General features: G+C 72.2%; 99 protein-coding genes (1 of these 99 only partly in view). 60 read left to right on the forward strand and 39 right to left on the reverse strand.

The genetic code is table 11. From position 1 onward, the window contains the following. Positions 1–272: 272 nt before the first annotated feature. The 3 genes from ABFX51_RS14095 (at position 273) to ABFX51_RS14105 (ending at position 6287) form a co-directional block, all read left to right on the forward strand. Positions 273–761 carry a MarR family winged helix-turn-helix transcriptional regulator gene (locus ABFX51_RS14095; protein ID WP_091512261.1) on the forward strand — a complete coding sequence of 163 codons (489 nt, stop codon included), beginning with the start codon at positions 273–275 and terminating at the stop codon, positions 759–761. A 41-nt stretch (positions 762–802) separates the two neighbouring features. Next, entirely contained in the window at positions 803–3082 is a 2280-nt protein-coding gene (locus ABFX51_RS14100; protein ID WP_346053914.1) for an MFS transporter, read from the forward strand. Between the two features lie 139 nt (positions 3083–3221). Next, the gene (locus tag ABFX51_RS14105) at positions 3222–6287 is read left to right on the forward strand and encodes a discoidin domain-containing protein (RefSeq protein WP_346053915.1); all 3066 of its coding nucleotides are present in this window, start codon (positions 3222–3224) and stop codon (positions 6285–6287) included. 344 nt (positions 6288–6631) lie between these two features. On the opposite strand, the gene ABFX51_RS14110 is transcribed toward ABFX51_RS14105, so the two are convergent. The 6 genes from ABFX51_RS14110 to ABFX51_RS14135 all read right to left on the reverse strand — a co-directional run bounded on the left by ABFX51_RS14110 (position 6632) and on the right by ABFX51_RS14135 (position 10606). Then, on the reverse strand, positions 6632–7288 hold the full coding sequence (locus ABFX51_RS14110; RefSeq protein ID WP_346053916.1) for an MSMEG_1061 family FMN-dependent PPOX-type flavoprotein: 657 nt from the start codon (positions 7286–7288) through the stop codon (positions 6632–6634). 11 nt (positions 7289–7299) lie between these two features. Then, positions 7300–8247 (reverse strand): PDR/VanB family oxidoreductase, encoded by a 948-nt coding sequence (locus ABFX51_RS14115; RefSeq protein WP_091512272.1) that lies wholly within the window; start codon positions 8245–8247, stop codon positions 7300–7302. Between the two features lie 29 nt (positions 8248–8276). Continuing rightward, on the reverse strand, positions 8277–9080 hold the full coding sequence (locus ABFX51_RS14120; RefSeq protein WP_346053917.1) for a siderophore-interacting protein: 804 nt from the start codon (positions 9078–9080) through the stop codon (positions 8277–8279). A gap of 92 nt (positions 9081–9172) precedes the next feature. After that, the gene (locus tag ABFX51_RS14125; RefSeq protein ID WP_346053918.1) at positions 9173–9739 is read right to left on the reverse strand and encodes a TetR/AcrR family transcriptional regulator; all 567 of its coding nucleotides are present in this window, start codon (positions 9737–9739) and stop codon (positions 9173–9175) included. A gap of 10 nt (positions 9740–9749) precedes the next feature. After that, on the reverse strand, positions 9750–10007 hold the full coding sequence (locus tag ABFX51_RS14130; RefSeq protein ID WP_346053919.1) for a hypothetical protein: 258 nt from the start codon (positions 10005–10007) through the stop codon (positions 9750–9752). Beyond that, entirely contained in the window at positions 10004–10606 is a 603-nt protein-coding gene (locus tag ABFX51_RS14135) for a TetR/AcrR family transcriptional regulator (RefSeq protein ID WP_346053920.1), read from the reverse strand. The genes ABFX51_RS14130 and ABFX51_RS14135 overlap by 4 nt, the downstream gene beginning before the upstream one ends. A 107-nt stretch (positions 10607–10713) precedes the next feature. Between ABFX51_RS14135 and ABFX51_RS14140 the strand changes: the two genes are divergently transcribed. Beyond that, complete coding sequence (locus tag ABFX51_RS14140) at positions 10714–11574, forward strand: enoyl-CoA hydratase/isomerase family protein (protein ID WP_346053921.1); 861 nt, start codon at positions 10714–10716, stop codon at positions 11572–11574. 45 nt (positions 11575–11619) lie between these two features. Here ABFX51_RS14140 and ABFX51_RS14145 read toward each other — a convergent pair whose 3' ends face one another. Continuing rightward, positions 11620–12972, reverse strand: a complete 1353-nt coding sequence (locus ABFX51_RS14145; protein WP_346053922.1) for a GH1 family beta-glucosidase — start codon at positions 12970–12972, stop codon at positions 11620–11622. Further along, a complete protein-coding gene (locus ABFX51_RS14150) occupies positions 12972–15422 on the reverse strand; it encodes a glycoside hydrolase family 2 protein (protein WP_346053923.1) in 2451 nt (816 codons plus the stop codon). The genes ABFX51_RS14145 and ABFX51_RS14150 overlap by 1 nt, the downstream gene beginning before the upstream one ends. A 92-nt stretch (positions 15423–15514) precedes the next feature. Here ABFX51_RS14150 and ABFX51_RS14155 point away from each other — a divergent pair, with 92 nt between their 5' ends. The 6 genes from ABFX51_RS14155 (at position 15515) to ABFX51_RS14180 (ending at position 21758) form a co-directional block, all read left to right on the forward strand. Then, positions 15515–16525, forward strand: coding sequence for a LacI family DNA-binding transcriptional regulator (locus tag ABFX51_RS14155; RefSeq protein WP_091512285.1), 1011 nt, complete (start codon positions 15515–15517; stop codon positions 16523–16525). Between the two features lie 65 nt (positions 16526–16590). Further along, complete coding sequence (locus ABFX51_RS14160) at positions 16591–17895, forward strand: ABC transporter substrate-binding protein (protein WP_346053924.1); 1305 nt, start codon at positions 16591–16593, stop codon at positions 17893–17895. Continuing rightward, positions 17892–18860, forward strand: a complete 969-nt coding sequence (locus ABFX51_RS14165) for a carbohydrate ABC transporter permease (RefSeq protein ID WP_091512290.1) — start codon at positions 17892–17894, stop codon at positions 18858–18860. The genes ABFX51_RS14160 and ABFX51_RS14165 overlap by 4 nt, the downstream gene beginning before the upstream one ends. Next, on the forward strand, positions 18853–19695 hold the full coding sequence (locus ABFX51_RS14170; RefSeq protein WP_091512292.1) for a carbohydrate ABC transporter permease: 843 nt from the start codon (positions 18853–18855) through the stop codon (positions 19693–19695). The genes ABFX51_RS14165 and ABFX51_RS14170 overlap by 8 nt, the downstream gene beginning before the upstream one ends. A gap of 89 nt (positions 19696–19784) precedes the next feature. Next, positions 19785–20219: a hypothetical protein gene (locus ABFX51_RS14175; protein WP_091512294.1), complete on the forward strand. Its 435-nt coding sequence runs from the start codon at positions 19785–19787 to the stop codon at positions 20217–20219. Positions 20220–20222: 3 nt separating this feature from the next. After that, the gene (locus tag ABFX51_RS14180) at positions 20223–21758 is read left to right on the forward strand and encodes an alkaline phosphatase D family protein (protein ID WP_091512296.1); all 1536 of its coding nucleotides are present in this window, start codon (positions 20223–20225) and stop codon (positions 21756–21758) included. Between the two features lie 50 nt (positions 21759–21808). Here ABFX51_RS14180 and ABFX51_RS14185 read toward each other — a convergent pair whose 3' ends face one another. From ABFX51_RS14185 to ABFX51_RS14210, 6 genes are all read right to left on the reverse strand, one after another. Continuing rightward, entirely contained in the window at positions 21809–24001 is a 2193-nt protein-coding gene (locus ABFX51_RS14185) for a discoidin domain-containing protein (RefSeq protein ID WP_091512298.1), read from the reverse strand. Between the two features lie 29 nt (positions 24002–24030). Then, positions 24031–25638 carry a glycoside hydrolase family 13 protein gene (locus ABFX51_RS14190; RefSeq protein WP_245783240.1) on the reverse strand — a complete coding sequence of 536 codons (1608 nt, stop codon included), beginning with the start codon at positions 25636–25638 and terminating at the stop codon, positions 24031–24033. Between the two features lie 24 nt (positions 25639–25662). Further along, on the reverse strand, positions 25663–26532 hold the full coding sequence (locus ABFX51_RS14195) for a carbohydrate ABC transporter permease (protein WP_091512303.1): 870 nt from the start codon (positions 26530–26532) through the stop codon (positions 25663–25665). Positions 26533–26542: 10 nt separating this feature from the next. Next, the gene (locus tag ABFX51_RS14200; RefSeq protein WP_346053925.1) at positions 26543–27496 is read right to left on the reverse strand and encodes a carbohydrate ABC transporter permease; all 954 of its coding nucleotides are present in this window, start codon (positions 27494–27496) and stop codon (positions 26543–26545) included. Continuing rightward, complete coding sequence (locus ABFX51_RS14205; protein ID WP_091512307.1) at positions 27474–28835, reverse strand: ABC transporter substrate-binding protein; 1362 nt, start codon at positions 28833–28835, stop codon at positions 27474–27476. Before ABFX51_RS14205 ends, ABFX51_RS14200 begins: the two co-directional genes overlap by 23 nt. Positions 28836–28943: 108 nt before the next feature. Then, positions 28944–29939: a LacI family DNA-binding transcriptional regulator gene (locus ABFX51_RS14210; protein WP_091512309.1), complete on the reverse strand. Its 996-nt coding sequence runs from the start codon at positions 29937–29939 to the stop codon at positions 28944–28946. A gap of 91 nt (positions 29940–30030) precedes the next feature. Here ABFX51_RS14210 and ABFX51_RS14215 point away from each other — a divergent pair, with 91 nt between their 5' ends. From ABFX51_RS14215 to ABFX51_RS14235, 5 genes are read left to right on the forward strand one after another with little or no spacing between them, the layout of a single operon-like run. Continuing rightward, positions 30031–31122 carry a sensor histidine kinase gene (locus ABFX51_RS14215; RefSeq protein ID WP_177228862.1) on the forward strand — a complete coding sequence of 364 codons (1092 nt, stop codon included), beginning with the start codon at positions 30031–30033 and terminating at the stop codon, positions 31120–31122. Further along, positions 31115–32215 (forward strand): hypothetical protein, encoded by a 1101-nt coding sequence (locus tag ABFX51_RS14220; RefSeq protein WP_346053926.1) that lies wholly within the window; start codon positions 31115–31117, stop codon positions 32213–32215. Before ABFX51_RS14215 ends, ABFX51_RS14220 begins: the two co-directional genes overlap by 8 nt. Continuing rightward, entirely contained in the window at positions 32197–32847 is a 651-nt protein-coding gene (locus ABFX51_RS14225; RefSeq protein WP_091512311.1) for a response regulator, read from the forward strand. The genes ABFX51_RS14220 and ABFX51_RS14225 overlap by 19 nt, the downstream gene beginning before the upstream one ends. Before the next feature lie 57 nt (positions 32848–32904). Further along, a complete protein-coding gene (locus ABFX51_RS14230) occupies positions 32905–33516 on the forward strand; it encodes a hypothetical protein (protein WP_346053927.1) in 612 nt (203 codons plus the stop codon). 31 nt (positions 33517–33547) lie between these two features. Next, on the forward strand, positions 33548–34180 hold the full coding sequence (locus ABFX51_RS14235; RefSeq protein ID WP_346053928.1) for a hypothetical protein: 633 nt from the start codon (positions 33548–33550) through the stop codon (positions 34178–34180). Here the strand turns inward: ABFX51_RS14235 and ABFX51_RS14240 are convergent. Both ABFX51_RS14240 and ABFX51_RS14245 read right to left on the reverse strand, forming a co-directional pair. Next, positions 34147–35058: a class I SAM-dependent methyltransferase gene (locus ABFX51_RS14240; RefSeq protein ID WP_346053929.1), complete on the reverse strand. Its 912-nt coding sequence runs from the start codon at positions 35056–35058 to the stop codon at positions 34147–34149. The two genes, ABFX51_RS14235 and ABFX51_RS14240, sit on opposite strands and share 34 nt — an antisense overlap. 11 nt (positions 35059–35069) lie before the next feature. Beyond that, positions 35070–35996: a LysR family transcriptional regulator gene (locus ABFX51_RS14245; RefSeq protein ID WP_091512369.1), complete on the reverse strand. Its 927-nt coding sequence runs from the start codon at positions 35994–35996 to the stop codon at positions 35070–35072. A 105-nt stretch (positions 35997–36101) separates the two neighbouring features. Between ABFX51_RS14245 and ABFX51_RS14250 the strand changes: the two genes are divergently transcribed. Genes ABFX51_RS14250 through ABFX51_RS14275 form a run of 6 tightly spaced genes read left to right on the forward strand, consistent with a single transcriptional unit; the run spans position 36102 to position 41994 of the window. Then, complete coding sequence (locus tag ABFX51_RS14250; RefSeq protein ID WP_091512321.1) at positions 36102–37070, forward strand: cyclase family protein; 969 nt, start codon at positions 36102–36104, stop codon at positions 37068–37070. A 10-nt stretch (positions 37071–37080) separates the two neighbouring features. Next, positions 37081–38202: an FAD-dependent oxidoreductase gene (locus ABFX51_RS14255; protein ID WP_346053930.1), complete on the forward strand. Its 1122-nt coding sequence runs from the start codon at positions 37081–37083 to the stop codon at positions 38200–38202. Between the two features lie 15 nt (positions 38203–38217). Then, positions 38218–39156, forward strand: a complete 939-nt coding sequence (locus ABFX51_RS14260; protein WP_346053931.1) for a VOC family protein — start codon at positions 38218–38220, stop codon at positions 39154–39156. 10 nt (positions 39157–39166) lie between these two features. After that, a complete protein-coding gene (locus ABFX51_RS14265; RefSeq protein ID WP_346053932.1) occupies positions 39167–40105 on the forward strand; it encodes a fumarylacetoacetate hydrolase family protein in 939 nt (312 codons plus the stop codon). Continuing rightward, positions 40102–40839: an SDR family NAD(P)-dependent oxidoreductase gene (locus tag ABFX51_RS14270; protein ID WP_245783242.1), complete on the forward strand. Its 738-nt coding sequence runs from the start codon at positions 40102–40104 to the stop codon at positions 40837–40839. The genes ABFX51_RS14265 and ABFX51_RS14270 overlap by 4 nt, the downstream gene beginning before the upstream one ends. Positions 40840–40848: 9 nt before the next feature. Next, positions 40849–41994: an alpha/beta hydrolase family protein gene (locus tag ABFX51_RS14275; RefSeq protein WP_091512326.1), complete on the forward strand. Its 1146-nt coding sequence runs from the start codon at positions 40849–40851 to the stop codon at positions 41992–41994. Here ABFX51_RS14275 and ABFX51_RS14280 read toward each other — a convergent pair. Then, positions 41955–43328 (reverse strand): MFS transporter, encoded by a 1374-nt coding sequence (locus tag ABFX51_RS14280; RefSeq protein WP_091512328.1) that lies wholly within the window; start codon positions 43326–43328, stop codon positions 41955–41957. The two genes, ABFX51_RS14275 and ABFX51_RS14280, sit on opposite strands and share 40 nt — an antisense overlap. Before the next feature lie 135 nt (positions 43329–43463). Here ABFX51_RS14280 and ABFX51_RS14285 point away from each other — a divergent pair, with 135 nt between their 5' ends. Then, positions 43464–44333 (forward strand): helix-turn-helix transcriptional regulator, encoded by an 870-nt coding sequence (locus ABFX51_RS14285; RefSeq protein WP_346053933.1) that lies wholly within the window; start codon positions 43464–43466, stop codon positions 44331–44333. On the opposite strand, the gene gad is transcribed toward ABFX51_RS14285, so the two are convergent. Further along, complete coding sequence (gene gad, locus ABFX51_RS14290) at positions 44323–45732, reverse strand: glutamate decarboxylase (protein WP_346053934.1); 1410 nt, start codon at positions 45730–45732, stop codon at positions 44323–44325. The two genes, ABFX51_RS14285 and gad, sit on opposite strands and share 11 nt — an antisense overlap. A gap of 1188 nt (positions 45733–46920) precedes the next feature. On the opposite strand from gad, the gene ABFX51_RS14295 reads away from it, so the two are divergent. From ABFX51_RS14295 to ABFX51_RS14305, 3 genes are read left to right on the forward strand one after another with little or no spacing between them, the layout of a single operon-like run. Then, positions 46921–48267, forward strand: a complete 1347-nt coding sequence (locus ABFX51_RS14295; RefSeq protein ID WP_428832472.1) for a glycoside hydrolase family 76 protein — start codon at positions 46921–46923, stop codon at positions 48265–48267. Positions 48268–48322: 55 nt separating this feature from the next. Beyond that, on the forward strand, positions 48323–52738 hold the full coding sequence (locus ABFX51_RS14300) for a DUF6531 domain-containing protein (protein WP_346053936.1): 4416 nt from the start codon (positions 48323–48325) through the stop codon (positions 52736–52738). Positions 52739–52744: 6 nt separating this feature from the next. After that, positions 52745–53134 (forward strand): hypothetical protein, encoded by a 390-nt coding sequence (locus tag ABFX51_RS14305; RefSeq protein ID WP_346053937.1) that lies wholly within the window; start codon positions 52745–52747, stop codon positions 53132–53134. Between the two features lie 522 nt (positions 53135–53656). On the opposite strand, the gene ABFX51_RS14310 is transcribed toward ABFX51_RS14305, so the two are convergent. After that, complete coding sequence (locus ABFX51_RS14310) at positions 53657–54691, reverse strand: LacI family DNA-binding transcriptional regulator (RefSeq protein ID WP_346053938.1); 1035 nt, start codon at positions 54689–54691, stop codon at positions 53657–53659. 111 nt (positions 54692–54802) lie between these two features. Between ABFX51_RS14310 and iolC the strand changes: the two genes are divergently transcribed. The 9 genes from iolC to ABFX51_RS14355 are packed head-to-tail and all read left to right on the forward strand — an operon-like array spanning position 54803 to position 65032. After that, positions 54803–55762, forward strand: coding sequence for a 5-dehydro-2-deoxygluconokinase (gene iolC / locus ABFX51_RS14315; protein ID WP_346053939.1), 960 nt, complete (start codon positions 54803–54805; stop codon positions 55760–55762). Next, positions 55755–56624, forward strand: a complete 870-nt coding sequence (locus ABFX51_RS14320; RefSeq protein ID WP_091514796.1) for a Cgl0159 family (beta/alpha)8-fold protein — start codon at positions 55755–55757, stop codon at positions 56622–56624. Before iolC ends, ABFX51_RS14320 begins: the two co-directional genes overlap by 8 nt. Next, positions 56621–57448, forward strand: coding sequence for a 5-deoxy-glucuronate isomerase (gene iolB / locus ABFX51_RS14325; RefSeq protein ID WP_091514799.1), 828 nt, complete (start codon positions 56621–56623; stop codon positions 57446–57448). Before ABFX51_RS14320 ends, iolB begins: the two co-directional genes overlap by 4 nt. Beyond that, positions 57445–59301, forward strand: coding sequence for a 3D-(3,5/4)-trihydroxycyclohexane-1,2-dione acylhydrolase (decyclizing) (gene iolD, locus ABFX51_RS14330; protein WP_091514801.1), 1857 nt, complete (start codon positions 57445–57447; stop codon positions 59299–59301). The genes iolB and iolD overlap by 4 nt, the downstream gene beginning before the upstream one ends. Positions 59302–59309: 8 nt before the next feature. Beyond that, the gene (locus ABFX51_RS14335) at positions 59310–60794 is read left to right on the forward strand and encodes a CoA-acylating methylmalonate-semialdehyde dehydrogenase (RefSeq protein WP_091514804.1); all 1485 of its coding nucleotides are present in this window, start codon (positions 59310–59312) and stop codon (positions 60792–60794) included. Positions 60795–60802: 8 nt separating this feature from the next. Then, positions 60803–61732 carry a TIM barrel protein gene (locus tag ABFX51_RS14340; protein WP_091514807.1) on the forward strand — a complete coding sequence of 310 codons (930 nt, stop codon included), beginning with the start codon at positions 60803–60805 and terminating at the stop codon, positions 61730–61732. Then, positions 61729–62736 carry a Gfo/Idh/MocA family oxidoreductase gene (locus ABFX51_RS14345; RefSeq protein ID WP_091514809.1) on the forward strand — a complete coding sequence of 336 codons (1008 nt, stop codon included), beginning with the start codon at positions 61729–61731 and terminating at the stop codon, positions 62734–62736. Before ABFX51_RS14340 ends, ABFX51_RS14345 begins: the two co-directional genes overlap by 4 nt. A 1-nt stretch (position 62737) precedes the next feature. Next, on the forward strand, positions 62738–63598 hold the full coding sequence (locus tag ABFX51_RS14350) for a sugar phosphate isomerase/epimerase family protein (RefSeq protein WP_091514811.1): 861 nt from the start codon (positions 62738–62740) through the stop codon (positions 63596–63598). A 15-nt stretch (positions 63599–63613) separates the two neighbouring features. After that, complete coding sequence (locus tag ABFX51_RS14355; RefSeq protein WP_091514813.1) at positions 63614–65032, forward strand: sugar porter family MFS transporter; 1419 nt, start codon at positions 63614–63616, stop codon at positions 65030–65032. Positions 65033–65036: 4 nt separating this feature from the next. On the opposite strand, the gene ABFX51_RS14360 is transcribed toward ABFX51_RS14355, so the two are convergent. Genes ABFX51_RS14360 through ABFX51_RS14370 form a run of 3 tightly spaced genes read right to left on the reverse strand, consistent with a single transcriptional unit; the run spans position 65037 to position 70509 of the window. After that, the gene (locus tag ABFX51_RS14360) at positions 65037–65993 is read right to left on the reverse strand and encodes an alpha/beta hydrolase (protein ID WP_346053940.1); all 957 of its coding nucleotides are present in this window, start codon (positions 65991–65993) and stop codon (positions 65037–65039) included. Next, positions 65990–69256, reverse strand: coding sequence for a bifunctional lysylphosphatidylglycerol synthetase/lysine--tRNA ligase LysX (lysX, locus tag ABFX51_RS14365; protein WP_346053941.1), 3267 nt, complete (start codon positions 69254–69256; stop codon positions 65990–65992). Before lysX ends, ABFX51_RS14360 begins: the two co-directional genes overlap by 4 nt. Before the next feature lie 35 nt (positions 69257–69291). Next, the gene (locus ABFX51_RS14370) at positions 69292–70509 is read right to left on the reverse strand and encodes an alpha/beta hydrolase (protein WP_346053942.1); all 1218 of its coding nucleotides are present in this window, start codon (positions 70507–70509) and stop codon (positions 69292–69294) included. A gap of 205 nt (positions 70510–70714) precedes the next feature. On the opposite strand from ABFX51_RS14370, the gene ABFX51_RS14375 reads away from it, so the two are divergent. From ABFX51_RS14375 to ABFX51_RS14390, 4 genes are read left to right on the forward strand one after another with little or no spacing between them, the layout of a single operon-like run. Next, positions 70715–71995, forward strand: a complete 1281-nt coding sequence (locus tag ABFX51_RS14375) for a MurT ligase domain-containing protein (protein ID WP_346053943.1) — start codon at positions 70715–70717, stop codon at positions 71993–71995. Continuing rightward, a complete protein-coding gene (locus ABFX51_RS14380) occupies positions 71992–72702 on the forward strand; it encodes a type 1 glutamine amidotransferase (protein WP_346053944.1) in 711 nt (236 codons plus the stop codon). The genes ABFX51_RS14375 and ABFX51_RS14380 overlap by 4 nt, the downstream gene beginning before the upstream one ends. A gap of 29 nt (positions 72703–72731) precedes the next feature. Then, on the forward strand, positions 72732–74123 hold the full coding sequence (locus ABFX51_RS14385) for a sensor histidine kinase (RefSeq protein WP_091514955.1): 1392 nt from the start codon (positions 72732–72734) through the stop codon (positions 74121–74123). After that, positions 74123–74776: a response regulator transcription factor gene (locus tag ABFX51_RS14390; protein WP_091514824.1), complete on the forward strand. Its 654-nt coding sequence runs from the start codon at positions 74123–74125 to the stop codon at positions 74774–74776. Before ABFX51_RS14385 ends, ABFX51_RS14390 begins: the two co-directional genes overlap by 1 nt. 16 nt (positions 74777–74792) lie before the next feature. Here ABFX51_RS14390 and ABFX51_RS14395 read toward each other — a convergent pair whose 3' ends face one another. Further along, positions 74793–75464: a TetR/AcrR family transcriptional regulator gene (locus ABFX51_RS14395; RefSeq protein WP_091514826.1), complete on the reverse strand. Its 672-nt coding sequence runs from the start codon at positions 75462–75464 to the stop codon at positions 74793–74795. Positions 75465–75538: 74 nt separating this feature from the next. Here ABFX51_RS14395 and ABFX51_RS14400 point away from each other — a divergent pair, with 74 nt between their 5' ends. Beyond that, entirely contained in the window at positions 75539–76666 is a 1128-nt protein-coding gene (locus ABFX51_RS14400) for an FAD-dependent oxidoreductase (RefSeq protein WP_346053945.1), read from the forward strand. 518 nt (positions 76667–77184) lie between these two features. Here ABFX51_RS14400 and ABFX51_RS14405 read toward each other — a convergent pair. Beyond that, positions 77185–78786 carry an ABC-F family ATP-binding cassette domain-containing protein gene (locus ABFX51_RS14405; protein WP_346053946.1) on the reverse strand — a complete coding sequence of 534 codons (1602 nt, stop codon included), beginning with the start codon at positions 78784–78786 and terminating at the stop codon, positions 77185–77187. Positions 78787–78789: 3 nt separating this feature from the next. Continuing rightward, entirely contained in the window at positions 78790–80397 is a 1608-nt protein-coding gene (locus tag ABFX51_RS14410) for an ABC-F family ATP-binding cassette domain-containing protein (protein WP_346053947.1), read from the reverse strand. 248 nt (positions 80398–80645) lie between these two features. Between ABFX51_RS14410 and ABFX51_RS14415 the strand changes: the two genes are divergently transcribed. Next, the gene (locus ABFX51_RS14415) at positions 80646–81200 is read left to right on the forward strand and encodes a TetR/AcrR family transcriptional regulator (RefSeq protein ID WP_346053948.1); all 555 of its coding nucleotides are present in this window, start codon (positions 80646–80648) and stop codon (positions 81198–81200) included. Positions 81201–81220: 20 nt separating this feature from the next. On the opposite strand, the gene ABFX51_RS14420 is transcribed toward ABFX51_RS14415, so the two are convergent. From ABFX51_RS14420 to ABFX51_RS14430, 3 genes are read right to left on the reverse strand one after another with little or no spacing between them, the layout of a single operon-like run. Continuing rightward, positions 81221–83314 (reverse strand): xanthine dehydrogenase family protein molybdopterin-binding subunit, encoded by a 2094-nt coding sequence (locus ABFX51_RS14420; RefSeq protein WP_346053949.1) that lies wholly within the window; start codon positions 83312–83314, stop codon positions 81221–81223. Continuing rightward, on the reverse strand, positions 83311–84303 hold the full coding sequence (locus tag ABFX51_RS14425; protein WP_346053950.1) for an FAD binding domain-containing protein: 993 nt from the start codon (positions 84301–84303) through the stop codon (positions 83311–83313). The genes ABFX51_RS14420 and ABFX51_RS14425 overlap by 4 nt, the downstream gene beginning before the upstream one ends. Further along, a complete protein-coding gene (locus ABFX51_RS14430; protein ID WP_346053951.1) occupies positions 84300–84827 on the reverse strand; it encodes a (2Fe-2S)-binding protein in 528 nt (175 codons plus the stop codon). The genes ABFX51_RS14425 and ABFX51_RS14430 overlap by 4 nt, the downstream gene beginning before the upstream one ends. Before the next feature lie 171 nt (positions 84828–84998). Between ABFX51_RS14430 and ABFX51_RS14435 the strand changes: the two genes are divergently transcribed. Further along, positions 84999–86603 (forward strand): phospholipid carrier-dependent glycosyltransferase, encoded by a 1605-nt coding sequence (locus tag ABFX51_RS14435; RefSeq protein ID WP_346053952.1) that lies wholly within the window; start codon positions 84999–85001, stop codon positions 86601–86603. 8 nt (positions 86604–86611) lie between these two features. On the opposite strand, the gene ABFX51_RS14440 is transcribed toward ABFX51_RS14435, so the two are convergent. Beyond that, positions 86612–87196 carry a TetR/AcrR family transcriptional regulator gene (locus ABFX51_RS14440; protein WP_346053953.1) on the reverse strand — a complete coding sequence of 195 codons (585 nt, stop codon included), beginning with the start codon at positions 87194–87196 and terminating at the stop codon, positions 86612–86614. A 101-nt stretch (positions 87197–87297) separates the two neighbouring features. Between ABFX51_RS14440 and ABFX51_RS14445 the strand changes: the two genes are divergently transcribed. Next, on the forward strand, positions 87298–88347 hold the full coding sequence (locus ABFX51_RS14445) for an aldo/keto reductase (RefSeq protein WP_346053954.1): 1050 nt from the start codon (positions 87298–87300) through the stop codon (positions 88345–88347). Between the two features lie 9 nt (positions 88348–88356). On the opposite strand, the gene ABFX51_RS14450 is transcribed toward ABFX51_RS14445, so the two are convergent. Continuing rightward, complete coding sequence (locus ABFX51_RS14450; RefSeq protein WP_346053955.1) at positions 88357–89274, reverse strand: LysR family transcriptional regulator; 918 nt, start codon at positions 89272–89274, stop codon at positions 88357–88359. Between the two features lie 70 nt (positions 89275–89344). Here ABFX51_RS14450 and ABFX51_RS14455 point away from each other — a divergent pair, with 70 nt between their 5' ends. Both ABFX51_RS14455 and ABFX51_RS14460 read left to right on the forward strand, forming a co-directional pair. Next, entirely contained in the window at positions 89345–90187 is an 843-nt protein-coding gene (locus ABFX51_RS14455) for an SDR family NAD(P)-dependent oxidoreductase (RefSeq protein WP_346053956.1), read from the forward strand. Positions 90188–90258: 71 nt separating this feature from the next. Then, positions 90259–90426 carry a hypothetical protein gene (locus ABFX51_RS14460; protein WP_346053957.1) on the forward strand — a complete coding sequence of 56 codons (168 nt, stop codon included), beginning with the start codon at positions 90259–90261 and terminating at the stop codon, positions 90424–90426. Positions 90427–90665: 239 nt separating this feature from the next. Here the strand turns inward: ABFX51_RS14460 and ABFX51_RS14465 are convergent, their stop codons facing one another. Next, complete coding sequence (locus ABFX51_RS14465; protein ID WP_091514852.1) at positions 90666–91277, reverse strand: TetR/AcrR family transcriptional regulator; 612 nt, start codon at positions 91275–91277, stop codon at positions 90666–90668. 53 nt (positions 91278–91330) lie between these two features. Here ABFX51_RS14465 and ABFX51_RS14470 point away from each other — a divergent pair, with 53 nt between their 5' ends. Next, positions 91331–92668, forward strand: coding sequence for an MFS transporter (locus tag ABFX51_RS14470; RefSeq protein WP_346053958.1), 1338 nt, complete (start codon positions 91331–91333; stop codon positions 92666–92668). 2 nt (positions 92669–92670) lie between these two features. Here the strand turns inward: ABFX51_RS14470 and ABFX51_RS14475 are convergent, their stop codons facing one another. After that, positions 92671–93540, reverse strand: a complete 870-nt coding sequence (locus ABFX51_RS14475; RefSeq protein ID WP_346053959.1) for an alpha/beta fold hydrolase — start codon at positions 93538–93540, stop codon at positions 92671–92673. A gap of 97 nt (positions 93541–93637) precedes the next feature. Between ABFX51_RS14475 and ABFX51_RS14480 the strand changes: the two genes are divergently transcribed. Beyond that, on the forward strand, positions 93638–94033 hold the full coding sequence (locus ABFX51_RS14480; RefSeq protein WP_245783354.1) for a winged helix-turn-helix transcriptional regulator: 396 nt from the start codon (positions 93638–93640) through the stop codon (positions 94031–94033). Between the two features lie 42 nt (positions 94034–94075). Here ABFX51_RS14480 and ABFX51_RS14485 read toward each other — a convergent pair whose 3' ends face one another. The 4 genes from ABFX51_RS14485 to ABFX51_RS14500 are packed head-to-tail and all read right to left on the reverse strand — an operon-like array spanning position 94076 to position 98348. After that, positions 94076–95971 (reverse strand): CocE/NonD family hydrolase, encoded by a 1896-nt coding sequence (locus ABFX51_RS14485; RefSeq protein ID WP_346053960.1) that lies wholly within the window; start codon positions 95969–95971, stop codon positions 94076–94078. A gap of 35 nt (positions 95972–96006) precedes the next feature. Next, the gene (locus tag ABFX51_RS14490; RefSeq protein WP_346053961.1) at positions 96007–96801 is read right to left on the reverse strand and encodes an ABC transporter substrate-binding protein; all 795 of its coding nucleotides are present in this window, start codon (positions 96799–96801) and stop codon (positions 96007–96009) included. Positions 96802–96834: 33 nt separating this feature from the next. Further along, complete coding sequence (locus ABFX51_RS14495; RefSeq protein ID WP_346053962.1) at positions 96835–97614, reverse strand: amino acid ABC transporter ATP-binding protein; 780 nt, start codon at positions 97612–97614, stop codon at positions 96835–96837. After that, on the reverse strand, positions 97614–98348 hold the full coding sequence (locus ABFX51_RS14500; protein ID WP_346053963.1) for an amino acid ABC transporter permease: 735 nt from the start codon (positions 98346–98348) through the stop codon (positions 97614–97616). The genes ABFX51_RS14495 and ABFX51_RS14500 overlap by 1 nt, the downstream gene beginning before the upstream one ends. A gap of 158 nt (positions 98349–98506) precedes the next feature. Between ABFX51_RS14500 and ABFX51_RS14505 the strand changes: the two genes are divergently transcribed. Together ABFX51_RS14505 and ABFX51_RS14510 are read left to right on the forward strand one after the other, a co-directional pair. Further along, a complete protein-coding gene (locus ABFX51_RS14505) occupies positions 98507–99589 on the forward strand; it encodes a DUF5937 family protein (RefSeq protein WP_346053964.1) in 1083 nt (360 codons plus the stop codon). 102 nt (positions 99590–99691) lie between these two features. Further along, positions 99692–100432 carry a S1 family peptidase gene (locus tag ABFX51_RS14510; protein WP_346053965.1) on the forward strand — a complete coding sequence of 247 codons (741 nt, stop codon included), beginning with the start codon at positions 99692–99694 and terminating at the stop codon, positions 100430–100432. A gap of 9 nt (positions 100433–100441) precedes the next feature. On the opposite strand, the gene ABFX51_RS14515 is transcribed toward ABFX51_RS14510, so the two are convergent. Next, positions 100442–100648 carry an RNA-binding S4 domain-containing protein gene (locus ABFX51_RS14515; protein WP_346053966.1) on the reverse strand — a complete coding sequence of 69 codons (207 nt, stop codon included), beginning with the start codon at positions 100646–100648 and terminating at the stop codon, positions 100442–100444. 87 nt (positions 100649–100735) lie between these two features. On the opposite strand from ABFX51_RS14515, the gene ABFX51_RS14520 reads away from it, so the two are divergent. From ABFX51_RS14520 to ABFX51_RS14530, 3 genes are read left to right on the forward strand one after another with little or no spacing between them, the layout of a single operon-like run. Continuing rightward, positions 100736–101932, forward strand: a complete 1197-nt coding sequence (locus ABFX51_RS14520) for a Tm-1-like ATP-binding domain-containing protein (RefSeq protein ID WP_346053967.1) — start codon at positions 100736–100738, stop codon at positions 101930–101932. A 1-nt stretch (position 101933) separates the two neighbouring features. Beyond that, on the forward strand, positions 101934–102773 hold the full coding sequence (locus tag ABFX51_RS14525) for a phosphoenolpyruvate hydrolase family protein (RefSeq protein WP_346053968.1): 840 nt from the start codon (positions 101934–101936) through the stop codon (positions 102771–102773). Continuing rightward, positions 102774–103211, forward strand: coding sequence for an SRPBCC family protein (locus ABFX51_RS14530; RefSeq protein ID WP_346053969.1), 438 nt, complete (start codon positions 102774–102776; stop codon positions 103209–103211). A 28-nt stretch (positions 103212–103239) separates the two neighbouring features. On the opposite strand, the gene ABFX51_RS14535 is transcribed toward ABFX51_RS14530, so the two are convergent. Further along, positions 103240–104682 (reverse strand): FAD-dependent monooxygenase, encoded by a 1443-nt coding sequence (locus ABFX51_RS14535; RefSeq protein ID WP_346053970.1) that lies wholly within the window; start codon positions 104680–104682, stop codon positions 103240–103242. A 114-nt stretch (positions 104683–104796) separates the two neighbouring features. On the opposite strand from ABFX51_RS14535, the gene ABFX51_RS14540 reads away from it, so the two are divergent. Together ABFX51_RS14540 and ABFX51_RS14545 are read left to right on the forward strand one after the other, a co-directional pair. After that, positions 104797–105762, forward strand: coding sequence for an Lrp/AsnC family transcriptional regulator (locus ABFX51_RS14540; protein WP_091514958.1), 966 nt, complete (start codon positions 104797–104799; stop codon positions 105760–105762). A 103-nt stretch (positions 105763–105865) separates the two neighbouring features. Then, the gene (locus ABFX51_RS14545; protein WP_346053971.1) at positions 105866–106393 is read left to right on the forward strand and encodes a hypothetical protein; all 528 of its coding nucleotides are present in this window, start codon (positions 105866–105868) and stop codon (positions 106391–106393) included. Between the two features lie 4 nt (positions 106394–106397). Here ABFX51_RS14545 and ABFX51_RS14550 read toward each other — a convergent pair whose 3' ends face one another. Then, the gene (locus ABFX51_RS14550) at positions 106398–107273 is read right to left on the reverse strand and encodes a LysR substrate-binding domain-containing protein (RefSeq protein ID WP_091514889.1); all 876 of its coding nucleotides are present in this window, start codon (positions 107271–107273) and stop codon (positions 106398–106400) included. Between the two features lie 169 nt (positions 107274–107442). On the opposite strand from ABFX51_RS14550, the gene ABFX51_RS14555 reads away from it, so the two are divergent. The 7 genes in view from ABFX51_RS14555 to ABFX51_RS14585 are tightly spaced (at most 32 nt apart) and all read left to right on the forward strand, a layout consistent with a single transcriptional unit that may run on beyond the window. Further along, positions 107443–108798: an NtaA/DmoA family FMN-dependent monooxygenase gene (locus tag ABFX51_RS14555; RefSeq protein WP_346053972.1), complete on the forward strand. Its 1356-nt coding sequence runs from the start codon at positions 107443–107445 to the stop codon at positions 108796–108798. 32 nt (positions 108799–108830) lie between these two features. Continuing rightward, a complete protein-coding gene (locus tag ABFX51_RS14560; RefSeq protein ID WP_346053973.1) occupies positions 108831–110351 on the forward strand; it encodes an ABC transporter substrate-binding protein in 1521 nt (506 codons plus the stop codon). Beyond that, positions 110341–111354, forward strand: a complete 1014-nt coding sequence (locus tag ABFX51_RS14565; protein ID WP_346053974.1) for an ABC transporter permease — start codon at positions 110341–110343, stop codon at positions 111352–111354. The genes ABFX51_RS14560 and ABFX51_RS14565 overlap by 11 nt, the downstream gene beginning before the upstream one ends. After that, positions 111351–112229 carry an ABC transporter permease gene (locus ABFX51_RS14570; RefSeq protein ID WP_245783355.1) on the forward strand — a complete coding sequence of 293 codons (879 nt, stop codon included), beginning with the start codon at positions 111351–111353 and terminating at the stop codon, positions 112227–112229. Before ABFX51_RS14565 ends, ABFX51_RS14570 begins: the two co-directional genes overlap by 4 nt. Further along, positions 112226–113083, forward strand: coding sequence for an ABC transporter ATP-binding protein (locus ABFX51_RS14575; RefSeq protein WP_346053975.1), 858 nt, complete (start codon positions 112226–112228; stop codon positions 113081–113083). The genes ABFX51_RS14570 and ABFX51_RS14575 overlap by 4 nt, the downstream gene beginning before the upstream one ends. Then, the gene (locus ABFX51_RS14580; protein ID WP_091514901.1) at positions 113080–113895 is read left to right on the forward strand and encodes an ABC transporter ATP-binding protein; all 816 of its coding nucleotides are present in this window, start codon (positions 113080–113082) and stop codon (positions 113893–113895) included. The genes ABFX51_RS14575 and ABFX51_RS14580 overlap by 4 nt, the downstream gene beginning before the upstream one ends. 14 nt (positions 113896–113909) lie before the next feature. Continuing rightward, positions 113910–114879: the 5' portion of an LLM class flavin-dependent oxidoreductase gene (locus ABFX51_RS14585; RefSeq protein WP_346053976.1), read on the forward strand. The gene runs 371 nt beyond the window's last position; 970 of the gene's 1341 nt are visible here — the first part of the coding sequence; its start codon is at positions 113910–113912; its stop codon lies beyond the right edge, outside the window.

Below are 114879 nucleotides of genomic sequence, written 5' to 3' on the forward strand. Positions count from 1 at the left end.
CACCCGCGCCCACCTGCGCTCCGCCGCGCCCGCCCCCGCTTGCCCCGCTCCGCCGCGCTCGCCCGCTCCGCCGCGCCCGCCGCTCGCCCGCCCCGCGCCGCTCGCTCCGCTCCCGCCGCCTCCACCCCCACCTCCCGACATCCCCACCCGTTCCCGGCACCTCCGGCATCCCGCCCCTCCCGGGCAAGTGGGACAAGTCACCCCTTAGATAGTTGCCACATGCAACTACAGGGCTATAGTTGTATGTGACAACCAACTGGGAGGTGGGTGCGATGGGGGCCGGCGGCGACAAGGCGGTCGCGCTGATGCGGGAGCTGCGCCTGTCCGCGCAACTGCAGCACGCCTGGGTCCACCAGGCCTGGCAGCGCGAGGACACGTCCCTGCACCCGGCGGCGCTCATGCTGCTCTCGGAACTCGACCGGCACGGCGAGTGCCGCCCGTCCGACCTGGCCAAGCGCAAGATGGTCGACGTCTCGGTGGTCAGCAGGCAGATCGCGCAGCTGGCCGGCGCCGGCCTGATCGAGCGCAGACCCGCACCCGAGGACGGCCGCGCCAGCCTCGTGCGCATCTCCGCCGAGGGCGTGCGGCGGCTCGCGCGCTGGCGGACGCAGTACCTGGAGTACGTGGACCGCGCGCTCGGCGAGTGGACCGACGCCGAGCTCGACACCCTGACCACCCGGCTGGCCCTGATGAACCAGGGACTGCGCGACGCGCTCGCGCCGGTCGCCTGCCCGCCCCAGGCGGGGGAGAAGAGGAAGTGAGCCCGAAGGTGAGTGCCTCCGCACAGGCAGCACAAGCCCCGATGACCCCGCGCCAGGTGGCGCGCGCGTTCTCGGGGCTGCTACTGGCGCTGCTGGTCGCCGTGCTGTCGTCCACGATCGTTTCGAACGCCCTGCCGACCATCCTGGCCGACCTCGACGGTTCGCAGAGCCAGTACACCTGGGTGGTCACCGCCACCCTGCTGGCCTCGACGGCGAGCACCCCGATCTGGGGCAAGCTGTCGGACCTGTTCAGCAAGAAACTGCTGTACCAGCTGTCCATCGTGATCTTCACGGCGGGCTCGGTGCTCGGCGGCATCTCGCAGTCCATGCCCGAGCTGATCGCGTTCCGCGCGGTGCAGGGCCTGGGCATGGGCGGGCTGCAGGCGCTGATCCAGGTCGTGATCGCGGCGATGATCTCGCCCCGCGACCGCGGCCGCTACAGCGGCTACATCGGCGCGGTGTTCGCGCTCGCCACGGTCTCCGGGCCGCTGCTGGGCGGGCTGATCGTGGACTCGCCGCTGGGCTGGCGCTGGTGCTTCTGGATCACGGTGCCCGTCGCCGTGCTCGCGTTCGTCGTGCTCGGCAAGACGCTGCACCTGCCGGTGCTCAAGCGCCAGGTGAAGATCGACTGGCTCGGTGCGACCCTGCTCGTCGGCGGTGTCTCGCTGCTGCTGATCTGGATCTCGCTGGCGGGCGGCAGCTTCGGCTGGTGGTCGTGGTCGACGCTGCTGTACGTGCTGGGCGGCGTGGCGACGCTGGCGCTCGCGGTGTTCGTCGAGTCCCGCGTGAGCGACCCGGTCGTGCCGCTGCGGCTGTTCCGCGGCCGGACCTTCACACTCGCGGTGATCGGCAGCCTGTCGGTCGGCACGGCGATGTTCGGCGGCGCGGTGTTCCTCGGCCAGTACTACCAGCTGGCCCGCGGCTACTCGCCCACGCACGCCGGCCTCATGACGATCCCGCTGATGCTCGGCCTGTTCCTGTCCTCGACGGTCGCCGGGCAGGTCATCTCCCGCACCGGCAGGACCAAGCCGTGGATGATCGGCGGCGCGGTGCTGCTGGTCGCGAGCCTGTTCCTGCTGTCCACCATCGACCACGGCACGAACCTCGTGCTGATGGGCGGCTACCTGGCGCTGCTGGGGCTGGGCGTCGGCGCGCTGATGCAGAACCTGGTGCTGGTCGTGCAGAACACCGTGGCGATGAAGGACATGGGCTCCTCGTCTTCGGTGGTGACGTTCTTCCGCACGCTCGGCGGCTCCGCCGGGGTCTCGGCGCTGGGCGCCCTGCTCGCGGCGAAGGTCAGCGACCACGTCGCCAGCGCGCTGGCCGCACTCGGCGTCCACAGCGGCACCGGCGGTTCGGGCGGCAGCCTGAACCTCGGCGCGCTGCCCGAGCCGATCCAGAGCATCGTGCGCGCGGCCTACGGCGACAGCATCGGCTCGGTGTTCTTCGCGGGCGGCATCATCGCGGTGGCCACGCTCGTCGCGGTGCTGTTCATCAAGGAGGTCCCGCTGCGCCGCAGCATCGACCTGACCACCGAGGAACCCGCCGCCACGCCGGTGCCGGGCGCGAACGTCTCGGGTGTGGTGAGCACGCCGTCGGGTCGGCCGATCGCCGGTGCGGCGCTGACGCTGACTGATCCGGCCGGGCACCAGGTCGCCCGTGCCGTGACCGGCGAGGACGGCCACTACGAACTGGCCGCGCCCCCGAACAGCGGCTACGTGCTGATCGCCTCGGCGGGCCGGTTCCAGCCGAGTGCCACCGCGCTCGCGGTGAACGGGCAGCCGGTGCGGCGTGACGTGACCATGACCGGCGCGGGCGGGCTCAGCGGTGTCGTGCGGTCCCGTGCCGGGCACCCGGTAGGCGGCGCGACGCTCGTGCTGACCGACTACCGCGGCGAGGTGGTCGCCTCCGTCGTCACCGGCGGAGACGGCTGGTACCACGTGGACGACCTGCCCGGCGGCACGTACACGGTGACGGTCGCGGCCGCGGGGCACCGGCCGTCCGCCACGCAGCTGTCCACTGTGGACGGCGAGGAGTCGGCGCACGACATCGAGCTGGACTCCGCGGCGGAGCTGACCGGCGTCGTCCGGTCCGGCAGGCTCGGCGTCCCGGTGCCGGAGGCGCGGGTGAGCCTCGTCGACCCGGCCGGTGCGGTCGTGGCCGTCACGACCACCGACGCCGAGGGCCGCTACCGGTTCACCGACGTCCCGGAGGGCGACTACACGCTCGTCACCAGCGGTTTCGCCCCGGTGAGCGCGCCGCTCGCGGTCAGCGCGGGCCACGCCGTCTCGCGGGACGTGGAACTGGGCGCCACCGCCTGACCCTGGTGCGGAGTCGACCGCGTTCCGGCAGGACAGGAACGCGGTCAACTCCGGCCCGAACCCTTGACGTCACCGGCACCGCCGACCAAAACTCCAGGTGCGGTTCCGGTTGACAACGTTGTCAGGAAGGCAGGGGTGCATGGGCGGGCAGTCGTTCCACGTCCGGCGGCGGGCGGTGCTGCAGGCGGCGGGTGTCCTGGCGGTGGCGGCCGGGCTGCCACGGGCGGCGGCCGCGGCGGAGAGCACGAGCGCGACGCCCGACCCGGTCGCGGAGACCTACCACCGGGTGCTGCTGCGGCACACCCGCTGGGCGGAGCAGCAGTTCGACTCGACGCTCGGTTACTACCGCCGCACCGACTTCTCCTTCGCCGTGGTGCTCGGCAATGCCCTCCTGCTGACCCGGGGCCGGTACGACGCGTCGCTCGCGGGGGTGGACCGCGAGGCGCTGCGGGCCCACACGCTGGCCACCATCCGGCACTTCGCGGCGAGCAACGTCGTGGCCGGGGGCGGCGAGTGGGGCCAGACCCTGTTCTTCGACACCACGTTCCAGTCCTACTTCGTGCTGGCCGCGCGTCTACTGTGGACTGAACTCGACGACGCGACCCGGGCCGACGTGGACCGGATCGTGCGCGGGCAGGCCGCGTACACCGCATCGCTCGGCACCGGCAACGACCCGCGTTCGGGCAGCTGGACGCCGAACGGGCTGACCGGCGGCTACCAGGGCGACACCAAGCTGGAGGAGATGGGCGTCTACGCGCAGTCGCTCGCCCCGGCGCTGGCGTGGGCGGCGGACGACCCGGACGCCCCGCGGTGGCGCGAGCTGTTCGGCCGGTGGAGCCGCAACGAGACCGGGCTGCCCGCGTCCGACCTGGCGACGCCCACGCTGGTCGACGGCGTGCCGGTGTCGGACAACACCGCGACGAACCTCTACGACACGTTCATCGTCGAGAACCACGGCTCGTTCGGCCCGCACTACCAGGAAGAGCTGTGGCGGACCTCGGGTCGCAACGCGATCCACTTCCTGCTCGCCGGCCGGCCGCTGCCGGAGGTCCTGACGCGGCAGCCGAACGGGGAAGCGTTGTGGCGCACCATCCTGCTGACGATGAGCGACGCCGGTGAACCCCTGATGCCGATGGTCGACGACCGCGAGCACCTGTACGGGCGTGACGTGCTGCCTTTGGCGTTCCGGTCCCAGGTGCTCGGCGACGCCCTCGCCGCCCGTGCGGAGGCGGAGCTGGCGGCCCGGCTGGAGCCGTACCAGGACTACGCACCCGCCACGCGCATCACGAAGTTCTCGGGGGAGCCGAAGTACGAGCCGGAGGCCCGCGCGGAACTCGCCATCAGCTACCTGCTGCACGAGTGGCGGGCGACGCAGCGCGGCGCCGTGACCGCCGTGTCGCGCGAGCGGCTGTTCGCCGACTCGGCCGGGGTGCGGGATTTCGGGGCGGGGCCAGGACTTGTCGCGCAGCAGAGCGCCGCCGCGTGGGCGGGTGCGGTGAGTAAGCCCGGGTTCACGAAGTTCGCGTGGCAGCCGGGGCACGACGACTGGCTGTTCGCGCTCGGCGGGGGCACGCCGATGTTCCTGCCCTCGACCGGCCTGGCGGTGACACGCCGCACGACGCAGGTCTACCGCGGTGTGCGTGACGGGTTCGACGGCTCGGTCACGGTGCTGTCGTTCGCCACCGGGCGCGCGGGTTTCGCGACCCTGCCGACCGGCTCGGTCGTCTACGCCAGCACGGGCCTCGGCGACGGCGAGGGGTGCGTTTCGGTGCACAACCTGACCATGCCGGGTGTGCCGGGGCTCGACGGTGACCGGACGTACACCTTCGCCGAGGGCACGGTGTCCATCCCGGCCGCGGATGCCCGGTCTCTGCCGCCGGGAGTGTCTCGTGTGGACGATCTGACGTTCCCGGTTACCGCCGTGCGGTACGTGCGGATGCTCGGCGTGACTCCGCATCCCGTCTACGGTTACTCGTTGTTCGAGGTCGAAGTCCGCAACGGCGCGGACGGTCCGGACCTCGCACTGGGCGGCACGGCCACCGCGTCCTCGGCCGACACCGGCCGCGCTGCGTCGTACACAGTGGACGGTTCGTACAGCACGCGCTGGGCCGTGTCCCGTGCCGACCGCAGTCGGGCGGACAGCTGGCTGTCGGTCGACCTCGGGTCGGTGAAGGGCGTCGACCGGGTGCGGTTGTTCTGGGAGACGGCGGCGGGCAGCCGGTACGTGGTGCAGGGGTCCGTCGATGGCAGCTCTTGGCGGGACCTGGCGTCGTACCCGGATCCGGACGTGCGCAGCATCGGTGGCTGGCTGGCGGTCGACGACCGGGCGAGTTTCGTCGTGCGCGGCCCGAATCCGCTGACCGTGCAGGGGGACCGGATCGTGCTGTCCGACGGACCTGCCGCGCCCGTGCTGGTGGAAGGACATGTGGGCCGGGTTCGGCCCGGGCCGGCGCCGGTGGCATCGGGCGGATTGCGGGCGAGCCTGGTCGACGGCTACCTCGTGGTGTTCAACCTCGGCGACACGACGACGACTGCGACGGTCACGGTGCCGCTGAGCGGCGAGATCCCGCTGTACGAGGGCACTCAGCGGATCGGGTCGGACGGCAGCGTGCTGACGGTCACGCTCGAGGCGGGCACCGGTCGTGTCTTCGCGCCGAGGTTCCATCTGGACGGACGAGTTTCGTCGGCAACCGTCTACAACGGACAGTCGGTGGAGCTGTCCGGACCGCGGTCGTTGGTGCAGCTGACCGCCGGGACAGGGCGCGCCCGACCGGTGGCGGTGAGCCCGCGGGGAACGTCAGTGGTCTTCCCGGAAGTGCCCGCCTACCCACTCGATGACCTGGCCCTCGGCTGCGACACCTTCCCCGCACCGCCGGTACTGCCACCGGGCATGACCGACCCGGCGGCCGCGGTGGACGGCGACGCGCGGACGTCGTGGACACCGGGGCCGGGCGGGCGGATGGTGGTCGACCTCGGGAGGTCCCGCCCGCTCCGGGAGGTGGTGCTGACCTGGGCGGGCGGCAGGCTGCCCGCCGTCGCGCTCGCCGTGAGCGACGACGGCCGGACCTACACGCCCGTTCCCGTGCCAGGCCGCACCACCCGTCGTACGGTGGTCGCCGTGCGGGCCACGGGGCGTTATCTCGCGGTGTCCACTCCGGACTGGCAGCACGGCGATGCGCCGTTGACGTCGGTCTCGGTGCGTTAGGTGGTGTTTCGAAGCGGCGGAGCCGCTTGCTGTGGGCCGTCCGCTTGCGCCGCCGCGGGTTTGAATGGGATTGGCCGCGCGGAGCGCGTCCGTTGACGGTGGTGGTGGGTGACGGGCGGGGGGTTCCTCGCGAGGACAGCGCCGACGTGGTGGAAGGCACCGCCGCGGAGCGTCCTTGAGGGGTGGTGGTCGGGCTGGCGGGTGGGGGGTCATGAGTCGGCGATCCCGGAGCGAGGGGCCGCCTTGAATCGGCTCAGTGCGCGGAGCGCGTCCGTTGAGGGCGGTGGTGGGAGACGGGTGGGGCCGCTACCCGCACCGGCCCGCAAACCACTTCGATACATGCGTTAGAACAGCTCCGTGCGGTAGGAGTGTTCCAGCATCGCGCTCAGCTGGGTCACGTGCTCGCCGAGGCTGTCCGCCATCTTGGCGGCGTTCTCGGCGAGCATGAGCGCCGACACGTCGCCGCCGAGCGTCACCGCGTCCGCGAGGCCCCGCTCGTCGCCCTCCCAGAGCTTCGCCCTGATCACCGCCTTGCCGCACTGCGAGAACACCTCCCGCACCCGCACGACGGTCGCCAGCAGCGCGGGTTTCCCGTCCGCGCTGAGCATTTCCAGCAGTTCCGGGTCGTCGCTGATGAACGCGTCCCCGTTGACGCGCACGCATTCGCGCAGCCCGGGCACGAAGAACACCAGCCCCACCGCCGGGTTGCGCGTGATGTTCTCGAAGGAGTCCGCGAGCTTGTTCCCCGGCCGGTCGGGGATCGCGATCGTCCACGGGTCCAGCACGCGCACCGAACCGGGCGGGTCGCCCTTCGGGCTCGTGTCGACCTGGCCCTCGTCGTCGGCGGTGGACACGCAGAAGAACGTGCTGTGCGCGATGAACCGGGCGGCGAACTCGCCCACGCACGGTTCCTTCTTCTCCGCGATGAACGGCATCGGGTGGCCGATGATCTCGCGCACCCGCGCGATGTCGATCGCCCGGTAGTTGTCGGCCGCGATCATGGTCTTCCTCCTCACACGTCGAGCACGAGACGGGGGGTGCTGGCGCGGGACACGCACACGTACATGCGGTCGCCCGCCGCCCGGTCCTCTTCGGACAGGATGTCGTCGCGGTGGTCGGGAACCCCTTCCAGCACGCGGGTTTCGCAGGTGCCGCAGATCCCTTCCCGGCACGACGCGGCCACCGCGACCCCGGCGTCCTCCAGCGCGGACAGGATGCTGCGGCCCGGCGGCACGGTGACCGCGACGTCGGACTGCGCGCACACCACCTCGACGGCGGTGTCCTCGGCGGCCGGTTTCGGCCTGGCCTTGAAGCGTTCGAGGTGCAGCGTGCCCGGCCGCCAGTGCGCGGTCCGCGCCTCGACGGCGCTCAGCAGCGGCTCCGGCCCGCAGGCGTAGACCTCGGTGCCGTCCCTCGGCGTGCCGAGCCAGTCGTCGAGCGGGATCAGGCCGACCTCGTTCTCCGGGTACACGAACACGCGGTCCTCGTAGTCCCGCAGCTCCTCCAGGAACGCCATCGATGACGCGTGCCGCCCGCCGTAGACGAGCTGCCACGGCGCGCCCCACGCCTGCGCCTGGCGCACCATCGGCAGGATCGGCGTGATCCCGATGCCGCCCGCGATGAACAGGTAGGACCGCGCCCGCGAGAACCCGAAGTTGTCGCGGGGCGGCCGGATGCGCACGGGCTGCCCCGGCCGCAGGTAGCTGTGCACGTACTCGGAACCGCCGCGGCTCGCGCGTTCCCGCAGCACACCGATCCGGTAGGCCGACCGGTCGTCGGGGGAGCCGCACAGCGAGTACTGCCGGGCGATCCCGGTGGGCAGCACGAGTTCGATGTGCGCGCCGGGCTGCCACGGCGGCAGGTCCTTGCCGTCGGGGTCGCTCAGCTCGACCGAGACGACGCCGGCCGCCTCCCAGCGCAGCTGGCGCACCACGGCGGGCAGTTCGGTGGTGGTGGACATGGTGTTTCTCCTCGTGATCAGGTGGTCGGTCATCCCGGTGCGGACCGGCCGAGCCGCCAGTAGCCGAAGAACGCGATGGCGGACTTGGGCACCTCACGTTCCCGGTGCAGGTACCGGCGCGCCCCGGTGGCCAGCGCGCTCTCCCCGGCGATCCACGCATAGTGGGGCTGGGGGAAAGCGTTTGCGGTAAGCGCTTCCAGTGCGAGTTGCCCCGGCCTGGCGGTGCCTTCGCGCGGGAGCCACGTGATGTCCACACCGGACGGTGCGGACACGTCGTGCACGTCGTCCTTGGCGGGGACTTCGAGCAGGACCGTCGCCGCCAGGTCCGCCGGGGCGGTCTCCAGGATCGCCAGCGCCGCGGGCACGGCGGTCTCGTCGGCGACGAGCAGCTGCCGCCGCGCGCCCTCCGGTGGGAGGTACGTCCGGCCCTCGTCGAACAGCCCGACCTCTTCGCCGGGCCGGGCCCGCAGCGGGAACGCCCCGCCCGGCCCGCCGTCGGCGTGCAGCGCGAACTCGACGTCCAGTTCGAGCGGCTCCCGGCGGAACGCCCGCACCGTGTAGTTGCGCACCCACGGCCGGACCTCCGCCCGCATCAGCAGGGTCTGCACGATCCAGCCGTTCCCGGCGGCGGTGGGCAGGCGCAGTGCGTCCTGGCCCTCCCGACGGAAGAACAGGCGGAAGCACTGGTCGCCGCCGAGCGGTTCGAACGCAGCGAGGCCGGGGCCGCCGAGCGTCACGGTGGCGAAGTGCTCCGACGTGCGCTCGACGTGCACGACGTGGGCCCGGACCAGGCTGCGCGTTTCCGGGGTCTGCCGCTTCGGCAGCAGGGACATGGCGGCCTCCCTCTTAGGCTTACCTAATTGAAACGGTACTGTTCCGTACTCATCGATGTCAAGGCGGGGCCCGGTGACTGCACGACCGGTCGTCAGGAGACGGTGAACAGGGGCAGGACGATCTCGTCGGTGAAGCGCACGAGGTACTCGTCGGTCAGTGCGGGTTCGTTCGGCAGGAGCTGGCTGGTGAACAGGCCTTCGCAGACGCGGTGCAGCCAGCCGAGGTCGATGCCGGGGCGTATCCCCTCGCGGCCGCGCCAGCGCTCGATGAGCGTCAGCCACACGGCGTCGTGCGGTTCGGCGACCTGGCGCTGCAGCTCGCGTTCCAGCGCGGGCTCGCGGCGCGAGGCGTAGATGAGGAACTGGACGACGGCGCGGTTCTCGGCGAGCCAGCGGGCGCTGTTCCTGAGCGCGGCGAGCACGTCCTCGCGGAAGCTGCCCTCGTCGGGTACGCGGAACGCGTCGCGGCCCAGGCGCTGGACGGCCGCGATGAAGAGTTCGTCCTTGCTCGGCCAGCGCCGGTAGAGGGTGGCCTTCGAAGCACCGGCCCGCGCGGCGACGGCGTCGATCGTGACGCGGTCGAGGCCCTGTTCCATCATCAACTCGAACGCGACGGCGAGGATCTCGTCTTCTCGTTCCTGGGTCAGGCGGGGCGGCATTGGAGGAAGCCTAACAACGCGGGTGCTCGACGGGCGTGCGGGCGGGCAGCCCGCGCAGGAGCACGTCGAGGAAGAGGCCGAACCGCGGGGCGGCGGTGCCGAGGTCCACACCGGACTGCTGCCCGCCGAGCCACTGGACCACGCCCAGCCCGAAGATCTGCCAGCTCTGCTCGGCGCGTGGTGCCGGTGCGGTGGCGGTGCTGGTGTCGGCGGCGCTGCCTCGGCGATCCTGAAACCGGCCCGGCTCCTGGGCGCCGATCCGCGTCACGCCGGGCTTTGCGGCGTCGAGAAGGCGGCGAACGCGGCGTCCAGCAGCGCGCCGAGGTCCTCCTCGCCGCCGCCGGCACTCCACTGCCCGAGGACGATCCACAGGCATTCGAGCGCTGCCGCGGCGCGGACGTTCGCGACGACCGACGCCCGGCCGGCCGGGGAGGTCGTCTTCTCCAGCCGCGCGGCGATACCCGGGCGCCATTCGGCCTGCTTCTCGCGGAGCCGTGCGCACAGGGCCGGGGTCTGGTCGATGAGGCCGAGGATCGTCACGAGTTCCTGGACGTCGCGCACGAGGAACGTCACGGCGGCCTCCACGGCGTCACGCAGCCTGGCCCAGTCGTCCCGGTGGGTCCGGTCGGCGTCGAGCGCGTCGGCGATGACGTCACCGACGGGGTCGAAGACGAACAGGACCACGTCCTCCTTGGTGCCGAAGTAGCGCAGGAAGGTGCTGCGCGACACCCCGGCGGCCGAGGCGAGGTCGGCGAAGGTGACCTGGTTGAAGCCGGTCAGGCAGAACTTGTTGAACGCCACGCGGGCCAGCTCCGCTCGCACCGCATGCCGGCCGATCTCCCGTGTTCCCACTGGTGCGGCGCTCATGACAACGAGTGTACTCCGCCACACTGGTTTGCTCTTCTGAACACGGGTTCAGAACCTGATACTCAGTGTCAGACAGGGCACTGAGAAGCATGAAACGGAGCCAGCTGATGAGCTACGACGACCTCCCCGGACTGAGGATCGACGTCTCGGACGGAGTCGCGACCGTCACGATCGACCACCCACCGCTCAACCTGATGGACGCGGTCCTGCTGCCGTCACTCCGGGCGTTCGTCGCGCGCGTGCGGCACGACGCCGACGTCCGCGTCATCGTCTTCGAAAGCGCTGACCCGGAGTTCTTCGTCGCGCACGGGGACATGGCCTACCTGACCGACCCGGACGCGCTGCCCGCGGCCACCCGCGCCGCCATCGCGGCCGCACCGGACGCGCCCGTGCCCGAGGGGATGAACATCCTCCAGGCGATGAGCGAGGAGGTCCGCTCACTGCCGCAGGTCACCATCGGCAAGCTCGCCGGCTTCGCGCGCGGTGCGGGCAACGAGTTCTTCATGTACCTGGACATGCGCTTCGCCGCGATCGGCAGGTCGGGGCAGGGGCAGCCGGAGTCCTTGCTGGGGATCCTGCCGGGTGGCGGCGGCACCGTGAACATGACGCGCCTCGTGGGCCGGGCTCGCGCGCTCGAGCTCATCCTCGGCGCCGAACTCGTGGACGCGGAGCTCGCGGAACGGTACGGCCTGATCAACCGCGCGCTGCCCGCGGCGGAACTCGACGCGTTCGTCGGCACCCTCGCCCGCCGGATCGCCGGCCTGCGGCCGGAGGTCATCCCGATCACCAAGGCCGCGGTCGACGCGGTCGCGCCGCCGATCCCGCGAGCCGCCTACGTCGTGGAGAACGAGGGGCTGTTCGCGGCGTTCGGCGACGAGGTCACCGAGCTCGCCCACAAGCTGCTCGCCGCCGGTATCCAGACCCGCGAGGGCGAACGGGACCACGAGCGCATCGCCAACAGCGTCTGAGCGGGACGGGGTGGCCGGCGGGAAACCCGGCCACCCCTCGATCGCTCAGTCCGGCAAAGCGTTGCGCCGCACGACGTCGGCGTACCAGCGGGCGCTCGCCTTGGCCGTGCGCCGCTGCGTCGGGTAGTCCACGTAGTACAGCCCGAACCGGCGGGCGTAGCCCTCCGCCCACTCGAAGTTGTCCATCAGCGACCAGCAGAAGTAGCCCGCCACGTCGACCCCCTCGTCGACGGCGTCACGCAGCGCCGACAGGTGCCCGGCCAGGAACTCGACCCGCTCCTCGTCGTCGATGCCGCCCTCCGGGTCGGCGTAGTCGTCGAACGCGGCGCCGTTCTCGGTGATCAGGATCGGCGGCAGGCGGGGGTAGTCGTCCCGCAGCCGGACCAGCAGCTCGCGCAGCCCGTCCGGTTCGATGGTCCAGCCCATCTGCGTGCGCGGCAGCCCCTCGGGGTGCACCTGGTGCGCGTCGAGCGCCGGGCGCAGCGGGTGCCGCAGCCCGGCCCGCTCCCCGGCGGCGATGTGCGTGCGCGTGTAGTAGTTGACGCCGAGGAAGTCCAGCGGCGCGGAGATCGCCTCCAGGTCACCGTCGGCGACCACGTCCTCGAAGCCGTACCACGACACCATGTCCTCCGGGTACCGCCCGGTCAGCACGGGGTCGAGGAACCACCGGTTCTGGCAGCCGTCCATCCGGCGCGCGGCCGCCACGTCCGCCTCGTCGTCGCTGACCGCGCGGATGGGGGAGAGGTTCAGCGTGATGCCGACCTGCCCGCCGGCTCCCCGCAGCACCGGCACCGCCGCGGCGTGCGCGCACAGCAGGTGGTGCGCGGCGAGCAGCGCCGACCGGCCGTCGGTGAGACCGGGCGCGTGCCGCCCGCTGCCGTAGCCCACGAACGACGAAACCCACGGCTCGTTCAACGTGATCCACCTCGGCACGCGGTCGCCGAGCGCCTCCGCCACCACCTCGGCGTAGCGGGTGAACGCGTCGATCGTCACGCGCTCGGCCCAGCCGCCCTTGTCCTGCAGCGCCTGCGGCAGGTCCCAGTGGTACAGCGTGACCGCGGGCTCGATGCCGCGCTCCAGCAGGTCGTCGACGAGCCTGCGGTAGTGGTCGAGGCCCGCCTGGTTCACCGCGCCCGTGCCGTCCGGCACGATCCGCGGCCACGCCAGCGAGAACCGGTACGAAGTCACGCCCAGCTCGGACAGTAGCCCGAAGTCCTCCTGCCAGCGCCGGTAGTGGTCGCACGCGATCGCGCCCGTGTCCCCGTGGCGCACCGCACCCGGCGTCGCGCTGAAGGTGTCCCAAATGGACGGTGCACGGCCGTCCACGTCCACCGAGCCCTCGATCTGGTAGGAGGCGGTGGCGACCCCCCAGCGGAATCCTTCCGGCATGGCACGCATCAGTGGGCCCTCCTGGCGAGTTCGTTGGCGGTGTGCAGTACTTCGGCGAAAGCGGCGGGATCGGCCGCCTTCGGCGCCTGGACGCCGAAGGTGACCGTCTCCCCGGGCAGCACGGTCAGCAGTGCTTCGTCGCTGACAGCGCTTTCCGCGGCCTGGTCGGCCAGCAGGGTGAGGTCGAGCAGCAGCGTCTCCGCCGTGACCCACACCTCGTACCCGCCGGGCACGGGCCGCGGTTCGGCGCGGTAGCGGGCTTCCGGCAGGCGGAGTTCGAGGTCGGGCGCGAAGAACCAGGTGGCGCGTTTCGCGTCGGGGGTGTCCACGACGAGCAGTTCCGCGGCGGGTTCGTCGGGTTCGGCCAGCGGCAAGGGGACCTCGTGCCGTGCCATGCCGCGCGCGGGCACGTCCAGCGCCAGCGAGCTGCGTACGTGCTCGGTGCCGTCGAAGCCGATCCGCCGCAGCAGCGGCTCCGCCTGCCACGGCCGGTCCGTGTCGTTGACCGCCGTCAGCACGAGCCGGTCGCCGCGCCTGCCGATGGTCACGAGGCGGTCCGCGTAGCTGTCGCGCAACGCGTACCAGGCGGGCTTCAGCCGCTCGTCACCGTCCACAACGGACCACGAGATCACCGGCCAGCAGTCGTTGAGCTGCCACACGATCGTGCCCGCGCAGTCCGGGGCGAGCGACCGGAAGTGCCGGATCCCGAGCCCGATCGCGCGTGCCTGGTTGAGCTGCGTGGCCCAGTGCCACGCCGGGAACGCCGCCGGCGGCGGGAAGTGCTCGGCGAGCCGGGCGGCCAGTTTCGCCGGGCCGTTCGCCGCCTTGTTGTGCGCGATCACGCCGGGGGAGTCCGGCGTGAGGTCACCGGACAACGCGCGGTGCAGCGTGGTGGCCGTGGGCGCGCCGCAGAAACCGAACTCCGACACGAACCTCGGCGTGTAGTCGAGGTAGCCGAGGTAGTCGCGCTGGTTCCACACGTCCCACAGGTGCGTGCAGCCGTGATCGGGGTCGTTCGGGTGGCGCTCGGCGGAGAACGACCACGGGCTGCTGGGGCAGTACGGCCGGGTGGGGTCCAGCTCCGCGACGATCTTCGGCAGGACGTCGGTGTAGTAGCCCAGCCCCCACGTCCGGTCGCCGAGGCGCGGCTGCCAGCCCCAGTCGTGGTAGCCCCAGACGTTCTCGTTGCTGCCGTTCCACAGCACGAGGCTCGGGTGCGGTGCCAGCCGGGTCACCGCCTCCCGGGCCTCGGCCACGACCTCCCCGCGCAGCGGCTCCTCCTCGGGGTACGCGGCGCAGGCGAACAGGAAGTCCTGCCACACCAGGATTCCCCGTTCGTCGGCGAGGTCGTAGAACTCGTCGCTCTCGTAGATCCCGCCGCCCCACACGCGCAGCAGGTTCACCCCGGCGTCGGTCGCCTGCGTGAACCGCCGTGCGTAGCGGTCCCGGCCGACGCGGTGCGGGAAGCAGTCGTCGGGGATCCAGTTGGCGCCCTTGGCGAACACTCGCTTGCCGTTGACGACGAACCGGAAGGCCGTGCCGTGCTCGTCCGCGCTCGTGTCCAGCTCCACCGACCGGAACCCGACCTGCCGCGACCACCGGTCCAGCTCCTCGCCCTCGGGCGTGGACAGGACGACTTCGAGCGGATAGCGGTGTTGTTCCCCGTAGCCGCGGGGCCACCACAGCCGGGGTTCAGGCACGTCCACGGTGACCACAGTGGACTCTTCGGACGTGGTCGTGGCCACCTCCTGCCCTGCCAGCGACACCCGCACCTCGACAGGTGCGTCGTCCTCCCGCTGCAGGGCGATGTGCACCTCGGCGTGCCCGGTGTTCCCGTCGACCGTGACGAGCGGGCGGACCGAAGCCAGCCGCGCCCGCCGCCACTGTTCGAGCGCGATCGGGCGCCAGATGCCCGCCGTGACGAGCACCGGACCCCAGTCCCAGCCGAAGTTGCAGGCCATCTTGCGCACGAGGTTGAACGGGTGGTCGTTGGTGTGCGGCAGGTCGCCGTAGTGCTCCCGCTGCGCCTCGGCGTGGTCGAGCGCGCTGGTGAAGGTGATCGCGAGCCGGTTGGTACCCGGGGTGAGCAGGTGCGTGACGTCGAAGCGGTATCCGCGGTGCATGTTGGCGGTGGTCCCGATCTCGGTGCCGTTGAGCTCCAGCCGGGCGACCGTGTCCAGCCCGTCGCACACCAGGTCCACAATGGACTCGCCAGGGGCGTGCTCGAACTCGGTCTCGTACCGCCAGTCCACGCGGCCGATCCACGCCAGCCGCGCTTCGTTCTCGTCGAGGTACGGGTCGGGGACCAGGCCGGCGGCCAGCAGGTCGGTGTGGACGCAGCCGGGCACGCTCGCGCGCACCGGTGCCGCGCCGACCGGAGCGGGCACTTCGCCGGAACCCGAACCGCCGACGGGGCGGAGGAGCCAGCCGTCGTGGAGCGTGCGGCGCCGCAAAGTCATGCGTTCGTGTGTACTGAGGTTAACCGGTTAAGTCAATGCCGCTGATCGGCTACTGTTTTCCCGGGGAAGGTTCCACGAACGACAGAGGTGGCATGAAGCGCCCGACGATAGCCGACATCGCCAAGGCGGCCGGGGTGTCCAAGGGGGCGGTGTCCTACGCCCTCAACGGCAGGCCCGGCGTGGCCGAGTCCACCCGCGCCAGGATCCTGGAGATCGCGCAGAGCCTGGGCTGGGCGCCCAGCAGTGCCGCGAGGGCGTTGTCCGACGGGCGGGCCGGCGCGCTCGGCCTCGTGATCGACCGGCCGGCCAGGGTGCTGGCCGCCGAGCCGTACTTCATGCACCTGCTCGCGGGCATCGAGGCCGCGCTCACGGGCAGTCCCTTCGCCCTGTTGCTGCAGGTCACCGACAACGCGTCGGCCGAGCTGGCCACCTACCGCCGGTGGTGGGCCGAGCGCAGGGTCGACGGCGTGCTGCTGGTGGACCTGCGGGTGGACGACCCCCGCGTGCCGCTGCTGGCCGAGATGGGGCTGCCCGCCGTCGTGCTGGGCGGGCCGGACGGCGTGGGCGGGCTGCCGTGCGTGTGGACCGACGACGGGGTGGCGATGACCGAGGTGCTGCGGTACCTGGCCGCGCTCGGGCACCGGCGGGTCGTGCGGGTGGCCGGGCCGCCGGAGTTCGTGCACACCCGGACCCGCACCAACGCGTTCGAGGCCGAAGCGGTGGCGCTCGGCCTCGACGCCACCACCGTGCACGCCGACTACTCCGACGAGGGCGCCGCCGTGGTGGTGCGGCGGATCCTGACGGCGGGGGACGCGCCGACGGCGATGGTGTTCGACAACGACGTCATGGCGGTCGCGGCACTGGGTGTGGCGCAGGAGCTCGGGCTGCCGGTGCCGGAGCGGTTGTCGCTGATCGCGTGGGACGACTCCACGCTGTGCCGTCTGGTGCGCCCGGCGCTCACCGCGGTCCGCAGGCCGATCTACGAAAGGGGCACCGACGCGGTCCGGCTGCTGCTCGCGGCGATCGCCGGTGAGCGGCCCGCGGACGTCCGGACGGAGCAACCGGTGCTGGTCGCGAGGGCAAGCACCGGCCGCAGGCATTGACAACTTAACCGGTTCATTGCAAGGTGTGGCACGCGTCACCACACCCCATCGCACCGGGAGCGAACGTGAGGTCATCGAAGACCGCGGCCGTGCTGGCCGTCCTGTTGCTCGCACTGGGTATCACCGCCTGTGGTTCCGGTTCGTCGTCCTCGGACGGCAAGACCCTGACCTACTGGGCGAGCAACCAGGCGGGCAGCCTCGAGGAGGACCGGCAGATCCTCCAGCCGGAGCTCGACAAGTTCGAGCAGCAGACCGGTATCCACGTGAACCTGGAGGTCATCGCCTGGCCCGACCTGCTGAACCGCATCCTCACGGCGACCACGAGCGGCTCCGGCCCCGACGTGCTCAACATCGGCAACACGTGGTCGGCCTCCCTGCAGGCCACCGGCGCGCTGCAGCCGTTCGACGACGCCACCTTCGCGAAGGTCGGCGGCCGCGAGAAGTTCCTCGCCACCAGCATGGCGGCGACGGGCGCCGCGGGTCAGCCGCCGGCGGCCGTGCCGCTGTACGGCCTGGCGTACGGGCTGTTCTACAACAAGAAGAAGTTCGCCGACGCGGGACTGCAGCCGCCCACGACGTGGCAGGAGCTCGTGGACGACGCGAAGCGGCTCACCGACGCCGGCAAGGGCCAGTGGGGTATGGGCATCGAGGGCGCCAGCTACACCGAGGGCGCGCACTTCGCGTTCATGTTCGGCAGGCAGCACGGCGCCCAGCTGTTCCAGGGCGACGAGCCCGGTTTCGACTCGCCCCAGATGGTGGCGGGCATCAAGCAGTACGTGGACCTGCTCTCCAGCGGGGTGGTCAACCCCAGCGACGCCGAGCACCAGAACAACACCGAGCTGATGCGTGACTTCGCGAGCGGCAAGACCGCGATGATCATGTTCCAGAACAACGCGGTCCAGCCGCTCAAGACCAACGGGATGGACGAGAGCCAGTACGGCGTCGTGCCGATCCCGGTCGTGGACCCGCTGCCGCCGGGCGGGGCGAAGGTCTCCAGCCACGTCGCCGGCATCAACATCGCCGCCTTCGCCGGCAGCAAGAACCTCGACGGGGCGCTGAAGTTCATCGACTTCATGACCGGCGTCGACGAGCAGAAGGTGCTGAACGGCAAGCTCGGTTCGCTGCCCGTCGTGAGCGCCGCCTACCAGGACCCGCAGTTCCAGACGCCGCTCATCGGCACGTTCCGGCAGGTGCTGGCGAACGCGGCGGAGTCGATGCCGATGATCCCCAAGGAGTCGCAGTTCGAGACGCTCATCGGCACCGCCGTCAAGGAGCTGATGGCGTCGGCCGCGAGCGGCACCAGGGTCGACGACGCCGCCGTCAAGGCCAAGCTGACCGCCGCCAACCAGCAGATGAAGAGCGGCGGATGAGCCTCGACGCACCCGTGCGGCCGGCGTCCTCCGCCCGGCCGCACGGGGACCGCCGGCGCCGGCCCGTTTCGCGGCGCTGGCTGCCCTACGCACTGCTGCTGCCCGCGCTGGTCGCCGAACTGGCGGTGCACGTCATCCCCATGCTCGTCGGCGTGTGGATGAGCCTGCAGCAGATCAACCAGTTCACGCTGCGGAACTGGACGAAGTCGCCGTTCGTCGGGCTGCACAACTTCGCGCTCGCCGCGGACCTCGCCTCACCGGCCGGGACCGAGCTGCTGCGCTCGTTCGGGGTCACGCTCGCGTACTCGGTGATCGTGGTCGCGGTGTGCTGGCTGCTCGGCCTGGCGGGTGCGGTGGCGCTGCAGAAACCGTTCCCCGGCAGGGGAGTGCTGCGCACGCTGTTCCTCGTGCCGTTCGCGTTACCGGTGTTCGCCGCGGTCATCACGTGGCGGTTCATGCTGCAGCGCGACACCGGGCTGGTGAACACGGTGCTGGTGGACTGGCTCGGGCTGACCGACGAGCGGCCGTTCTGGCTCGTGGGCGGGAACAGCTTCATCAGCCTCGTGGTGGTGACGGTGTGGCGGCTGTGGCCGTACGCGTTCCTGACCATCACCGCGGGGCTGCAGAGCATCCCGAACGAGCTGTACGAGGTGGCCGAAGTGGACGGTGCCGGGCCGTGGCAGCAGCTGCGCCGGGTGACGCTGCCCATGCTGCGCCCGGTCAACCGGGTGCTGCTGCTCGTGTTGTTCCTGTGGAGTTTCAACGACTTCACGGTGCCGTACACGTTGTTCGGCGCGGTCGCGCCCGCCGGGGGCGACATCCTCGCCGTGCACATCTACCAGTCCTCGTTCGTCACCTGGAACTTCGGCCTCGGTTCCGCGATGTCGGTGCTGGTGCTGCTGTTCCTGCTGCTGGTCTCCGGGGTGTACATGCTGGTGTCGGGACGGAGGCGGGGCGATGCGTGAGGCGACCAGCTCGAAGGCTGTCCGCGTCGTTGTCGTCGTGGCCCTCACGGTGTTCGTGGCGGTGCCGCTGTACGTGATGCTCGTGTCGTCGCTGAAGCCGCTGCGGGACGTGCAGGGGCCGTTCACGGTGATCCCGTCGACGTTCACGCTGCAGCCGTTCGTGGACATGTGGCGGACGGTGCCGCTGGCGCAGTACTTCGTGAACAGCGTGTGGATCTCGCTGGGCGCGAGCGTGCTGTCGGTGCTGATCGCGATACTGGCGGCGTACGGGCTGAGCCGGTACCGGTTCCGCGGGCGGGCGCCGTTCCTCGGGATGGCGCTGTCGACCCAGATGCTGCCCGGGATCCTGTTCCTGCTGCCGCTGTTCCTGATCTACGTCAACCTCGACCGCGCGAGCGGGACGTCGTTGTTCGGCAGCCGCTTCGGGCTCATCCTGACGTACCTGACGTTCTCGCTGCCGTTCGCGATCTGGCTGCTGGTCGGGTACTTCGACTCGATCCCGCGCGAGCTCGACGAGGCGGCGCTGGTCGACGGCGCGACGCCGATCGGCGCGCTGGTGCGGGTCGTGCTGCCCGCGGCGCTGCCGGGTGTCGCGGCGGTGACGATCTACGCGTTCATGACGGCGTGGACGGAGGTGCTGTTCGCGTCGGTGCTGACGAACACGGACACCAGGACGCTCGCCGTGGGCCTGCGCGCGTACGCCACGGAGGCGAACGTGTACTGGAACCAGGTCATGGCGGCGTCACTCGTCGTGAGCATCCCCGTCGTGGTGGGCTTCCTGTTGCTGCAGAAGGCACTTGTGCGGGGGCTGACCGCGGGGGCCGTCAAGGCCTGAGCGTCAGGAAGCCGTCAAGACCCGGCCGGCGGCGCACGGATTCCGGCAAGAAGGGTTCCGGCGCGGGAAACCCGAAGTGCACTGACCGCATGCGGTGGAGGTTGCCCGGCGGTTCCGGGTTCCCGGTGGGGTTCGTGCTGGTGGTCGTCGTGGCGACGGCGTCGGTCGCGGCGGGCGCCACGCGGCACCCCCTGGAGTCGCTGGTCGCGCTCGCCGTGGCGGCCGGGGTGGTGGCGGCGGTGGCGGACCCGGCCCCGGCGTTCGGCACCGCTGTGTTCGGCTGGTACGTGTACGACGGGTTCGTGCTCGGCAGGCGCGGTGAGCTGGTGTTCACGCCGGACTCGGCCACGGCCGCGGTGGTGCTCGCCTCGGCCGTGGCCGCCGTCGTGGGCTGGGGACTGGTGCGGGAGGTGGTCGCCGGTTCTACGCCGCCGCTCAATCCGCCCGTCACCGGCGCTTCGGCGGGGCGCAACGTCCCGGATCTACCGTTTGCGCGCCTTTCTCCCGAACCCCCGAAAAGGTGACGCATGTCCGAACCCTCCACCACCCGCCGTCAAGTCCTCCTCGCCGGGACCGCCGCGCTCGGCGCGGTCGCCGTCTCCGGCTGGGGCACCGCCTCCGCGAGCCCGGTCCGCGACCCCTTCACCCTCGGCGTCGCGTCCGGCGACCCCTGGCCCGACGGCGTGGTGCTGTGGACGCGGCTCGCGCCGGACCCGCTCGCGCCGGACGGCCTCGGCGGGATGCCGCGCCGCGTGGTGCCGGTGGAGTGGCAGATCGCGGCGGACGAGCGGTTCCGGCACGTGGTACGCGCGGGTGTCGAGTTCGCGCGGCCGGAGTCCGCGCACTCGGTGCACGCCGAGGTGTCCGGCCTACGCCCCGGTGCCGAGTACTTCTACCGGTTCCGCGTGGGCAACCAGCTCAGCCCGGTGGGCCGCACGAAGACCGCGCCGCGGCCGGGCGCGCGGCTGGACAGGTTCGCCTTCGCGTTCGCCAGCTGCCAGAACTACCCCGAGGGCTTCTACACCGCGCACCGGCACCTGGCGGACGAGGACCTCGACCTCGTCGCGTTCCTCGGCGACTACATCTACGAGGGCTCGGCGCAGGGCTCGATCGGCCGCGGGCACTCCCCGGCGGCCGAGACGTTCACCCTCGCCGACTACCGCGTGCGGCTGGCGCAGTACAAGAGCGACGCCGACCTGCGGGCGGCGCACGCGGCCTTCCCGTGGGCCGTGGTGTTCGACGACCACGAGGTCGAGAACAACTGGGCGGGTGACCACTCGCAGCCCGACACCGAACCCGACCAGGACCCGGTGGTGTTCCGGCAGCGGCGGGCGCAGGCGTTCCAGGCGTACTACGAGCACATGCCGCTGCGGCGCGCGCAGCGCCCGTCCGGCCCGGACATCCGCATCCACCGGCGCCTGACGTTCGGCGACCTCGCGGACTTCCACCTGCTCGACACCCGGCAGTACCGCGACGTGCAGGTGGCGGGCGACGCGCGGCTCGACCCGTCGCGCACGATCCTGGGCGCACCGCAGAAGGAGTGGCTGCTGCGCAACCTCGCGGGCCGGACCGCGCGCTGGAACGTGCTGGCGCAGCAGGTGTTCTTCTCCCAGCGGGACTTCACCGCGGGCGACGCCGACTCGTTCAGCGACGACGCGTGGGACGACTACTACGTCGAGCGCAACCTGGTGCGCGACCACCTGGCGCGGGCGAGCAACCCCGTGGTCATCACCGGCGACGTGCACGCCAGCTACGTCGCGGACGTGAAAGCCGACTTCGAGGACCCCGCGTCGGCCACCGTCGCGACGGAACTGGTCGGCACCTCGATCACCTCCGGCGGCGACGGCACCGACCAGAACTCCGGCGACGCGGTGCAGCTGCGGGAGAACCCGCACATCAAGTTCATCAACCGCAAGCGCGGGTACGTCCGCAACGTCCTCACGCGCGACTCGTGGACCGCGGACTTCCGGATCGTCGACTACGTCAGCCGCCCCGGCGCCCCGATCACCGACCGCGCGCGGTTCGTGATCGAGGCCGGGCGGGCAGGCGCACAGCAGGCCTGACCGGACGCGGCCGTGAGGGGGCACCGCCGGCGCCCCCTCACGGCCGGTCGTCACGACTGCCACGCCTCCAGTTCCGAAAGCTGCGCCGCGGGCCAGCCCGTGTTCGCCGTGACGGTGAGCCGGAGGTAGCGGATCGTCGCCGCCGGGAACGTGACCGTGGCCGTGTTGCCGCTCGCCGGGTCGAACGTGTACCCGCGCGACGAGACCAGCGTCTGGTACGCCGAGCCGTCACCGCTGCCGAGGACCGAAAGCGTTTGCGTCCTGGCACCCCACGCCGTCGACGGCGGCAGCTTCAGCACCACCCGGCTCACGGGCAGCGCCGTGCCGAGGTCCACCGTGAACGTCTGCGGGAACGAGCCGTTCGCGCTCTCCCAGTACGTCGACGCGTTGCCGTCCACCGCGTTCGGCGCGGGGTAGCCGCCGGTCGAGCTGCTCGCGGTCACCGGGCGGCCCTTGGCGAAGTTGCCGCTCGGCTGCGGGTTGCCCGAGTTCGGCGCGGGCCACGTCGAGCAGTCCAGCCACGTGCCGCTCCACCCCGAGTTGCCGCTGCCGTTCACCGCCAGCGGCGGGATGTTCGACGGGTACGGGCAGTTGTACGTGCCGGTGACGCCGACGCCGCTCGCCGTGACGTTGCTGACCGTCACCGAACCCGTCGTCTGCGCCTGCACCACGAACGTGCCCACGCCCTGCACCTGCGCGCCGTTCACGGTCACGCCCTGGATCGTCTTGCCCTGCCCGTTGCCGTCGATGAACTGGATCGCCGCATACGGGCTTTCGATCGCGCGCAGGCCGGTCACGTTGATGGTCACGCCGGTGATCGCGGTGTCCCGCGCGTCGAACCACAACGCGGCCACGCCGAACTGCCAGTTCGGGTCGAGCGCCCCGGCCCGCAGCGTCGTGTTGTCCGACACCGTGACCGTCCCGGACAGCGGCACCGAGTTGAACCGGTTGCCGACCAGGATCCCGCCGCCGAGCGCGTTCGTGTCCTGCACGAGGTTCCCGGTCACGGTGTTGTTCGCACCGCCGTAGATCGCGATGCCGTTGGCGAGGTTCGGCTGCACGACGGTGTTGTGCGACAACGTGTTCCCGCTGTCGGGTGCGCCGTTGGACCACAGCGCCAGCGCGTCGTCCCCGTTGTTGCGCAGGTAGTTGTTGCGCAGCACGGAGTTCGTGACGTTGCCGTCGAAGTTGACGCCGTCGGCCGTCGTGTCGAGGATGCGGTTGTTCTCGATCGTCAGGTTGCTCGACGCGCCGTTCATCAGCCACAGCCCGCACTTGGTGTTCTGGATCCACAGGCCCGACACGGCGGAACCGGCACCGAGCACACCGTGGAAAGCGTTGTCCGGGCTGCCGTCGTTGCGCTCGGTCACGTCCCCGAACACCGCGAAGTCGTACAGCTTGATGTTGCCGGTGGCGCTGCCGTTGTTGAAGACGTTGTTGCCGTGCAACACCGTGTACCAGTTGCCCGCGCCGCGGATCGTCACCTGGTCCACCTGCAGCGCCTGCGGGATCTCGAACCGGCCCGGCGGTACCCACACCTCCTTGCCCTGCGAGCGGGCGGCGGAGATGGCGTTGCGGAAGGCCTGCGTGTCGTCGGAGCTGTCGTTCGCCGTGGCGCCGTAGTCGGTGACGGTCACCGAGTTCGCCGGACGGGTGCCCGCGCCGCCGACCTGCTCGAAGTCCGCGAGGTCGATCGTGTAGGGCGCGGCGGAGTCCCCGGCGTCCACCTGCAACCGGACCTTGGCTCCGGCGCTGAGGTTCTGGCCGAGCTGGAGCCGGGCGTCGTCGTAGAAGTGGTGGGTCTTCGAGCCGGTGATCCAGCCGGTGTCGACATAGCTGTAGCGCGAGGTCACCGGCAGCCCGCCCGCGAGCTTCGTGCCGTTGACGTACACCGAAAGCGAGCCGCTGCGGCCGTCCGGCACGCTGTAGTGCACGTTGACCGCGTTCGCCGGCGCGGTGAGCGTGAACTCGACGTACTGGCCCTGCCCGGTCAGCTGCACGGCCCGCCTGCCGGACGCCTCCGACGCCAGGCTGCCCTGCGTGTAGTCGGGACCGATCGCCGATCCGTTGGTGGTGGCGCATTCGGCTTCCAGCGTGACGAACGGGACGCTGGCCCCGGCGTTGACGGACGTCGGGCACGTCGCGGCCTGGGCGGGAGCGGCCGTGGCCAGGACGGTCAGCCCGGCGGCGGCGAGGGTCGCCGCGAGTGCCGCGGCGCCACGCCGGAGGTGCGGTGGGTGCATGGTGGGGACCACCTTTCTTCGAGGGGACTTCAGAGCAGGCGAAGCCAGGCCGTCGTGTCCGCGGGGAGCCGCCCGTCGGCGGTGAGCTCCCCGCTGGCGAGCAGCAGTTCCTCGTGCGGGGGCAGGGAAACCGGTTCGGCGCCGAAGTTCACGACGCACGCGAAACCGGGCGCGCGGGTGAAGGCGAGCACCGACTCGCCCAGGGGGAGCCAGTCGAGCTCCCCGTCGCCGAGCGCGGGATGTTCACGGCGCAGCCGCAACCCGCGTCGGTAGAGCGACAACATCGAGCCCGGGTCCCGTTCCTGCGCTTCGACGGTGTACCCGGCCCACTCCGCGGGCTGCGGCAACCACGTGCCGCCGGAACCGAAACCGAACGGCGGCGCCGACCCGGACCACGGCATCGGCACGCGGCAGCCGTCCCGGCCGGGATCGGTGCCGCCGCTGCGTATCCACACGGGATCCTGGCGCAGCTCGGGCGGGATGTCCTCGATCTCCCACAGGCCGAGTTCCTCGCCCTGGTACACGTACAACCCACCGGGCAGGGCCATCGCCAGCAACGCCGCCGCCCGCGCGCGCCGGGTGCCCAGCTCGCGGTCGACCGGCGTGCCGTGCAGGCGATCGGCGAAGTCGAACCCGGTGTCACCGCTGCGGCCGTAACGCGTGACCGGGCGCGTCACGTCGTGATTGGACAGCACCCACGCGGCCGGAGCGCCCACGGCGCGGTGGTTGTCGAGGGTTTTCGTGATGACCGAACGGAACCGCGGCTCCTCCCACGGACACACGAGGAAGTCGAAGTTGAACGCCGCGTGCAGCTCGTCGTGCCGCAGGTACGCCGCCGCCTTCGCCGCGTCCGGCAACCACATCTCCGCGACCAGCACCCGTTGCCCCGGGTAGCTGTCCGCGATCTTCCGCCAGGACCGGTAGATGTCGTGCAGCCCTTCCCGTCCCGAGAACGGGGTCTCGTCGCCGGGTGGGGTGTCGGGCAGCGCGGGGTCCTTGACGAGGCCGTCGGCGACGTCGATGCGGAAGCCGTCCACGCCGCGGTCGAACCAGAACCGCAGGACGTCCTCGAACTCGGCCCGCACCTGCGGGTGCTCCCAGTTGAGGTCCGGCTGCCGCGGGCTGTAGAGGTGCAGGTACCACTCGCCGTCGGGCACCCGCGTCCACGCCGGGCCGCCGAACCGCGACCGCCAGTTGTTCGGCGGCAGCTCGCCGTCGCGCCCGCGGCCGGTGCGGAACCAGAACCGTTCGCGCTCGGGCGAACCCGGTCCGGCGGCGAGCGCGGCCCGGAACCACGGGTGCTCGTCGGAACAGTGGTTGGGGACGATGTCGATGATCACCCGCAGCCCCAGCCCGTGTGCGTCGGCGATCAGCGCCTCGGCCTCGCCGAGGGTGCCGAACACCGGGTCCACGTCACGGAAGTCGGCGACGTCGTAACCCCCGTCGTCCATCGGGGAGGGGTACCACGGGGTGCACCACAGCGCGTCCACGCCGAGCGAGGCGAGGTAGGGCAGCCGGGCGCGGATGCCGCTGAGGTCGCCGACGCCGTCACCGGTGCCGTCGGCGAAGCTGCGGGGGTAGATCTGGTAGATCGACGCGTCGCGCCACCAGGGGGAAACAGGCACAGGAGTGCTCACGAACTGCCCTTCCTTGTCGAGTGGTCAGCCCTTGAAGGCGCCGGAGCCGAGCCCGGCGAGGATCTGCCGCTGGAACACCAGGAACAACGCGACCATCGGCACGCCGGCCAGCACGAGCCCGGCGACCAGCAGGTTGAGCGGCATGTCGATGGCCACCCGCTGCAGCAGCACGCTCAGCGTCTGCTTCCCGGGATCGGGGAACACCAGCAGCGGCCAGATGAAGTCCTTCCACGCGGTGACGACCGCGAAGATCGACACGACCGCGAGGATCGGCCGGGACAGCGGCAGCACGATCCGCAGCAGGATGCGCACCGGCCCGGCGCCGTCGAGCCGCGCCGACTCCAGCAGCTCGTCGGGGATCTGGTCGAAGAACCGTTTCAGGACGTAGATGTTGAACGCGTTGGCCGCGGCGGGCAGCCAGATCGCGGTCGGGGAGTTGAGCAGGTTGAGGTGCAGCAGCGGCACGTCGGTCACGGTGAGGTAGGTGGGCACCAGCAGGGCGGACGCGGGCAGCATGAGCGTGGCCAGCATCAGCCCGAGCACGGCGTTGCCCAGCTTCGGCCGCAGTTTCGACAGCGCGAACGCGGCGGGCACGTCCACCACGAGCTGCACCAGCCACGCCCCGCCCGCGACGACGACCGTGTTCAGGAAGTAGCGCCCGAGGTCCATCTGCTGCCACGCCTGGACGTAGCTTTCCGGGTGCCACACCCGCGGCACCACCGTGGGTGGCGTGCGGGCGAGTTCGCCGGGGGACTTCATCGCGCCGGTGGCGGCCCAGTACAGCGGGAACAGGAACGCCAGTGTGAACGCCGCCAGCAGCAGCACGAGCAGCGACCAGTAGATGAGCCGCCCGCGCCGGCTGCGCAGTTGTGCGGGAGAAACGATCGTGCGCATGTCGTCCCTCCTAATCGGACTTCCGGGTGAGCCGGACGTAGGCGGCGGAGAAGACGGCCAGCGCGGCGAACAGCAGCAGGCTCATCGCGCTCGCCGTGCCGAAGTCGTTGTAGACGAAGGCGTAGCGGTAGAGCAGCAGCAACACGGTGACCGTCGAGTCGTCGGGACCGCCGCCCGTCATCACGTACGGCTCGGTGAACACCTGCATCGTCGCGACGATCTGCAACAGCAGCAGCACCAGCAGCACGAACCGGGTCTGCGGCACGGTCACGTGCCGCAGCCGCCGGAAGATCCCGGCGCCGTCCAGCTCCGCCGCCTCGTACAGCTCGCCGGGAATGGTCTGCAGCGGCGCCAGGTAGATCAGCGTGGTGCTGCCCATGTTCGCCCACGTCGAGACGAGCACGAGCGACAGCATCGCGGTGTCGGGCGAGTCGATCCAGTGCGAGCCCGGCAGCCCGACGGCGTGTAGCGCGCTGTTGAACAGGCCCGTGCCGGGGTCGTAGAACCACCGCCACAGCAAGGCCGTCACCACCGGCGGGAGCATCACGGGCAGGTACACCAGCAGCCGGAAGTACGCCCGCGCGTGCCGCATCTCGTTGAGCAGCACGGCCGTCACGAACGGCACCGCGAACCCGAGCACCAGCGCCAGCCCGGTGAACAGCAGCGTGTTGCGCCACGCGACGCCGAACAACGGGTCGTGCACCAGCCGCACGAAGTTGTCCAGCCCGACCCACGTCGGCGGGTTCACGAAGTCCACCTGCTGGAAGCTCAGCAGCACCCCGCGGACGACCGGGTACCAGGAGAACACCGCGAACACCACGAGCGCGAGGCTGAGCAGGCCGTACGCGGTGACGTTCTCGCCGATCTTCCGGCGGAGCCGCGCGTGGCCGGCCTGCTGCCGGACGCGGGGCGGCTCCGCCGGGCGGACCGGCGCCAGCACGCTAGCGGACCTGGGCGAGGACATTGTTCACCTTCGCCTCGGCCGCGGACAGCAGCTGCCCCGGATCGGCGTTCGGGTCGGTGAGCACCGCCTGCATCAGGGTGTCCAGCGCCGCGTAGACCTGCTGCGCGTTCGGCGGCTCGACGCTGCCCTTCACCGTCGCGGAGGAGTCCAGATAGGACTCGTAGTTCGCCGTGGGCACGTTGGCGTACTTGGTCTTGACCGCGTTCTGCTGGTCACGCACCGCGCCCTGCCAGATGTCCGGCGTCGGCGTGGCGGGCAGGCCGACGGGCTGCTGACCGTCCGCGTAGCTCTTGACGTGGGCGTCGAAGCGGTCGGGGTTGAGGTACTTCCACTGGATCCACTCGAGCCCGGCCTTGACCTTCGCGGGCGACGCCTTCGGGTTGATCATGTAGCCCTCGCCGCCGAGCAGCGTGCCCTGCCCGCCGGGCATCCCGGCGAGGCCGTAGTCGGCGTAGTGCCCGTTGAACTGCTTGACCAGCACGGGCACGTTGTCCGGCGCGGCCAGGTACATGCCGAGCTGCCCCGCGCCCATCATGCGCTGCACGTCCTGCGCTTCGAGCAGCTGCTTGGCGCCCATGCTGTTGTCGGTCCAGCGCATGTCGTGCAGGTAGCGGAGCACGGCGCGGCCCTTGTCGTTGTTGAAGTCCGCCTTCCACCTGTCGCCGTCCTGCCGCGCGATGGCCCCGCCCATCGAGTACATCCACGCGGTGAAGTGCCAGCCACCCTGGTTGTTCTTGCTGTAGTCGGCGTAGCCCACGACCCCGCCGCCGAGCGCGGCGATCTTCTGCGCGGCGGCCCGCACCTCGTCCCACGTCCGCGGCGGGTGGTCGGGGTCGAGCCCGGCGCGCTGGAACAGCGGGCGGCTGTAGAGCAGGCCCATCGTGTAGTTCGCGGTGGGCAGGCCGTAGAGCCGGCCACGCGCGTCGCGGAAGTTGTCGAGCAGCTGCGGCTGGATGTCGCCGACGTGCGGCAGGTCCTTCACGGCGTCGGTGATGTCCGCGGCCTGGTGGCGCGCGATGAGCTGGGCGGGGTCGGTGAAGTAGACGTAGTAGACGTCCTCCAGCTGACCGCCCGCGAGCTTGGCGGAGAACGTCTTCGGGTCCATGAACCCTTCGTGCGGCTCGATGTCGATACCGGGGTGGGTCCGCTCGAACTCGGCGACGTCCTGGTCGAACACCTGCCGTTCGAAGGCCTCCGTCTTCGGTGGCTGGCCGGTGACCGTGATCGTGACCCGGCCGCCCGGTGCCTGGCCCTCGCCCCCGCCGCACGCCGCGGCGGTGGTGGCCAGCCCTGCCGCCAGCAGGGCGGCGAGCATCCTGCGCGTTCCCCGTCTTTTCATCCGACGCCTCTTCTCGCTCCCGTGACTGCGGTGGCACGTGACGCGAGTCACTCTAAAGAGTGAGACAAGAGGTGCGCAAGCAATGAACGAAAAGATGCAACTTTCGAACTACTGGCGGCGGCCGGTCGAACCCCGGACCACCAGCTCCGGGGTGTACAGCAGCTCCTCGGCGGCGACCGTCCCGCCGGAGATGCGCTTGACGAGCAGCTCCACCACCGCCCGCCCCATCGATTCGATGGGCTGGCGGATCGTCGTCAGCGGCGGGTCGACGCACTGCATCAGCGCCGAGTCGTCGTAGCCCACCACGGACACGTCGCCGGGCACCGAAGCGCCCTGGCGCCGGACGCAGCGCACCGCGCCGAGCGCGAGCAGGTCGCTCGCCGCGAGGATCGCGGTCGCCCCCGCCCGCAGCAGCGCCGTCGTCGCGGCCTGCCCGCTCTCCAGCGAGAACATGCCGTGCGAGACCAGGTCCTCGCGGAAGTCCTCGCCCAGCTTCGCCCGGTACGCCTCGAGTTTGCGGCGCGACGGCACGTGGTCCGGCGGCCCGAGCAGCAGCCCGACCTTCTCGTGCCCGAGCGAGAACAGGTGGTTGAGCGCCTGCTCCACCGCGACGGCGTCGTCGCACGAGACCTGCGGCAGGCCGAGGTGGCCGATCGCGGCGTTGACCAGGACCGTGGGCAGCTTGCGCTCGACCAGCCGCCGGTAGTGCTCGTGCGAGGCGTCCGCCTGCGCGTAGAGCCCGCCCGCGAACACCACGCCCGAAACCTGTTGCTGCAGCAGCAGGTCGACGTACTCCGCCTCCGAGACCCCGCCCGCCGTGCCGGTGCACAGCACGGGCGTGAAGCCCTGCTGCGCCAGCCCGTTGGCCATGATCTCGGCGAGCGCGGGGAAGATCGGGTTCTGCAGCTCGGGCAGCACGAGCCCGACCAGGCGGGCGCGTTCCCCGCGCAGCTGGGTGGGCCGCTCGTAGCCGAGCACGTCCAGCGCGGTGAGCACCGCGGTGCGCGTGCTCTCCGCGACCCCGGGCCGTCCGTTGAGGACCCGGCTCACGGTGGCCTCGCTGACCCCCACCTTGCGCGCCACTTCGGCCAGTCGTCGTGTCACGTCTGCAAGTATGCGACAAATTTCTGAAAACGGCTGCAAGATTTTCCGGCGGTTAAGATCGTGTCGCGGATCCGAGCACCGGGGAGGGGGGTTGGGCGGCGAACGAGGTCAGGTCGAGGCGGAGTTCGTGCGCGCGCTCGGGCAGCTCGCCGGCCCGATCCGGGGAACCGTCCTCGTCGTGCTCAGCGCCTTCGGGGTGCTGTCCACGCCGGCCGCCGCCCTGCCGCTGGCCTTCGCGCTGCTCGCGCTGGCCGTCGTTGCCGGCGCGGTGGACTGCTACCACGGCATGACCGGCCGCGCCGGTCCGCTCGCGTATGTCCTCACGTGCGTCAGGGCCGTCGCGATCTGCGTGACGCAGCCGTGGACGGTGCCCGGGCTGTGGGCGCCCAACGTCCTGACGATCACCGGCATCACGATGCAGTGGCAGTGGCGGCCGCGCCTGACGGTGCCGGCCGTCGCCGGGTTGCTGGTGCTGGAAACCGTCGTGGTGGGTTTCGACGACGCGGCGTCGACCCTGGCCCGCGTCGTGGTGGAGACGACGCTCGCGCGGCTGGCGTTCGTGCTGCTGCTGCGGGCCACGCGCTGGATCGAGCAGGTCCGCGAGCGGCAGGTCGCCCTGCAACGGGCCGAAACCCTCGCGCTGGAACGGCGGCGGCGCGACCGCGAGTACCTGGCGCTGCTGCACGACACTGCGTCGGCGACCTTCCTCATGGTCGCGGTGCACGAGGCCGAACCGGCCGCCGTCGCCGAGTACGCGCGCCGCGATCTCGCCGTGCTGACCGGGGAGAACGGCGCGCACGAAGGGCTCGTCGACCTCGAACCCTCCCTGCGGGGGATCGCGGCGCAGAGCCCGCTCGCGGTGGAGATCTCGTGGGCACCCGTGCCGCTGCTGCCCGCCTCCGCCGCGCTCGCGCTGGTGCGCGCCGTGCGGGAAGCGCTGCTCAACGTCGAACGCCACGCGGGCGTGGACAGCGCGGAGATCACGGTCGAGTCCAAAGGGGACGGTGCCGTGGTGACCGTGACCGACCGCGGGGCCGGGTTCGATCCTGGCGCGGTTTCCCCGCGGCGGCGGGGCATCCGCGGTTCGCTCGTCGAGCGGATGGAGTCGGCGGGCGGCACCGCGACCGTGACCTCCCGGCCCGGCGCCGGGACCGTCGTCCGGCTGGGGTGGCCGCGTGGCTGAACCGTTCCTGCCCGGGCGCGTGCTCGCCGCGATCCGGATCGTGCTCCTCGGGGTGACGGCGATCCTGCAGGTCGGGCTCGCCGGATCGGCGTTGTTCCAGAACCGGTCCGGGTACCACCCCGGCTGGCTCAACGAGACCGCGTACGCGGTGCTGCTGGTGGTGGTCGTGGTCAGCGCGGCGTGGGTCCTGCGTGGCCGCCCGGTGCCCGCGGCGGTCGCGTTGCCGGGTGCGGCCGTGGTGCTGCTCGCCGCGGCGGCCGCCGCCACGACGGTCCCCCCGCAGTGGTACCTGCTGCCGCAACACTGGGCGTTCGGGCTCGTCGGCTGGCACCTGCTCCTGCTGCTGCTCGACCGGATCCGCCCGCTGCTGGCGGCGTTCGCGCTGCACGCGCTGGTCGGTGGCACGCAGTTCCTGCTCGCGGCCCCGCTCGACCGGATCCGGCTCGGCGAGACCGCGATCGCGATCTCCAGCGTGCTCGGCTTCCAGCTCGCCGTGGGCCTGCTCGTGCGGTGGGTGGCACGCCGTCTCCGTGAGGTGACGGCGCTCGTGGCGGAACGGGACCGGGCGGCCACCCGTGCCGCGCTCGCCGAGCAGTGGGAACGCGACCAGCGGGCGCGCTCCGCCGGGCAGCTCGGTACCCTGCTGCCGCTGCTCGCGGGGCTCGCGGACGGCACGCTGGACCCCCGTGCCGAGGACGTCCGCGCCCAGTGCGCGCTCGCCGCCGCCCGGCTGCGGCGGCTGTTCGCGGAGAACGACGACGTGCCCGACCCGCTCGTGCACGAGGTGTCGGCGGCGCTCGACCTGGCCGAACGCCGCGGGGTCGAGGTGTCGTTCGCGGTCAGCGGGGAAGCCGTGCCGGTGCCGACGCCGGTGCGCCGCGCGCTGACCGAACCGGTGCTGGCCGCGCTCGCGGCCGCCCGCACCCGCGCGCGGGTGAGCCTGCTGCGGACCGAAGTGGAGGTCCGCCTCGCGGTGCTGGCCGACTTCGCCGTCACCCCGGGGATCCCCGCACGTTCCCCAGGCGTCGAAGTCACGAGTTCCACCCACGGGGACCGGACGCGGATGGAGGCGAGATGGCAGGTGACGAGCTGACCGCGGTCGTCGTCGACGACCACCCGGCGGTGCGCGCGGGCGTCGCGCACTGGCTGGCGTCGGGCAGCCCGCCGATCAGGGTGGTCGCGGAGGGGGACGACGTGCGGGCCGCGTGGCTCGACGGCGCGGACGCCGACGTGGTGATCCTCGACCTGCACCTCGGCGGGCCCGCACCCGCGCTGGGCGACCTGAAGCGGCTCGCGGCGGCCGGGCGCCGCGTGGTCGTCTACTCGATGCGCGCAGACGACGACATCGCGCTCCGCTGCCTCGAACTCGGCGCACTGTCCTACCTCACCAAGGCCGAGGGCGCCGAGCACCTCGTCGAAGCCGCGCGTGCGGCGGCGGACGGCCGGCCGTACACGCCACCGTCGCTGGCGGGCGCGCTCGCGGGGGACCGCTCGGCGCACCGCCCCGCCCTGTCCGCGCGCGAGACCGAGGTGCTCGTCGAGTGGTTCCAGTCGGAGTCCAAGGACTTCGTCGCCCACCGGCTCGGCATCAGCCAGAACACGGTCAACTCGCACCTGGAGCGCATCCGCGTGAAGTACGCGCAGATCGGGCGGGAGGCGCCGACGAAGGCCGCGCTCGTGGCCCGCGCGATCCAGGACGGGCTGATCAGCGTCGACGACCTGTGACCGTGTGGTGCGAACGGCCCACCCCACCGGTGCTCCGGACGGGTTAGCGTCGCGGCCATGAGGGGTGGAGTGCGGCTGATCGCTGCCGCCGTGCTGGGGGTGCTGCTGACCTCGTGCGCAGGCGGGGACGAGGAGCCGGAGCCGCCGCGGGCCACGGTCAACCCCGCGCTGCCCGCGGCGACCGCGCTCAGCGACCCCGCCACGCCGGTGCCCGCGGGCACGTTCGGCGTGGTCAAGTCGCACAGCACCGGCGACACCCCGCCCGACGGGGTGCTGGCGGTCAAGGTCGGCAAGGTGCGGCGGGGCGAGGCGGGCGAGTTCAAGGACGTCAAGAGCCTCACCGGCAACAGCACGGCCGTGCAGCGGGCCACGCCGTACTTCGTGAACGTGCACTACGCCGTGCTGGCAGGGGATCCGCACGCCAGCCCCGTCCGGAAGTTCACCGCGGTCGACGCCGCCGGCACCCGCGCGAACGCCCTGAGCGTCCCGGACTCGCTGGAGAAGTGCGAGGACCCCGCCACCGAGCAGGGGGTCACCGAGCTGCGGGCCGAGCAGGTGCGCTGTGCCGTCCTGTACTTCGACGACCCGGCGGCCACCCCGGCCGCCTTCGTCTACGTCGACCGGACCGCCTACCCGGACGGCGACCACGCCGTGCGGTTCGCGGCCTGAGATTTTTCGTTACACAGCAAGGAGTTCCCCAGTGAAGCACGTCCGTTCCGCCCTGCTCGCCGCCGCCGTCCTCGCCCCGGTGCTGCTCACCGCGTGCGGCAGCGACGACGAACCCACGGTCGCCGCGCCGGCGCCGAGCACGACCGCCGAGTCCACCGCGTCCAGCGCGCCGAGCAGCTCGGCGGCCTCCTCGGCGCCCGCGAGCGCGGGGGAGACCACCGCGCCGGGCACCGAGCTGAAGGTGGGGCAGCGCGCGGTCGTGCCGTTCGAGTACGGCACGTCGAAGAAGGGCACCATCGCGATCACCGTCACCGCGATCGAGCGCGGGGAGAACGCGGACCTGGCGAAGTTCGGCGACCGCGCGAAGGGGATCGTCCCGTTCTACGTGCGGGCGACCGTCGAGAACGTCGACGGCAGCGACCTGTCCTACAGCTCGCTGCGGCTGCGGGGCGTGGGCCCGGACGGCCGGTCCACCGGCGTGATCATCACCGGCGACACCGACAAGTGCGAGTCCGAAAGCGCCGACAAGGACTTCAAGACCGCGGGCGCGAAGTACGACACGTGCGTTCTCACCGCGGCCCGTGAGGGTGGCAGCGTGGCCGGGGCGGAGTTCGACGCCGGTGGCGACGCCTACTCCGACGACCCGGTGGTCTGGAAGGGCTGAGCGGAAGCCCGGGGCAGCTCGAAGTGCCAGATCAGCATGGCGGGCACGCCCTCGCCGGCTGCTCGCGCCGCCCCGGGCACCATCGCCGCCAGGCTCCAGGGCCAGGTCTCCCACGGGCCCGGTGCCGCCGACGCGGGCTGTTCCCGTTGTGGCACAACGAGTTCCTCGCAGCCGCGCACCAGCAGCCCCGCGGTCAGCGCGGCACGCAGGTAGTCGCCGACCAGGTGCCGGTGGCTGACCACGCGTGCCGGTTCCCCGCCGGGACCCCGTACGGGCGGCACCGAGCCGCGCGCCACCGCCTCCGGATGCACGTCGGCGAGCACGACGTGCCCGCCGGGCCGCAGGACCCTCGCGAACTCCGCGAGTACCGGCGCGAGATCCCGCACGTGCGTCAGCGCCAGACCGCAGACTACGACGTCCACAGTGGACTCATCGACCGGGAGCCGCTGCAGCTCGCCGAGGAGGAACTCGGCGGAAGGCACGCGTTTCCGGGCGCGCTCGAGCATTTCCGGTGAGCTGTCCACGCCGATGACGCGGTGCCCGCGGCCGGCCAGCCATTCCGCGTACCGGCCCGTCCCGCACGCCGCGTCGAGCGCCACGCCCGGCGGCAACGGGTCCACGATCCGCCGCACCTCGGGTTCGTCGAGGGCGAACGCCGCATTGCCCGGCTGGTCATAGGTTTCCGCCCACACGCGGTAGCCGTCGACGGTGCTCACCTCGGCGACTTCCACGCCCGTCAGGGAATCGTCGGCGAGCAGGCGCCGGACCTCGGCGATCCGCGACTCGGTGAACTCCCGGTCGTACTCCCCGGTGAAGGCGCGCAACAGGGCGATGCCCTCGATGCCGAGCAGGTAGGCCAGCGGGTGCTCGTAACTCACGGGAAGTGAAGTTAGGACCGATCCTCCCCGGCGGCCACCTGTTTTTCCGCGGCCCTGGCGAGGACGTCACGCAGGTAGCGGTGTTCCGGGTCGTCGTCGTACATCGGGTGCCACCACATCGCCTCGACGAGCGGGCCCGCCGGGAACGGGCACGGGAGCGCGCGCACGCCGAGCTCCGGCGGGATCCGGTCGGCCAGGCGGCGTTGCAGCAACGCCACCCGGTCGCTCCCGGCGATGAGCCCCGGCACGGTGAGGAACGTTTCGGTCACCACGCGGACGTCCGGTTCGATGCCGGTGAGCCGCAGCTGCCGCGCGGCGTGGCTCGACGCGGTCGGGCCGTGGTAGGTCGCCACCCACGGCATGGCGGCCAGCTGCGTCATGGTCAGCGCCTCGCCGACGTCGGCGTCCGCCGAGACCAGGCACACCCACTCGTCGCGGTAGAGGTCCTGGCACCGCAGGTCGGTGAGGAACCCGTGGGGCATCAGCAGGAGGTCGAACCCGGTGAGGACCTGCACGGCTTCGTCGATCAGCTGCGGGGTGTGCGGGATGAGGCGCAACCGCGTGTCCGGCGCCTCCTCGGCGAGCAGCGCCGCGACGGCCGGGCCGAGCACCGCCACGAAGTAGTCGCTGACCAGCAGCCGGAACTCGCGGGTGCTGGCCGCGGGGTCGAACTCCGAGCCCGTCGTGAACACCCGCTCGATCCCGGACAGCGCGAGCTGCACGCGGTCGCGCAACCGCGACGCGAGCGGCGTGAGCCGGTACTGGTTGCCGGTGCGGGCGAGCAGTTCGTCGTCGAAGTGGCGGCGGAGTTTCGCCAGCTGGGCCGACACGGCGGGCTGGCTCAGGCCCAGCTGTTCGGCGGCCCGGCTCACGCTGCGGTGCTGCAGGAGCGCGTCGAGCGCGACCAGCAGGTTGAGGTCGAGCCTGCTCAGGTTCACGCCCCGCACGGTATCAGTGCCAGTGATAACGCGCATAGGCGATTTCGTCTTCCCTGATGACGCTTTCCGGTCGACAGTGGGTTCGTCGCTCAAGGAGGAACCGACGTGATCCACGACCGCACCGATCCCGAAGGCGCGATCGCCGCCGCGGCCAAACGCTGCTCCAACTGGGGCCGCTGGGGCACCGACGACGTGCTCGGCACCCTGAACTTCCTCGACGAGACCAAGCGCCGGGAGGGCGCGGCACTGGTCCGCCGGGGCGCGAGTTTCCCGCTGGCGCAACGGTTCGAGGCCGACGGCCCGCAGAAGGGCTGGCGCCGCCGGACGAACCCCGTGCACACGATGCTCGACACCGGGCTGGACGCCGAGCGCGGGGTCCAGGGCTTCCCGCACGGCATCGGCGGCGCGGACGACGTGGTGTTCATGCCGCTGCAGGCTTCGACGCAGTGGGACGGGCTCGGCCACATCTTCGACCACGGCACCGCCTACAACGGCCGCCGCGCCGGGGACGTCGTGACCAGCGAGGGCGACCGGTTCACCGGCATCGAAACGGTGGCCGGGCGCATCGCGGGACGTGGGGTGCTGCTCGACGTCGGCCGCGTGTGCGGCGAGGACGGGGAGCTGCCCGACGGGTTCGCGATCACCGCCGACCACCTCGAAGCCACCATCGCCGCGCACGGCGACACCGCCCGCGTCGGCCGGGGCGACCTGCTGCTCGTCCGCACGGGCAGGCTGACCAGGGCCCGGCGCGAGGGCTGGGGCGACTACGCGGGCGGGCCGGCGCCCGGGCTGTCGTTCACCACCGCGGATTGGCTGTACGAAACGGAAATCGCCGCGATCGCGACCGACACGTGGGGGTTCGAGGTGCGGCCCAACGAGTTCGACGAGGCGTTCCAGCCGCTGCACCAGGTCTGCATCCCGCACATGGGCCTGTTCCTCGGCGAGATGTGGGACCTCGACGCGCTGGCCGCGGACTGCGCCGGAGACGGCGTGTACGAGTTCTGGCTGACCGCGGACCCGCTGCCGGTCACCGGCGCGGTCGGTGCACCGGTCGCCCCGGTCGCGGTGAAGTGAGGGAGCAGCCATGCCAGCCGTGAACAACGTCCTCGTGGTCGGCGGCGGGCTCGCCGGCACCGCCACCGCGATCGCGCTCGCCGGGCGCGACGTCGCGGTCGACCTGATCGAGATCAAACCCGACATCGCCGCCATCGGCTCCGGGATCACCTTGCAGGGCAACGCTTTGCGTGAACTGCGCAGGCTCGGCGTGTGGGAACGCGTCAGCGCGGAGGGCTACGGGTTCGACGGCCTCGGCCTGCGGGCACCCGATCCCGCGGGCACGCTGCTGGTGGAGGTGCCCGACGTCCGCACGGGCGGACCGGACCTCCCCGCCGCGATGGGGATGCCACGCCCGGCGCTGGCGCGGATCCTGCTGGACCGCGCGGCCGAAACCGGGGTGAAGACCCGCTTCGGCGTCACCGTCACTGAACTCGACACCGAAGGCGCGGTGACCTTCTCCGACGGCTCCACCGGGCGGTACGACCTCGTCGTCGGCGCCGACGGCATCCGCTCGTCGGTCCGGCGGCTGCTCGGCATCGAGCTGGAGACCCGCGCGACCGGCATGGGCATCTGGCGGGCGTTCGGGCCCCGCCCGGCGTCGGTCACGCGCACGGACCTGTTCTACGGTGGGCCGTGTTACATCGCCGGGTACTGCCCGACGGGGGAGAACTCGCTCTACGCCTACGTCGTGGAGAAGGCGCAGGACCGGTCGATGCTCACCGCCGACGAGCGGCTCGCGACGATGCGCGAGCTGGCTTCGGCCTACCACGGCCCGTGGGACGAGATCCGGGAGACGCTCACCGACCCGTCCCGCGTCAACTACACCTGGTTCGAAACCCACGTGCTGCCGCCGCCGTGGCACCGCGGCCGCGTCGTGCTCATCGGCGACGCCGCGCACTCCTGCCCGCCCACCCTCGCGCAGGGCGGGGCGCAGGCGCTGGAGGACGCCGCGGTGCTCACCGAACTGCTGCTGGCCGCCGATGTCCTCGACGAGGACCTGTGGCGCGCCTTCACCGACCGCCGTTACCAGCGGGCGAAAACCGTCGTCGACGCCTCGAACCAGCTCGGCCAGTGGCTGCTCGACTCCGAACAGGGCGACGTGCCCGGCCTGATGCGGCGCGTCGCCGATCTCGTCTCCCAGCCCGCCTGAACCATGGAGGACACCTTGACCGACCGGCTCATCACCCACCTGCGGCACGTCGATCTCGCCGTTCCGGACCTGGCCCGGCAACGGGACTTCTTCGCCGGCGCGTGGGGCCTGACCACCGAGCACACCGACTCCGGTATCGCGTTCCTCGCCGCCGAGGGCTCGCCCGAGCAGTACGTGATCCGGCTGCGCCAGGCGAACGACAAGCGCATCGACCTCATCTCGTTCGGCGCGGACACACCGTCCGATGTAGACGCTCTGGCCGAGCGGCTGGCGACGTCCGGGGTCCAGCTCGTCAGCGAACCGGGCTCGCTGCACACACCCGGCGGCGGCTACGGTTTCCGGTTCTTCGACAACGAGGGCCGCACGATCGAGATCAGCGCCGACGTCGCCGTCCGGCAGCACCGCAAGATCGAGGCGGGCGAGTCCGTGCCGGTGCGGCTGTCGCACGTCGTGATCAACTCCGCCGATCCCGAGGGCACCCGCGCGTTCTACGAGAAGCACCTCGGGTTCCGGCTCTCGGACATCCTGATGCACCCGCGCATGGGCGAGATGATGTGGTTCATGCGGATCAACTCGTGGCACCACAGCCTGGCGATCGCCCGCTGCCCGCACCCGGCGCTGCACCACGTCTCGTTCGAGATGCGCGGGCTGGACGAGTACATGCGGGGGACCGGGCGGCTGCTGCGCGCCGGTGTGGAGAAGATCTGGGGCCCCGGCAGGCACCTGGCGGGCAACAACACCTTCAGCTACTTCCTCGACCCGCACGGCAACACGATGGAGTACACCACCGAGCTGGAGCTGATCGACGAGGACACCTGGCACCCGCACCTCTACGACTTCAGCGATCCCGAGGTGAGCGACCAGTGGGGCACGGCGAACGCGATGAACGAGTTCGTCGCGCGGAAGTCGTTCAACGACCCGGACAAGGGCCTGTTCGTGGCCCCGCCGGTGTGAAGGGGAGCCGATGCGTTTCGCCACCTACTCGCTGAACGGTGTCGTGCGGGCGGGGGTCGTCGCCGACGACGGCATCCACCCGCTGCCCGAGGGGACCACGGTGCTCGACCTCGTGCGCTCGGGCCTGCCCGCCGCACTGGAAACCGGTGCGTCCGTCCTGAGTGGACAGCCGGTGCCGCTGGCCGACGTCCGGTTGCTGCCGCCGCTGGATCCGCCGACCGTGCGGGACTTCGTCGCCTTCGAGGAGCACGTCGAGGGGATGGTCGCCCCGGGGGCGGTCGCGCCCGAGTGGTACCAGGCACCGACGTTCTACTTCACCAATCCTCATGCCCTGCTGGGAGCTTTCGACGACGTGCCCGTGCCGCCCGGCTCGGAGCTGTTCGACTTCGAGCTGGAGGTCGCGGCCGTCGTCGGCAAGGACGGTTCTTCGCTGGCGCCGGAGGAGGCCGAGATCTTCGGGTACACGGTGTTGAACGACTGGTCGGCCCGTGACCTGCAACGGCGTGAGATGAAGGTGCAGCTGGGGCCGTCGAAGGGCAAGGACTCGGCGACGACGCTCGGCCCGTGGCTGGTGACCGCGGACGAACTGGAGTCCTATCGCGACGGTGACAGGTTCCTGGAGCTGGACCTGCGGGTGTCGGTGAACGGCACGGAGGTCGGCCAGGACCTGTTGTCCAACATGGGCTGGCCGTTCGAGGAGCTGGTCTCCTACGCCTCGCGTGGTACGTGGGTGCGTGCCGGGGACGTGCTGGGCTCGGGCACGTGCGGCAACGGCGGGTGCCTCGCCGAGCTGTGGGGCCGGGGGCGGGAAATCCCGGCGCTCAAGCCGGGTGACGTCGTGGAGATGACGGTCGAGGGCATCGGCACCATCCGCAACACCGTCGTGGCTGGCGTCGAGCTGCCTCCGGTGCGCCCGGCGCGGCCCCGCCCGCGGAAACGCAAGCGGTGACCGGACGCGTGGCCGGGAAGACGGTGCTCGTCACCGGCGCGGGGCAGGGCCAAGGCGCCGCGGAGGCGCGGCTGCTGGCCGACGAGGGGGCCCGGGTGATCGGCGTCGACCTCGGCGAGGAACCCGCGGAACCCCTGCCAGGCGTGGAGTACGTCCAGCTCGACGTGACCGACTCGGCGGGCTGGACGGCCCTGGCGCGCGACCTGGACCGGGTCGACGGTCTCGTCGCGAACGCCGGGATCACCTGGCGGGCACGGCTCGGCGAGGTCGAACCGGCCGACCTGGCGCGGGTTCACGACGTCAACGTGGGCGGCACGGTGCGGGCGATCCAAGCCGTGCTGCCGGTGATGCCGCGGGGCGGGTCGATCGTGGTGGTCGGCTCGGCCGCGGCCCTCACCGGGCACTTCCCGGTGGCCTACACCGCGAGCAAGTGGGCGTTGCGGGGGCTGGCCAAGGCCGCGTGCCTCGAACTCGGGCCACGCGGGATCCGCGTCAACGCCATCCACCCCGGCTACGTCGAAACACCGATGACCGGTTCGGCCGCCCCGGCCTTCCGCGACGCGAACGTGGCCGAAACCCCGCTCGGCCGCACCGGCAACGTCGACGACGTCGCGCCGCTCGTGTTGTTCCTGCTCAGCGACGAGGCGTCGTTCATCTCGGGAGCCGAGATCCCCGTCGACGGCGGCCTCACCGCTCACGGCGGCGTCAAATCGATCAGTGAAGCCATGAAATAGGAGTTTTCCGTGTTCGAGTACTTCCCCGGCAACTACGTCTGGAACCTCGGCGTCGTCGCCACGCTCAACAGCGGCGGGCTGATCGACGAGGTGGACCGCGCCTGCCGCCCGATCTACGACGCCGCACAGCGCGGCGAGGACGCGGGCACGCCCGACTTCCTGCGTGCCTGGACCGCGCTGACCGACCAGCTCGTCGCCCAGGCCGAGGAGGCCGAAAGCGCGGGGCACACCCTCACCGCGGGGCAGCTCTACGCGCGCGCCACCAACTACCTCTCCCAGGCCGAGCGCCTGCAGAGCGCGTCCGCGCCCGGCCGGGCCGACGTCTACCGCCGCGTGCTGGCGTTGCAGCAGAAGGCGTTCGACCTCAAGGACCCCGGCATCACGCGCGTCGAGATCCCTTACGAGGGAACCACTTTGCCGGCGTACTTCAGCGCCGCGCCGGTCGACGGGCCCGCGCCGGTGCTGATCCTGTGGAACGGGCTGGACTCGACCAAGGAGCACATGTACTCCTCCGGCCACTGGGCGGAACTGGCCGCCCGCGGCGTCTCCTGCCTCATGGTCGACTGCCCCGGCTCGGGTGAGGCCCTGCGCCTGCAGGGCCTCACCGCCCGCATCGACACCGAGGCCTGGGCCGCGGCGTGCGTCGACTACCTGGAGACCCGCGACGACGTCGACACCGCCAGGATCGGGCTCGCGGGCTGGTCGCTCGGCGGCTACTACGCGCCGCGGGCCGCCGCGTTCGAGAAGCGGCTCGCGCTCGTCGTCGCGTGGGGCGCCAACCACAACTGGGGCGCGGTGCAGCGCCGCCGGATCGAGCGCGAGGGCGAGCGGCCCGTGCCCCACTACTGGGAGCACGTGCTGTGGGTGTGGGGCCACGACGACCTGGAGAAGTTCCTCGACTTCGCCGACGGGGTGCACCTCGACGGCGTCGTCGAGAAGATCACCGTGCCGTTCCTCATCTGCCACGGGGAGAACGACCGCCAGATCCCGCTCGCCTACGCCCACCGCTCCTACGAGCAGGCGGTCAACAGCCCGAACCGGCAGCTGCGGATCTTCGGCGCCGACGAGGGGGCGACCGAGCACATCGGGCTGGACCACCTGCCGCACGTGAGCACCTACATCGCCGACTGGGTCGCGGACACCTTGAAGTCCTGACGCAGGAGCACCAGCAGCGCCGCGGCCGCGCACACCCCGGCGTTCACGCCGATCGCCGGGGTGAGGCCGGTGCCGACCGCGACGGCGCTCAGCACCGGCGTCCCGAGCGTGATGCCGACCTGCTGGCTCATCGTGGTCAGGCCGGTGGCCAGGCCCTGCTCCCCGTCCGGCAGCCCGGACGTCGCGGTGACCATGAACCCGACGATCGCGACCAGGTTGGCGACCCCGCCGGCGAACGTCGCGACGAGCAGCAGGGCGATCCAGCCCGGTGCCGGGCCGAGCAGCACGAGCGGGGCGGTCGCCGCGGCCTGCACCAGGAACCCGGTGACGATCGTGCGCCGGGGCCCGATCCGCGCGATCAGCCTCGGCCCGAGCAGGCCGCCCAGCACCGTGCCCGCGCCGAGCACCGCGAAGGACAGCCCCGCCCCGAGCGGCGAGAAGCCCAGCACGTCCTGCAGGTACAGGGTCAGCAGGAACACCAGCGACGTCTCCGTGGCGAACGCGAGGAGCCCGGCGACATTGCCCCAGCGGACGTTCGGGCGGGCGAGGATGCGCACCGGCACAAGCGCCGCGTCCCCGGCCCGCCGCTCGATGTGCCGGCACAGGGCCAGCAACGCCACCCCGGCGGCCAGCGGCAGCAGCACCCGCGGGTCGCGCCACGGGTGCGTGCCCGCGGTGCTCGCGCCGTAGACGATGGCGAGCAGGCCCAGCGTCACCGTGAGCGCGCCGGGCACGTCCAGCGCCGGCCGCCGGTCCGGGCGGCTTTCGGCGAGCACGCGGGGCGCGGTCAGCAGCGCGAACACCGCCACCGGCACGTTGAGGAAGAACGCCCACCGCCAGCTCAGCAGGTCGGTGAGCACCCCGCCGAGCACGGCACCCGAGGTGAACCCGGCGGCCATGAGCGAACCGTTGAGCCCCAGCGCCCGTTCCCGCAGCCGTCCCTCGGGGAACGACGTGGTGAGCAGCGACAACGCCGCCGGGGTGACGGCCGCGGTCGCCAGGCCCTGCGCCGCCCGCGCGGCCAGCAGCACCGTCGGGGACGTCGCGAGGCCACCCGCCAGCGAACCGGCGCCGAGCAGCGCCATGCCCGCGAGGAACAGCCGCCGCCTGCCGAACAGGTCGGCCACGCGCCCGAACAGCAGCGTGAACCCGGCCGCGCACAACGCGAACGCGGTGGCGACCCACTGCAGGGAGTCCAGGGTGAACCCGACGTCGTCGCCGATCGCGGGCAACGCCACGTTGAGCACGGAGAAGTCGACCGCGAGCGTGAAGTTCGCGGTGAGCAACAGGACGAGGGCCAGCCGCCGCCCCGTCGCCCGTTCCACTGTGGTCATATCCCGGTGTCCTTTCCGCGGATTCCTTGTCCACGGACGACTTTCACGCCGGGCGGGAGGGGCTGCCAGCACCCTGCGCGGGGTAGCACTCGCAGGGATACCTTCGCCCCGGCGCGGACGCGGCAGAATGGGGGCATGGCGAGTCGTTCGGAGCTGGGGGAGTTCCTGCGGAGCAGGCGGAACCGCGTGCGGCCCGAGGACGTGGGCATCCCGTCCTACGGCCCGCGGCGCGTGCCCGGACTGCGGCGGGAGGAGCTGGCGCAGCTCGCGGGGATCAGCATCACCTACTACACGCGGCTGGAGCAGGGGCAGAGTGGGCAGGCGTCGGAGTCGGTCATCGAGGCGCTGGCCCGCGCGCTCGCCCTCGACGACGACGAGCGCGCGCACCTGCACGACCTCGCCCGCCCCACTCCCGGGAAGCCGCGGCGGCGGCCGCGCCCGGCGAAGGTGCGGCCCGGCACCGAGCGGCTGGTGCACGCGATGGGTGACGTGCCCGCGGTGGTGCTGGGCGTGCGCACCGAGGTCCTCGCCTGGAACACGCTGGGCCACCGGCTGCTGGCCGGACACCTCGACCCGGCAGCGCCCGGCCGTCCCGCCGACCGGCCGAACCTGACCCGGATGCTGTTCCTCGACCCGCACCACCGCGACCTGTACGCGCGCTGGCCCGAGGAGGCCGCCCGCGCGGTCGCCTCGCTGCGGCTCGTGGCGGGCCGCCACGCCGACGACCGGGAATTGGCGGAGCTGATCGGCGAACTGACCATGCGCAGCCCGGAGTTCGCGGCGCTGTGGGCGAAACACCCGGTGGCGACGTGCGTGTCGGGCACCAAGTACTTCCGGCACCCGGAGGTCGGCGAGCTCGTGCTGGACTTCGAGGCGCTCCTGCTCGCCGACGAGCCGGGGCAGCGGATCCTGACCTACACGGCCGAACCGGGCTCAGCCTCGGAAGCCGCGCTGCGGCTGCTGGCCACGACTGTCCACACGCGACAGACGCAGCTCACTTCCTGACGTCGGCCCCGTGGGAGAACGAGGCGGATTCCTTGCCGTGCTGGGGTTCCGTCTGCCGCCGCAGCCGGGGGAGCACCCGCTCCAGCGCTTCGACGAGCAGGTCGGCGAGGTCGTGGCTGAAGCCGTTGCGCACCACGATCCGGAGCACGGCGAGGTCTTCGCGGTGCGCCGGGAAGGTGTAGGCGGGCACGAGCCAGCCCTGTTCACGCAGCGCGGCGGACACGTCGAACACCGAGTACCCGGTCTCGCCGTCGGCGAGGGTGAAGGCGAAGACGGGCAGCTGCGTGCCGTCGGTGAGCAGCCGGAACGGGCCCAGCGCGGCGATCCGTTCCGCGAGGCTGGAGGCGACTTCGCGGCAGTACTGCTGGACGCGCGTGTACCCGGCGTGGCCGAGGCGGAGGAAGTTGTAGTACTGCGCGACGACCTGCCCGCCCGGCCGTGAGAAGTTCAGCGCGAAGGTGGGCATTTCGCCGCCGAGGTAGTTGACGCGGAAGACGAGGTCTTCCGGGAGCGCATCGGTGTCGCGCCAGACGACCCAGCCGACACCCGGGTAGACGAGCCCGTACTTGTGCCCGGACGTGTTGATCGACGCGACCCGCGGCAGGCGGAAGTCCCACTCCAGGTCCGGGTCGCAGAAGGGGGCGATCATCGCGCCGGACGCACCGTCGACGTGGACCGGGATGTCCCAGCCGCGCTCTTCGTGCAGCCGGTCGAGGGCGGCGCAGATCTCGGCGACCGGCTCGTAGCTGCCGTCGAAGGTGGAGCCGAGGATGGCGACCACGCCGATGGTGTTCTCGTCGCAGTACTTGACGGCTTCCTCGGCGGTGAGGTGGAAGCGGTCGCCCTCCATCGGCACCAGGCGGGCCTCGACGTCCCAGTAGTTGGCGAACTTCTCCCAACAGACCTGGACGTTGATGCCCATGACGAGGTTCGGGCGGTCGGTCGGCAGCCCAGCCGCGCGGCGGCGGTGCTGCCAGCGGCGTTTGAGGGCGAGGCCCGCGAGCATGCACGCCTCGCTGGAGCCGGTGGTCGAGCAGCCGACCGCGTGGGCGGGGCCGGGGGCGTGCCACAGGTCGGCGAGCATCCGCACGCACCGCTGCTCCAGGTCGGCGGTGCGGGGGTACTCGTCCTTGTCGATCATGTTCTTGTCGAAGCACTCGGCCATCAGGTCGCGGGCCGTGGGCTCCATCCAGGTGGTGACGAAGGTGGCGAGGTTGAGCCGCGCGTTGCCGTCGAGCATGAGCTCGTCGTGGACCACCTGGTAGGCGGTGTCGTGGTCGAGCTCGCCGTCGGGCAGCCGGTCGCGGGGGATGGTGACCGGTTCGCGCGTGAAGACCGGATTGACGGCCACGTTCTCGCGCGAGGCGCCCCCGGGCTGCGACGGGTTGGCCAGCGGCATGGAGTCCTCCCGGAGGTTTCGCCCGCGCCCGGTGGTCGTGGGCGCGGGTTTGACCTTACGACAGCCGCGGGCGGGTGGCGTCGAGGTGAACGGCGGGGCGCCGTGTCGGGGGTGGTTTCGGTCGCGGTGTGGGGGTCGGTGGCGGTCGGGGGCGACGGCGCGGCGGATGGCGGTGGCGGTGGGCGAGCGGCGGTGGCTCAGCGGCGGGCGGCGATGGCGGCGGCGCGACGGTGGTGGCGCGGCAGAGCGGCGGCGGGCGGCAGCGGCGCGACGGTGATGGCCCGGCAGAGCGGCGGCCGGCGGGCGGCAGTGCGGCGGATGGCGGTGGCGGTGGGCGGCGAGGGTGGAGGCGGCACGACGGTCGCGGCGGCGATCCGCGGGGTGCGGGCGAGAGCGGCGATGGCTGCTGCGGCGATCGCCCTCAGAGGCGACCCGCTGCGGCGGCGATCGGCGAGCTGGGCGGGGTCGGCAGTGGGGGCGCGTTGGGCGGCAGTGGCGAGGGCGGCGCGCTGCGGCGGCGATCGGTGAGCTGGGCGGGGTCGGCAGTGGGGGCGCGTTGGGCGGCACTGGCGGGGGCGGTAGCGGTGGGCGGCGACCGGTGAGCTGGGCGAGGGCGCGGCGGGCGGTGGCTGCGGCGGCGATCGCCCCCAGAGGCGACCCGCTGCGGCGGCGATCGGTGAGCTGGGCGGGGGCGCGGCGGGCGGTGGTGGCGAGGGCGGTAGCGGTGGCGGCAATCGGTGAGCCGCCGGGGCGAGGGGCGCCAACAGGCTGCCGGGGAGGCCGCGCCTCTTGTCGAGCGTCCGCCGCTGCCTCTGCCCGCCGGGGCGAGGGGCGCCACCGGCCGCGGCGGAGCCGTCACCTTGCTGGCGTGCCGGGTGCCGTCCCCTGATCGGCGCCGTGCACCGAGCGCCCTCCGGCTCGCCCCGGCCATCGATTGGTCTGGACCCATCACCTGCACGGCGGTGTGCCGCCCGTGATCTTCGCGCTATGGTCCAGTCCACTGAGGGCCGGAGGTGCGACGTGGCACGAAAGTTGTTCCGGGCGGTGCTCCTCACCGCCACCGCGATCACCGCGACCGCGCTGCCCGCGACGGCCACGGCCGCCACCGAACCAGCCACCCCAGAACCCGCCGCCACCGCCTCGGCCACCCCCACGCCAGCCACCGCCCCTCCAACCGCCACCGCCGCGATCTGCGACAAATACTGCGACGCCAGAGACCCGGCGCTCAGCCCGGGTGACCGCCTCGCCACGTCCGCCTCCTCCGGGACCCGCCGCTTCGAGCTGCACTTCGACGACGGCGACGACATGGGCTGGGCCGCGGTCACCGGCAGCGCCGCCGGGGACCAGGTGTGGCTCGACCGGTCCTTCGACGGGGGCCGGACGTGGGCGTCCGGCAGCAGGCTCGGCAACACCACCACGCCCTCGGGCTACTCCGGCTGGCGGACCCTGATGTACAACGTCGACGACTGGAACAACCGCGGCGTGGGGCTGTTGCGCGCGTGCGGCCAGCCCGTCGGCGGCGGCATCACGTGCACCGGCTGGGCGCGGACCACCTGGAACGCGGGTGACCGGCGCACGGCGGCGGCGACCGCGTTGATGGGCTTCTACAACCAGGGCACCGGACTCTTCGACACCACGGGCTGGTGGAACTCCGCCAAGGCGCTCACCGCGGTGATCGACAACATCCGCGTGACCGGGATGGGCAGCTACTCCTACGTCATCGCCAACACCTACGACCGCAACGTCGGCGCGCAGGGCGGCAACTTCACCAACGACTACCTCGACGACACCGCGTGGTGGGGCATGGCGTGGGTGGCGGCGTTCGACCTGACCGGCGACGCCCGCTACCTCACCACCGCCCGCGCCGACGCGGACCACATGGCCGCGTACTGGGACGGCATGTGTGGCGGCGGGGTCTGGTGGAACACCTCCCGCACCGCGAAGAACGCGATCACCAACGCGCTCTACATCCAGCTGAACGCCGCGCTGCACAACAGGATCGACGGCGACACCACGTACCTCGCGCGGGCGCGCGACGGCTGGGCCTGGTACTCCGCCTCGGGCATGATCAACTCGCAGAACCTGGTGAACGACGGCCTGGACCTGAGCACGTGCCGCAACGACGGCAAACCGGTGTACACGTACAACCAGGGCGTGCCGCTGGCCGCGCTCACCGAGCTCTACCGCGCCACCGGCGACAGCGGTCTGCTCAGCAGGGCGCAGGCGATGGCGAACGCGTCCACCACGAGCACGTCGCTCAACAGCAACGGCATCCTGCACGACCCCGGCGACGCTCCGGGTGGCGGCGGCCCCGACGGCCCGTCGTTCAAAGGTGCCTACGTGCGGGGGCTGGCGCAGCTCAACGCGGCCCTGTCGAACCATCCGTACACGACGTACCTGCAGCGGCAGGCCAACTCGGCGTACGCGAACGACCGCAACACCGCCGACCAGTACGGCCTGATGTGGGCCGGTCCCCTCGACTCCCCGGACGCGGCCCGGCAGCAGTCGGCGCTGGACCTCATGAACGCCGCTTGACCGGAACGCACCCGCCCCGGTAAGCGTCATAGCTCACGGCTGAGGGGGGTGCGGCATGTCCGACGGCAACCCGCTGGTGGCGCAGGCGCAGTCGCAGACGACGGCGGTCACGGGGATCGGGATCGCGGAGTCGGCGGTTGATCTGGCCAATGGGGTGAAGGACGGGTCGTGGGTCGAGTTCGGTATGGGCGCGCTGGGTGTGGGCCTGGAAACGTTGTCGATGGTGATCGACCCGATCGGCACGTTGGCGCAGTACGGGGCGTCGTGGTTGATCGAGCACGTGCAGCCGTTGAAGGAGGCGCTGGATTGGTTGGCGGGGGATCCGCCGGTGATCCAGTCGTTCGCGGATACGTGGGCGAATGTGGCGGGGGAGGTCGGTGCGGTCGCGGGTGATTTGTCGAATGAGACGGTCAACGGCACCGCGGGCTGGACGGGTGAGGGTGGGGATGCGTATCGGGCGCATGTGGCGGAGCAGAGTGACGCGATCGCGGGGGCGGCGACGCTGGCGGATGGCATCTCCACGGGTGTGATGGTGATGGGCCAGGTCGTGGCGATGGTGCGGGAGACCGTGCGGGATCTGGTGGCCGAGTTGGTGGGCAAGTTGATCTCGTGGGTGCTGGAGGAGGCGTGCACGCTGGGGTTCGCGACGCCGTTGGTGGCGGCGCAGGCGACGACGGCGATCACGAACGCGATCAGCAAGGTGTCGGATCTGATCCGGAAGCTGGTCAAGACGATCGGGAACGTGACGCCGAAGATCCGCCGGATCGTGGACAAGCTCGGTGAGATCATCGAGAAGTTGTCGAAGCTGGGGCGTAAGTTCGCCCGGCGTGCGGATGGGGCGACGCTGCCCTCGGGGGCGAAGTCGATCGACACGCCGGAGTTGCACGCCCCGGACGCGCCACACACCCCGCACACCCCGGACGCCGACGTGCCGGGCGGCACTCACGCCGGCGACGGCACGACCACCGCCGGCCGCGAGGGCTCCCTGCGTTCGGACGCCGCGGAGCCACGGGACCGCGCCCAGGAGGTCACCGGCCGGTGTGGCGGTCGCGAGCCGATCGACCTCGCGACCGGCGAGATGTACCTGACGCAGACCGACGTCGACCTGCCGGGGATCCTGCCGCTGCTGCTGCAGCGCACCCACATCTCCTCCTACCGGTCCGGCCGCCTCTTCGGCCCCACCTGGGCGTCCACTTTGGACCAGCGGCTGGAGTTCGACGACGACGGCGTGTGCTACGCGGGGCCGGACGGGGTCATCCTCGTCTACCCGAGGGGCGACGGCGTGCTGCCCGTCGTGGGGGCGCGCTGGCCCTTGCACCACTCGGCGACCGGCTCCACCCTCGTCCAGCCGCAGACCGGGCGCACCCTGCACTTCGGCCCGCCCGTCGCGGGCACCGCGAAGCTGGCCGCGATCACCGACCGCACCGGGCACCGGATCGACCTCGACTACGACGACACCGGTCTCGTGCGGCGGGTCCGGCACTCGGGCGGTTACGTGGTCGACGTCGAGACGCGGCGAGGGCTGGTCGCGGGCCTGTGGCTGGGCGAGATCCCGTTGGCGCGCTTCGACTACGACGACGCTCGGCGGCTCGTGACGGTGATCAACTCCTCCGGCCTGGCGTTGCGCTTCGGCTATGACGCCGAGGGCCGGATAGTCGAGTGGGTCGACCGCAACGGGCGGTTCTACCGGTACCACTACGACGAAAACGGCCGGTGCGTCCGCACCGAGGGCAGCGCCGTGTGGGGCACGATCGCGTACGACCCCCTCCGGCGGACCACCGTCGAAACCAACTCGCTCGGCGAAGTCACCACGCACCAGTTCAACGAGGCGCACAAGCTCGTGCGGCGCGTGAACCCGCTGGGCGCGGAGATCTCCCAGGAATGGGACGCCGAGGACAGGTTGCTGTCCTACACGGACGAACTCGGCCGCGAAACCCGGTACACGTACGACGAAAACGGCAACCTGACGCGGATCCGGCGTCCGGACGGCACGGTCCTGACGTCCGTCCACAATGAACTGAACCTGCCGGTGAGCATCACCGGACCCGGCGGCGCCACCACCACCTACACCTACGACGAGCGCGGCAACCGCACCTCGGTCACCGACGCCGCGGGCACCCGCACCCTGCTGTCCTACGACGAGCGCGGGCACCTGACCAGGATCGTCGACGGGCTGGGCAACGCCCATCACGTCGTCACCAACGACGCTGGGCTCCCGATGGCGGTGACCGATCCGGAGGGCGGCACCGTCCACTACACCCGCGACGTCTTCAACCGGGTCACCAGCGTGACCGACCAGCTGGGCGGCGTCACGCGCTACACCTGGACGATCGAGGGGCTGCCCGCGTCGCGGACCACCCCGGACGGAGCGGTGGAACGCTGGCGCTACGACGGCGAAGGCAACCTCGTCGAGCACATCGGCCCGACCGGGGCGCGGACGACGTACGAGGTGTCCGGCTTCGACCAGGTCGCGGCGCGCACGACGCCGGACGGGGCCAGGATCGGCTTTCGCTACGACAGCGAGCTGCGGCTGGTCGAGGTGACCAACGCCGCCGGCGCCACCTGGTCCTACCGCTACGACGCGGCCGGGAACCTGGTGGGGGAGACCGATTTCGACGGCCGTACCGTCACGTACCGGCACGACGCGGCGGGGCAGCTCGTCGAGCGTGTCAACGGGGCGGGCCAGAGCGTGCACTACACGCGCGACGCGCTCGGCCGCGTCGTCGAGCAGCGGGCGGGGGACCGCGTCAGCCGCTTCACCTACCGCGCCGACGGCGAGCTGATCGAGGCGATTAACCCGGACGCGGAGGTCCGGTTCGACCGCGACGTCCTGGGCAACGTGCTGGCGGAGCACTGCAACGGCCGCACCCTGCGCAACACCTACGACGCGCTCGGGCACCGCACGAGCCGCACCACGCCGGCGGGCACGGTCAGCACCTACCGCTACGACTCGCGGGGTTTCCTGTCCGCGCTGGCCATCGGCGAGCACCTGCTGGAGTTCGCGTACGACCCGGTCGGCCGCGAGCGCACCCGCCGGCTCGACGGCGCGGTCACGGTCGCGCAGAGCTGGGATGCGCAGCACCGGCTCACCGGGCAGGTCGTCAGCGCGGGCAACCCGTCCGGTCCGGACCGTGTGCTGCAGCAGCGCGCCTACCGCTACCGCGCCGATGGAGCGTTGACCGCCGTCGACGACCTGTTGCGCGGCACCCAGACCTACGACCTGGACGCGACTGGCCGCGTCACCGCCGTCTCCGGCCGTGGCTGGCGGGAGACGTACGCCTACGACCCGGCGGGAAACCTCGCAGGAGCACGGTGGAGCACGCCGGGCAGCGGCGACGACGAGCGGCAGGGCGAGCGCGTCACGGCGGGCACGCTCGTGCGGTCCGCCGGGCGCACCGGCTACCAGCACGACGCGCAGGGCCGCGTGGTGCGCCGCACGCGGCACGGCCTGTCGGGGCAGCGCCGAACCTGGACATATACGTGGGACGCCGAAGACCGGCTCACCGCCGTCACCACACCCGACGGGCACGTGTGGCGGTACTCCTACGACGCGCTCGGCCGCCGCATCGCGAAACTCCACTACGGCCCCGGCGCGACCGAGCTGATCGAGCGGACCGACTTCACGTGGGACCGCACGGTGCTGGCCGAGCAAACCACCTCCGGCGGGACGACGAGCTGGGACTACGAGCCGGGCAGCACGCGCCCGGTGGCGCAGGCCGAACTGACGCGGGACGAAGTGGACCGCCGGTTCTACGCGATCGTGACCGACCTGGTCGGCACCCCGACGGAGCTGATCGATCCCGGTGGTGCGATCCGCTGGCACGCCCGCACCACGTTGTGGGGTGCGCCGACGTTCACCCCGCGTCAGGCCGCCGACTGCCCGCTGCGGTTCCCCGGGCAGTACCACGACGCGGAAACCGGGCTCAACTACAACTACCTCCGTTACTACGACCCCGACACCGGGTCCTACGCGTCCCCGGACCCGCTGGGGCTGGAGGCGGCGCCCAACAACCACGCGTACGTCACCAATCCAGCCACCGCGGCCGACCCGACCGGCCTGATCCCGTGCGACGTGGCGGACGACCTCGCGGCGTACCGGCAGCGTCAGGGCATGCCGGTCGCCGGGTCCGCCGAGGACGCCCACACCGCGGCCCGGCTCGACGTCGACGGCCAGTCGTTCTACGGGCGCAACGGACACGGCATGGACATCGACATCAGGGCCAACGCGCAGACCAAGACCCACGCCGAGGCGCAGGCGTTCCAGGAGGCGAAAAACGCTGGTGTCGGCGGGAAAACCGGCACGCTCTACGTGGACAGGGACTTCTGCCGCGCGTGCGGTCCCAACGGTGGCGTCGGCTCGCTCATGCGCGGGCTCGGCCTGGAGCGGCTCGAGGTCCACACGCCGTCGGGCCGCTATACAATCGACGCCACGAAACGCCCGTCCATCCCGGTGCCATGGTCCGAGGGGTAACACACGATGCAGCTGTCAGTCGACACGTGGGACGGCGTGCACGTCTCGTTCGTCGAGATCGAGGAGCCCACGCTCGAGCAGGTCCTCGAGGCGGTCGACCAGCTCGACAGCAAGATCCACACGGAGGTGTCCGTCCGCCGCGACGAGCCCTTCGAGTACCTGACGATCGCCGGGGGGCCGGAGTACTTCCTCGTTTCGGGCGAGGGGCGTGACGGGTCGTTCCCGCAGCTCACCACGCCCGACGCGGGGGAGGGCAAGGTCACGCTCGTCGTGGGCGGCCAGAGCAGCGAGTTCAACCTGACGGACGTCGTCCGGCGTGACCGCATTCCGGGCGCGGTGCAGCAGCTTTTCGACGGGCTGACCGAGGACCTGCCCACCCCCTGGGTGGTGGAGTAGCGCTTCCGCCAGGCAGCCGGGTAGCCGCTGCCCGCCGCTGGGCACGGCCGCGCAGGTCGCCGCGAGTGGCCCGGCAGGCGTTGGGGCGGTGGCATCGCCGCGGATCGCCCGCCGCCTCGACGGCGGTGACCGGCCACGCCGGGAACCGGCGGCGCAGGGGCAATCTCCAGGCGGCCGCGACCATCGGCGGTGACCGGCCGCGCGAGACCGAGGGCACGGTGGTGTTTCCGGCATCTCTGTGCACCGCGAAGCGTTGCGGCATCGGCGGTGACTGACCGCGCCAGAACCGGGGGCGCGCACGGCGGCGGTCCCGGGCGCCCGCGACCACCGCGAGGCGCTGTGGCACCGGCGGCCTCTGGTCGCGCGGGGGACCGCGGGCACGGTGGCGGTTTCCGGCATCTCCGTGCACCGCGAGGCGCTGCCGCACCGGCGCTGACCTGCCACGCGAGGCCCGAGGGCACGGCGCCGATCCCCCGCCGACCACCGCGAACCACCGCCCGCGAGGGCGACCGCCCCCGGTGATCACCGCCCCGGCGGGCGTCCCGTGCTGCCGCGCACGATGAGCTTCGGCTGGACCACGTGGTCGGCCGGGGCGCGGGCCGGGTCCTCCAGTCGCGCGACGACCGCCCGCACCGCGAGGTCCGCCTGCCGGTCGGGCGCCTGCGCCACCGTCGTCAGGTCGATGTGCGACAGCTGCGCCAGCCGGCTGTCGTCGAAGCCCGCGACCGAGATCTCGCCCGGCACGGCGACCCCGGCCCGCTTCATCGCGTCCAGGAAACCCACCGCACACCGGTCGTTGCCGGCGAACACCGCGGTCGGCATCGCCGCCCGGTCCGCGAGCAGGCTCTCCGCCGCCTGCGCGCCCGACTCCTCGGTCTGGTCCCCGGGCAGCACCCGCGCCGACGCCTCCAGCCCGTGCCGCCGCATCGCCGCGCGGTAGGCCCGGCGCCGCTCCGCCGAACCCGGCCCGCTGCCGCCGTCGATGTGCACGATCTCCGTGTGCCCCAGCTCCACCAGGTAGTCCACGACCTCCCTGGCGCCACGGGCCTCCGCGGTGTGCACGGTGTCGACCTCGCCGTCGGCGTCCCCGCGGCCGACGACCACCGTGGGCACCCGGCGGCCCAGCTCGGCGACGTAGGACCCGTCGAGGTTGGGGCCCAGCAGGATCACGCCCTCGCACCGGTGGCTCAGCAACGCCTCCACCGCCGCCCGCTCGTCCCGCGTCGGCACCGCCGCCGACAGCAGGATGTCGTACCCCAGCTCCTCGGCCGCCGGGTAGATGCCCTCCACCAGGTCGGCGTGGAAGGGGTTGCGGACCGTCATCATCACGCCGAGCACCTTGCTGCGGGACCGCGCCAGCAGCTGCGCGGCGCTGTCCGGCCGGTAGCCCAGCTCCCGCGCCGCCGCGAACACCCGCTCCCGCGTCTCCTCGCTCGGCCCGCGTTCGTTGCGGAAGACCAGCGACACGAGCGCGCGGGACACCCCGACGCGCGCCGCCACGTCCGCCATGGTCGGACGGCCGCGCTTGCCGCCGTCGCCCCGGGTTCCTTCGTCCATCTTCCCCTCGCCAGGTCTTGACACGCTCCTGTCGCCGGGCCCATAGTACCGGCTACTAGAGCGCGCTAATAGAGCGCGCTAAGCGAGACCGCGGCACAAGGAGGTGTGGAGGTGACCAGCCACGACGCGGGGTTCGACCTCCTGACGATGGGCCGGATCGGGGTGGACGTCTACCCGCTGCAGACCGGCGTCGGGCTGGCGGAGGTCACCTCGTTCGGCAAGTACCTCGGCGGCACGGCCACGAACGTCGCGGTCGCGGGGGCGCGCTACGGGCTGCGCTCGGCGGTGGTCACCAAGACCGGCGCCGACCCGTTCGGGGTGTTCCTCCGCCGCGCGCTGACCGGCTACGGCGTGGACACCCGGTTCGTCGGGACGAGTGAGCACCTGCCCACGCCGGTGACGTTCTGCGAGATCTTCCCGCCGGACGACTTCCCGCTGTACTTCTACCGCTTCCCCAAGGCGCCGGACCTGGACATCGCGGTGGACGACCTGGACTTCGACGCGATCAGGACCGCCAAGATCTTCTGGGTCACCGTGACCGGCCTGTCGCAGGAGCCCAGCCGCGAAGCGACGCTGGCCGCGCTGGAAGCGCGGGGCCGCCGCGGTACCACCGTGCTGGACCTGGACTACCGGCCGATGTTCTGGCCGTCGCGCGAGCACGCCAGGGAATGGGTGGGCAAGGCGCTCGGGCACGTCACGGTCGCGGTCGGCAACCTCGACGAGTGCGACACCGCGGTCGGCACGCGTGATCCCCGCGAGGCCGCGAAAGCCTTGCGGGACAAGGGGATCAGCCTCGCCGTGGTCAAGCAGGGGCCGGCGGGCGTGCTGGCGGTGGACGACTCGGGCGAGGTCGAGGTGCCGCCGGTGCCGGTGGACGTGGTGAACGGCCTCGGCGCGGGCGACGCGTTCGGCGGGGCGTTGTGCCACGGCCTGCTGTCGGGCTGGGACACGGCGCGGATCATGCGGTTCGCCAACGCCGCCGGCGCACACGTGGCCGGGGAGCTGGCGTGCTCCGACGCGATGCCGACCGAGGAACAGGTACTGCGGAAGCTGGGAGGAACGGGTGTCTGAAACAGTGCGGCGGATCGTCGAACGCCGCGTGCGTGAACCGGAGGCGATCGCGGAGGCCGCCGCGAACCGGGTGCGGGCGAAGTCCCCGTTCAACGACCGGGGCCGCACGATGATCATCGCCGCGGACCACCCGGCCCGCGGCGCGAACGCCGTCGGCGGCGATCCGCTCGCGATGGCCGACCGGGGCGAGCTGCTGGAGCGGCTGTGCCTGGCGCTGGACCGCCCCGGCGTGACCGGGGTGCTGGCGACGGCGGACGTCCTGGAGGACCTGCTGCTGCTGGGCGCGCTGGACGGCAAGACCGTGCTCGGCTCGATGAACCGCACGGGCCTGGCGGGCTCGGTGTTCGAGATCGACGACCGCTTCGCCTGCTACGACGCGGAATCCCTGGAGCGGATGCGGTTCGACGGCGGCAAGACGCTCACCCGGATCTGCCTGACCGACCCGGCCACCCCGGGGGTGCTGGAGAACACCGCCAAGGCCGTGAACGAGCTCGCCGAACGCGGGCTCATCGCGATGGTGGAGCCGTTCCTGTCGGAGTGGCGGGACGGGCGGCTGCACAACGACCTGTCCCCGGAAGCCGTGATCAAGTCGATCACGATCGCCTCCGGGCTGGGCCGCACCTCCGCCTACACGTGGCTGAAGCTCCCCGTCGTGGACGACATGGAGTGGGTGCTCGCGTCCTCGACGCTGCCCGCGGTGCTGCTCGGCGGCGAGGTGAGGGACCCGGACGCGGCGTTCGCGTCGTGGCAACGCGCGCTGGCCCTGCCGACCGTGCAGGGCCTGGTCGTCGGACGTTCGCTGCTCTACCCGCACGACGGCGACGTCGCCAAGGCGGTCGACACGGCGGTGGGGCTGCTGTGAACCTGTACCGCGAGGCGGGATCGACCGCCGAGAAGCCGTTCGACGTCGTCGTCACGCCGGAATCCGCGGGCTGGGGTTACTCGGGCCTGCGGGTGCTGGACCTCGACGGCGTACAGACAGTGTCCACAGGGGACAGTGAAACGCTGGTGCTGCCGCTGTCCGGCGGCTGCACCGTCGCGGTGGCAGGCGAGAGCTTCACCCTGCGCGGCCGTACCGGAGTCTTCGACGCGGTGACCGATTTCGTCTACTTGCCGAGGGATGCCGAGGCGACGATCACCGGGAGGGGCCGGTTCGCGTTGCCCTCCGCGAAGACCGGAAAGCGCTTACCCGCGCGGTACCAGCCCGCCGAGGCCACCCCGGTCGAACTGCGGGGTGCCGGGAACTGTTCCCGCCAGGTCAACAACTACTGCCTGCCGCACACGTTCGAGGCGGACCGGCTGCTGGTGTGCGAGGTGCTGACGCCGGGCGGCAACTGGTCGTCCTACCCGCCCCACAAGCACGACGAAGCCCGCGAAGGGGAGAGCGTACTGGAGGAGATCTACTACTTCGAGGTCTCCGGCGGCGGCATGGGCTACCAGCGGGTGTACGGGTCCTCGGACGTGCTGGCGGAGGTGCGCTCCGGGGACGTCGTGCTGATCCCGCACGGCTGGCACGGGCCGTCGATGGCCGCGCCGGGGTACGACCTGTACTACCTCAACGTGATGGCGGGTCCCGGTCCCGAGCGGGCGTGGCTGATCTCCGACGACCCCGCGCACGCGTGGGTGCGCCAGACCTGGGAATCGCGGGAAGTCGATCCACGCCTGCCTTTCGGGAGCGACCGATGAGACTGACCACGGCACAGGCGCTGGTGAAGTTCCTGGCGAACCAGTACTCCGAACGGGACGGGGTCGAGCAGCGGCTGATCCCGGGCACCTGGGGCATCTTCGGGCACGGCAACGTGGCCGGGCTGGGGCAGGCACTGCTGCAGTACCACCAGGAGATGCCGTACTACCTGGCCCGCAACGAGCAGGGACAGGTGCACGCGGCGGCCGCGTTCGCCAAGATGCGCAACCGCCTGCAGACCTTCGCCTGCACCGCCTCCACCGGCCCCGGCTCGACCAACATGATCACCGGCGCGGCGCTGGCGACCACGAACCGGCTCCCGGTGTTGCTGCTGCCCAGTGACATGTTCGCCACCCGCGCGCCGGATCCGGTGCTGCAGCAGCTGGAGGACACGCGCGGCGGGGACGTGACGGTCAACGACGCGTTCCGCCCCGTGTCCAGGTACTTCGACCGGATCACGCGCCCCGAGCAGCTGATCCCCGCGGCACTGGCGGCGATGCGGGTGCTCACCGACCCGGTGGAGACCGGCGCGGTGACCCTGTGCCTGCCGCAGGACGTGCAGGCGGAGGCGTACGACTGGCCGGAGGAGTTCTTCCGCCGCCGGGTCTGGCACGTCGATCGCCCCGTCCCGGCGCCGGAAGCCGTGCGGCGGGCGGTGGATCTCCTGCGGGGCGCGGAAAAGCCGCTGATCGTCGCGGGCGGAGGAGTGGTCTACTCCGAAGCCGAGCACGAGCTGCGTGCTTTCGCCGAAGCCACCGGCATTCCCGTCGCCGACACCCACGCCGGGAAGGGCGCGGTCCCGTGGGACCACCCGTGCTCGGTCGGCGGCCTCGGCTCGACCGGCACCACGGCGGCGAACGCCCTGGCCGCGGAAGCGGACGTCGTGCTGGGCATCGGCACCCGGTACTCCGACTTCACCACGGCCTCGCACACCGTGTTCGGCAACCCGGCGGTGAAGTTCGTGAACCTCAACGTCGCCCGCCTCGACGCCGCGAAGCACTCGGCGGAGATGGTGCTGGCGGATGCGAGGCGGGGGATCACGGCGTTGCACGAGGGTCTCGCCGGGTGGCAGGTGGACGCGGCCTACCGGGACCGTGTGCGGTCGCTCGCCGACGAGTGGCAAAGGACCGTCGACGCGTGCTTCACGGCCGGGCACCAGCCGCTGCCCGCGCAGACCGAGATCCTGGGTGCGCTCAACAAGGCGCTGGGCGACCGGGACGTCGTGATCAACGCGGCCGGCTCGATGCCCGGCGACCTGCAGATGCTGTGGCGGGCTCGTGATCCCAAGGCGTATAACGTCGAATACGCCTACTCCTGTATGGGGTACGAGATCGCCGCCGGGGTCGGCACCAAGCTGGCCGCGCCGGACCGCGAGGTGGTCGTGCTGGTGGGCGACGGCTCGTACCTGATGATGGCCCAGGAGCTCGTCACCATGGTCTCCGAGGGGCTCAAGGTGATCGTCGTCGTGGTGCAGAACCACGGCTTCGCCTCCATCGGCTCGCTGTCCGAATCGCTGGGCTCCCAGCGGTTCGGCACCTCCTACCGCTACCGCAGCCAGGACTCCGGTTTGCTGGAAGGGGACGTCCTCCCAGTGGACCTGGCGGCCAACGCGGAGAGTCTCGGCGCCACCGTGCTCCGCACTTCCACTGTGGACGAATTCACCGAGGCGATCGCGCGGGCGAAAGCGAACTCGACGACCACCGTCGTGCACGTGGAGACCGACCTGCACGGCCCGAACCCACCGGGCTCGGCGTGGTGGGACGTGCCGGTCAGTGAGGTGTCCGAACTGGACTCGACCCGGAAGGCCCACGAGAACTACGCCGCGCACAAGCGGCGGCAACGGCACTACCTGTGAGGAACGACGTGACAACCATCGAACACTGGATCGACGGCGCCCTGACCTCGGCCGGGTCCACCCGTACCGCCCCCGTGCACGACCCGGCCACGGGCAGGCGGCAAGCCGAGGTCCTGCTCGCCGAACCGTCCGATGTGGATACCGCTGTCGCTGTGGCGGGCAAGGCCTTCGAGTCCTGGAGCAACTCCTCGCTCACCCAGCGCACCCGTGTGTTGTTCGCCTTCCGCGAGCTGCTGGTGCGCCACGAGGACGAGCTGGCGCGGCTCGTCTCCAGCGAGCACGGCAAGGTCGTCGACGACGCGCGGGGCGAGATCGTGCGGGGCCGCGAGGTCGTGGAGTACGCGTGCGGCATCGCCGACGCGCTCAAGGGCGGCTTCTCCGACCAGGTGTCCCGCGACGTGGACGTGCACAGCTTCCGCCAGCCGCTCGGCGTGGTCGCCGGGATCACCCCGTTCAACTTCCCGGTCATGGTGCCGTCGTGGATGCACCCGATCGCCATCGCCACGGGGAACACCTTCGTCCTCAAGCCCAGCGAGCGCGACCCGTCGGCGTCGAACTTCGTCGCGCGCCTCTACGCCGAGGCGGGGCTGCCGGACGGGGTGTTCAACGTCGTGCACGGCGACAAGGTGGCGGTCGACGCGATCCTGGACCACCCGGGTATCGCGGCGGTGTCCTTCGTCGGGTCCACGCCGATCGCGAAGTACGTGCACGAACGCGCCACCGCCGCGGGCAAGCGCGTCCAGGCCCTCGGCGGCGCGAAGAACCACGCCGTCGTCCTCCCCGACGCGGACCTGGAGTTCGCCGCCAACCACCTCACCGCGGCGGCGTTCGGCTCCGCCGGGCAACGCTGCATGGCGATCTCCATCGGAGTCGCCGTCGGTGACGCGGCGGACGGGCTGGTCGAGGTCCTCGAACGCAAGGCGCGTGAGGTCAAGGTCGGCCCGGGAGCGGACCCGGCCAGCGACATGGGTCCCGTCGTCACCCAGGCCGCCCGCGAACGCGTGCTCGCCGCCGTCGACTCCGCGGCCGCACAGGGTGCCACGGTCGTGGTCGACGGGCGGAGTCTCACGGTCGAGGGCCACGAGGACGGCTTCTTCGTCGGACCGTCCCTTTTGGACAACCTGACCACGGAGATGGACGCCTACCGCGAGGAGATCTTCGGCCCCGTACTCGGCATCGTGCGGGTGGACACCGTGGACGAGGCCATCGCGCTGATCAACGCCAACCCCTACGGCAACGGCACCGCCATCTTCACCGGCAGCGGCGAGGCCGCGCGGAGGTTCCAGCGCGAGGTCAAGGTCGGCATGATCGGGGTCAACGTGCCCATCCCCGTGCCGATGTCGTACTACTCCTTCGGCGGCTGGAAGGACTCGCTCATCGGCGACAGCCCCATCCACGGCCCCGAAGGCGTCCGGTTCTACACGCGCGCCAAGGTCGTGACCACCCGCTGGCCGCACACGGAAGCCGGCTTCAACTTCCCCACCTCCAGCTAGGAGCACTCATGACCACCGCGACGACGCGCACCGTCATCGGCAACCTGTGCCTCGGCACCGCTCCCGACTCCTGGGGGATCTGGTTCCCCCAGGACGAGCACCAGCTCCCCTACACCCGCTTCCTCGACGAACTCGTGCAGGCCGGGTACTCCTGGCTGGAGCTGGGCCCGTTCGGCTACCTGCCCACCGATCCGCGGCAGCTCGCCGACGAGCTGGGGGAGCGGGGCCTGCGGGTGTCCGGCGGTACCACCTTCGGCGCCCTGCACCGCCCCGACCAGTGGGACGACATGCTCGCGAACACCCGCAAGGTCGCGGAGCTGACCGCGGCCGCCGGGGCGCACCACCTCGTCTACATCCCGCCCATGTACCGCGACGAGAAGACCGGCGAGTACACCGAATCTCCCGAGCTGACCGCCGGGCAGTGGGCCTCCTTCGGCAGGCGCGCCGACGAGCTGGGCCGGATCCTGCTGGAGACCTACGACGTGCGGCTCGTGCTGCACCCGCACGCCGACAGCCACATCCAGACCCAGCCCGAGATCGAGCGCTACCTGAACGAAAGCGACGGCCGGTACGCGAACCTGTGCCTGGACACCGGGCACGTGGCCTACGGCGGCGGCGATGCCGTGGACCTGATCCGGCGCTACGGCGAGCGCATCGGTTACGTGCACATCAAGCAGATGGACCCCGTGGTGCTGGACCAGGTCCGCGCGGAGGGGCTGTCGTTCGGGGAGGCCGTCAAACGCGGCGTGTGCGTCGAGCCACCCGCGGGTGTGCCCAACCCGGCCGACGTGGTGTCCGCACTGTCCGAACTGGACGCCGAGATCTTCGTGATCGTCGAGCAGGACCTCTACCCGTGTGCGCCGGAGGTCCCGCTGCCCATCGCCGTGCGCACGCGGGAGTACCTGAACTCGCACGGGCTGGGGGGTGGACGCGCATGACAGTCCACATCGGAGTGATCGGGACCGGGATGATCGGGCAGGACCACATCCGGCGCCTGACCGACGTGGTCACCGGTGCCGACGTGGTCGCGGTGACCGACGTGGACGCCGCCCGCGCGGCGGAGGTCGCGGCTCGCGTCGGTGCCCGTGCCCTGCCCACGGGCCAGGACGTGATCGCCGACCCCGCGGTGGACGCGGTCGTGGTCACCAGCTGGGGTCCGACGCACGCGGAGTACGTGCTGGCCGCGACCGCGGCGGGAAAGCCGGTGTTCTGCGAGAAACCGCTGGCCACCACGGCGGAGGACTGCCTGCGGATCCTCGAAGCCGAGCAGGCCGCCGGCCGCGGGCTGGTGCAGGTCGGGTTCATGCGCCGCTACGACCCCGGGTACCGGGCGGTGAAACGGGCACTCGACGGCGGGCAGCTCGGCCACCCGCTGCTCATGCACTGCGCGCACCGCAACGCGAGCGTGCCCGAGTCCTACCGCTCGGAGATGGCGGTGCAGGACACGGCCGTGCACGAGATCGACGCCATCCGCTGGCTGCTCGGGGAGGAGATCGTGTCGGCGCAGGTGCTCACCCCGCGCCGCACCCGCCACCGCTTCGCGCACCTGGCCGACCCGCAGTTCATGCTCTTCGAGACCGAGAGCGGGGTTCGCGCCGACCTCGAAGTGTTCGTCAACTGCCAGTACGGCTACGACATCCAGTGCGAGACGGTGTGCGAGTCGGGCACCGTGCGGCTGCCCGACCCGGCCGACGCGATCGTCAAGACCGCCACCGGGCAGCGCACCGGCGTCCTCCAGGACTGGAAGCAGCGCTTTGGTGCGGCCTTCGACCTGGAGTTCGCCGAGTGGATCGCCTCGCTGCACGACGGCGGGCCCACCGGACCCAGCGCCTGGGACGGCTACGCCGCCGCCGTGATCACCGACGCCGCCACCGAAGCGCTGCACACCGGCCGCGTCGTGTCGGTGCGGCTCAAGGACCGGCCCGACTTCTACCGGAGCTGACGTGAAGATCGCACTCGACCCCTACATGCTGCGCGGACTGCCGATGGCCGAGATGGTCCGCACAGTCGCGGACATCGGTTACGAGTACCTCGAACTGTCGCCGCGCGAGGACTTCATGCCGTTCTTCCTGCACCCGCGTGCCGACGACGACAAGGTGGCGGAACTCAAGCGCGTGCTTCGGGAGACCGGGGTGCAGCTCGCGAGCGTGCTGCCGCTCTACAAGTGGTCCAGCCCGGACGAGGCGGAGCGGCAGGCCGCGGTCCGCTACTGGAAGCGGATGATCGAGGTGACCGCCGAGCTGGGATGCCCGCTGATGAACTCGGAGTTCAACGGGCGCCCCGAAAAGGCGGCGGAGAGCGAGGCCGCGTTCTGGCGCTCGATGGAGGAGCTGCTGCCGGTGTTCGAGCGCGAGGGCATCGCGCTCGACCTCGAAGCGCACCCCGACGACTTCTGCGAGCTGAACGGCCCGGCCGTGGACCTGGTGCGGGCGGTCAACAAGCCGTGGGTGAACTACCTCTACTGCGCCCCGCACACCTTCCACCTCTCCGACGGCGCGGGCGACATCGCCGGGATGCTGCGGTACGCCGGACCGAAGCTGCGGCACGTGCACATCGCGGACACCTTCAACCACAAGGGGTCCTCGGGCCTGCGGTACATCCTCAACCCGCCCGGCACCCCGGCGCGCGTCCACCAGCACCTCGACATCGGCGAGGGCGAGGTGGACTGGGCGGAGTTCTTCGGCACCCTGCGTGAGCTGCGGTTCGACGGCGTCGCGACGGTGTGTGTCTTCGCCTGGGAGGAACGGGCCGTGGAGTCCTCGACGCTCATGCTCGAACGCGTGGCCAAGGAACTGGCCGCCTGAACCGGAGGGTTTGGATTGTCCGACGTCAAAGACGACGCCGTCGCCGCGCCGCGTGCCGCCAGGGAACCGCACCGCGCCCGGCTCAAGCTCATCACGGTCATCGCCACGTTCGGCGGCCTGCTGTTCGGCTACGACACCGGGGTGATCAACGGTGCCCTGCCGTACATGCGGTCCGACCTCGGGCTGACGCCGTTCACCGAGGGGCTGGTCACCAGTTCGCTGCTGCTGGGCGCGGCGCTGGGCGCCGTGGCGGGCGGGCGGCTGTCCGACCGGCGGGGCCGCCGGCGCACGATCCTGCTGCTCGCCGTGGTGTTCCTGGCCGGCACGCTCGGCTGCACGCTCGCCCCGGCCACAGCCGTGATGGTCGGGTCCCGGTTCGTGCTCGGGCTCGCGGTCGGCGGCGCGTCGGTGACCGTGCCGACGTACCTCGCCGAGGTCTCGCCCGCCGAGCGGCGCGGCAGGCTGGTCACCCAGAACGAGCTGATGATCGTGACCGGGCAGCTGCTCGCGTTCACGTTCAACGCCGTCATCGGCAACGCGTTCGGGGAGAGCGGCGGGGTGTGGCGGTGGATGCTGGTGCTGGCCACCCTGCCCGCGGTCGTGCTGTGGTTCGGGATGCTGGTGCTGCCGGAAAGCCCGCGCTGGCTGGCGGCGCGGGGCCGCTCCGGCGAGGCGCTCGCCGTGCTACGGCAGGTCCGCGCCGCGCACCGGGCGGAGGCGGAGCTGGCCGAGGTGGAGCAGCTGGCCGCGGCGGACGAGCGGAGCCGGTCCGGCGGCTGGGCGGACCTGGCGACCCCGTGGCTCCGGCGGCTCGTCGGAGTCGGGGTCGGCATCGCGGTCGTCCAGCAGATCACCGGCGTCAACTCGATCATGTACTACGGCACGCAGATCCTCACCGGCGCCGGGTTCTCCGCGAACGGCGCGCTCACCGCCAACATCGCCAACGGCGTGATCTCGGTGCTGGCCACGTTCGCCGGGATCTGGTTGCTGGGCAGGCGGAACCGCCGCCCGGTGCTGCTGGCGGGGCAGGCAGGGACCCTGTGCGCGCTGCTGCTGATCGGGATCTTCTCGCTGGTGCTGCCGGCGGGCACCGGCCGCGCGTTCGTGGTGCTGGCGCTGACAGTGACGTTCCTGGCGTTCCAGCAGGGCGCGATCTCGCCGGTGACGTGGCTGATGCTGTCGGAGATCTTCCCGCTGCGGCTGCGCGGGTTCGGGTTCGGCCTGTGCGCGCTGGTGCTGTGGCTGACGAACTTCGCGATCGGCCTGCTGTTCCCGGTGCTGGTCGACGGGATGGGCATCTCCGGCACGTTCTTCCTGTTCGTCGTACTGGGCCTCGGGGCGGTCGCCTTCGTGGCGAAGCACGTGCCGGAGACGCGGGGCCGTTCGCTGGAGACGCTGGAGGAGGAACTCCGGGCGCGGTATTCGGCACGGTAGGCGATCAGGGGGACAGGCGCTCCGCCAGCCAGGGCAGGGAATCGGCGAAAGCCCGCCGCCACAAGGGAAAGTCGTGACGGCCACCGGGCACCACGGTCAGCCGCGTCGCGACACCCGCCGAGCGGGCCAGGGGTTCCAGCTGCCGGGCGGCGGCGAGCGGGTCGGCGTCCTGGTCGCCGACCTCGAACCAGCCGGCCGTGCCCGGGTAGCGCCGGTGGGTCAGCAGCCACCGGGGCTCGTGCCGGTCGAACGCCGCGGTGGAACCGGCGAAGAGCTTCGGCACGGTGTCACCGGGTGCGTTGCGGTCACCGGTGCGGGGCCCCGCCAGCCCGCTGTAGTCGCCGAACGTGGCGAACACGCCGGGATGCCCGAGCGTCAGCTGCAGCGCGCACGAGCCGCCCTCGGACAGCCCGGCCACGGCCCAGTGCGCTCCAGGCGGTTGTGTCGCATAGCGACTGTGCACAAAGGACGGAATAGTGGTCGTGAGGTAGTCCTCGGCCGGTCCGACGCATTCGCTGTCGCCGTCACGGTTTCCGTTGATGTCGGGCATCACGACGACCGGTGCCCGGCCGCCGTGCGCCGCCGCCCACGTCTCGAGCGTGGCGGCCGCGTCGCCGCTGGTGAGCCAGTCCTCCGGTGCGCCCGGGGTGCCGTGCAGGAGCAGCAGGACCGGAAGGCTGGGCCGCGGCACCGTGAACCACACCGGCGGCAGGTACACCACCGCCGGACGCGCCGCGAAGCCCGGCGACGGGATCGCGACCGTCGTGAAGACACCCGCGTGGGGCCGCTGCGCTTCACCGGCGGGCCGGTTCCCGCGCACGGCCACGAGCGCGGACGCGGCCAGCAGCACCACCGCCACCGAGGCGAGGACGAGCCGCGTACCCCGGCGCCGGACGAGCCAGGCCGTGACGGCCAGCAGCCCGGCGACCAGCACCGGCCACCAGCCGCTCAGCGCGCTCACCCCCGTGGCCGCACGAACGGGAACAACACGGTCTGCCGGATGCTGCCCCCGGTGAGCAGGATCAGCAGCCGGTCCACCCCGAGGCCGAGCCCGCCGGTGGGCGGCATGCCGTGTTCGAGCGCGCTGAGGAAGTCGTCGTCGATCTCCATGGCCTCCGGGTCGCCGCTGGCGGCACGCAGGGACTGGGCGTGCAGGCGGCGGCGTTGTTCGACCGGGTCGGTCAGTTCCGTGTACGCGGTGGCGATCTCCGTGCCGAAGGCGATCAGGTCCCACCGCTCGGCCAGTCGCGGGTCGTCGCGGTGGGGGCGCGTCAGCGGCGACGTCTCGGCGGGGTAGTCGGTGTAGAAGGTCGGTTCGACGGTCGCGGGTTCGACGAGGTGCTCGAAGGTGGTCTGGACCAGATCTCCGGTGCCCATCTCCTCGGTGACCGGCACCCCGGCCTTTTCGCACAGCCTGCGCAGGTCGGCCTCCGCGACGTCGGGGGTGATGTGCTCGCCCAGCGCCGCGGAAACGGCGTCGTGGACCGTGACGACCGGCCAGTCGCCCGAGATGTCGTGCTCGCCGTCGGCGTGGCGGACCACCGGCGCGCCGTACGCGGCGACGGCGGCCCGCTGGATCAGTTCGCGCGCCAGCACCCGCATCGTGTGGTAGTCGGCATACGCCTGGTACGCCTCGAGCATCGTGAACTCGGGGTTGTGGGTCGCGTCGACGCCCTCGTTGCGGAAGTTGCGGTTGAGCTCGAAGATCCGCTCGGTGCCCGCGACGCAGAGGCGCTTGAGGTACAGCTCCGGCGCGATGCGCAGGTAGAGACGGGTGTCGTAGGCGTTGCTGTGGGTGACGAACGGGCGGGCGTTGGCGCCCCCGTGCACACCGTGCAGCATCGGGGTTTCGACCTCGAGGAAGTCCGCCGCGTACAAGTGGTCCCGCAGGCTCCGCAGGACGGTGTTGCGCAGCCGGAGGATCGAGGGCAGGTCGGGATCGAGGTAGCGGCGGCGGAGCCGGGTGTCGGGATCGGTGATGCCGTGGCGTTTGTCGGGCAGCGGGTGGAGGCACTTCGCGGTCACGGTCCAGTCGTCCACCCGCACGGACAGCTCACCGCGGCGGGACGTGACCACCTCGCCGCGCACGCCGACGTGGTCGCCGATGTCCACGCCCGCTTGCCACAGCGGGTCCGCGCCGAGGATCAGCTGCAGTTCGCCGGTGAAGTCGCGCAGCCGGGCGAACCGCACGCCGCCGAGGTCGCGCAGCGCCACGACGCGGCCCGCGACCGAGACGTGGCGGCCGGTCCTGGTGTCCGGCGGCAGCGCGGTGAACTCGGCGGCCACGTCCGCGAGCATGGTGTCGCGGGCGAACCCGGCGGGGTAGGGGTCCACCCCGGCCTCGCGTAGCCGGTCCAGTTTGGCCAGCCGCACCCGGGTCTGCTCGGGGCGCCGGACCACCGGGTGCGGATCTGGGGCCGTCGCGTCGATCTCCGCGACCCTGTCGAGGAACCCGGGGCTGACATCGCCGCCGGTGATCGTGCGCCGGGTCGCGCGCCAGCCTGCGGGCAGGAAACCCTCCAGCGCACCGGCGACCAGTGCGACGCGGGCGATGCCGCGGGCCGAGGTGTAGCACAGGAACCGCGGTTGCCAGACGGGGCCGTACTTCGCGTTCGACCGGTACAGCGACTCCAGCTGGACGAACCGGGACGCCACCCCGAGCACCCCGCGCCAGGCCCGCAGCACCGGTCCCGCGCCGATGCGTTCCCCGGCGGCGAACACGGCGCGGAACATCGCGAAGTTCAGCGAAACCCGGGTGGTGCCGAGCCGTCCCGCCTCCTCGACCAGGCGCGTGACCATGAACTCGATCAGCCCGTTGTCGGCGGTGCGGTCCCGCCGCATCAGGTCCAGCGACAGCCCGCGCCTGCCCCACGGCACGAACGACAGCATGCCGCGCAGCTCGCCGTGCGCGTCGTAGGCCTCGACCATCACGCACCGCCGGTCGCTGGGGTCGCCGAGCCGGGACAGCGCCATCGAGAACCCGCGCTCGGTGTCGGCGTTGCGCCAGCGCTGCGCGCGGTCGAGCAGCACCACCATGTCCTCCGGCGGGATCTCGCTGTGGCGGCGCACCCGCGCGGTGTACCCGGCGCGCTCGATCCGGCTCACCGCCTGCCGCACTGACCGCCGCTGCGGGCCGGCCAGCGTGAACTCGTGGATGTCCAGCACCGCCTCGTCCCCCAGCTCCAGCGCCTTGAGCCCGGCGGCGGCGTAGGCGCGGGCGCCCTGCTCGCTGGCGCCCAGCACACCCGGCACCCAGCCGTAGGTGTGGGCCTCGGCGAGCCACGCCTCGATCGCCTGCCCCCACGCGTCCCGGTCGCCGATCGGGTCGGCGCTGGCGATGCTGGTGCCCGCCAGCACGCGGTAGGTGACGGCCGCCTGCCCGTTCGGGGCGAAGATCACGCTCTTGTCCCGGCGGGTGGCGAAGTAGCCCAGCGAGTCGTCCTCGCCGTGGTGCGCCAGCAGCTCCCGGACCCGCAGTTCCGAGTCGGCGGTGAGCTGCCGCTGGCCGCGGACGCTGCGGAAGAACACCGCGCACGCCGTGACCACGACGGCCGTGCTGCCCACGTCCAGCAGCCAGTCGATCCAGGCCGGTCCTTCCCGCACCCCCAGGCGGCGCAGCGACACCAGCTCACCGGTGGCGTGGTTGGCCGCCCAGAGGAAGCTGTCGCCGAGCCCGGACAGCGTGCCGGGGAAGACCGTGAGCAACGCCCACCCGCCGAAGACGACCACCGTGATCCCGCAGCCGGCCACCAGCAGCGTGTCCTTGAACGCGCCGGGGGCCAGCCGCGCCGGGAACGCCGGCCGCAGCACGCACAGCAGGACGATCAGGCCGACCGAGACGAGTTCGGCGCCGGTCAGCACCCACAGCGTGGCGGGCAGGTGGTGGGTGGTGCGCGGCAGTTTCAGCGCGTGCGGCGCCCAGAGCAGGGTCGCCTGCAGCGCCAGCGTCGTCAGCAGGCCACCGGCCTGGAACAGCAGCAGCACGTCGAGCGCCGCGCGCTTGCGCCGCCGCAACGCCGCGCCGAGCACCGCCAGCACCAGCGCGATCAGGACGTTGGCATCGGTGGGCAGGTTCAGCAGGTCGAACACGCCCACCGTCCACCGGTAGAACGCGCGGTGGCCGCCCCAGACGAGCAGCGCGACGGACGCCAGCGCGCTCAGCTGCACGACCGTGGCCACCACCCCCGCGGCCTTCCGCCGCCAACGGGGCACTTGCTTGCCCACCGGAACCTCCAGGGATCGTTCGTCGCCCGACGCGCTCAGGACGGCTGGACCGAGGTGTCGGTTCCGCGCAGGCACCCGGGAGTCCCCGGATCGGGCAGCGGCCACGGCGGCACCCCGTCGGCGGGAGGCGCGTCGGCGGGCACCGGGCTGCCGAGCTGGCCGCCCAGCCAGGTCAGCACGGCGGGGAGTTCGGTGCGCACGCTGTTCAGGTTGTGCCCGCTGGGCGGCAGCACCCACGTCGTCAGCTGCACGGGCGAGGCGGCCGCGGCGTGCAGCCGGTCCAGCGCGGCCCGCTCGTCGCCCGCCGCGCCGTCCGCCGTCGCCAGCAGCCGCAGGGGCGACGGGTGCTCGCGAAGCACGGCGGAGACGTCGTTGGCGTGCCGGATGTCGTCGCGGCCGTGGAACAGGTCCCCGGTCTCGACGTCGTGCGGGGTGACGTCGTAGCCGCTCATGCTCACCGCCACGGAGAACCACTGCGGGTGCCGCGCGGCCAGGTCGAGCGCGCAGTACCCGCCGGAGGACCAGCCCGCCACGGCCCACCCCTCGCGGTCCGCGCGCACCCGGAGCGCGTGCTGCGCCCAGCCGCGCACGTCGGCGGACAGGAACGTGTCGTCCGCCGGGCCGGACACCGCGTCCACGCACTCCGAGTCGTGGCTCAGCCGCGGTTCGCCGTTGGGGTCGGGCACGATCACGACCGCGGGCGGCAGCCGGTGCGCGGCGATCTGCTCGTCGAGCAGGTCCGGCAGCCCGTAGAGGGTCGCGACCTGCCGCGGCTCGCCGGGGAAGTGCGGGATCCACTCGATCACCGGGAACCGGAAACCCGCCCACTCCGGCGCGCTGTACGCGGCGGGCAGGTACACGTCGACGTCACGCGTCATGCCGGTGCGGTGGCCGGTCACCGTCAGGTGCAGCATCGAGCCCTTCCCGGCGCCGGCGCGCTCCCGGACCGTGGGCAGCGTCCGGTCGAGGTCGCGGCCGTCCGGCCCGGCGTCGGCCACCGTGCCCTCGCCCGGGTTCGGCGACGTGCCCAGCAGGGAACCCAGCGTGGGGAAGAAGCTGCCGGCGGAGTTCACCGCGAGCCCGCAGGCCGCCACCACCGCCATCACGGCGAGCACGGTCGTGCCCACCCGGCCCGGCGTGCGGTGCCGCCAGCGGTCCCACGCCCAGGGGACCGCGGCCACCGCGACGAGCGCGACGACAGCGGCACCGAGGACCACCGGCAGGGTGTCGATCCGGATCGCGGATGCGTGCATGGGGCTTACGCTAGCCAGTGCCCTCCCGGGCTCGATCTACCGCCTAGCAGGGCAAACGTCGTTCAGCGTCCGCTCAGGAAAGGCGTTCTACGCTACGCGCGGGGGCGCTGTGCGCGCGGCTCTCCCGGCGCTTTCTCAGTGTCCTCACAGCGATCGGAGCGCAGGGTGACGCCCGCCTGCCGACCGAACGAAGAGGAGCGTCCTGGTGAGCCTGAGTGCACCGCCCGAGCTGGGGGCACCGCACGCCGCACCGCCCCGGCGGCTGCCGTGGCGGACGAGCGCCGCCGCCGCACTCGCCCGGCTGGTCGCCGCCGGCTCCCGGCGGCTCGGCACGGGTGCGGGCGGGGTGGCGGGCGGCAGGTTCGCGCTCCGGCTGGACCCGCGGGCGCTGGCGCGGCTGGGGCGGGCCCGGACCGTGGTGCTGGTGACCGGCACCAACGGCAAGACGACCACGACCGCGATGCTGAGCCGGGTGCTCGGGGTGCTGGGCGAGGTCGCGGTCAACGGTGACGGCGCGAACCTGCCGGACGGCGTCACCGCCGCGCTGGCCGCGCGCCCCCGCGTGCCGCTCGCGGTGCTGGAGGTGGACGAGTTCCACGTGCCCGCGGTCGCGGCGGCGGTGCGGCCGGTGTGCCTGGTGCTGCTCAACCTCACCCGCGACCAGCTCGACCGGGTCGGCGAGGTGCGGGCCGTCGAACGCGCCCTCCGGAAGGCGGTGGCGGAGCTGCCCGGCACGACGGTCGTCGCCAACTGCGACGACCCGCTGGTCGTGTCGGTGGGGCTGGCGGCGAGCTCCGCGGTGTGGGTGGCCGCGGGCCAGACGTGGCACGCCGACGCCACGGCGTGCGCCCGCTGCGGCGAGCCGCTGCGGCACGAGGGGGCGGACTGGTCGTGCCGGTGCGGGCTCACCCGCCCGGAACCGGCGTGGGTGCTGGAGGACGAGACCGCCGTGCTCGGGGACGGGGTCCGCGTGCCGCTCGGGCTGGGGTTGCCGGGCCGCGCCAACGCCGCCAACGCGGCACTCGCGCTCGCCACCGCGGCCACCCTCGGCGTCCCGCCGCGGCTCGCGGCCGAGCGGCTGAGCACCATCACCGAGGTCGGCGGCCGCTACCGGCGGGTCGAGGTGCACGGCCGGACCGTGCGGCTGCTGCTGGCGAAGAACCCGGCCGGCTGGCGGGAAACCCTGCCGATGCTCGAACCGGGCGCGCCGATCGTGCTCGCCGTCAACGGCCGCGAGGCGGACGGGCGTGACCTGTCGTGGCTGTGGGACGTGCCGTTCGGGCAGCTCGCCGGGCGCACGGTGGTGGTGAGCGGGGAACGCGCGCTGGACCTCGCCGTGCGGCTGACCTACGCGGAGGTGCCGCACACGGTGCGGCCCGACCCGCTGGACGCGATTTCCGCCGCCGGGCCCGGCCCGGTGGAGCTGGTCGCGAACTACACCGCGTTCCGCGACGTTTCCCGGCGGCTGGCGGGGAGACGCGGGTGACCGGTACGGCGGTGCGGATCGGGCTGGTGCTGCCGGACGTGCTGGGCACCTACGGCGACTCCGGCAACGCGGCCGTGCTGCGGCAGCGGCTGCGGTGGCGGGGCATCGACGCCGAGGTGGTGGACGTGCACCTCGGCGCTCCCGTCCCGTCGGGGCTCGACGTGTACCTGCTCGGCGGCGGCGAGGACGAGGCGCAGGCACTGGCCGCGGCGCACCTGCGCGCCCACCCGGGGCTCCAGCGCGCGGCGGCGCGCGGTGCCGTGGTTTTCGGGGTCTGCGCGGGACTGCAGGTGCTCGGCTCGTCGTTCGTGGTCTCCGGCGGTACCCGCCACGCGGGCCTCGGCCTGCTCGACGTGAGCACGAGCCCCGGCGAGCGGCGCGCGGTGGGGGAGGTGGTCGTCGAGTGGGACCGCGAACCGCTCACGGGATTCGAAAACCACCTCGGCGTCACCACGCTCGGCCCCGGTAGCAGCCCGCTCGGCAGGGTCAGGGCGGGCATCGGCAACGGTGACGGCACCGACGGCGCCGTCACCGGCCACGTGCTCGCGACCTACCTGCACGGCCCGGTGCTGGCGCGCAACCCCGCGCTGGCCGACCTGCTGCTGAGCTGGGTGCTCGGCACGCCGCCCGGCGAACTCCCGGTGCCGGAGGTGGGGGAGCTGCGGCGGGAACGGCTGCGCGCGGCGAGGGCGGCCCGGTGGCGCTGAGCGTGCGCCCGCCGTCCTACAGTGGGGCGATGCGAGGCGTCCGGCGCAGGCCCGGGCTGCGGGTGCGCACCACGTTCGTCGCGGTCGTCGCGGTGGCCGTCACCCTCGTGGTGGCCGGGGTCGTGGTGATCCTGCTGCTGAACTGGTCCCTCGACAAGTCCACCACCGAGGACGCCCGCGGCGCGGCCCGGCAGGTCGTCAACGAGATCGCCCGCGAGGGCGCCGGGGACCTGACCGGCAACGACATCGCCAGCACCGGGGACAGCGCCTCGGTGATCCAGGTCCTCGACCGCACCGGCCGCCCGCTGACGAGCGATCCGGCACTGGCCGGCCGCCCGCCGCTGACCGCCGCGCGCCCGGCGCCCGGCCAGGAGGTGGTCGAGACCACCAGCCTGAACGTGGACGGTGTCGACGGGGACTTCCGGCTGGTGTCGATGGGGGTGCGGGGGCCCGGCGGCCCGTACGTCGTGGTGTCGGCGCGGTCGCTGGCCCCCGTGACCGAGGCGTCGGCCAGGCTGTCGCTGCTGCTCGCGCTCGCCGGGCTGCCGCTGCTGGCGATCTCCGCGCTCGCGGTGTACCGGGCGGTGGGTTCGGCGCTGTGGCCGGTGGAGCGGATGCGCCGCAACGTCGCCGAGATCTCCACCAGGGACCTGGGGCGGCGGGTGGAGGTGCCGCCCGGCGGCGACGCGTTCCACCGCCTGGCCACCACGCTCAACGGCATGCTCGACCGGCTCGCCTCCGCGCAGAGCGCGCAGCGGCGGTTCGTGGCCGACGCCAGCCACGAGCTGAGGTCCCCGCTGAACACCATCACCACCGCGCTCGAGGTGCGGGAGCACCACCCCGGCGCCATGCCCGACGACGAGTTGCGCCGCGTCGTCTCGACGGAGACCGCCCGCCTGCGTGAGCTGGTCGACGACCTGTTGCTGCTGGCCCGCACCGACGACACCACCGACAACCCGCCGCACACCGAGATCGACCTCGACGACCTCGCCCACGCGGAAGCCGACCGGGCGCGCGCCACGGTCGGGCTCTCCGTCGAGGTCCGGGCGAGCCCCGTCAAGGTCCGCGGGCACGCCGGGCAGCTCCGGCGCGCCGTGCGCAACCTCGTCGACAACGCCCGCGAACACGCCCGCTCCCGCATCCGGGTCCGCACCGGCGTCGCGGACGGGTACGCGCTGGTGGAGGTCAGCGACGACGGGCCGGGCGTGCCCGAGGCCGACCGCCGCCGCATCTTCGAACGGTTCGTGCGCCGCGACGACTCCCGGCACCACGGCGCGGGCGGTTCGGCGGGGCTGGGGCTGGCCATCGTCGCCGGGATCGCCGCCCGCCACGGCGGTACCGCCGAGTGCCTGGCCAGCACGGACGGCGTGTACCCGGGTGCGTGCTTCCGGCTCAGCCTGCCGCTGGGAGGTGATCGCTGATGCGGGTGCTGGTGGTCGAGGACGAGCAGGCGTTCGCCGAGACGCTGCGGCGGGGACTGGCCGCCGAGGGGTTCACCGTCGACGTCGCCCACACCGGGACCGACGGGCTGTGGCTCGCGACGGAACGGCCGTACGACGTCATCGTGCTCGACATCATGCTGCCCGGCGCGTCCGGTTACGAGGTGCTGAAAAGCCTGCGGGCGCAGGAGAACTGGACACCCGTGCTGATGCTCACCGCCAAGGACGGCGAGTACGACGAGGCCGACGCGTTCGACCTCGGCGCCGACGACTACCTCACCAAACCGTTCTCCTACGTCGTGCTGCTGGCGAGGCTCCGCGCGCTGCTGCGGCGGGGCGCCCCCGAACGTCCCGCGGTGCTCACCGCCGGGGACCTCCGGCTGGACCCCGCCGCCCGCACCGTGCACCGGGGCGGCCGCGAGATCGAGCTGACCGCGCGCGAGTTCGGGTTGCTGGAGTTCCTGTTGCGGCGCCGGGGCGAGGCGCTGACCAAGCACCAGATCCTCACCCACGTCTGGGACGCCCACTACGAGGGTGACGAGAACATCGTCGAGGTCTACATCGGCTACCTGCGCCGCAAGATCGGCACCGAGGCGATCCAGACGCTCCGCGGGGTGGGCTACCGGATGGCGTGACCCGGCGGGCAGGGCGTCACCAGAGCGCTTCGATCCCGGCGAGGATGAGGTCGATGCCCGCGAGGAACTGCTCGCGGTCGTCGTGGTCCCGCAGCTGGGTCGCGACCTCGTGGGCAAACGGGTACTCGGCGGGATCGAGGTCGGCCCACAGGTCCGCGACCGCGGCGAGGACCTCGCCGCGGTCGGTGCCCGGCTCCACCGAGCGCGCGTTCGCGGCGTTCTGCCCCGCTACGCCGAGGATGTAGTTCAGCAGCGCGGACGCCGAGGCGAACCGCGCGGCCGCGGGCACGCCGAGCGCGCGCACCTGCTGCCCGATGCGCTCGAAGATCCGCAGCATGGTCGGCTGGGACGGGAGGCGGGCGAGCTGGGTGCCCGCCCACGGGTGCGCGTCGATAGCGTCGAAGACGCCGAGCGCGAGCGCGCGCACCGCGTCCTCCGGGGTGCCGTCGGAGGGCTCGGCGGCGATCGCCCGGGTGAGCACGGCGTCGGTGGCGGCGACGAGCAGCTCGTCCTTGTTCGCCACGTGCCAGTAGATCGCGCCGGGACCGGTCCGCAACCGCGCGGCCAGCGCGCGGAAGGTCAGCCCGCTCTCTCCCGCGGCGTCGAGCATCTCGACCGCCGCCTCGACGATGCGCTCGCGTGACAGGGCATCCGCACGCCGCTCCGGGCGCCGCGTCCTCGTGGCCATGCCTCCATCTTGACATACCTGGAACGTCGTTCCAAACTGTCGATGGAACGACGTTCCAGAGGAAGGGGAATTCCATGACCACATCAGTCACGATCGTCGGGGCCGGGCTCGGGGGGCTCGTGCTCGCGCGCGTCCTGCACGTCCACGGCATCCCGGTCACCGTGTACGAGGCCGAGGGCTCGCCCGAAGCCCGCACCCAGGGCGGCATGCTCGACATCCACGAACACGACGGCCAGGTCGCGCTGGCGGCCGCCGGCCTGACCGACGATTTCCGCGCCCTGATCCACGAGGGCGGCCAGGCGACCCGCGTGCTCGACAGCCAGGGCGCGGTGCTGTTCGACGAGCCCGACGACGGCACCGGCGGCAGGCCCGAGGTCAAACGCGGCGAGCTGCGGCGCATCCTGCTCGAGTCGCTCCCGGCCGGGACCGTCCACTGGGGACACAAGGTCACCGGCATCCGCCCGGTCGACGGCGGGCACGAGCTGACGTTCGCCGACGGTTCCGCGGCGGTGGCGAGCCTGCTGGTCGGAGCGGACGGAGCGTGGTCCCGCGTGCGCCCGCTGCTGTCCGACGCGAAGCCCGAGTATGCGGGGGTGACGTTCGTCGAGACGTACCTGTTCGACGCCGACGCACGTCACCCCGCGACGGCGAAGGCGGTGGGCGGCGGCGCGTTGTTCGCGGGCGTGCCGGGGACGGCGATCACCGCCCACCGGGAACCGGGCGCGGTCCTGCACACCTACGTCCAGCTCCGGCGGCCGCGCGAGTGGGCCGAGGGCATCGACTTCACCGACGCCGATGCGGCAAGGGCGAGGGTGGCGGAGGAGCTGGACGGCTGGGCGCCGGAGCTGCGGGCGCTCATCACCGACGGTGAGACGGCGCCGGTGGTGCGGGTGCTGCACACGCTGCCCGCCGAGCACCGGTGGGAGCGCGTCCCCGGCGTCACCCTGCTCGGTGACGCCGCGCACCTGATGCCACCGTCCGGTGAGGGCGCGAACCTCGCCATGTTCGACGGCGCCGAACTCGCCAAGGCGATCGTGGCGCACCCGGGTGATGTCGAGACCGCCCTCGCCGAGTACGAGGCCGCGATGTTCGCCCGCAGCGCGAAGGCCGCAGCCGATGCGGCGGAGCTCCTGGAATTCTGCCTCGGGGACCGCGCGCCCCACAGCCTGGTCGAGATGTTCACTAGCCACCAGGCGGCGTGAAGGGGGAGCCTATTGTGGACGGTCGCTTGCGGGGCCTCGCGGCGGTGACCGCGCCCGCAGTGCCCGGCGCGGCAGGGCGAGGCGGAGGCGCCCGGCGCGGGTGCCGCCAGGCGCGGAGCGCAGGGAGTGTCCGTTGTAGACGTATGACTTGAGGGGCCTCTCGGCGGCGACCGTGCCGCAGCGCCCGGCCCGGCCGCCACCAGGTGGGGTGAGGCCGGGGCGTCCGGCGCGGCCGCCACCAGGTGGAGAGACTGCCCCGGCCATCGCGGGCGGGCAGCTCGCGGCGACCTGGCGGGGGTGGCCCCGCCCGCAGTGCCCGGCACGGCCACCACCAGGCGGGGTGAGGCCGGGGCGTCCGGGCGGCAGCTACCAGGTGGAGAGGCTGCCTCGGCATCGCGGGTGGGCAGCTCAGAGCGACCCTGCGTCGATGACCGCGCCGCAGCGCCCGGCCCGGCCACCGCCAGGCAGGGCGAGTCGGGCCGCCAGGGGGCCCCAGCGCCCCGGTCACCGGCCCCCGGTCAGACGACGTCCAACCGTCCATCGTGGACGGACACTTCCGCGCCCTGCCACCGGGCCCGCAGCCACCGGTCGTGGGCGGCGACCACGATCGCGCCCGGGCCGGGGCCCAGTGCGTCCTCCAGCTCGTCGCACAGGGTGGGGGACAGGTGGTTGGTCGGCTCGTCGAGCAGGAGCAGCTGGGGCGGGTCCGCGACGAGGATCGCGAGCGCGAGCCGCCTCCGCTGGCCCACCGACAGCTCCCCGACGGGCTTGCCGAGGTCCCGCTTTCCCAGCAGCCCCAACGATTCCAGCGGCACCACCGCCGCACGCGCCCCGAGCGCCACCGCGTACGTCTCGTGCGCGGTGCGCCCGGGCTCGCCGAACTCGGTGTCCTGGCCCAGCAGGCCGATCCGCAGGCCCGGGTACCGCCGCGCACCCGCCGTCCCCAGCCGTCCCGCCAGGACGTGCAGCAGCGTCGACTTGCCCGCGCCGTTGGGACCCGTGACCAGCAGCCGGGCGCCGGTGCGGACGTCGAGGCGCGCCACGGTGAGCCGCCCCGGCACGTGGACGTCCCGCAGCGACACCAGGACCTCGTCCGAGACCTCGCCGGTGAGCGCGTCGGGGCGGAACCGCAGGGGCGGCGGCGGGGCGGGTACCTGCCGGCGTTCCAGCTCCTCCAGCCTTCGCGTCGTAGCCCGTGCCCGGCGCGAAATCGAGTTCTGCACCCGCCCGGCCCGATGCCCGTAACCCATCTTCTCGCTGTCGCGCGGCGCCCGGTCCGGGGCGACACGATGCGTGGTCACGCCGAGGTCCTCCCGCAGGGCCGCGAGCTCCTCCTGCTCCTCGGCGTAGCGGCGCTCCCAGCGTTCCCGGTCGGCGCGTTTCCTTGCCAGATAAGCACTGTAGCCGCCGCCGAACCGGACGGGGCCGTCCACCGCGGGATCCAGGCCGAGCAGATCCGTGCACACCGCGTCGAGGAACGCGCGGTCGTGGCTGGCCACCACGACGGTGCCGGGCAGGCCACGCACCTGCTCCTCGAGGAACGCCGCGGCGGCGTCGTCGAGGTGGTTCGTCGGCTCGTCCAGCAGGACCGCCGACGGGCGGCGGACCAGCAGCGCGGCCAGCGCCAGCCGGCCGCGCTGCCCGCCGGACAACTCCCCGAGACGCCTGCCGTGCTCGATCCCGCCGAGCCCCAGCCCGTCGAGGACCAGCGCCGCCCGCCGGTCGGCGTCCCAGGCGTCGTGGAGCTGGGCCTGGTCCAGCCGGTCGGCGTACGCGGCGAGGAGGGCCTCGTCGTCGCCGAGCAACCCGCCGAGGCGCTCCAGTTCGGCGAGGTCCTCGCGTGCGACGGCGAGCGCGTCGTCGAGCACGTCGGCCACCGTCGCCGCCGCGTCGAACGGCATTTCCTGGTGCAGGTAGCCCAGGTCCGCCGGGCGCTCGACGGTGCCGCGGTCGGGCCGGTCCACCCCGGCCAGCACCCGCAGCAGCGTCGACTTCCCGGCGCCGTTCTCCCCGATCACCCCGATCCGGCGCCCCGGCGCCGCCGTGAGCGACACCCCGTCCAGCACGCGCCGGCCGCCCAGCACGCGCACGACGTCGCGGGCGATGAGAGCCGCTTCCACCGCTCAGCGCCCCTCGACGAGCCTGCCCTCCGCCAGCCGGAGTCTGCGGTCGATGCGGATCCCGTCGAGGAAGCGGTCGTCGTGGCTGACCACGATGAAGGCGCCCTGGAAGGCGTTGAGAGCGCTTTCCAGCTGCCCGGCGCTGACCAGGTCCAGGTTGTTCGTCGGCTCGTCCAGCAACAGCAGTTGCGGGGCGGGCTCGGCGAACAGGACGCAGGCCAGCGTGGCGCGCAACCGTTCCCCGCCGGACAGCACGGCGACGGGCCGGTGTGCGCGGTCGCCGCGGAACAGGAAGCGCGCCAGCAGGTTCATCCGGTCCGCCTGCGGCATGGCGGGCGCGAACGCCGCCAGGTTCTCCGCGATCGTGCGTTCGTCGTCGAGCAGGTCCAGGCGCTGCGACAGGTAGGCGATCCGGCCGTCCGCGCGCCGGACCTCACCGGCGTCGGGCTCCAGGTCACCGGCGACGATCCGCAGCAGCGTGGACTTGCCCGTGCCGTTGGCCCCCGACAGCGCGATGCGTTCCGGACCCCGCACGGTCAGGTCGACGCCCGCGCCGAACAGGTCCCGCTTGCGCAGGCCCTCACCGGTGAACAGGGTCCGCCCGGCGGGCACCGCGGTCCGGGGGAGGTCGAGGACGATCTTCTGGTCCTCGCGCAGCGACCGCTCCGCCTCGTCGAGTTTCGCTTTGGCCGCACCGACCCTGGCCGCGTGCGTGCCGTCGGCCTTGCCCGCGGACTCCTGCGCGTTGCGCTTGCGCGCCCCGGCGAGGATCTTCGGCAGACCCGCGCTGGAGAGGTTCCGCTGCGCGTTGCTCGCCCGTTTCGCGGCCCGCTCCCTGGCCTGCTGCATCTCGCGCTTCTCGCGCTTGACCTCCTGCTCGGCGCTGCGGACGTTCTTCTCCGCGACCTCGCGCTCGGCCTGCACCGCCGCCTCGTACTCGCTGAAATTGCCGCCGTAGTACCGGATTTCGCCCGCGTGCAGCTCGGCGATGCGGTCCATCCGGTCCAGCAGCGCGCGGTCGTGGCTGACGACCAGCAGGCAACCGGACCAGTCGTCGAGCACGGCGTACAGCTTGCGGCGGGCCTCGGCGTCGAGGTTGTTGGTGGGTTCGTCGAGCAGCAGCACATCGGGTCGCTTGAGCAGCTGCGCGGCAAGGCCCAGCGACACGACCTGGCCGCCCGACAACGTGCTCAGCGTCCGGTCCAGCCTGACATCGGCGAGCCCGAGCCGGTCCAGCTGGGCGCGCGTGCGCTCTTCGATGTCCCAGTCCGTGCCGATCGTGGTGAAGTGCTCCTCGGCCACGTCACCGGACTCGACGGCGGCCAGCGCGCGCAGGACCGGCTCGATGCCGAGTACCTCGGCCACCGAAGGTTCGCCGGTCAGCGGCAGGTTCTGGGGCAGGTAGCCGAGCAGGCCGTCGACGGACACGCTGCCCGCGGCCGGGCGCAGCTCGCCCGCGACCAGCCGGAGCAGGGTCGTCTTGCCCGCGCCGTTCGGGGCGACCAGGCCGGTGCGCCCGTCCGGGACTGTGACGGACAGCTGGTCGAAGACGGGGGTGTCGTCCGGCCAGGAAAAGGACAGGCCGGACACGACGATGGGGGAATCGGACATGGGAACGAGACCTCGGAAGAAGGGGGCACGCCGGTCACCGGCGCGCGGGAACGGGTGGACGACAAAAACGGCCACCTCGGCAATGGACGCCGGGGGCCGGTCAACTCCGGGGCTCACCCGGAGATGTCGTCTTCACCTGCCACGTCGAACTCTCCCTGGAACGGTTCTCTTCCATCCTGATCATACAGTGCCACAGCGCTGTGGCGGATGTCCGGCTGGAGTGCGGCAGCGACGGGTATCTTGACCGCGTGAGAGCCGACGCCGCGCGCAACCTCGAACTGGTGCTGACGACCGGCGCCCGCATGCTCGCCGAGGACCCGGCGGCGAGCATGGCGGCGATCGCCGCGGAAGCGGGCGTCGACCGCCGCACCGTGTACCGGCGGTTCGCCGGCCGCGACGAGCTGCTGACGGCGGTCTACGAGGCCCGGCTGGACGCGATCGAGGCGGCGATCGCGGCCGCGAGGTTCCGGGAGGCGCCGGTGGCGGTGGCCCTGCACCGTTACGCCGAGGGCATCGTCGGGGTGAACCGCAAGTGGCCCGTCGAGCTGTCGAGGATGCGCACGGAACCCGAGATCTGGGCGCGGCGGCTGCGGGCGGTGGACGAGGTCGAGGAATTCCTCCAGCGGGCCGCGGACGAGGGGTTGCTCCGGCCGGGGCTGCCCGCCGGCTGGCCCGGTCACGTGCTCGGGCAGCTGGTGCACCTCGCCGCGCGGGAACTGCCCGAGCTGAGCGAGGCGCAGGCCGCCGACGTCGTCGTGGGCACGTTCCTGCGTGGTTTCGGCCGCGACACGGCCTCGCCGTAGGCGGACTCCGGCAGCTCGCCTCAACCCGTCACGCCGGGCTCCAGCACGCGGTCCAGGCGGATCGGGAGGGTCCGCTGGCGCCTGCCCGTCGCGTGCCACACGGCGTTGGCGATCGCGGCCGCGGTGCCCGCCGTGCCGATCTCGCCGAGACCGTTGAGCCCCAACGGGTCCTGGGGTTCGTAGTCCGGCACGAACTCCGCCTCCACGTCGGGCACGTCGGCGTGCGCGGCGATGTGGTAGCCGGCGAAGTCGCCGTTGGCCTGCCTGCCGGTGCCGGGGTCGCGCACGCTTTCCTCGTGCAGTGCCATGGAGAGTCCCATGATCATCCCGCCGACGACCTGGCTGCGGGCGAGCAGCGGGTTGATCACCCGGCCCACCGCGAACATCCCGAGCAGCCTGCGCACCCGCACCTCCCCGGTCGCCGGGTCGACCGCGACCTCCGCGAAGACCGCGCTGTAGGTCTGCCGCTCGCGCGCGGGCTGGTAGTCGATCATCGTGGTGGTGTCCACGGTCGCGGTCACCGGCCGGACCGGATCGGCCAGGCGTGCCCGCAGTTCCGCCGCGGCCTTGCCGATGGCGAAGGACCAGGACGTCGTCCCGCGGGAACCCCCGGCGCCCCAGGCCATGCCGAGGTCGCTGTCGCCGAGGTGGAGCCGGATCCGTTCCGTGCCGACGCCGAGCGCGTCAGCCGCGACCGCGGTCAGCGCGGTGCGGGCGCCGGTCCCGATGTCGCTCGCGCCGATCGCCACCGTGAACGTCCCGTCCGCCTCCGCGGTGATCGAGGCGGTCGACGGGAAAACCCCGGCGCTGAAGGAAGTCGCGGCCAGTCCGGTGCCGATCAGCAGCGGGCCTTCCCGACGCGAGCGGGGACGCCGGTCGCGTGCCGCCCAGCCGAACCGGCGGGATCCCTCCCGCAGGCACGAGACGAGGCGGCGGGTGCTGAAGGGCCGACCGGTTGCGGGCGTGACTGTCGGCTCGTTGCGCAGGCGCAGCTCCAGCGGGTCCAGGTCGAGCCGTTCCGCGAGCTCGTCCATCGCCGACTCCAGCGCGAACGAGCCGGGCGTCGCGCCCGGGCCGCGCATCGAGGCGGGCGGCAGGACGTCGAGCGGCACGGCGGTGAGCTGCGTGCGGATCGCCGGTGCGGTGTAGAGGATCTTCGCCTGCTCGGTGCACCACTCGATGTACTCGGCGAGCGGGGACAGCGCGTAGGCCGCGCGGTGGTGGATGGCCCGCAGGCGGCCGTCGGCGTCCGCGCCGATCGTCATCAGCTGGTCCGTGGGCGGCCGGGACGACGTCGTCTCGAAGACCTGTGCCCTGGTCAGGGCGACGCGCACCGGGCGTCCGAACGCGCGGGCGGCCATCGAACCGAGGATCACCTGCGGCCCACAGGGGCCCTTGCCGCCGAACCCGCCGCCGACGTGCTCGGAGCGGACGTGCACCCGCTCCCGGTCCACCGACCACAACGCCGCCAGCACCTCGGACACGCTGAACGCACCCTGGTTCGAGTCCAGCACGTGCAAGTCGTCGCCGTCCCACCACGTCGTCGCGGCGTGCGGCTCCATGGCGCAGTGGCTTTCCTCGGGGGTGCGGTAGCGCTCCTCGACGACGACCGCCGACGCCGCCAGCTCCGCCTCCAGGTCCCCGGTGTCGGCCTCCGGGCCGAAGGCCGTCGAGGCTGGGCGCGTCGCGGGGTGCCCGAGCCTGAAGTCCAGGTCGTGGGGCTCGACGTCGTACGTCACGCGCACCGCCGCGGCCGCGGCACTGGCCTGCTCGGGGGTTTCCGCGACGACCAGCGCGACGGGGCGGCCCGCGTACGGGATTTCGTCGTCCTGCAACAACTGCAGGCTGCCATCGGGGCCGAAGAAGCCGCCCGCCTTGGGGTTGAGCCGGGGCGCGTTGCGGTGGTCGAGCACCCCGAGCACACCCGGCATGGCGAGCGCGGCCGAGACGTCGAGGTCGCGGATCCGGCCGCGTGAGACGGTGGCGGTCACCAGCCAGCCGTGGGCCAGGTCCGGCACTGGCACGTCCGCGGCGTAGGTGGCGGCACCGGTGACCTTGAGGCGGCCCTCGATCCGGGGCCGTGGCGCGCCGACAGCGGGCGTGTCCTGGTTCATCGGTTCTCCGTTCCGGTGAGTTCGGCGAGCACGGCCTCGATGAGATTGCGCGCCAGCGGCACCTTGTACCCGTTGTCGCGCAACGGTTCCGCGGCGGACAACGCTTCCTCGGCGCAGGCGCGGAAGTGTTCGGCGGTCGGCCGGTTGCCGCGCAGCACGGCTTCGGCCGAAGCGGCCCGCCACGGGTGCGACGCCACGCCGCCCAGCGCGATCCGCACGTCCCGCACCACGCCGTCGCGGACGTCGAGCGCGGCGGCCACGGAGACGGTCGCGAAGGCGTACGACGCGCGTTCGCGGACCTTGCGGTAGCGCGAGCGCAGCCCCGCGGCCGATCCCGGCAGGGCGACGGCGGTGATCAACGCACCGGGCGGCAACGCGGTCTCGCGGTCCGGGCGGTCGCCGACGGGCAGGTAGAAGCGCGACAGCGGGAGTTCGCCCGCACCGTCAAGCGTTTCGTAGTGCACGACGGCGTCGAACGCGGCCAGCGCCACCGCCAGGTCCGACGGGTGCGTGGCCACGCAGTGCGGGGAATGGCCCAGTACCGCGTGGTTGTGGTGGACCCCGTCGAGCGCGGCGCACCCGCTGCCGGGGTCCCGTTTGTTGCACGCCCGGGAAAGGTCCGCGAAGTAGCCGCAACGGGTGCGCTGCAACAGGTTCCCGCCCACCGTCGCCATGTTCCGCAGCTGACCGGACGCGCCCGCGAGCACGGCCTGCGTCACGGCGGGGAAGCGGTGGCGCACCTCGGGGTGCGCGGCCGCGTCGCTGTTCGTCGTGGTCGCGCCGAGCACCACGCCGCCGTCCGGGGTGACCTCGACGCCGTCGAGCGGCAGGCGCCGCACGTCCACCAGCCGGGTCGGCTCCTCGACCCCGGACTTCATCAGGTCGACGAGGTTCGTGCCCCCGCCGAGGAACCGGGCGCCGGGGTCGCCGGCGACGGCGGTGAGCGCGTCCCGCACCCGCGCGGCGCGTTCGTAGGCGAACTCCCTCATCCCGCGTTCCCTTCGCGTGCCGCGGTTTCGAGCACCGCCCGGACGATCTGCGGGTACGCCCCACAGCGGCACAGGTTTCCGCTCATCCGCTCGCGCACCTCGGCCTCGTCCAGTTCGGGTTCGTCGTCCCTGCTGACGGCGCTGGGCCAGCCCGCGGCGTGCTCCGCGAGCATCCCGGCCGCCGAGCACAGCTGCCCGGAAGTGCAGAAACCGCACTGGAAACCGTCCAGCCGCACGAACGCCTCCTGCAGCGGGCGCAGCTCGCCCCCGGCGGCCAGCCCTTCGACCGTCGTGACCTCCGCGCCGTCCGCGGCGACCGCGAGCGTCAGGCAGGAGACCACGCGCCTGCCGTCGCACAGCACCGTGCAGGCGCCGCACTGCCCGTGGTCGCAGCCCTTCTTCGGCCCGGTCAGGCCGAGGTCCTCCCGCACCAGGTCGAGCAGGGTGCGCCGGTTGTCCACGGACAGCCGGTGAGCCACCCCGTTGACCCGCAGCGCCACCTCACCGCGCGTGTGCTCGTTCATGATCCTCCCGTGTGGACAGTGGGTTCCGGCAGGATATGGGCGTCTCGTGGGCCGGCGGGGCCCGCGGACACGATCAGGCAAGGACCCGCCAGTACCGGGCAGGTGAACCGGAAGCCGGGCTGATCCGTGGAACCGGGTGACGGGTTCCGCCGCGGGAAAGGACTTCAGAGGGTGTCGTCCGCCACGAGCCGGTTCGACCTGCTGCGGCGGCACCGCCGGTGGGTCCTGGTGCTCGTCGTGCTCGCGCTGCTCACCGAGCTGGCCGTGGCGATGGTGACGACGGCCGTGGAGCAGACGCCGACCATCGACGAGCCGGTGTACGCGGGCACGGCCGTGGTGTACCTGGAGCAGCACAGCCTGCGGTACAACGCGGAGCACCCGCCGCTGGGCAAGCTGGTCATCGCGAGCGGGCTGGCCTTCGCCGACGTCCACCTCGACCCCGCGTTCGCCGGTGACCAGACGCAGCTCGGCCGGGAGGTGCTGTACGAGTCGGGGCAGGATCCCTGGCGGCTGATGCTGCTGGCGCGGCTGCCGGTCATCGTGCTCACGCTGTTGTTCGGCCTGGTCGTTTTCGCGTTCGCCATGGACCTGGCCGGTGCAGTCGGCGGGGTGGCCGCGCTGGCGCTGTACGCGTTTTCGCCGGACATCATCGCCCACGGCTCACTGGCCACGCTCGACGTGCCTGCGGCCGGTTTCGTGCTGACCTCGGTCTGGCTGGTGTGGCGGGCTCGGGCGCGGCCGACGCTGTACCTCCCCCTCGCGGAGCTCGCGCTCGGCGCGGCCCTCGCGACGAAGATGAGCACGCTGGCCGCGGTTCCGGTGCTGCTGCTTCTCGGCGTGCTGTCGGTCTGGCGCGGCCGCCGGTTGCTCTGGCTCGTCGCCGCCGCGGCGGTGCTCGCGGTCGGCGTGGTGTGGCTTTCCTACCTCGCCGTGGATCCCCGGCTGCGCTGGGAAACCCCGGCGGGTCTGCCGCCCGCGCAGGGCTTGCGTGCGCTCGTCGGCTGGCTGCCGTTCCCCCAGCCGTACCGGGACGGGATGCGCCTGCAGTTCGGCCTGGAGGACCAGGTGTGGAGCGGCTTCCTGTTCGGCAGGCTCTACACCGGGTCCCTGTGGTACTACCTGCCCGCCGCGTTGCTGGTGAAGACCCCGCTGGGCGCGCTGGCGCTCTGGATCGCCGGTGCCGTCGTGCTGCTGGCTGTGCGGCGGTTGCGCCCTGCGGCACCGTACGTCCTGCTGCCGACCGCCGTCCTGCTCGCGGCGGCGATGACCGGGCACCGTGATCTGGGGGCGCGGTACGCGATCTTCGTGCCGATGTTCCTCGCGGTGGCGGCGGCCGGGTTGGTCGTGGTGCGGCGGCGGTGGGCGCACGCCGCGCTCGCGGTCCTGGTCGCCTTCGCGGCGGTCAGCTCGCTGCGGACGTTCCCGTACTACCTGCCCTACTCGAACGAGGCGTTCGGCGGGCCCGCGGACACGCACCTCCACCTGCACGACTCGAACGTCGACTGGGGCCAGGACCTGGGGCGCCTGGGTGACCGGCTGCGGCAGCGGTACCCGGGGGAGCGGATCTGGCTGGTGTACAAGGGAAGCGGCGTGCCGTCGGCCTACGGCATCACCGCCGCCGACCCGTTCGCGGTGCCCCCGGAGGAGGTGCGCGGACTGCTCGTGGTCTCAGATTCCGCCGCCGCGAAGGCCGACGCCCGCCTGGCGGGGCTGCTCGGCAGCAGCACCCCGGTCGACGAGGTCGGCCACTCGATCACGATCTACCGCCGGTCCTAGCTGTAGCGTCAGAGCGGCCGAGGTGCCTCCTGGAGCCCGGAGAACACGGTGGCGATCAGGCGGCGTGCCTGCGCGGTGCCCTCTTCGCCGTCGGCGACGCGCCACAGGAAGCTCATCAGCATGATGATGTCGGCCGGGTCGTGGCCGGGGGCGATGCTGCCCTCGGCGACGCAGGCGTCGACGAGTTTCTTCACGGCCGCGGTGGTCGGCGCCCAGGACGCGGCGATCACGTCCTGCGCGGCGGCGCTGTGCAGGGCGTCTCCGAGGCCGTGCTTGATGCGGACGTAGGCCGAGAGGGTCTCGAACCACTCGACGAACGCCTTTTTCGCGGAGCGGTGGCGTTCCAGCACCTCGTCGGCGGTGGCGGTCAGGCGCTCGATGTCGTGCTGGTAGGCGGCGAGGATCAGGTCCTCGCGGGTGGGGAAGTGGCGGTAGAGCGTTCCGGCGCCGACACCGGCGCGCTTGGCGACCTCGCTCAGCGGCACGAGGGGGTTCTCGGCGAACAGCTCGTGGGCGGCCTCGATGATCGCGGCCCGGTTGCGCGCGGCGGCCTTGCGCTGCGTGCCGTAGGTCCCCGGCTTCTGGTCGGTCATACCCCGATGATGCCGCACGCTTTGACATGCGGAGAATCCTCCGCTAGTTTGGCGAGCACTTGCGGAGAATCCTCCGCGAGTTTGCTCCCCAGGAGGACCCCGTGCGTTATCGCAAGCTCGGCACCACCGGCCTCGACGTCTCGCCCATCGCGATCGGCGCGATGACCTACGGCGCGCCCGACCGCGGCCACCCCGTCTGGTCCCTCGGCGAGGACCAGGCCCGGCCGCTGATCAAGCACGCGCTGGAGGTGGGCATCAACTTCTTCGACACCGCGAACATGTACTCGAACGGGTCCAGCGAGGAGATCCTCGGCCGCGCGCTGAGGGATTTCGCCCGCCGCGACGACGTCGTCATCGCCACCAAACTGCGGCACCCGATGCGGCCGGGGCCGAACGGGAGTGGCTTGTCCCGCAAGGCGGTCATGACCGAGGTCGACCACTCCCTGCGGCGGCTCGGCACCGACTACATCGACCTGTACCAGGTCCACCGCAACGACCACGGGACCCCGCTGGAGGAGACCCTCGAAGCGCTGCACGACGTCGTGAAGGCGGGCAAGGTGCGGTACCTCGGCGCGTCGTCGATGTTCGCGTGGGAGTTCGCGAAGGCCCTGCACCTGCAGGAGCGGCACGGCTGGGCGCGGTTCGTGTCCATGCAGGACCACTACAACCTGCTCGCCCGCGAGGAAGAGCGCGAGATGATCCCGCTGTGCCTCGACGAAGGCGTGGGCACGATCATCTGGAGCCCGCTGGCCCGCGGCCGCCTCGCCCGCGCCTGGGACGACGCGAAAGCCACCGCCCGCGCCGAAACCGACGGTGCCTACGCGGACCTGCTGTACACGCCGGAGCAGGAGGCCTCGAACCGCGCGATCATCGACGCGGTCGGCAAGGTCGCGGCCGCCCACGGCGTGAGCCGCGCGGCGGTCGCGCTGGCCTGGTTGCACCGCCAGCCGGTCGTCACGGCTCCGCTGGTCGGGGCTCGGTCGGTCGAGCAGATCGACGAGGCCGTCGCGTCGCTGGACGTCCAGCTCACCGACGAGGACGTCCGAGCGCTGAACGCTCCCTACACGCCGCGGTACGACTGGCAGGGCGTCTCGGACGAGGCGACCCTGGCCGCGATCCGCGCCCGCGTCCCCGGAATGGCGTTGACGTAAGGATGATCGTCACGGCCGCCTGTCCGTTTCGAGTGCGGCGGAGCGCAACGCGGCGGCGACGCGAACCGCCGCCTCCGGAAGTGGTCGTGGGAGGTGAGCGAGGAGCACCCGTCGTCGCTCGCCGGGGCCGCCGCGCACGGGCAGTACGCGCACTCCCGGTGGCAGCACGGATTCGATCGCGCCGGGCACCGTGGTGATGCCGCAGCCGGCGGCGACGAGGTGCAGTTTGGCGAGCCAGTCGCGGGCGGTGTGGGCGATCTCGGGCCGCTCGTCCAGCCCGGGCCACACCCCCATGACGTACTCGTCACCCGACCCGCCGATCCACCGCTGCCCGCGCAGATCCGTGACGTCGAGGTAGTCCTGGCGGGCGAGCGGGTGGTCCGCGGGCACGGCGACACGCAGGCTGCGCTCGGTGAGCGTCCGCACCGCCAGTGCGGGCGTTTCGGTGTCGGGCGGGCGGAACGGCGGGGCCGAGGCCAGCAGGGCGAGGTCGATCGTCCCGGCGCGCAGGGCGCGGACCAGTGCCGGGGTGCGGCCCTCCCGGCTGACCACGGTGATGGCGGGGTGCGTGCGCCGCAGCGCGGACAGGGCGCGGGGGAGCAGGTCGGCGCCCGCGATGGGGTACCAGCCGAGCCGGACGGTGGCCCCTTCGCCGGGTAGCCCGGCCAGTTCGCGGGCGGTGGCGTCGAGCCGGTCGAGCACGTCGGCCGCGCGGCGCACCACGAGCTGCCCGGCGGGGGTGAGCCGCACCCCGTCGCGGCGCCGTTCCAGCAGCGGGGTGCCCGCCGCGCGTTCCAACGAGGCGATCTGCCGTGAGACGGCGGACTGGGTGTAGCCGAGCGCGGCGGCCGCGGCGGTGAGCGTGCCGCGCTCGGCCACCTCGCGGAACACCCGCAGCGAGGTCAGCGACGCGTCGGACAGTGACATGACACAAATGCATACCAGGTGTGCGTTTCTCTCGCTGCCGGCATGGTCGAACCGCGCCTAGCGTGGAGTTGTGGACGTACTCCGAACCCCCGAAGTCGCTCTCGTCACCGGCGCCACCCAAGGCCTCGGCCTTGCCCTCGTCGAAGGGCTCGCCCGACATCTGTCCACTCAGGACACGGTGTACCTGACCGGTCGTGACGCCGGGCGCGTGGCCCAGGCCGTCGAAGCCTTGCCGGCGGGCGGCGCCGAGGTCCGCGGTGAGGTCCTCGACGTCGCCGAGCCTGGTGCGGCCGCCCGTCTCGCCACGCGGCTCGCCGAGCGGCACGGCGGGGTCGACATCGTCTTCGGCAACGCCGTCATGCGCGTCGGTCCCGACGACGACCCGCGTGCGGTCGTCCGCGCTTACGCCGAGGTCAACAACTTCGGTACCACCCGGCTGCTCCGCGCCTTTGCGCCGTTGCTGCGGGACGGCGGCCGGTTCCTCGTGGTCGCCAGCTCGTTCGGCACGCTGCGCCACCTGGCACCGGTCCTGCACGACCGGTTCGACGCGTTGTCCTCTTTGGACGAGGTGGACCACCAGGTCGCGGCGTGGCGCGACGCGGTCGAGGACGGCAGCGCCCGGGCCGGTGACTGGCCGGGTTTCGTCAACATCCCGTCCAAGATCGGCCAGGTCGCGGCCGTGCGCGCACTCGCCGCCCAGCGCCGCGACGACGACCTGGCGCGGGGGATCCTGCTCGCCGCCGTGTGCCCCGGGATGATGAACACGCCGACGTCCGCCCTCTGGTGGGACGTCAGCACCGCACCGAGTCCCGCCGAGGCCGCGAAAGCCTTGCTGGACCTCGTGTTCCAGCCCGCCGACCCCGCACACTACGGCGAACTGGTCCGCTACGGCGAGGTCCTGCCGTGGCGGTGAGCCACGTCAGGGGAGGGCCAGCACGCCGGGGCGACGTTGCACGTACGCGGCTCCCCGCACGATGGCTCCTGATGCACTGGTTGAAGTACCGGAACCACAAGGGTTTCGGGGTGCGGACCGCGAGCCGGCTGGACAGCGAGGCCACCACGTGCCCGGCGCACGGGAGAGCCGTCGCGCACGCCATGCGCAGCTCCTGGCCGTCCCGCTTGTGTGCCGCCGTCGCGTCGCCGATGCCGTAGATCTCGGGGTGCGAGGCACGTGGAAACCAGTGGTCCAGACCATTGTGTGCGCTACCACGTGCTGCCCGTCGTCGAGCAGCACGCCGTCCGTGCGGACCTCGGTGACCAGGGCGTGCTCGCGGACCTCGATGCCCAGCTGCGCGAAGATCTCGCCGAGGTCAGCCTGTCCCGCGCAGCGCCCCCGCCTGGTCCGTCACCGCAAAGGCGTGCTCCGCGACGCCCGGCACCCCCGAGCGACGTCACAGCGCCCGATGACGGCGGCGGCGGAGCCGCGGCGTGGCGACCCCCGTCAGCACCACGTCCACGACCTGCTCCGCCAGCCGCGGCGTCACCGGCAGGTGTCCGAAGAGGACCCGGTAGTACGTCGTCGAGGCGAGCATGTCGAGGACGAGGTCGACATCGACGTCAGGGTTGAGGTCCCCGCGTTCGACGCCGCGGCGCAGCGCCTCCGCCGTGGAGGCGCGCCGGGTGTGGAAGTACTTGTCCAGGAACAGCTCCGCGAGCTCCGGGTCGTCGGCGAGGTCCGCCACGAGCGCGGGCAGCGCGCGCCTGCCGATGCGCGTGGTGAAGGCGTCCGTGAGGGTCTGGATGCCCGCGACCAGGTCGCAGTGGGTGCAGCCGGTGTCGGGGGTGGGGGTGGCGCCGACGGTCGCGACGAGCGCGTCGACGACCAGGTGCCTCCTGCTCGCCCAGCGTCGCCGGAGCGCGGGTTTGCTCGTGCCGGCCTTGCTCGCCACGGCCTCCAGCGTGAGGTTCGCGTACCCGACCTCGTTCAGGATGTCCACTGTGGCCTGACGGACCGCGCTGTCGATGCGGTCGTCACGCGGTCGCCCGGAGCGGTTGTTCGGCACGCGATGCACCCTACCACTTCCATTGCGTTGCGAAACGGAACATAATTGCGACCGTGACCCACTCGACCACATCCGAAGGGGTGCTTTCGCCCCGCTACCGCTCCCGCACTGCCGGCATCGTGCTCACGGTCGGCCTCGTCGCGCTCGAATCCCTCGGCGTGGCCACGATCCTGCCGGAGATCGCCCGCGACCTCGACGGCCTCGGCTCCTACGGCTGGGGCGTGGCCGCGCTGATGCTGGCGAACATCGTCGGCACCGTGCTTGCCGGGCACGCCGCGGACCGGAGGGGACCGAAACGGCCGCTGGCGGCCGGGCTCGCGGCGTTCGCGCTCGGCAGCGTGCTGGCCGGAGCGGCTCCGGTCTGGCCGCTGTTCCTGCTCGGCAGGCTCGTGCAGGGGCTCGGCGTCGGGGCCGTGATGGCGATGGCGTACACGCTGATCGGCCTCGTCTACCCCGAACGCCTGCGTGCCCGCATGTTCGCCCTGCTGTCCTCGGCCTGGACGATCCCGTCGCTCGTCGGTCCCGTCCTCGCGGCGGCCGTGGCGAGCGCCGTGGGGTGGCGGGTGGTGTTCGTGTGCATGGTCCCGCTCGCCGCCGTCGCCGCGTGGTGCACACTTCCCGGGCTCCCTCGGGATAGGCGGCCCCGTGCCGTGCCGAGGTGGCGCGGTCCGCTGGTCAACAGCGTCGTGCTCGCCGTGGGTTCCGGGATCCTGGTGGCGGCACTGGGACTGCGCTCGATGGCCCTGCTGGTTCCGCTGGCCGTGGCCGGGCTGGCGGCCTCGGTGTTCGCGCTCCGGCACGTCACGCCGGAGGGGACGCTCACCGTCCGGCGTGGTGTGCCCGCCGGCGTCGTCGTGCGGTTCCTGCTGTGCGCGGTGTACTTCGGCACCGAGGCGTTCCTGCCGCTGGGCCTGACGGAACTCCGGCACCTGAGCGCGCTCGAAGCCGGGCTCGGGCTGTCGGCGGGAGCGTTGAGCTGGGTGGCCGGTTCGGCGTTGCAGGCCAAGTGGGACCGCGGGCGCCGGGCGGCGGTCGGCGGGGGGTTCGTGGTGCTGGTGGCCGGGGTGGCGGTGCTGGCGCTGGGGGTGCTCGCCGGGCCGGGACTGCTGGCGGTGCTCGGCTGGGCGATCGGCGGCGCCGGGATGGGCGCCGCGTTCAACGCCGCCACCACCGAAACCCTCGGCAGGGCGCCGGAAGGTCGGCAGGGGTCGGTGAGCGCGGCGCTCCAGCTGGCCCAGACACTGGCGACGGCGATCACCAGCGGTGCGGGCGGCGCGCTGGTAGCCCACCAGGGCGCGGTGCCGCCCGCGTTCGCGGCGATATTCGCCGCGACGGGTGTGCTCGGTCTCCTCGGGGTGCTGGTGGCCGGGCGGTTGGCGCCAAAGGCCTGACCTCAATCACTCGCTGGCTGCTCCACCGGTGCGGCCAGGAAGGGCGTGAGGACGTCGAGCAGTTCCCGTGGGCGGTCCAGCGGGATGATGTGGCCGCAGTCGGGGATCAGGTGCCCGGTCAGGTCGTCGGTGACGGGGCGCAGTTGCCGTTCCAGCGAGCGGCCGACGGGGTGCGCGCCGACCGCCAGCGTGGGCACCGTGAGGCGCCCGCGGGCGACTCCCTCGCTGATCTGGCGGGCACTTTCGGGCAGCGCGCGGTAGTAGGAGAACGCGCAGCGGAGCGCGTCGCGCCCGGTGTAGGCGGCGAGGAACGCCTCGCGCACGTCCGGCGGCACGCCACGGCCGCGGGTCCCGGCCGCGAGGAACCAGTCGAGGTACTCGGTTTCGTGCCCGGCCAGCACGGTTTCGGCGAGCCCGGGCACCGCGTGGAAGCCGAACCACCACGGCGGGCCGGACTTGAGGAACTCCTCGGCGCCGGGCAGCGTGCCGAGCAGCGACTCCATCACGACCAGGCGCCGCACGCGGTCGGGCCGCCGGAGGGCGAGCAGGAACGCCACGGGGGTGCCGGCGTCGATACCGACCACAGCCGCGGTGGGTTCGCCCAGGGCGTCGAGGATCCCCTCGACGTCGGCGGCGAGCGTGCCCGCGTCGTACCCGTCCGCCGCGCGCGTGCTCCCGCCGAAACCGCGCAGGTCAGGGGCGATCACCCGGTGGTCGGCCGACAGCGGGCCGATGACCCGGCTCCACAGCCGCCAGGTGTGGGGGAAGCCGTGCAGCAGCACGACGGCCGGGCCGGTGCCGGCGACGGCCACGTTGGCCTCGATGCCGTTGGTCGCGATCCGGTGCAGCGTGACCGGCTGGGGGTGGGACATCCGTCCTCCAGGTGGTTACCATTGGTTATCAGGAAACGGTAGGCAACCGCAGTCGTGCCGCCAAGACGGCACTTTCCCGACAGGTGGTGAGGTCCGGGTGACCACACGGCAGGCCCGCGGCGATCTGTTCGACCCGTTGTGCCCGACCCGCCGGCTGCTGGACCGCGTCGGCACGAAGTGGACCTCCATGGCGGTGAAGGTGCTCGCCGAGGCCGCCCCCGAGGAGGTGCGGTTCGCCGACCTGCGGCGCCGGATGCCGGGTGTCTCGCAGAAGATGCTGTCGGTCACCCTGCAGAGCCTGGTGCGCGACGGGCTGGCCGTCCGGCGCGTCGAGCCGACCGTGCCGCCCCGCGTGCACTACCGGCTCACCGAGCTGGGCCTGTCGCTGGAGGTCCCCCTCGCGGCACTGCGGAACTGGGCCGAGGAGCACATGGCCGAGATCGACCGCGCCAACGAGGACCACGACGCGCGCGCGGGTTCCGGGGCCGCGTGACCGGTCGGTGGCCGGGCCGGACGCCGGAATCGGCCGGGGAGATCAGCGGGCTCTGGTGGGCCCTGCGGCGTCACGAGTGGACGTCGCGTACGCGGGCAGGACCGGGAGGGTGAGCCACGACCGGCCCGCCAGGTGCACGCGGTTCGTGGCGACGACCTTCCGCCGGTCGCCCGCTTCGGGTGCGCCGGTGTTGCTGTTGACGTCGAACCTCGGGAAGTTGCTGGAGCTGACGTCGAGGCGGATCCGGTGCCCGGCCGTGAACAGGTTCGCCGTGTCCGGCGCTTCCACCGTGATCGCGTAGGTCGCGCCCGGCACCAGCGGCGTGGGTTCGGCGAACGAGTCGCGGTAGCGGCAGCGCAGGATCCCGTCGGTGAGGTTCATGGCGAACCCCTGCGGGTAGTCGGCGCTGGGCGGGTGCACGTCGAGGAGCTTCACGGTGAAATCGGTGTCGACCGCGCTCGAAGACACCGTCAGCCGCACGGTGACCGGACCGGCCACGGCGACGTCCGCGGTCAGCGGAGGGGTCTGGAAGACGAGGACGTCGGGCCTGCTCTCCAACGGCAGGAACGGCGGCCTGGCGCCGAAGAACCGCTCGTCGGGCCGCTGGTGGAAGGCGCCGCCGGACATGACCGGCTCGCCGGAGGTGACCGCTCCGCCGAGCGTGGGCACGGGATCGGCCGGGTCGAAGTCGTACTCCAGGAACTCCGGGCCGGGCGGGTGCGGGGTGCCGGGCTCGGCGAGGCTGCCGTCGGCGCGGAGTTCGAGGACCAGGTCCGTCGTCTCCTCGGGCGGCCAGGCGGTGGCGGTGCGCCACCGGCCGCCGTGGTCCAGACGTCCCTCGGGGGTGCGACGGCCCGAACCCCCGCCCATGAGGAAGTACCGCACCGCCGGGGGCCGGGTGGCCGCGGTGCCCGGTTTCAGGTGGGCGTCGAACCACCGGAGCCGCATGGTGGTGTAGTCCTCGTCGAGGTTGCCGTCGAGCACGGCGTGCGGCCCGAAGTCGACGTCGCCCGCGTGGCTCACGCTGCGCGCCCCGTGCGTCCACGGCCCGAGCACGAGGTAGGCCGGGCTGTGCTTCTTGCGGCCCAGCTCGCGGAAGTTCTCGGTGGCCGTGCGCACGTACGGGTCGTACCAGCTGGACATGTGCAGACTGGGGACGTCGGGGAAGGCGTCGTAGTACCCCCGCGCGAAGATGCCGGGCTGGCGCCAGTAGTCGTCGAAGACGCCGTGTTCCCACTGCTGCAGCAGGTAGTCCTCGTACCGCGGGACGAACCGCAGGGGACTCGCGCCGCGCCGCCACGGCATGCGGCTGAACCACGCTTCGAGGTCTTCGGCGTCGAGCGCCGCGGCGAGCACCGCGTTCTCGCGGACTTCGGTGCTGTTGCGGGCCCGGTGGAACGCCCACGTCGCCTGCTTCAGCTCGAACGCGCCGCCCATCCGCGTGCCGGCTTCGTAGGCGCTGGCGAACCCGCCGGAGTCGAGGAACATCGCCGCCAGGCCCGGCGCGCCGAGGGAGGCGAGCGCGGCCTGCGTGTGCGCGGAGTAGGACACCCCCATCGTCGCGACGCGGCCGTCGCACCAGTCCTGCCGGACCAGCCAGGCCACCGTGTCGTAGCCGTCTTCCGCCTCGTTGAGGTACTTGGTGAAGGTTCCGCCGGAGTCGCCCCGGCCGCGGCAGTCCTGGCGCACCACCAGGTAGCCGCCGCGGACGAACCGCTCCGCCACGGCCTCCGGCGGGGGCGGCAGCTTCGCTCCCATGCGCCCGTCGGACCTGCGCACGGCCCGGCGGCCGTACGGGGTTCGTTCCAGTACCACCGTGCCCGCCGGTGGATCCGGCTCGGGGGCGTAGAGATCGGCGACGAGGCGGACGCCGTCACGTGCCGGGATCTCCAGCACGGTCCGCCAGCAGCCCGGTGCGAGTTCCTCCCAGCCGCTCACCGGCCGCCTCCGGCGAACTGCGCGTTCAGCGCCGGCTACGCGGACAGCAGCTGCGGCAGCGGCGCGGTCGTGAAGTACTTGCGGTAGAGCCGCGCGTAGGTGCCGTCGGCGACCATCGCGCCCAGCTGTTCGTCGACGGCGGTGAGGAGGGCTTGGTGGTCCTTGGCGACGGCCATCGCCGTCGGGTGGTCGACCGGCTCGGTGGTGGCGACGCGCAGCGCGGGGTATTGGCCGAGGAAGTGTTCGGCGTCGGGGCCGCCCACGACGAACGCGTCGATGTTGCCGTTGAGCAGCTGGCTGATCGCGGCGTTGGCGGTGGGGAAGGAGACCGGGTTCGCGCCCGGCATCTTCGCGGGCACGAAGGGTTCCTGCGCCGAACCGGTCACCACGCCGACCTTGTGGCCGCCGAAGGCGGTCAGCTGCGTGGTGGTCGTCTTCGTGGTGGTGAGCACCGCGGTGGTGCTCCAGAACAACGGCTTGGTGAAGCTGACCGTCTTCTGCCGTTCGGGCGTGACCCCCAGCCCGGCCGCGGCCAGGTCGTACTGGTGGGAGGTGAGCCCGGCGAGCGACGACGTCACGGACGTCGCCTGGTACTCCACCCGCACCCGCAGGCGTTTCGCGATCTCGTCGGTGAGGTCGATGACGAACCCGACCGGCTTGCCGGACGGGTCGCCGTAGGCGAACGGGGGCTGGCTGGTCTGGGTCGCGGCGTGGAGGACACCGGGGTCCTGCAGGCCGTAGGGGTCGTCGTCCGCTGACGACGAGCAGCCGGCGAGCAAGAGTGCGCACGCGGCCACCGCGGCGGCGGTCCGCTTCGGGACGGGGGACATCGGCGAGTCCTTTCGGGAGGGTGGGTTTCGCGGTCAGAGGACCCGGGCGAGGAAGTCGCGCAGGCGCTCGGTTCCTGGGTTTTCGAGCGTGGCGCGGGCGGGGCCGGATTCGGCGACACGGCCCTCGTCCATGAACACGACGCGGTCGGCGACTTCCCGCGCGAAGCCGATTTCGTGGGTGACGGCGACCATCGTCATACCGGAGGACGCGAGTGCGCCCATCACGTCGAGCACGTCCTTCACCAGCTCGGGGTCCAGCGCCGAGGTCGCTTCGTCGAACAGCATGACCTCGGGCTCCATCGCCAGTGCGCGCGCGATCGCCACGCGCTGTTGCTGACCGCCGGAGAGGCGGTGCGGGCGCTGGCTCGCGAAACCGGCCAGCCCGAGCCGTTCGAGCTGGGCCATCGCCGCCGCTTCGGCCGAACGCCGGTCCATCCGCCGGACGTGGCGCAGGGCGGCCGTCACGTTGCCCAGCACCGTCATGTGGCCGAACAGGTTGAAGTGCTGGAACACCATGCCGACCCGCACGCGCACCCGGTCGGTGTCGACCCCCGGGCCGGTGATGGGCGTGCCGCCGAGCAGGATCTCCCCCGCGGTGGGCTCCTCCAGGAGGTTGAGGCACTTGAGCAAAGTGGACTTTCCGGAGCCGGACCTGCCGATGACGCAGACGGTTTCGCCCGGCGCGACGTCGAGGTCGACGCCGCGCAGCACTTCGAGCGGGCCGTAGTCCTTGCGCAGGCCGCGGATCGAGATCGCGGCGGTGGCACCGGTTTCGGTGGCGGACGGCGGGAGGGACGCGGTTTGGCCCGGCATCACGCCACCGCCTTCGCGGGTGCGGCGGTCACCGGGGTCCGGCGGCCTTCGCGCATGCGGCGGTCGAGCAGGTTGACCGCGTAGGTCAGGGGAATGGTGAGCAGGAGGTAGCACAGCCCGGCGGCCACGAGCGCCGAGGAGTTGTAGGTGGCCGCCTGCCGCTCCTGGGCGATGAAGTACAGCTCACGCTGCCCGAGCCCGAGACCGAGCAGGTACACGAGGGCACTCTCCTTGATGTCGATGATGAACTGGCCGGCGAGCGCGGGCAGGACGTTGCGCACCCCCTGGGGCACGACGACCACGCGCATCGCCGTGAGGTACGGCATGCCGAGGCTGCGTGCCGCGTGCAGTTGACCGCGCGGCACGGACTGGATGCCGGCGCGGAAGATCTCCGCCGAGTAGGCGGCCGAGATGAGTGCGATCGCCAGCACCGCGTAGCCCAGCGCTTCGCGCCCGAACGGCCTGATGCCCGCCGCGGGCAGGCCGAGGCCGACCAGGCTGACGGTCACGATCGCGGGGAGCCCGCGGAAGACGTCGACGTACAGGCGCGCCGGCAGCCGCATCAGCCGTCTGCGGGACAGCAGCAGCATCGCCAGCAGCACACCGGCGACGACGCCGAACGCGATGGCCAGCGCGGCGATCAGCAGCGTGTTGCGCAGGCCTTCGGTGAGCAGGGTGGGCAGGACCTGGAGGATTTCGTGGAGGTCGAAGAAGGTGCGCAGGAAGTCGTGCATCGGACCTGGCCTCTCGTGGTGCGCGGAACCTCGGAGCGGGTGCGGGCGTCCCGGCGGATCGCGCTGGAACGACGGTTCCGACAAGGCTAAGGCGCACCGGTGGCCGACCAGGTCACGTTTACCGGGGTCGCGGTAAACGTGCCGGGTACGCTGGGGCGATGTCCGTGGTGCTGACCGTGCAGGGGGCGCGCAAAGCCGATCTCGTGGTGGGCGTCTCGCCACTGGCCGAGCTGCTGGCGTGCCTGCACGCGATCGCCGAGCCGGAGCACCACATCGCGGGCCGCCCGTGGCTCACCAAGGTGCGGGCCGAGCTGTCCGCCGACCTCCAGCACCGGCTCACGACGTACGCGCCGCTCTGGGCTCGGCGCCGCTGTCGCGCGCTGCTGCCGCCCGACGCCCCGCTCGGGCTGTCGTTCGACGAGGAACTGCGCAGGCTCGCGGAGCTGCCGCTCGACCGGTTCACCACGGCCACGGCCGAGGCGATCCACGGTGTCTTCCACGAGATCGGCGATCTGGCGCACGATTCGGCGGCCAGGGAGGAGTACATCGCTTCGTGCGAGCGGCGTTCGTTCCGGCGTGGTGAGCTGGCGCGGCACCTCGTCCGCGATCCTGAGGCCTTCCGGCAGGAACTGCTCGCCCTGCTGACGTCGTGCCACGCCGAGTTCTTCGAGGACGAGTGGAACCGCGTCCACCACCGGCTGGAAAGCGAGTGCGCGAGCCTGCGCGCCAGGGTCAGGGCGCTGCCGATGGTCGAAGCGCTCGCCTCACTCAGCACCAACGCGGCCGTGCGGCAGGACCCGCCTTCGGTCGTGTTCGACAAGCTCCAGTCGCTGCGCGCCGGCCTGCGGGGCCGCCGCTGCCTGCTCCTGCCGTCCGTCCACACGCGACCGCACCTCATCGTGAAGGCCGATCCCGGCTGGCCGGTGGTCGTGCACTTCCCGGTGGAGCTCCCGCCGGGCGGCGGGCGGGACACCCTCGCCCAGGTGCGCCTGCGCCTGGCCGTCCTGTCCGACCCCGCGCGTCTTTCGCTGTGCCGGCACCTGGTCAACGAGCCGATCACGACGTCCGACCTCGCCGCCCGCACCGGCATGACGCTGCCGCAGGTCTCCCGTCACCTGGCGCGCCTGCGCGAGAGCGGGCTGCTCGATTCCCGGCGGGACGGCCGGATGATCTACCACCGCATCGAGGTCGACCGCCTGATGCGGCTCGGCCTGGACGTGCTGACCTCGATCATCCACTGACGACGGCGTCCACAGTGGACGCGTCTCGGGTGAAGCAACCTCGGCACTTCGTACGCGTCCCTTGAGTACATGATCGTTTCTCGGGGACAGGGGTGTGTTCGAATGGTGCGTGGTCTTCGTGGCCTGGCGGTGACCGTTCCGCTGGTGCTGGCGGCGGTGGGCGCGTCGGCGACACCGGCGTCCGCCGTGCTCGGCGGCTCGGTGAGCGACTACGGTCCCTGGGCGGTGCGGATGCTGGTCGACGGCCTGCCGGAGTGCACTGGCACCGCGATCTCGCCGGAGTGGGTCCTCAGCGCGGGGCACTGCTTCTTCGAGCTGCCGGACGCCCCGTTCGCCGAGTCGCGGATCGAGTTCCGCGTCGGCAGCCTGGACCAGCGCGACGGCGTCGTGGTGCATCCCGTGCCCGGCAGCCGCATGGACAACCCGGTGGCCGACATGACGCTGATCAAGGTGCCCCCGATGGCGGTCCAGCCTGCCCGGTTGTCCGATGATCCGGTCCAGCCGGGCCAGCTCGTCCGGGAGTACGGCTGGGGTGCCACCTGCACCGAGGACGAGAACCAGTGCCAGTCCGATGTGCTCAAGCAGGCGGACCTCGAGGTCCTGCCCACCGGCGCCGCCGAGTGCGCCGGGTTCAGCGTGCCCGGCGGGCCGGACTTCTGCCTGCGGAAGGTCTCCGGCGAACCGGCGGGCGGGGACTCGGGCGGGCCGGTCATGACCAGCGGCCCGCGGGGCAGCGAGGTCCTGGTGGGCGTGCTGGCCGCGTCGGACCGGGAGACCATGGCCGGTGCGGGCGAGATCTCCCAGCAGCGGGAGTGGATCCGCTCCGTGACCGGCATCGGCTGAAACCGGGCCTCACCCGACGCGCAGTTCGGTGTCTCCCATGGTGACGACGTCGCCGCGCACGAGCTGGCGGCCCCGGCGGTCCTCGGCCTCGCCGTTGACCCGGACCCGTCCGCTCTCCAGCAGCGACCGGGCGTCGGAACCGGCGTCGGCCACGTTCGCGAGCTTGAGGAACTGACCGAGCCGGGTGGAGTCGGTGCTGATGACGACTTCACGCATGCCGTCATCATCCTCGGGACAGGTGCGCTCGCGCCGGACGGCCACTAACTTGGGGGGCGGGATCTTGCGAGGACGCGGGAGGCGAAGGTGGGCATCGCGTACGTGGTGGGGACGTTCGACACCAAGGGCGACGAACTCGCCTACGTGGCGGGGTTGATCGCCGCGGCGGGCGTCACGGTGCGCACGGTGGACCTGTCCACCTCGGGCTCCGGTGGTGACGGGGTGGACGTGCCCGCGACGCGGGTCGCGGAGGCGCACCCGGACGGCCCGGACGCGGTGTTCACCGGGGACCGGGGCAGCGCGGTGGCCGCGATGGCCGAGGCGTTCCGGCGGTACCTGCCCACCGCGCCCGATCTGTCCGGGGTGATCGGCTTGGGCGGTTCCGGCGGGACGGCGCTGATCACGCCGGCCATGCGGGCGCTGCCGGTCGGCGTGCCCAAGATCATGGTGTCGACGGTGGCCTCCGGGGACGTGTCCGGCTACGTCGAGGGCAGCGACATCGCCATGCTGCACTCGGTCACCGACGTGGCCGGGCTGAACCGGATTTCCCGCCGGGTGCTGGGCAACGCGGCGCACGCGCTGGCCGGGGCGTGCGCGCACCCGGTCCCGGCCGGTGACGACCGCGAGGCGATCGGGCTGACCATGTTCGGCGTCACCACGCCGTGCGTGCGCGCGGTGACCGAGCAGCTGGACGAGCGGTTCGAGTGCCTGGTCTTCCACGCCACCGGCACCGGCGGCAAGGCGATGGAGAAACTCGTCGACGACGGCCTGCTCGGCGGCGTGATCGACATCAGCACCACCGAGGTGTGCGACCACATCGCGGGCGGCATCCTCAGCGCGGGCGAGGGCAGGCTGGACGCGATCGCCCGCACGAAGGTGCCCTACGTCGGTTCCTGCGGTGCGCTGGACATGGTGAACTTCGGCGCGGCCGACACCGTGCCCGAGCGCTACGCCGGCCGCCTGCTCTACCCGCACAACCCGCAGATCACCCTGATGCGCACGACCCCGGAGGAGTGCGAGCGGATCGGGTCGTTCATCGCGGCGAAGCTCAACGCCTGCGAAGGTCCCGTGCGGTTCCTCATCCCCGAGGGCGGGGTGTCCGCATTGGACAGTCCAGGCCAGCCGTTCCACGACCCCGAGGCGGACGCGGCGTTGTTCGGCACACTGGAACGCGAGGTGCGCCAGACCGGCAGCAGGCGGCTCGTCCGGTCTTCGCACCACATCAACGACCCGGAGTTCGCGGCCGAACTGGTCGCGGCCTTCGACGAGGTGAGGGAGGACTGACGTGCCACGGTTGGACCGGGCGGACCTGCTGGCGAAGTTCAGGGACATGGCCGCGCGCGGGGAGCCGATCGTCGGTGGTGGCGCGGGGACCGGGCTGTCCGCGAAGTGCGAGGAAGCGGGCGGCATCGACCTGATCGTCATCTACAACTCGGGCCGCTACCGGATGGCGGGGCGCGGTTCGCTCGCCGGGTTGCTGGCGTACGGCAACGCCAACGAGATCGTGGTCGAGATGGCGGCCGAGGTGCTGCCGGTCGTGCGGCACACGCCGGTGCTGGCCGGGGTGAACGCCACCGACCCGTTCCTGGACGTGCCCCGCTTCCTGCGTCAGCTGGCGGACCTGGGTTTCTCCGGCGTGCAGAACTTCCCGACGGTCGGGCTGATCGACGGGACGTTCCGGGCCAACCTCGAGGAGACGGGAATGGGCTACCAGTCCGAAGTGGACATGGTGGCCGCGGCCCGCGCGGCGGACCTGCTGACCACGCCGTACGTGTTCAGCGCCGACGACGCCCGCGCGATGACCGAGGCCGGTGCCGACATCCTGGTGTGCCACATGGGGTTGACCACCGGTGGCTCGATCGGCGCGGTCACCGCGAAGAGCCTCGACGACTGCGTGGCCCTGATCGACGAATGGGCCTCGGCGGCCAGGGAGATCCGGGACGACGTGCTCGTGCTGTGCCACGGCGGCCCCATCTCCGAACCGGAGGACGCCGCGTACGTGCTGGAGAAAACCCAGTACTGCCACGGGTTCTACGGCGCCAGCAGCATGGAGCGGCTGCCCGTCGAGCGGGCGCTGACCGAGCAGACCCGCGCGTTCAAGAACCTGCCCGCGAAGGAGAAGTGAATGCCCAGGCCGTATTCGAGTGGCATCGTGCCCGCCGGCGTGGCGGAGGTGTGGGCGGTGGTCCGGGACTTCGACGGGCTGCCGGTGTGGCACCCGGGGATCGAGTCGAGCGAGATCGAACCGGGTGCGGTCGCCGGCGAGGTCGGCGCGGTCCGCAGGCTGACGCTCGCGGACGGCGGCACGGTGAGGGAGAAGCTGCTGCGCCTCGACGACGTGGACCGCAGCTACACCTACCAGATCATCGAGGGTCCGTTCCCCGTGCGCCACTACGTGAGCACGGTGCGGGTCGCGCCGGTCACCGCGACGGGCGAAACGTTCGTCGAGTGGTGGTGCGACTACGACGCGGACGCCGGGGACGAGGAGCAGCTGAACCACACCTTCAGCCAGGGCGTGTACGCCGGCGGCATCAGCGGCCTCGCGGAGCACTTCAGCCGCTGAGCCGACGGACATCGGCACCGGCCGCCGGTCAGCGCGGCTCGCCGAACCAGTGGCCCAGTGCCGGTTCGAGGTCGTCCGGGTCGCCCGCCCAGCACACGTAGCCGTCCGGCCGGACGAGCATCGGCTGGGCGCCGGTGCCCTGGCCGGCGCGGTCCACCCGGTCCTGCCAGAGGGCGGCGACCTTGGCGAACCGGTCCGCCGGGTCGATCAGGACGCCGCGCCCGCCCCGCAGCAGCTCGTGCGCCCGGACGGGCCCGAGGTCCTGGTCCGGCGCGGGGAGGCCGACGAGCGGGTGCTCGCCCGCACCCGGCATCGGGTAGCGGATGCCGGTGCCGGACTGCATGTCGTCGAGGTAGTACTGCACCTCCGGCAGCCGCAGCAGGGACACGAACAGGTCCTTGAGCGCCGCGAGGTCCGGGTCGCCGCTGCCCTGCGTGTCCATCAGCAGGCTCTGCGCCTGGACGTTGCGCAGCACCATGGCCGCGACCGGGTGGCGTTCGGTGTGGTAGGTGTCGAGCAGGTGCGCCGGGGCCCAGCCGTGCACCGCGGCGCCGAGTTTCCAGCCGAGGTTGACCGCGTCCTGGATCCCGGTGTTCATGCCCTGCGCGCCGATCGGCAGGTGCACGTGGGCCGCGTCGCCCGCCAGGAACACCCGGCCGTGCCGGTACCGCGCGGCCTGCCGGGCCGCGTTGGTGATGCGGTGGGCGTAGTGGAGTTCGAGCAGTTCGACCCGCGCACCGTAGACGGCACGCAGCCCCTCGCGGATCTCGTCCTCGGTGACCGGGGTCTCCCGGGGCAGTGACCGGCCCCGCCCGCCCAGCGAAAGCCGGCGCAGCGGCCTGCCCTGCGCGTCCGTGCCGAGCGGGAACATCCGCGCCCACTGCCCGTCCTCGCTCTGGACGTGCTTCAGCACCAGGTCGTCGCCGCCCCGCACCCGCACGTCGGCGGCGACGGTGGTCGCCGTGCCAGGCCTGCCGGGGAACTCGGCGCCCAGCAGCGACCGCACCGTGCTGTGCCCGCCGTCCGCGCCGACGAGGTAACGGGAGCGGACGACCCGGCCGTTCGCGAAAGTCGCGGTGACCCCGTCCGCGTCCTGGGTGAGGCCGGTCAGTTCGTGGTCGCGGCGGACGTGGATGCCGTGCGCGGCGAGGTGCCGCTCCAGGAACCCTTCGAGCACCACCTGCGTGATGGACCGCCACGGGTGGCGGTGCCTGCCGTGGGCGAGCGGGAGGTCGACCCCGGCGAAGTGAGCGCCGCCGGTGGCGAAATCTTCGAGCGCCAGCAACGGTTCCAGCAGTCCGCGCTGGTCGAGCACCTCCTGCGTGCGGGACTGCACGGCGCCGGCCTTCGACAGCGTGCTGCGCTGGGACAGCTTGTCGGACAGCACGACGGGCACGTCCGCCACCCGCAGTTCGTTGGCCAGTGTCATGCCGGTCGGCCCCGCGCCGACCACGAGCACCTCGGTGTCCATGGATCCTCCCTGGTTGTGTCGATCGGGACGTGATCGACACTTCGCCCGCCGCCACGATCCCGCCAGGAACCAGGCGGATTGTGTCGGGATACGACACCGCGTACGGTGCGGGAGGTGGAATCCGACTACGACGAGCTGGACCGCCGGCTCGTGCACGCCCTGCAGATCAACGGCAGGGCCCCCTTCAGCACGATCGCCGAAGTGCTCGGCGTGTCGGATCGCACCATCGCCCGCCGGTACGCGCGGTTGCGCTCGACGGGGGCGCTGCGGGTGCTCGGCTTGCCCGACCCGGTCGCCCTGGGCGCGGTGATGTGGTTCCTGCGGGTGCGCTGCGCGCCCACCGCGACGGTCCCGGTCGCCGAGGCGCTGGCCCGGCGTCCCGACACGTCGTGGGTGAGCATCACCTCCGGAGGGACGGAGATCACCTGCGCGGTCCGCACCGAGAGCGAGGCCGACAGTGAGGCGCTGCTGCTGGCCAAGCTGCCACGCACGCCACGCGTGGAGGGCGTGACCGCGCACTCCGTGCTGCACGTCTTCTACGGCGGCCCGGACAGCCTGGTCGCCAAGCTCGGTTCGCTGGACGAGGAGGCGATCGAGCGGCTGCGCCCGCCCCCGATCCCGCGGCGGCCGGGCCCCGTGCGGCTCGACGACGGGGACCGCAAGCTCCTCGCCGCGCTCGCCCAGGACGGCCGGGCGGGGTTCGAGGAGCTGGCCGCCGTGACCGGCTGGTCCCCGACGACGGTCCGGCGCAGGCTCGCCGAGCTCCGCGAACGGGGGCTGCTGTACCTGGACATCGACATCGACGTGACCCTGTTCGGGCTCGGCACCCGGACCATGCTCTGGCTTTCGGTCGCCCCCACCCACCTGGCGGAGGCCGGCGCGGCGCTCGCCGGGCACCCGGAGATCGCGTTCGCGGCCGCCACGACCGGTCCGACGAACCTGTACGCGAGCGTGCTGTGCGCGAGCCAGGAGGAGCTGTACCGGTACCTGACCACCCGGGTGGCCGCCCTGCCCGCGATCACGCACGTCGAGACGGCACCGGTGATCAGGACCGTCAAGCAGGCCGCGACGCGCAAGTAAGTCCGTCCTCTGTGGACACGCGACGATGTCCGAAAGGGCGAGCAACCCCACCGCGCCTGCGGCGTCTTCTGGGCAAAGGGAAGTTCAGGGGAGGAGAAAGCCGATGGTTCCGCAGGCACTTCGCGGTTTCCGCGCCGCGGCGATGGTCTCGATGGGCGCCGTGCTGGCCGGTGCGGTACTGGCCGGGTGTGATTCGCCGTTGAACACCACGCCCACACCGTCGTCGCCGCCCGCGTCGTCGTCGCCGGTCACGTCCGCGGCGCCGAGCAGCTCCGTCGCGGTCGCACCGCCCGCGAAGAGTTCCACGACCAGGCCCCCGGCGCAGGCACAGCGGACCCGGTCCGGCAGGAGCACGACGCCGCCGGGGCCGCGGACGGGGGACGAGTCCTGCACCAACCTGTACGACTACTCGGGTGATTCGCGGGACAACGCCGAAATCAACTCGATCGGCGCAACGACCGGGACCTGCCCTCCGATCCAGCGGGCCGGGCGCAGCACGACGCCGCCGGGGCCGCGCACGGGGGATGAGTCCTGCACCGATCTGTACGACTACGCGGGTGATTCGCGGGACAACGCACAGATCAACTCGATCGGCGAAGACACCGGGACCTGCCCCGCTATCCAGCGCTGAACCCTCAGGCGCCCCGCGCGATCGCCACCGGCGCCGTGTGCGCGGTCAGGAGGCGGCGCAGGGACCGGGCGGTGTGCCCGGACACGAAGGGGTCCAGGTCCTGGCGCCGCCACAGGGAAAGGGGGAGCGGTTCCGGAACGGGCAGGTCGGCACAGGGGACCAGCCCTTCCGGAACCTGCCCGAACGTCGCGAGGAGCGCGACGCCCAGACCGGCGGCCGCCGCGGCGTGCACCCCCGCCAGCTGGTTGGCCTCGGCGCCGATCTCGGCGGGAATCCCGTGTCCCGCCAGCGTTTCCAGCGCACTGGTGCGCAACGCGCACGGGCTGTCGAAGGCCACGAGCGGGACGGGCCCGTCCGGCCGGGTCCACCCCGGCGCGCAGTACCAGGTCAGTTCCAGTTCACCGACCGGGGTGGCACGCGGGTCGTCGGACGCGCCGGGCAGCAGCGCCAGGTCGATCCGGCCCGCGCCGAGCGCCTCGCGCAGCGCCGTCCCGCGGTCCACGCGGTACCGGACGCGGTGGTCGGGCAGGGATTTGCCCAGCGTGCTGGTCAGGTGTGGGAGCAACTGGGCCGCCGCGTGCTCCGTCGACCCGATCACGATCGTCTCCGCGTTTTCGACACCGAAGCTGCGGAGCGCTTCGTCGTGCAGCGCGAGGATCCGCCTGGCGTAACCGAGCAGCTGCTCGCCGTCGGCGGTGAACCGCGACCCGCGGCCGTCGCGGGCCACCAGCCGCCGTCCCGTGGCCGCCTCCAGCCGCCGCGTGTGCTGGCTGATGGTCGGCTGGCTGAGGTGGAGGTAGGTGGCGGCACGCTGGAAGCCACCGCGGTCGGCGACAGCGACGAAACTGCGCAGCGGCACGATGTCCAGTATCTGGTCCATGCTCGCGAAGCTACAAGACGATTCATCGGGAACGGTAATCGATCCGCATCGTGAAACGTCGTTGGACATCCCCGGCGTGCGCCGCGCATGATCGGGGTGTGCAGCAGCCTCCCCGGCCCGGCTGCGCGCCTCCTCGCGTTCTCCGTCCCCGCGGCAGAAACGGATCGTCATGCCCCGTCGCACCCTCAAGCTGGGCGCCGTGCTCCTCGGCGTCGGCGGCCCCGGCCAGCACAACACCTGGCTCCACCCCGAGATCCCCGGCGACGCCAGCGTCGACGTCCACTGGTACATCGCCCGCGCCCGGGCCGCGGAGGCCGCCGGCTTCGACCTGGTGTTCATTGTGGACAGCCAGTTCATCACGGAGAACTCGCCGCACCACTACCTGAGCAGGCTGGAACCGCTGACCCTGCTGTCCGCGATCGCGGTGCACACCAGCCGCATCGGCCTCGTCGGGACGCTCACGACGTCCTACAACGAGCCGTTCAACGTCGCGCGCCGCCTGTACTCGCTGGACCACATCAGCGGGGGCCGCGCGGGGTGGAACGTGGTCACGAGCGGCGACGCGGGTACCGCGGGCAACTACAGCCGCGACGAGCACTACGACTACCCGACCCGCTACGGGCGGGCGCTGGAGCACGTCCAGGTGGTGCGGGGGCTGTGGGATTCCTATGAGGACGGTGCCTTCCCCCGTGACAAGGAGACCGGCGTCTTCTTCGACCCGGACCGGCAGCACGCGCTCAACCACAAGGGCGAGTACTTCTCCGTGGCAGGCCCGCTCAACCTCGAACGCTCCCCGCAAGGACAACCCGTGATCTTCCAGGCGGGCGACTCCGAGGAGGGCCGGGACCTCGGCGCCGCGGTCGGCGAGGTGATCTTCACGCACGCCGCCTCGCTGGAGCAGGCGAAGGCCTTCCGCACCGAGCTGCGGGAACGCGCGGCGGCGAAGGGCCGTGACCCGGAGGGTTTGCTGACCCTGCCGGGCATCCAGGTCGTCATCGCCGACACCGACGAAGAAGCCAGGGCCAAGGAGGACGCGAGGCTCGGCACCAAGAGCTTCGACCGGGCGCTGCGGGAACTCGGCCGTCCCTTCGGCTGGCACGACTTCACCCGGTACGACCTGGACGCGCCGTTCCCCGACGTCCGCGCCGACGCGCAACGCAGCTTCCGCACCCAGGCCGAGGCGATCACGAAACTGGCCAGGGACAACGGTTTCACGCTCCGCCAGGTCGTCGAACACCTCAACGCCTCGGCGCGCTCGCCGTTCGTCGGCTCCCCGGAGACGGTCGCCGGCACGATCGAGCACTGGTTCGAGGAGGGCGCCCTCGACGGCGTCAACATCACCGTCAACGCGCCGAGCGAGTTCGCGTTGTTCACCGACCGGGTCCTGCCGATCCTCCGCGAGCGCGGTGTCGTGCGCCGCGAGTACGAATCCACCACGCTGCGCGGAAACCTCGGCCTGCCGGTGCCCGAAAACCGGTACACCGCCGCGCGCCGAGCCGCCGAGCCCGCGGCGCTCGCGCCGTGACCGAGCCCGATCCCCACGCTGGAAGGTCCACTATGTCCGTCCCCGCCCGCCGCTTCCGCGGCACACTCGCCCTCGCGCTCGCCGCCGCGCTCACCGCCGTCCTCACCGCGTGCGGTGGGGCGGCAGGCTCGGCCGGTGGCGCGACGCTGAAGTGGGCCAGCTCGTACTTCCCGACGCACTGGGACCCGGTGGTTTCCGGCAGTGGCGCCCAGTTCCGGGAACTGGCGCTGGTGTACGCCTCCCTGACCCGCACCGACGAGCAGGGCCGCGCCGTACCGGACCTCGCGCAGAGCTGGGAGTACAACGCCGCCGGCGACCAGGTCACCTTCCACGTCCGGCCGGGACTGAAGTTCAGCGACGGCGAGCCAGTCGACGGTGCGGCGGTCAAGGCGGCCATCGACCGGGCGAAGAACCAGAAGAACTCCGCGTTGTTCGGTGACCTCACCTCCATCAAGGCGGTCACCGCGAACGGGCTCGACGTCGTCGTGCAGCTGACCCAGGTGGACCACCAGATCCCGCAGCTGCTGGGGGAGCGGGTGCTGCAGATCGCCAGTCCCAAGGCCGCCGCGGACCCGGCGAAGCTCGACCAGAACCCGGTCGGCGCGGGTCCGTTCGTCGTCACCCAGCTGATCCCCGGTACCAAGGTCGTGCTGAAGAAGAACCCGGACTACTGGGACGCGAAGAACATCCACATCGACTCCGTGGAACTGACCTCCGCACCCGACGCGTCGACCGTCGTTTCGGGCCTGCGGACGGGCGTGTACAACTTCGCCGACATCGCCCCGAGCCAGGCCGACGCGGCGAAGAAGGCCGGGCTCGACGTGTTCGTGCTGCCCGGGTTCAACGCGTCGAACATCAGCCTCAACATCAACAAGGCGCCGTTCACCAACGACAAGGTCGTGGACGCCGTGCGCTACGCGGTCAACCGGCAGGAGTTCGTCGACAAGCTGACCTTCGGCTACGGCTCGGCCACCGACCAGCCCTTCCCCGAGGGCTACGTCGCCTACGACCCGCAGTCGAAGAACCGCTACCCCTACGACCCGGAGAAGTCGCGGCAGCTGCTCGCCGAGGCCGGGTACCGGCCCGGCGACATCAAGCTCGACCTGGTGATCGACAAGGCCGATCCCGCCGCCGAGATCGTCCAGTCCCAGCTCGCCGCGGTGGGGATCACGGTCGACATCAAGGTGAACAAGAACTGGGCGACCCCGTTCTTCGCCAAGGACCTGACGTTCTCCCTCTACGGCACCACCGGCCGCGACTCCGCGCTGCAGACCCTGACCGCCCACTTCGGACCGAACGGCCCGCTCAACCTCAGCACGCCCTACGAACCCGCCGGGTTCGAGGACGCCGTGGCCAAGGTGCGGCAGACCCCGCTCGACTCGCCGGACTACCCGTCGGTGCTGCAGGCCGCGACCCGCGTCGGCCTGCAGAGCAAGGCGCTGGTGTTCACCTACTCCTCGCCCAACCTGTTCGCCAAGAGCACGGCGATCTCGGCGCTGCCGCGCAACCCCGCGCACCTCGACTGGACGGGGGTGACGATCGGTGGTCGCTGAAGCCGTCGTCCCCGTGACCGGCTGGGGCACCAGCCTCCGCCGCACCGGCGGTCAGGTGCTGGCGACGCTGGCGCGGTCGGTCGCGATCTTCGTGCCGGTGTTCTTCGTCGGCACGTTCGTGACCTTCGCGCTGCGGGGCCTGAGCGGGCTCAGCCCCGCGCGGATCCAGCTGGGCGAGGACGCGACCCCGCAGGCGATCGCGCAGATCGAGAGCCAGTGGGGCCTGGACCGGCCGTTCCTGGCGCAGTACTGGAGCTGGTTCACCGGCGTGCTGCACGGCGACCTCGGCACGAGCTGGTCCAACGGCGCCGACGTCGCGACCATGATCGGCCTCGGGCTGGGGGTCAGCGTGTCGGTCGCGGTCCTCGCCCTCGTGCTCGGGGTGTCGCTGGGGTTCGTGCTCGGCACGGTGGCCGCCCTGCGCCGCACGACGTGGGTGGACCGCGTGATCACCGGGTTCGTCACCGTGGTCTCGGTGATGCCGGCGTTCGTGGTCGGCATCGTGCTCGTCGAGATCTTCGCGGTGGGGCTGGGCTGGCTGCCCTCCGCCGGCTACGCCCCGGCGGCGGACGGGATCGGCCCGTGGCTCGCGCACATCATCCTGCCCGCGCTGGCGCTGAGCTTCGACATCGTGGCCGACGTGGCGCGGCAGCTGCGGACCGGGCTGGTCAGCGCCTACCGGGAGAACTACGTGCTCGGGGCCGTGGTGCGGGGGCTGAGCCCGCGGCGGATCTTCTTCCGGCACGTGCTGCGCAACGGCGTCGGCCCCGCGCTGGCGACGCTCGGGGTGCGGTTCCCCATCCTGATCGGCCAGTCGGTCGTCGCGGAGTGGATCTTCGGCCTGCAGGGTTTCGGCCGGTTCGCCAACGACTCCGCCCAGGCCGGTGACGTGCCCGCGGTCCAGGGCGTGCTGGTCGTGTCGGTCGTGCTGGTGGTGGCCTTCAACCTGGTCGTGAACGTCGTACTCGGCCGGGTCGCACCGGCCGCGCGGAGAGGGGTGTGACGGTGGTACGGCGCGTGTTCTCGCTCGGCTCCGGCCGGCTGGCCGCCGGGATCCTGCTCGTGATCGCGCTGCTGGCGGTGCTCGGTCCGCTGCTCGCGCCGCAGGACCCGCTCGCCACCAGTGCCGACACGCTCGCGGGCCCGTCCGGCGCGCACTGGCTGGGCACCGACAACCTCGGCCGGGACGTGTTCAGCCGGCTGCTCGAAGGCTCCCGGCTCAGCGTGCTCGGCTCGCTGGAGGTCGCCGCGATGGCGCTCGTGGTCGGCGCGGTGCCCGGCATCCTCTCGGTCTACCTGGGCCGGGTGTTCGAATGGCTGACGCTGCGCCTGGCCGACACGCTGGTGGCGCTGCCGTTCCTGCTGTTCGCGGTGGCGGTGACGGCGTTGCTGGGCAACGGGATCACCCAGGCGATGCTGGTGACCGGCGTCCTCGTGTCGCCGCTGTTCTACCGCGTGGCCAGGGCGGCCACCCTGACGGTCGCGCGGTCGCAGTACGTCGAGGCCGCGCAGATCGCCGGGGCCCCGCTCGGCTGGATCGTCCGGCGGCACGTGTGGGTCAAGGTGCTGCCGGCGATCGGGGTCGTGCTCGCCCACACCGTCGGCGTCGGCTTCATCGTCGTGTCCAGCCTGAGTTTCCTCGGCATCGGGGTGCAGCCGCCGACACCGACGTGGGGCGGCCTGCTCGCCTCCGACCTCGGCTACCTCGACTACCAGCCCTGGGCCCCGTTCGTCCCGGCACTGCTGATCATGCTCACGGTGTGGGCGTGCAACCTGCTCGCCGACGCCATCCGTGACGTGTCGGGCGAAGCCGGGCGGGCGCTGACCGAAACCCGCAGGGTCCGGGCCTCCCGGGCCGCCGCCGGAGGTGTGTCATGACCAGTCTCGCCGAAACCCCCGCCGTGACCGGGGTGGCGGAACCGGTGCTGGCCGTGCGTGACGTGCGCGTCACGGCGCTGGCGGAGGGCCGGGAGATCGTGAAGGGGGTGAGTTTCGAGCTCACCCCGGGCCGGACCGTCGGCATCGTGGGGGAGTCGGGCAGCGGCAAGACCATGACCTGCCGCGCGGTGCTCGGCATCCTGCCGGACCACGTCGAGGTCACCGGCGGTTCCGTGCACCTCGCCGGTGCCGACGTCTCGTCCCTCACCTCCGCGCAGTGGACGGCGTTGCGTGGTTCGACGATCAGCGCGGTGTTCCAGGACCCGGCGTCCTACCTCAACCCGTCCATCCCGGTGGGGCCGCAGATCGCCGAGGTGCTCCGGGTGAAGAAGGGGCTCCGGCGCCGGGAGGCCCGTGCCCGCGCGCTCGACCTGCTCGTGGCGGTGCACCTGCGGAACCCCGCGCTGGTGTACACCCAGTACCCGTTCGAACTGTCCGGCGGGATGCTCCAGCGGATCCTGATCGCGGCGGCCATCGCGGCCGGCCCGAGGGTGCTCATCGCCGACGAAGCGACCACCGCGCTCGACGTGACCGTGCAGGCGGAGATCCTCGACCTGCTCGCGGAGCTGCGGGAGCGCACCGGCCTCGCGCTGGTCGTCGTCTCGCACGACCTGGCGGTCGTCGCGCAGCTCTGCGACGAGGTGCTGGTGATGCGGGAGGGCGAGGTGGTCGAGCAGGGCCCCACAGGGCGGGTGCTGCACCGGCCCCGCCACGAGTACACGCGCCTGCTCATCGCGGAGCACGAGCAGTACGGGCTGGACGCCTTCTTCGGCAGGACGGAGGCCGGGCGGTGATCCTCCGGATCAGTGACCTGGAAGTCCACTATGGACACCGCAGGCGGCGGCGCGCGGTGCTGTCCGGGGTGTCGCTGAGCGTGTCTCCGGGCGAGATCGTCGGCATCGTCGGCGAGACCGGCTCCGGCAAGTCCACGCTGGCCCGTGCCGTGCTCGGGCTGGTGCGGGCCTCGGCGGGGCGGATCGTCGTCGACGGCGAGGACGTGACCGGCTACCGCGCCCGCCAGTGGCGCTCGCTCCGTCGCCGCGGCGTGCTCCAGTATGTGTTCCAGGATCCGCTGCGGAGCCTGGACCCGGACCTTACCGTCCGGGACTCGCTCGTCGAACCGTTGCTGGTCAGCGGGGTTCCGCGGGCGGAGGCGGCGGAGCGCGCCAGGAAGTACTTGAGCCGGGTCCGCCTGGAGGAGGAGCTGCTGGACCGTCTGCCCGGCCGGCTTTCCGGCGGGCAACGGCAGCGCGTCGCCGTCGCCCGCGCACTCGTCACCGAACCACGGCTGGTGATCCTCGACGAGCCCGTCAGCGCGCTGGACTCCGCCAACCGCGTGCAGATCCTCGAAATCGTGAAGGAGCTGCGGGCTTCGGGCGTCGCGTTCGTCTTCATCTCCCACGACCTCGGCTCGGTGGCCGGGATCGCGGACCGCATCGCCGTGCTGTACCAGGGAGAACTGGTCGAGACCGGCCCCGCCCGCGCCGTCATCACCAGCCCGGAACACCCCTACACCCGCCTGCTCGTCAGCTCGGCGCCGACACTCCGGACGGCCTCGGCCGGGCGTGCGGAGCGCGACGCCCTGCGTGCGCTCCTGGACTCCTGAAGGGAATGACCGAAATGAGCCGCAAAATCCACCTCGCCCTGCACCCCTACGGTGTGGGCGGCCCCGGCCAGCACGGTCTGTGGAAGGACCCGAGCATCGCGAAGAACGCCAGCATCGACATCCGCTACTACATCGAGCAGGCGCAGGCGGCCGAGCACGCGTTGTTCGACGCCCTGTTCATCGTCGACAGCCAGTTCATCAACGCCACCTACCCGCCGCACTACCTCAACCGGCTCGAACCGCTGACGCTGCTGTCCGCCGTCGCCACCCACACCACCCACGTCGGGCTGGTCGGCACGGCGAGCTCGACCTACAACTCCCCGTTCAACCTGGCCCGCCGGTTCGCCTCGCTGGACCACATCAGCGGCGGGCGCGCGGGCTGGAACGTCGTCACCAGCTTCGACACCGGCACCAGCCGGAACTACGGCCTGGACGAGCACCTCGACTACGCCACCCGCTACGGCAGGGCGCTCGAAGCGGTGCAGGTGATCCGCGGGCTGTGGGACTCCTATGAGGACGATGCCTTCCCCGCGGACGTGGAGCGCGGGGTGTTCCTCGATCCGGAGAAGCTGCACGCCCTCGACCACGTCGGCGAGCACTTCCGCGTGGCCGGCCCGCTCAACCTGTCCCGCTCGCCGCAGGGGCAGCCGGTGATCTTCCAGGCCGGGGTGTCGGAGGAAGGGCGCAACCTGGCCGCGCAGGTGGCCGAAGGCATCTACGCGCCGGGAGGGTCGTTCGAGGAGGCGAAGGCCTACTACGCCGACATCAAGCGGCGTACCGCCGCGGCGGGCCGGAACCCCGACCACATCAAGATCTTCATCCACGGCGGCCCGGTCGTGCGCGGCACGGACTCCGACGCGGAGCGCCGGGCCCGCGAGATCTTCGACGAGGACAACGATTTCGACGCGAGCCTGGCGTTGCTGGGCCGGGCGTTCGGCGCCCACGACTTCAGCCAGTACGACCTGGACGCGCCGTTCCCGGACG

It is taken from the genome of Amycolatopsis dongchuanensis (assembly GCF_039542405.1).
GTDB classification, from domain to species: domain Bacteria; phylum Actinomycetota; class Actinomycetes; order Mycobacteriales; family Pseudonocardiaceae; genus Amycolatopsis_E; species Amycolatopsis_E sacchari.

Excerpts from the sequence above, each read along its gene's own strand:
- ABFX51_RS14095 (WP_091512261.1), top strand. The coding sequence starts at position 273 with ATGGGGGCCGGCGGCGACAAGGCGGTCGCGCTGATGCGGGAGCTGCGC.
- ABFX51_RS14100 (WP_346053914.1), top strand. The coding sequence starts at position 803 with ATGACCCCGCGCCAGGTGGCGCGCGCGTTCTCGGGGCTGCTACTGGCG.
- ABFX51_RS14105 (WP_346053915.1), top strand. The coding sequence starts at position 3,222 with ATGGGCGGGCAGTCGTTCCACGTCCGGCGGCGGGCGGTGCTGCAGGCG.
- ABFX51_RS14110 (WP_346053916.1), bottom strand. The coding sequence starts at position 7,288 with ATGATCGCGGCCGACAACTACCGGGCGATCGACATCGCGCGGGTGCGC.
- ABFX51_RS14115 (WP_091512272.1), bottom strand. The coding sequence starts at position 8,247 with ATGTCCACCACCACCGAACTGCCCGCCGTGGTGCGCCAGCTGCGCTGG.
- ABFX51_RS14120 (WP_346053917.1), bottom strand. The coding sequence starts at position 9,080 with ATGTCCCTGCTGCCGAAGCGGCAGACCCCGGAAACGCGCAGCCTGGTC.
- ABFX51_RS14125 (WP_346053918.1), bottom strand. The coding sequence starts at position 9,739 with ATGCCGCCCCGCCTGACCCAGGAACGAGAAGACGAGATCCTCGCCGTC.
- ABFX51_RS14135 (WP_346053920.1), bottom strand. The coding sequence starts at position 10,606 with ATGAGCGCCGCACCAGTGGGAACACGGGAGATCGGCCGGCATGCGGTG.
- ABFX51_RS14140 (WP_346053921.1), top strand. The coding sequence starts at position 10,714 with ATGAGCTACGACGACCTCCCCGGACTGAGGATCGACGTCTCGGACGGA.
- ABFX51_RS14145 (WP_346053922.1), bottom strand. The coding sequence starts at position 12,972 with ATGCGTGCCATGCCGGAAGGATTCCGCTGGGGGGTCGCCACCGCCTCC.
- ABFX51_RS14150 (WP_346053923.1), bottom strand. The coding sequence starts at position 15,422 with ATGACTTTGCGGCGCCGCACGCTCCACGACGGCTGGCTCCTCCGCCCC.
- ABFX51_RS14155 (WP_091512285.1), top strand. The coding sequence starts at position 15,515 with ATGAAGCGCCCGACGATAGCCGACATCGCCAAGGCGGCCGGGGTGTCC.
- ABFX51_RS14165 (WP_091512290.1), top strand. The coding sequence starts at position 17,892 with ATGAGCCTCGACGCACCCGTGCGGCCGGCGTCCTCCGCCCGGCCGCAC.
- ABFX51_RS14170 (WP_091512292.1), top strand. The coding sequence starts at position 18,853 with ATGCGTGAGGCGACCAGCTCGAAGGCTGTCCGCGTCGTTGTCGTCGTG.
- ABFX51_RS14175 (WP_091512294.1), top strand. The coding sequence starts at position 19,785 with ATGCGGTGGAGGTTGCCCGGCGGTTCCGGGTTCCCGGTGGGGTTCGTG.
- ABFX51_RS14180 (WP_091512296.1), top strand. The coding sequence starts at position 20,223 with ATGTCCGAACCCTCCACCACCCGCCGTCAAGTCCTCCTCGCCGGGACC.
- ABFX51_RS14185 (WP_091512298.1), bottom strand. The coding sequence starts at position 24,001 with ATGCACCCACCGCACCTCCGGCGTGGCGCCGCGGCACTCGCGGCGACC.
- ABFX51_RS14195 (WP_091512303.1), bottom strand. The coding sequence starts at position 26,532 with ATGCGCACGATCGTTTCTCCCGCACAACTGCGCAGCCGGCGCGGGCGG.
- ABFX51_RS14200 (WP_346053925.1), bottom strand. The coding sequence starts at position 27,496 with ATGTCCTCGCCCAGGTCCGCTAGCGTGCTGGCGCCGGTCCGCCCGGCG.
- ABFX51_RS14205 (WP_091512307.1), bottom strand. The coding sequence starts at position 28,835 with ATGAAAAGACGGGGAACGCGCAGGATGCTCGCCGCCCTGCTGGCGGCA.
- ABFX51_RS14225 (WP_091512311.1), top strand. The coding sequence starts at position 32,197 with ATGGCAGGTGACGAGCTGACCGCGGTCGTCGTCGACGACCACCCGGCG.
- ABFX51_RS14230 (WP_346053927.1), top strand. The coding sequence starts at position 32,905 with ATGAGGGGTGGAGTGCGGCTGATCGCTGCCGCCGTGCTGGGGGTGCTG.
- ABFX51_RS14255 (WP_346053930.1), top strand. The coding sequence starts at position 37,081 with ATGCCAGCCGTGAACAACGTCCTCGTGGTCGGCGGCGGGCTCGCCGGC.
- ABFX51_RS14265 (WP_346053932.1), top strand. The coding sequence starts at position 39,167 with ATGCGTTTCGCCACCTACTCGCTGAACGGTGTCGTGCGGGCGGGGGTC.
- ABFX51_RS14280 (WP_091512328.1), bottom strand. The coding sequence starts at position 43,328 with ATGACCACAGTGGAACGGGCGACGGGGCGGCGGCTGGCCCTCGTCCTG.
- ABFX51_RS14285 (WP_346053933.1), top strand. The coding sequence starts at position 43,464 with ATGGCGAGTCGTTCGGAGCTGGGGGAGTTCCTGCGGAGCAGGCGGAAC.
- gad (WP_346053934.1), bottom strand. The coding sequence starts at position 45,732 with ATGCCGCTGGCCAACCCGTCGCAGCCCGGGGGCGCCTCGCGCGAGAAC.
- ABFX51_RS14300 (WP_346053936.1), top strand. The coding sequence starts at position 48,323 with ATGTCCGACGGCAACCCGCTGGTGGCGCAGGCGCAGTCGCAGACGACG.
- ABFX51_RS14305 (WP_346053937.1), top strand. The coding sequence starts at position 52,745 with ATGCAGCTGTCAGTCGACACGTGGGACGGCGTGCACGTCTCGTTCGTC.
- ABFX51_RS14310 (WP_346053938.1), bottom strand. The coding sequence starts at position 54,691 with ATGGACGAAGGAACCCGGGGCGACGGCGGCAAGCGCGGCCGTCCGACC.
- iolD (WP_091514801.1), top strand. The coding sequence starts at position 57,445 with ATGAGACTGACCACGGCACAGGCGCTGGTGAAGTTCCTGGCGAACCAG.
- ABFX51_RS14340 (WP_091514807.1), top strand. The coding sequence starts at position 60,803 with ATGACCACCGCGACGACGCGCACCGTCATCGGCAACCTGTGCCTCGGC.
- ABFX51_RS14345 (WP_091514809.1), top strand. The coding sequence starts at position 61,729 with ATGACAGTCCACATCGGAGTGATCGGGACCGGGATGATCGGGCAGGAC.
- ABFX51_RS14370 (WP_346053942.1), bottom strand. The coding sequence starts at position 70,509 with ATGCACGCATCCGCGATCCGGATCGACACCCTGCCGGTGGTCCTCGGT.
- ABFX51_RS14385 (WP_091514955.1), top strand. The coding sequence starts at position 72,732 with ATGCGAGGCGTCCGGCGCAGGCCCGGGCTGCGGGTGCGCACCACGTTC.
- ABFX51_RS14390 (WP_091514824.1), top strand. The coding sequence starts at position 74,123 with ATGCGGGTGCTGGTGGTCGAGGACGAGCAGGCGTTCGCCGAGACGCTG.
- ABFX51_RS14395 (WP_091514826.1), bottom strand. The coding sequence starts at position 75,464 with ATGGCCACGAGGACGCGGCGCCCGGAGCGGCGTGCGGATGCCCTGTCA.
- ABFX51_RS14400 (WP_346053945.1), top strand. The coding sequence starts at position 75,539 with ATGACCACATCAGTCACGATCGTCGGGGCCGGGCTCGGGGGGCTCGTG.
- ABFX51_RS14410 (WP_346053947.1), bottom strand. The coding sequence starts at position 80,397 with ATGTCCGATTCCCCCATCGTCGTGTCCGGCCTGTCCTTTTCCTGGCCG.
- ABFX51_RS14420 (WP_346053949.1), bottom strand. The coding sequence starts at position 83,314 with ATGAACCAGGACACGCCCGCTGTCGGCGCGCCACGGCCCCGGATCGAG.
- ABFX51_RS14425 (WP_346053950.1), bottom strand. The coding sequence starts at position 84,303 with ATGAGGGAGTTCGCCTACGAACGCGCCGCGCGGGTGCGGGACGCGCTC.
- ABFX51_RS14430 (WP_346053951.1), bottom strand. The coding sequence starts at position 84,827 with ATGAACGAGCACACGCGCGGTGAGGTGGCGCTGCGGGTCAACGGGGTG.
- ABFX51_RS14440 (WP_346053953.1), bottom strand. The coding sequence starts at position 87,196 with ATGACCGACCAGAAGCCGGGGACCTACGGCACGCAGCGCAAGGCCGCC.
- ABFX51_RS14450 (WP_346053955.1), bottom strand. The coding sequence starts at position 89,274 with ATGTCACTGTCCGACGCGTCGCTGACCTCGCTGCGGGTGTTCCGCGAG.
- ABFX51_RS14460 (WP_346053957.1), top strand. The coding sequence starts at position 90,259 with ATGCACTGGTTGAAGTACCGGAACCACAAGGGTTTCGGGGTGCGGACC.
- ABFX51_RS14475 (WP_346053959.1), bottom strand. The coding sequence starts at position 93,540 with ATGTCCCACCCCCAGCCGGTCACGCTGCACCGGATCGCGACCAACGGC.
- ABFX51_RS14490 (WP_346053961.1), bottom strand. The coding sequence starts at position 96,801 with ATGTCCCCCGTCCCGAAGCGGACCGCCGCCGCGGTGGCCGCGTGCGCA.
- ABFX51_RS14495 (WP_346053962.1), bottom strand. The coding sequence starts at position 97,614 with ATGCCGGGCCAAACCGCGTCCCTCCCGCCGTCCGCCACCGAAACCGGT.
- ABFX51_RS14500 (WP_346053963.1), bottom strand. The coding sequence starts at position 98,348 with ATGCACGACTTCCTGCGCACCTTCTTCGACCTCCACGAAATCCTCCAG.
- ABFX51_RS14505 (WP_346053964.1), top strand. The coding sequence starts at position 98,507 with ATGTCCGTGGTGCTGACCGTGCAGGGGGCGCGCAAAGCCGATCTCGTG.
- ABFX51_RS14510 (WP_346053965.1), top strand. The coding sequence starts at position 99,692 with ATGGTGCGTGGTCTTCGTGGCCTGGCGGTGACCGTTCCGCTGGTGCTG.
- ABFX51_RS14515 (WP_346053966.1), bottom strand. The coding sequence starts at position 100,648 with ATGCGTGAAGTCGTCATCAGCACCGACTCCACCCGGCTCGGTCAGTTC.
- ABFX51_RS14530 (WP_346053969.1), top strand. The coding sequence starts at position 102,774 with ATGCCCAGGCCGTATTCGAGTGGCATCGTGCCCGCCGGCGTGGCGGAG.
- ABFX51_RS14535 (WP_346053970.1), bottom strand. The coding sequence starts at position 104,682 with ATGGACACCGAGGTGCTCGTGGTCGGCGCGGGGCCGACCGGCATGACA.
- ABFX51_RS14545 (WP_346053971.1), top strand. The coding sequence starts at position 105,866 with ATGGTTCCGCAGGCACTTCGCGGTTTCCGCGCCGCGGCGATGGTCTCG.
- ABFX51_RS14550 (WP_091514889.1), bottom strand. The coding sequence starts at position 107,273 with ATGGACCAGATACTGGACATCGTGCCGCTGCGCAGTTTCGTCGCTGTC.
- ABFX51_RS14555 (WP_346053972.1), top strand. The coding sequence starts at position 107,443 with ATGCCCCGTCGCACCCTCAAGCTGGGCGCCGTGCTCCTCGGCGTCGGC.
- ABFX51_RS14560 (WP_346053973.1), top strand. The coding sequence starts at position 108,831 with ATGTCCGTCCCCGCCCGCCGCTTCCGCGGCACACTCGCCCTCGCGCTC.
- ABFX51_RS14575 (WP_346053975.1), top strand. The coding sequence starts at position 112,226 with ATGACCAGTCTCGCCGAAACCCCCGCCGTGACCGGGGTGGCGGAACCG.